Origin of the sequence: Sphingopyxis sp. A083 (assembly GCF_001468495.1) — a bacterium.
Lineage (GTDB): Bacteria > Pseudomonadota > Alphaproteobacteria > Sphingomonadales > Sphingomonadaceae > Sphingopyxis > Sphingopyxis terrae.
Genome location: NZ_LNSK01000003.1, coordinates 1 through 113,207, shown reverse-complemented (window position 1 = coordinate 113,207; position 113,207 = coordinate 1). Strand labels below are relative to the sequence as shown.

The following is a 113,207-nucleotide window of genomic DNA, read 5'->3' as shown; positions in this document are numbered from 1 at the left end:
CGGGGGCAGCGGGCGGGAGAGGATGCCCGCCGCCCCCGTCGCAGCAGCGATCAGAACTTGACTGTCGCTTCGACGCCATAAGTGCGCGGCATGCCGCGGTTCAGATAATCGTAGCCGAACACGTTCATGTTGAGGCCGTAGGTGTAGTAATATTTGTCGAACAGATTCTTCGCCCACAAGCTAACCGACATATTGTCGTGCGCATAGGTTAATCGCGCATTGGCGAGCCAGTAGCCCGGATTTGCGCATGTAATCGCCTTACCCGCGAGCGTTATGTTCGATCCCGCTGGGGGTGTATCGCACGGTGTCTGCCCATAATTCTTGAACGGATCAAAATAGTACTTGCCCATGTAGGACGCATCACCGCGCAAGGTCAGCTTGTTGGTGCCGTCATCGATCATATCCCAGTCGAATCCGGCCTGGAACGTAACCTCCGGCGCGTTCGGGAAGGGATTGCCGTTGACGTTCAATGTCGGGCTTGCCGGGTTTGCCGGATCGATCACATTGCCTTTGTACTTGCTGTTGAGATAGCCCAGCGAAGCATCGAAACGCAACGTATCGGCCACCTGCCAGGCGAGTTCGGCCTCGCCACCGAACAGGCGACCATTGGCGCTGCGCGTGAAGGTTGTAGCGCCAACCACCTGCGTTACTTGGTGATTCGAATACTCGTAGTAGAAGCCCGCGAGGTTAAGTTGGACGCGGCGATCGAACAGCCGGGTTTTGAGCCCCGCCTCATATGCATTCACCTTTTCAGGCTGGATATAATAGACTTGATTGACGCCCTGATAGGCAAGCCCGTTGAAGCTGCCGCTGCGGTAACCGCGACTGTACTGGAGATAGCCCATGATATCATCGGCGAACTCATAGCTGACATTGATACGGCCGGTTAGCCTGTTTGCCTTTTCGCGCTGCTCAAGCGGCGCGAGATTGGGGTTGTATGGATTGCTGTAGGGGATCAGGTTGACAACCGGCGTCGTACCGTCGAGCGCATAGAGGAAAGTGCTGCCGTTAAGGTAATTGACCTTATCCTGGGTGTAGCGTGCACCCACCGCCACGGTCAGCCGCTCGGTCGTTTTCCAGGTTACGTCGCCGTAGATCGCCTTCGAGGGGCGCGACACGTCAAAACGCTGTTCGCCGAGGATCGGGGTGAACGGAGGCGCGCCTGCCCCGGCGCAGCCCGCCGAAAAGCTACCCCCCATGCCGCCATTGCCCGTATTATTGATCGCGATGTCGGTCTGGAGTGCAATCAGCGAGCGTGCATCAAGGAAGCCGTTGGGATTGATCTCGATCGCGTCGCAGAATCCGGCATCGCCAGGCCCCAACGCCGGATTGGCGGCAAAGGCTGGGATATAGCGGATCGCGTCGGGCGTTCCGATTGCGGCGTTATTGTAGCTGCCCGGAAGACCGGCGCCAAGCAGCAGCGGCCTCAGCGCCCCGAAAAAGTCCGGGTAGTTGACCGACTTGACCTTGTCCCTGCCATAATAAAGGCCGGCAATGATATCGAGGCGGTCGTTCGAATAGCTGAAACGCAGATCCTGGTTGAAATTCTTGCTCGTCGACGTGAGGCCGATCGAGCAGAGATCGGCTGGGCCGCCATCGCAATCATCAGGATTGTTGATATAGTCGCCGGTGTCGTAGCCGGTAATCGAGGTGACGGAGAATTGGTCGCTGACATCCCATTTGATGTTGAGGGCTATCCCTTTCGACTTGCTGATGTTCTTACCTACCCGATCAACTGCGACCTCATTGTCACGCAGCAACCGCCCGCCTAGGAAAGGTTGCGGATCGTAACGCGAATAGCCGAGCGCATCCTGCCCGCCCGCGAGTTGACCACCTGCATAGGGCGCGGTGCCCCATGGATCGTCCTTCGCGGCATAGAGCTTCAAATTGATGTCGAGATCGGGATCGGGCCGGAAGCGGATCGAGATGCGACCGCCGATCGTATCGGTGGTCCCTAGGTCGCGCTCATTCCCAGGCAGTACATTGCGCTGCCAACCATCCCCTTTTGCAAAAGTACCGGCGACGCGGACGCCCAAGATGTCGGGAACCAGCGTCGCTTCAGCGGCGCCCTGCACCGTGAAAGTGTCGTAATTGGCATAGCCGGCGGTCAGATAGCCATTGGCCTCTCCCAGATCCGGCTTGCGCGTGAAGAAGCTGATCGCGCCACCCGTGGTGTTGCGACCGTAGAGTGTTCCTTGCGGTCCGCGCAGTACCTCGACCCGGTCGATGTCATAGAGTTGCAGGCCATGGCTCGCCCGGAAGCTCTGATAGACTTCATCGACATAGACGCCAACCGGCGACGCAGTGGAGGCGGAAAATTCGTTCGCCACTGAAATCCCGCGCAGCGAGAAATTCGGTTGGGTGCGACCATAGGGAGTGGTGACTTGCAGGCTGGGGATCGCGCCCATCAAGTCTGAGGTCTCCGTGATGCCGCGCGTGCGCAGCGTCTCGCCGCCTATGGCGGAAACGGCGGCTGGAACATCCTGCAAATTCTGTTCGCGCTTCTGCGCCGTGACGACGATTGTCTCAAGGCCACCTTCCTGCGCCTCGGGCTTTTCGCCCTGCGATGCAGCGTCCTGGGCATGTGCCGGCACTGCAAGCGCACACGCGATCGATAGCGCGGTGGCACAAAGCAAATTTGTCCTAAAGGCTGTGACCATGACTGTCCTCCCCACGGCATTTTTTGATGTGGCGCCATTTGCCGCGCCTTGGGGCTCATCGTCCAATTCAATTTGTTGGCGAACTATTCCTCCCACTCATTGATTAAGGACTGATGAGCCTGCACCGCTGACGCTTCGTGGCGACGCAAATAACCCCATATATTTCATTGAATTAGTCACGCTGAGCGCGTCCATCGGGACGGATGCGCGCGTTCTGCTCGCCCCAATCGAGCCCTTCCAGACGATGTATCGGCGTAATTGGCGGTCCCGGCGGTTTCCCTTGTCGAGTTGCAAGGGGAATCAGCTATGATGAGATGTAGTGAGATACGGTTTCTTGGAGTTCATTCTACTATTCGCGGATGCATCTAAGTAGCTGATATTTCTAACAACTATGGCAGAAAACCGCGCCTCTAAATCGGCGGTTCTGACTTTTGAGGCTCATCGCGAAGCCGCCCGAAGGGGGCGTTGCCAATACGGCTGTCTCTGGTCGCTTGGTGGCAGGTGCTGGATGGGAGCGGAACAGCGCATGAATTGTGAGAACTCGATAGGATTCTTCTCGACATTCGACACTGCGGTTGCCGCGTCGATCACGTCGGCCCAGTCTTGGAGCATCCGCCTTCGCGGTGTGAGATAGAGCGCACTGTTGTAAGCGCCGCGCACCTCATCCTCGTCCTCGTGAGCGAGCGCCATCTCGATCCAATCCGGCTTGTAGCGTTCGGCTTCGTTCGCCCAGGTCGAGCCGAGCCCCCTAAACCCATGTACCGTCTGCCGATGGAGATACCCCATCCGATAACAGGCATAGATCATGGTGTTCTCGGAAATAGACTTTCCAGGCTTGGCTCCGGGAAAGAGGAACGCATCGTTCGTCGCCTGCAAGCGGCGCTGAACGATCATTGCGGCCTGGCGGGACAGCGGAACAAGATGCTCACGTTCCATCTTCATGCGCTCCGGCGACAGACGCCATAGCGGGTTCGGTCCATAGAGATCCTCGAACTCGTCCCTGGCCGCGAAGCGGGTTTCGCTGGTTCGGACCCATGTGAGCAAGGTGAACAGCAGCGCGTCACGGGTGATCTCGCGGCGGCGCGGCGTGTCCTCGCCGTCATAGGCGAAGATCGCTCGCACCAGCTTCGGAAACTCCGCGAGCGGCACGCGCGCCATGTGCCTGACGGGCGGCTTGGGCTTGAGCGCATCGTTGAGGCCGAGCGTCGGATCGATGGTCGCCCAGCCGCTCGCGATCGCGAAGCGATAGATCTGGCTGACGTTCTGCTTGAGGCGACGGGCGATATCGAGGGCGCCGCGCGCTTCGACCGCGCGGATCATCTCGAGAATCTCGGGCGGGTCGATTTCCGTGATCGGACGCTTCCCGATGACCGGAAAGACGTCGCGCTCCATCCGGTTGATGACGCGCAGGGCATGGGCCGAGTCCAGCCCTTCAATACGATTGGCGTGCCAGGCCCGCGCAATCTCTTCGAACAGCTTGAGCGCGGCCCTCTGCTTCTTCGCCCGCTTCCTGGCCTCGGCGGGGTCCTCACCCTGATCGAGCAGCCGCTTGGCTTCGGTCCGCTTCTCGCGGGCGATCGCCAGCGTGACGGTCGGATATTTGCCGAAGCTCAGCAGTTTTTCCTTGCCGTCGAAGCGGTATTTCAGGCGCCAGAGCTTCGATCCGTTCGGCTGGACGAGCAGGTGCAGGCCTTCTCCATCGGACAGCTTGTAGGGGCGCTGCCGCTTGGTGGCGTATTTGACCTCAAGTTCTTTCAAAGCCATCTGGGGGTATCGCCTGTTTTGGGGACAGCCGAAAAATACCCCCAAAATACCCCCAATCCAAATCGCCGTGGGTGGCCGCAGCCGGTCGCACCGGGACGCCGGCGTACGCAACGGGACGCGAAAAATATTTGATTTTCCTCGAAAAATGTCTGCCAGTGGCCTCAGTGGGTCACTGGTGGACAATCCGGGTTGGTAGCGGAGGAGGGACTCGAACCCCCGACACGCGGATTATGATTCCGCTGCTCTAACCTGCTGAGCTACTCCGCCCCGAAAGGCCGCCCGTGGGCGAGCGGCGCCTATAGGATGCGCCATGCGTCCGGTCAATATCATGTGCGCGGCCCGCGAAAATTCCTTGCGAATGCGGCCTCCCACGGCCCTCCGCGGTAGTGATGGGCCGCGATTCCGGTGATTTCGATCGGTCGCGGACGAAAGTCGCGCGCGAGCTCGGCGAGCAAGGCGCGCGCCTCGGGCGGCGCAACCTTGTTCTGCACCGTGACATGCAGACGCGGCGTCGCCTGATCCTGCGGCGTCAACAGTCCCGCAAAACGATCAGCGATGCGCGCCCGGATCGCTATCAGGTCCGGGCTGTCGATCCGAAACGCAACCCCGCGCCCGAGCGAATAAACAGCCGACACGGCCGCGCGCGGCGGCGGCGTATCGGCGGCGATGGCGCGGAACAGAGCCGCAAGTTCCTCAAGCAGCGACGGCGGCAGATGATGGAACAGCGTGATATGCGCCGAGAGGTAATTGCGCTCGGGCGGGAAATGCGCGCGGCGCAGCGCATCGAAGTAGCGCTGATCGGCCGCGCCCATCGTTCCAGTGATGACGATGGGCGCGGCGCCAGCGACGCGAGCGGGAGGGGGGGTGTCCGCGCCGCCGCTTGCGAGATGGGATGGACGGAGAGCTCGGGAGGGGAGTTCGCTGTCGTCCATGGGACGCCCTTTCTCGCTGCCGCAGCCTCTGCGCCCAAGCGCGTCCGGCATCCAATCGATTAATTGGTTCAGAATGATCGCCCGAAACGATCAGGAAAAATCGCGTGCGCTTACAGGCTGTTCCAGAAAGCGTGAAGCGCCGCCGCAACCGCGTGCGGCCGCTGGGCAATCGCCCAATGTCCCGCATCCCCGATGATCGTCAGCGGCATCGCCCGATTCGCCGCGAACCGCTGCGCCACCGAAAGCTCGACATAGGGGTCGCCCGCCCCCCAGACGAGCATCCCCGCGCTCGGCAAGCGATCGAGGTCGAGCGCCCAGTCGTGCGCGAAACTGAGCCCGTGCGCCGATCGATAGAGTTTCAGGATCGCGCGCCTTTTGTCCTTGAGCGCCCATTGCGCCGCTTCTTCCTGCGCAATGTCGGCCGGAACGCCCTGGTCGATCAGTCCGCGGGCAAGCGCGCCGGGACGGCTGATCGCCATGAAGGCTTCGCCCAGCAGCGGCGTGTTCCAGATGCGCGCGACCCGGTGACCGCGATAGTCGGGATCGATCACCGCATTGGAAACCGCCCAGCTCCGGATCAGGTCGGGGCGCAGCATCGCGACGCGCTGCGCAATCAGCGCGCCCCAGTCGTGACCGACGATATCGACGGGTCCATGCTGCGCCGCCAGCGCCGCGGCCTCGCCGGTCGCCCAATCGGCATAGGCCTCCTTCGTTGCAGCGAAACCGGCGGGAAGCGGCCCGGTGAAGCCGGGAAGCGCGGGAACGGCGACAGGCGTATCACCCAGCGCCAGAGCATCCAGCAGCGGACTCCAGATCGCCGGACTGTCGGGAACGCCGTGCAGGAAAAGCTTCGCGGTCATTCCCCCGGTCATCGCTACATCTCCCCCCTGTCGCGGCGCAGTTCATACCATTTCTGCACATTGGCATTATGCTCGGACAAGGTGCGCGCAAAGACGTGGCCACCGTCGCCCTTCGCAACGAAATAGAGATACTCATTGGGCTCGGGGTCAAGCACTGCGGCGATCGACGCCTTGCCGGGATTGGCGATCGGCCCCTTGGGAAGCCCGGCCATGGCGTAGGTATTATAACCGTTCACCGCCTGGATTTCGGAGCGCAGGATGCGGCGACCGAGCGGCTTGCCCTTGGTGATCGGATAGATGATCGTCGGATCGGCCTGCAGCCGCATCCCGATGGCGAGGCGATTGGTGTAGACGCCGGCAACCGTGCGGCGCTCCGCCGCAACACCGGTTTCCTTTTCGACGATCGACGCCAGCGTGATCGCTTCGTTGCGGTCCTTTGCCGCGGTGCGCGGGCTCCGCTTGGCCCAGAGCGCGTCGAAGGTCCTGGTCATCGCGGCCTGCATCCGCGCGACCACGGCTGCACGGCTCTCGCCGGTGGTAAAGGCATAGGTGTCGGGCAGCACGCTGCCCTCGGCGGGCACCGCGACCGTTCCCGTCAGGCGCGGCTCGGCCATCAGCCGCTCCCACACCATGATCGACGGCATGCCTTCGGGGACGGTCACGAAACGCTGGACGGTTCGGCCCTCCTGCATCATCCGCAGGATGTCGCCGGCGCCCATTCCCTTCTTCACCTCATATTCGCCGGGCTTGATCGGAGCGTCGGAGCCGAAGAGGCGCGCGCGGTTGCGAAAACCGGTGGCCGAGGTTGCGCCCGCCTTTTCCAATATTTCGCCCGCTTTGGCGATGCTGGCACCCGGCGGAATAACGACCACGGTATCGCGCGGCGCGCCGCCGGAGCAGGCCGCAAGCAGTAGCGCGAGAAAGATGGTCAGAAGGGTACGCACCAAAATCCCACCTCGTTCATGCGTCAGCCGGCCTGCCCGGAGAGCAGGCCGGCGCGACAGAGAGATTTAATCGAGTGCCTTGACGATCACGCTCGCATTGGTGCCGCCGAAACCGAAGCTATTGTTGAGCGCGGCCTTCACCGCGCGCTTCTTCGCCTTGTGCGGCACCAGGTCGACGCCCTCGGTCCCCTCGTCGGGATTGTCGAGGTTCAGCGTGGGCGGCACGATCTGGTCGCGGATCGCGAGAATGCAGAAGATCGTCTCGACCGCGCCGGCACCGCCGAGCAGATGGCCGATCGCCGATTTTGTCGAGCTCATCGATACATCGCCGATCGCGTCGCCGAACAGGCGCTTCACCGCGCCGAGTTCGATCGTGTCGGCCATCGTCGACGTGCCATGGGCGTTGATATAATCGATGTCGGCGGGCGTCATTCCCGCCTTCTTCAGCGCCATTTCCATCGACCGATAGGCGCCGAAGCCGTCGGGGTGCGGCGCAGTGACATGATAGGCGTCGCCCGAAAGGCCATAGCCGACGACTTCGGCGTAGATCTTGGCACCGCGCGCCTTGGCATGCTCATATTCCTCGAGCACGACGACGCCGGCGCCTTCGCCCATGACGAAGCCGTCGCGATCCTTGTCATAGGGGCGGCTCGCCTGTTCGGGGCGGTCGTTGTAGCTCATGTTGAGCGCGCGCGCCTGGGCAAAGCCTGCAATGCCGATCGGACAGATGGTCGATTCCGATCCGCCGGCGAGCATGATGTCGGCATCGCCATCCTTGATCATCCGCGCCGCGTCGCCGATCGAATGGGCGCCGGTCGAGCAGGCGGTGACGACCGCATGGTTCGGCCCCATCAGGCCGTATTTGATGCTGACCTGACCCGAAATCAGGTTGATGAGGCGGCCGTGGACGAAGTGCGGGCTGACGCGGCCCGGCCCCTTTTCGGCGAGCAGCAGGCTTTCGCTCTCGATCCCCGGCAGGCCGCCGATGCCCGAACCGATCGAGCAGCCGGCGCGCAGCTTTGTCTCGTCGTCCATCTCGGTCAGCCCGGCGTCTTCGAGCGCCTGTCCGGCGGCGTCGATGCCATAGATGATGAAGGGATCGACCTGCCGTTGCACCTTGTGGTCGACGCGCTTGTTGGCGTCGAAGCCATATTCATGGTCGGCCGGCTTGACCTCGCACGCGATCGTGCATTTCTGGTCGGAGGCGTCGAAGCGGGTGATCGTTCCCGCGCCCGACTTCCCGGCAAGCAGATTGGCCCAACTGGTTTCGACGTCTCCGCCCAGCGGCGTCACCAATCCCAAACCCGTCACCACAACCCGGCGCATAGACTTTCCTTTCGTCGGTTCCGGCCCTCGCGGAACCCGGCATCATTCTTGTCGGGACATGCCCATAAAAAAAGCTTCCCGGCCACTGCGCGCGAGCGCTCGGGACCGGGAAGCCGGAAACGCGTGGGCAGCGTCGCCGCCGCGTCCGGCTGGGCCGGACCGGACCGCTTTAGCCCTTGTTCGCTTCGATGTAGTCGATCGCGTCCTTGACGGTGGCGATCTTTTCCGCCGCGTCATCGGGAATTTCGACACCGAATTCTTCTTCGAACGCCATCACCAGTTCGACAATGTCGAGGCTGTCGGCGCCCAGATCGTCGATGAAGCTCGCTTCTTCGGTGACCTTGTCAGCTTCGACGCCCAGATGTTCGACGACGATCTTTTTAACCTTTTCGGCCGAATCGCTCATGCACAGTTCCTTTTTTCTGACTGTCTCGTGAATGTTGGGATTTGCCCTAGTGTCCGTCGGCGGGGCTGGCAAGAGGGCTGGCGCGTTGTGGGCGCCGAAGCTCGCATCAACCCGCCCTTTCCTGCCGCGCGGCGGGTCCAGACGCCTCCCCCTTTCGTCCCTTGGGCAACCACCGCATAAATAGGAAACGGCACCGCGGCCTTCAAGCGCCAGGCGCACCGTTCATCGCGCGACCGGCTGCGGTGCCACCACCCCCGATTCCCGCAGCGCCTTTGACGCGCGGCCGATGACCGCGGGATTTATCATGAACTGGCGCAGCACCTTTTCGGGTGGCGCATCCTGCGGCTGGCGCGTGTAATCGAGCAGATGCCGCCACAGGCCGCGCGCTTCGTCGACCTTGCCCTGCCGCGCAAAAACGATAGCGCGAACCATCGTATATTGCGGCTCCATGGTGCTCGGCGACGGCATATGATCGAGGACAGCCAGCGCGTCGTCCTGCCGCCCCTGCTGCGAATAGACGAAGGCGAGCGTGACCGCCGGAACGCCTGGCGCCGACGCGTCGAGCGCCAGCGACCGTTCGAGCAGCGCGATACCTTCTATAGGCTGGTCGCAGGCGATCTTGAACATCCCTTGGAAGCCGGCCGTGTCGGCATCATAGGGGTTGAGCCGCACCGCGGCATCGCCGATGCCGACGCCGCCGCGGCAATTGCCGGCATAATATTGTGCGCGCGCCATCGCGAAGGTCGCCGTCGCGGTTTCGGCGCCGCTGTCATACGCCCGCTGCGCGAGCGAGACGGCTTCGGCATAGGCCTTGTCACCCGCCGGGGTTCCGCGCAGCGGCTGCCAATCGCCGAAGCGCACGAGCGAGAGCGAGGCCAGCGCCGCGGCGTTGCGTGGTTCGCGAAAGATCGTCGCGCGCAGGCACGCATCGATCTTTTTTGCGGTGTCCTTGTCGCGCAACTGCCGCAACCGGTTGAACTGCGCCAGGCAGGGATAGCCGGGCGCAAAATTCTCCGGCTGCCGCGCCAACTGGTCGCGAACGACCACGCCATAATCGCCCGCAATCTGGGCAATGGCAGGGTCGATCGTCTCGAATCCAGGCATCTGATCCTGGGTCAGGTGAAATTGCTGCGACCAGATGGTGCGCTGATCCGAAACGCGGTTTAGCACCAGCGTGACATCGGCCGGCCCCGCGAGCGTGCGGACGAGCGAAACATCGAGGCGATAGTCGGCACGCTGCGTGGTATCGACCTTGCCCACTGACGCTGCACTGCGGAGGTCGATGAGGTCGAAACGGCGCAGACCGTCGCGCAACCGCGCGTCGAGCGCCCGGGCCAGCGCGCGCGAAACCGGCGTGCTGCCCGATTGCGGAAGCGCAATCTCGAGCAGCGGCGGCGGCACGGCCGATGGCGCGAACATCCGTTGCCAATTGCCGGCAAGCCACCAGCCGCCCGCGAGCATGGCGACGGCGACGATGACCAGCACCGTCCACCAGCGCGCCCGCGACGATGGCGCCCCGGCGCCGGGATGACGCGTTGACGTCACACCGGCCCCGCCCGCCTCCGCAGCCACCGCCTCTTCGCCGACGCCGGGGGTTACAGCGGCGCTACGTGCCGGCGGTGCGGTCCGGTGCTGCACCACAATCTCGTAGCTGCCCTGCGGTACGCGCAGGCGATGGACCCATGGCGTTTCGGCATAATAGCGGTCGAGCAGATTGCGCAGGCGGCCGACCATCACGCGCGGATAACTATCGACCGCGGGATCGAAATCGGCGTTGCGCCCCAGCGCCTCGGTCGCGATCGCATAGGCCTTCGGAGCGCTGCGGCCGCCGCGAAGCCGGTGTTCGACGAGATATTGCAGCAGGCGCGATAAGACCGGCGAGCGCAGGAACAACTGGGACTCGCGGAGCCTCTCGAACTCCTCGGCGATGATCTGGTCGGTTTCGCCGGCCTCGAGTGTCTTGTTCGCTTTCGCGCGGTCCATGCAACCCTCTTATACCCTCTGGCGGGGTGTGTCCGCTAGATACGCAAATCGATGAATGCGGCCAGCCATATTTGTTTCAATGTAACGGTAACAGCCCGGATTGGCCATATTTCACCGGGTTTAACCCCTCTCGGAAGGGCGAAAGAACAGGACGAAAAGATTAAGGAAATCCTAATTTTGGGCGACATGCCGCAACGTGACCCCATGTTACTGTCATCTTCCCCGACGCCATGAGATCGTTCGATTGTCGTGATGCGCGCTTGCGCGGTCACGGTCCGGTCCGGGCTTTGCCTGCCGGGCAATTGAGGTTTCAGGATCGAAGCGCGCGAGCTGGTCCCTGGCGCACTCCGGTATATCCCGAGACCTCATGAACAAGTGACTTCGCCGGGCGGGATTGTAGCCCCACCTGCACCTCGCCCGGCAAGTCCGCACTTACCCTATTCAACAGAATGGTCGCTCCCAAGCGTCAGGCCAGTGCGATCCAGATGGGGCCGTCGGCCGAAGTCTGCGCTCGTCGCGTCAGACGTCGCCGGCCTTGCAGGCGCCGGTACGCTTGGCCGACATCTGCATCTTCATCGACATGCCCGCAGGCCCTTCGCCCTGCCCCGTACTCGCCATTTCCATCTCATAGCTGTCGCCGCTGTAGGTGCCCTTCATCGTCATGGTGCGCGGACCGGCTTCGCTGGTGCAGCTCATCTTCGCGTCGATCACGCCATGCGCCATCTCGAAATGATCATAGGTGCATTTGCCGCCCGAATTTTCCGCCATTCGCGCCTTCGGATCGCGCGCGTCTTCCGGGGTCAGGCAGTTTTCGAAACTATGCCCCTGTGCCAGCCGCGCCTTCATCTGCTCCTGCATCTGCGGCGGCAGTTTTTCCATTCCGGGCATCGTCATATCGGTGATCTTCACCGTGCCGGCCCATTGGCCGGGCTTCATGAACTCGCCCGAAGCGACCGCATCGGCGACCTTGTTCTGCACCGATTCGACCGATTCATTCTTGGCCGACACGCCCTTGCCGCTGTCGCATGCGGACAGCGCGAGCAGCGCGCCCGTCGCCAACAGAATATTGCGCTTGAACATCATCCAGACTCCCGCCGTTGCCGATGCGCGGCATCCTCACCATATTGGCAGCGATGGCAATTCAGATTCGCACCTCGCTCGACGAAATCGACACGGCGCAGGACTATGTGCCGCACCGTCCCGCTCGCCCCGACAAGGTGGAGGGCGGCAAGCGGTTCGAACTGGTCAGCGACTATTCCCCGGCGGGCGATCAGCCGACCGCGATCCGCGAGCTGGTCGACACCGCCAGGGAGGGCGAACGCGATCAGGTGCTGCTGGGCGTCACGGGATCGGGCAAGACCTTTACCATGGCGAAGGTGATCGAGGAATTGCAGCGCCCGGCGCTGATCCTCGCGCCGAACAAGATCCTCGCGGCGCAGCTCTATGGCGAGTTCAAGAGCTTCTTTCCGAACAATGCGGTCGAATATTTCGTCAGCTATTACGACTATTATCAGCCCGAGGCCTATGTGCCGCGGTCGGACACCTATATCGAGAAGGAAAGCAGCGTAAACGAGGCGATCGACCGCATGCGCCATTCGGCGACGCGCGCGCTGCTCGAACGCGACGACGTGATCATCGTCGCCTCGGTGTCTTGCCTTTACGGCATCGGATCGGTCGAGACCTATTCGGCGATGATTTTCGACCTCAAGAAGGGGCAGGTCGTCGACAGCGGAGAGATTATCCGCAAGCTCGTCGCGCTACAGTACAAGCGCAACGACCAGGCCTTCGCGCGCGGCAATTTCCGCGTCCGCGGCGACAGCCTCGAAATTTTCCCGTCGCACTATGAGGATATGGCGTGGCGCGTCAGCTTCTTCGGTGATGAGATCGAGGAGATCACCGAATTCGACCCGCTGACCGGCAAGAAGATCGCCAGCCTCAACTATGTGCGCGTCTATGCCAACAGCCACTATGTCACGCCCGGCCCGACGCTGAAGCAGGCGACCGAAGCGATCCGCCACGAACTCGCCGAGCGGCTGAAGGAGCTCGAAACCGAAGGCCGGCTGCTCGAAGCGCAGCGGCTCGAACAGCGGACCAATTTCGACCTCGAAATGATCGCCGCCACCGGAAGCTGCGCGGGAATCGAGAATTACAGCCGCTTCCTGACCGGTCGCCTGCCGGGCGAGCCGCCGCCGACCTTGTTCGAATATCTCCCCGACAATGCCTTGCTGTTCGTCGATGAAAGCCATCAGACGATCCCGCAGATCGGCGCGATGTCGAAGGGCGACCATCGCCGCAAGATCACCCTCGCCGAATATGGCTTCCGCCTGCCCTCCTGCATCGACAACCGGCCGTTGCGTTTCGCCGAATGGGACATGATGCGCCCCCAGACGGTCAGCGTGTCGGCAACCCCGGGCCCGTGGGAAATGGACCGCACCCAGGGCGTTTTCGCCGAGCAGGTCATCCGCCCGACCGGGCTGATCGACCCGCCGGTCGAGATCAAGCCGGTCGAGGAGCAGGTCGACGATCTGATCGCCGAGGCGAAGAAAACCGCCGCGGCGGGCTACCGCACCCTCGTCACCACGCTCACCAAGCGCATGGCCGAGGATCTGACCGAGTTCCTGCACGAAGCGGGGCTCAAGGTCCGTTACATGCACAGCGACGTCGAAACGCTCGAGCGCATCGAGATCATTCGCGACCTCAGGCTCGGCGTGTTCGACGTGCTCGTCGGCATCAACCTGCTGCGCGAAGGCCTCGACATTCCCGAATGCGGGCTCGTCGCGATCCTCGACGCCGACAAGGAAGGCTTTCTGCGCAGCGAAACCAGCCTCGTCCAGACGATCGGCCGCGCCGCGCGTAACGTCGACGGCCGTGTCATCCTCTACGCCGACCGCATCACCGGCAGCATGGAACGCGCGCTGCGCGAAACCGACCGCCGCCGCGCCAAGCAACAGGCGTATAACGAAGAACATGGCATCACGCCGACGACGATCAAGCGCAACATCGGCGACATCATCGCGCATGTCGCGTCGAAGGATCAGGTCACCATCGACCTCGGCGACGACAAGCCGCAGCACATGGTCGGCCACAACCTCCGCGCCTATATCCAGGAGCTGGAAAAGAAGATGCGCGACGCCGCCGCTGACCTGGAATTCGAGGAAGCCGGCCGCCTGCGCGACGAAATCCGCCGCCTCGAAGCCGACGAACTCGGCCTGCCCGCAGACGAACAGGTGGCACCGCGTGTCGGCCGGAGCAACGAAGGGAAGCCGGGAACGAGGAAGGGGCGCTTCGGGAAGCAGAGCAAGACGAAGTGGGGGCGGTAACGCCCCCTTCGACCAAAGCCCGATTGTAACCGACAAGTAGCCTTGTCTCCCCTTTACGCGCGGCCTAGCGTCCGCGCCACAAACGGGGAGAATATCTATGAAAACGGGTCTGTCGCTGATCGCGCTGGCGCTTGCCGCTGCGGTTCCTGCCACGCTTGCCGCGCAGGACGCGCCGGCCGAAAAAGCCAAGCCGGAAAAAGCCGAGGACGTCGTGCCGCAGGTGCGCACGACGCGCCTTTCGGGGACGTTTGGCGGGCAGAAGATCGGTTATGCGGCGACGATCGGCGAGACGATCCTGAAGAACAAGGATGGCGTGCCCGAAGCGGCGATCGTCACCACCTCCTATATCAAGGAGCCGCGCGATCCGGGCCGCCCCGTGACTTTTCTGTTCAACGGCGGGCCGGGGTCGGGCACCGTCTGGTTGATGATGGGTGCGTTCGGACCGAAGCGCGTTGCGATCCCCAGCGATGCCAAGGATGACGGCGCCCCGCCCTATCCCATCGTCGACAATCCCGATTCGCTGCTCGACGTGACCGACATCGTGTTCATCGACCCGCCCGGCACCGGCTTCTCGCACCTGATCGGCAAGGCCGACCCCAAGGATTATTACGGGGTGACGCAGGATGCGAAGGCCGTCGCCGAAGTCATCCGGCGCTGGCTCAACGACAATGGCCGCTGGAACAGCCCCAAATTCCTCGGCGGCGAAAGCTATGGCACCACGCGCTCGGCCGCGGTCGCGAACCAGTTGATGAATGTCACCTTCAACGATGTCGGCCTCAACGGCATCATCCTCATCTCGACCGTGCTCGATTTCGCGGCCGGGTCCGATACACCGGGCAATGAACTCAGCTACATCACCAACCTTCCGTCGATGGCGACGACCGCGCTCTATCACGGCAAGGCGAGCGCGCCGTCGGTCGAACAATTCGCCGAAGAGGCGCGCCAGTGGGCGATCGGGCCCTATGCCGCGGCGCTGCTCAAGGGGCAGAAGCTGCAGGGCGAGGAACGCGCCGCGATCCGCCGCGAGCTTGCCCGCTTCACCGGCCTGTCCGAAACCTATCTCGAACAGGCGGATCTGCGCGTCACGCCCGGCCGCTTCTACAAGGAATTGCTGCGCGACCGCGGCCTGACCGTCGGCCGGCTCGACAGCCGCTACACGGGCAAGGACTATGACAATGCCGGCGAAGAGCCCGACAATGATCCCAGCTTCTATGGCATCGACGCGGGCTACACCGCCGCGATCAACAGCTGGGCGCGCGATACGCTGGGGTTCAAGACCGACCGCGAATATCAATCGATCAGCGGCATCGGCGGCCAGTGGGACTGGCGCATCGGAGGCCGCGACACCAACGCCTATCTCAACGTCGCGCCCTATATCGGGCAGGCGCTGCGCGAAAACAGCGGACTGCGCGTCTTTGTCGGTCAGGGCTATTATGATTTCGCGACGCCCTTTTTCGCCGCCGAATATTCGCTGTCGCGCACCGGCATCCCGCAGGATCGGATCGAGTATAAATATTATGACGCGGGGCACATGATGTATATCCGCGACGAGGATCGCCACAAATTGTCGTCGGACATCCGCGCCTTCATTCGCGCGCGATAGGTGAAAAACCGTCGCCCCCGCGAAGGCGGGGGCCGCCGTCGGCTTACGCAGCGCCGAAGGAAAAGGCCGATAGCGGCCCCCGCCTTCGCGGGGGCGACGGTTCTCAGCTTATCCGCACTACCTAACGCAGCACCCCGGCCGCGGCCTGTTTGCGTGCGTAGAGAAACAGTGCGATCAGGATGACCCAGATGACCGCAGTGAAGATCATCGGGAAGGTCCCGAACATCCGCATCAGGTCGCCATAATGCATGCCGAACTGGTAGACGCAGCTGACGGCCAGTCCGGCAAGCGAGACCATGAAGGCCGCGACCGCATGGCGGCTGCGGACCAGCAGCAGAAGCGATCCGATTACCGAGCCCCAGACGCCGAGCGCCCATCCCGCGTTCGCCCAGACCGGAAAGCCCGTAAACCACGCCTGCTGCTCGGGCGTGAAAGCGGCCAGATAATCGGGATTCTGGATCTTGGTCATCACATAGTCCACCGCGCCGAAAGCGTTCCAGACGAGCGATACGGCCCCGACGACCCACAGGTGCCACGGCGTTTTGACGGCTACATCCATGTTGATCTCCCCCTCCAGAAAGATGGGGGCAGACTATCATCCATTCGCGCGCTGGACAATTGGTGATGTAGGCGCGCAACACACCATGAACGCTTGGCAAATCCGCCGCGCTCTCCGATAGGCAGCGCATGTGTGTCGTCGCCCTTGCCCGCCGCGTCCATCCCGACTGGCCGCTGATCCTGATCGGCAACCGTGACGAGTTTCACGCGCGGCCTGCGGCGGCGCTCGCCGAATGGGATGATGGCAGCGGCATCGTCGCAGGGCGCGACCTGCAAGCCGGCGGGACATGGCTTGGCGTGCATCGACCGAGCGGACGCGTCGTCGTGGTGACCAATGTCCGCGGCGCGATGCCCGATCCGGCGAAGGAATCGCGCGGCGCGCTGGTGGTCGACATGTTGCGCGGCGACGGGCGTTTCGCCGATCCGTCCGAAGCCGATCTCGACCGGTTCAATGCCTTCAATCTGTTCGCCGCCGATGGAAATGCCCGCTTGCTCACCAACCGGCCGCAGCCGCTGATCGCAGCGCTGGCGGACGGCGTTCACGCCCTCGCCAACGAACCCGTCGACCGCCCCTGCCCGCGCGCCGAACAGCTGCGCACTGCACTGGCCGCCACGGTCAAGGCCAGCGCCGATCCCGAAGGGCTGCTCGATACGCTGACCGCCGAAGGAGACCCGGCGCTGTTCCTGCGCGGCGAGGTCTATGGCACGCGCGCCTCGACGTTGGTCATGATCGGCGCGAGTGGCGATGCCCGCATGGTCGAACGCCGATACGAAGCGGGCGGCCGCTCCGCCGGAACGACCGCCCTCGATTTTCGTATCGGCTGAGCCGCAAATCCTATTTGGGTGCGAGCACCATCAGCATCTGCCGCCCTTCGGTGCGCGGATGCGCCTCGACCTTGGCGATCTCTGCCGTCATCTCCGCCACGCGCTGCAGCACGTTGAGGCCGAGCTGCGTATGGCTCATTTCGCGGCCGCGGAAGCGCATGGTCATCTTGACCTTGTCGCCTTCCTCGAGGAAGTCGAAGACCTTCTTCATCTTCACTTCGAAATCATGATCGTCGATGTTCGGACGCATCTTGATCTCTTTGATTTCCTGGGTCTTCTGCGTCTTGCGGGCCGCATTGGCCTTTTTCTGGGCTTCGTATTTATACTTGCCCACATCCAGAAACTTGCACACCGGCGGATCGGCGTTGGGGGATACTTCGACCAGATCGAGGCCGACTTCGGCCGCCTGTTCGATCGCTTCAGCAGTCAGCATTACGCCCAGATTTTCGCCTTCCTCGTCGATCACACGGACCTTGGGCGAGGCGATGAATTCATTGTATCGCGGGCCGTTCTTCGGCGGCATTGGCGCCAGCGGGCGGCGGGTCATGGGCGGGCGTATAGCTGTATCTCCTGTGTTGTTTCAGTTCATATGCGCAGCGGGCGCGCAAACGCGCGCGCGGTGCACATATAATGAACATTGTCGCGGCGTAAAGGTTGCCGTGCGCAATTTACCGGCGGTTTTCGTCCGACTGTGGCGGCTATGCCACGCCCGCCGCCCCTAGGATCCGGACCCTACCATTTGGCGGGCGCGGGGTCGATCACGCGGAAGCCGCCCGCCCCCACCTCGCTGACCTCCAGCGCGCGGATCGCGATGCCGCGGTCGTTGAAGCGGAAGATGCCGTCGATGCCGCCGAACCCGTCCGCCGCCATCAGGCGCCCGGCAGGAAAGTTGGTCCCCGGCTTCCAGTCACGCGCAATGCGCACCGTCAGCAGCACCGAATCATAGCCGAGGCTGGCCAGACGATAGGGCGCCTTGCCGAACCGGGTGCGATATTTGGTGGCGAGGTGGCCGTAGAGGCCGTCCGAAACGCTGGCGAACCATGCACCGCGCATCGCCGGGTTGCCGCCCAGTGTCGCATCGGTGTTCCACAATTCGGTGCCGAGGATCTGGCGCTGTCCCGCGCCCTTGATGATCGGAACCGCGCGCACCGCATTGCCGCCGACATCGGCGATCAGCACCGCGTCCATCGCACCCGCACTCGCCAGACGGCGCGCCGCGCCCGTCAGCGCTGCGGCGCTGCGGTCATAGGTTTCGGTCGCGACGAGCGTTCCGCCCGCATTGGCGACCGCCGCCTTGAACGCCGCCATCGAACGCTCGCCATAAAGATTCTTGGGGATCAGCGCGCCGAAGCGCTGCTGCCCCTTGGCGCGGGCAAAGCTCACGACCCGCTCGACCGACTGGCCGGGAACGAAGCCCATGATGAAGACGCCGTTGCCCGCGACGCTGCTGTCGTTCGAAAAGCTGATGACGGGCACCTTCGCCGCCCGCGCGATCGGCGCCACCGCGGTGACATCCTCGCTGAGCAGCGGGCCGAGGATCAGCTTGTTGCCGTCGGCCACCGCCTGTTTCGCGGCCGCGGCGGCGCCCAGCGCGGTGTCATACGTCGTGATGCGGACCTTGTCGGCCTTGGTATCGAGCAGCGCCATCGTCGTCGCATTGGCGATCGCCATGCCGACATCGGCGTTGGTTCCCGTCTGCGGAACGAGCAGCGCGACGCGGTGGCGGTCGGTATCGGTCGGCAGGCCGGGGCCGACATTGTCGGTGGGCTTGTCGGGCGGCGGTGGGGTCGCCGGGCCGTTGGTCTTCGGCACCACCTGGCATGCGGCGAGCAACCCGCCAAGCGCCAGCGTCGCGATACCGCGCAGCAATTGCCGCCGCGGCGACGCATTCCCTTGGCGCTCGCGCGTCGTTTCTGCCATCTCTGCCGCCATGCCGGATTCGACCATCTCTATATCTCCCTTGCCCGGTCTCTATATCGTCGCGACGCCCATCGGCAACCTTGGCGACATCACCCCGCGCGCCGCGGCGGTGCTTGCGCGCGCCGACGTGATCGCGGCGGAGGATACGCGCGTCACGGCAAAGCTGCTCGCACATCTGGGCTTGCGTGTTCCGATGACCCCCTATCACGATCATAGCGACGAACGCGCCCGTGCGACGCTGGTTGCCCGGATGGCGGACGAAGTCGTCGTGCTGGTGTCCGACGCCGGAACCCCGCTGATTTCGGACCCCGGCTACAAGCTGGTGCGCGATGCGCGCGCGGCGGGACGGGCGATCACCACCCTGCCCGGCCCCTGTGCCGCGATCGCCGCCATCACCCTGTCGGGCCTGCCAAGCGATCGCTTTCTTTTTGCGGGCTTCCTGCCGAACAAGGCCAAGGCACGCGCCGACACGATCGCCGAATTCGCCGCTCTGCGCGCAACGCTCGTCTTCTATGAAAGCGGGCCGCGCCTCGCCGCGACGCTGACCGCGCTCGCCGCCGGCCTCGGCAATCGCGAGGCGGCGGTCGCGCGCGAAATCAGCAAATTATACGAAGAATGTGTCACCGGCCCACTCGAAGAACTCGCGGCGCGCTACGCCGACGCGCCACCAAAAGGCGAAATCGTCGTGATGGTCGGCCCGCCCCAGGAGCAGGCCGTCGAAGCCGCCGACGACGACGCGATCGACGCGGCGCTGCGCGAGGCGCTGGACGAGCAGCCGGTGGCCAAAGCCGCCAAGGCCGTCGCCAAACGCTTCGGGCTCGACCGTCACGCGGTTTATGCGCGCGCACTCGCGCTTAAGGATCGCGCTTGAACCGCGCCGCCGCCGAAGCGCGCGGACGCCGGGCCGAACGGCGCGCCGCCTGGTGGCTGCGCCTGCATGGCTGGCGTATCTTGGGCGAACGGCTGCGCGTTCCCGCGGGCGAAGTCGATCTGGTGGCGCGGCGCGGCCGCACACTCGCTTTCGTCGAAGTGAAATGGCGCGACCGCGCCGCCGATCTCGATATGGCGATCGACGAATTTCGCCTGCGCCGCGTCGCCGCAGCCGCAGAAATGCTCAGCGTGCGCTTTGCGCGACCCGATGATGATATTCGCATCGACGTGCTGCTCCTTGCGCCGGGGCGCTTGCCTCGCCATCTGGTCCACGTCTGGCAGCCCTGAAGGAAGACGGAATGACCCTGTGCGCGGCGGTTCAAATGGACCCGATGGATGGCATCAACATCGGCGGCGACAGCAGTTTCGCGTTGATGCTGAAAGCGCTCGAACGCGGCTACACCCTCTATCACTACGATGTGCGCGGGCTGACCTGGGAGGCCGGACGGCTGACGACACGGGCGCACCCCGTTCTCGACGTCAAGCGCGAGGCCGGCGCGCATTACCGCTTCGGCGATCCCGTAACGATCGACCTCGGCCGCGATGTCGATGTCGTGCTGATGCGGCAGGATCCGCCCTTCGACCTCGGCTATCTTACCGGTACCTGGCTGCTCGAACGCATTCGGGGCGAGACGCTGGTGGTCAATGATCCCGTTTCGGTGCGCAACGCGCCCGAAAAGGTTTTCGTGCTCGATTTTCCGCAATTCATGCCGCCGACGATGGTCACGCGCGATCTCGACGCGGTGAAGGATTTTCAGGCGCGCTACGGCGCTGTCGTCGTCAAGCCGCTGCACGGCAACGGCGGCAAGGCGGTGTTCCGCATCGACGCCGACGGCAGCAATCTGGGCGCACTGGTCGAACTGTTCGGTCAGGTCTGGCCCGAACCCTTCATGGTCCAGCAATTCCTGCCCAGCGTGTCCAAAGGCGACAAGCGGATCGTGCTGGTCGACGGCGACGTGGCCGGCGCGATCAACCGCAAGCCCGGCGAAGGCGAATTCCGGTCGAACCTTGCCGTCGGCGGCTATGCCGAAGCGGCGGAATTGACGCCGCGCGAGCAGGAAATCTGCGCCGCGCTCGGCCCGCAGCTCAAGGAACGCGGCCTGATCTTCGTCGGTATCGACGTGATCGGCGGCGAATGGCTCACCGAAATCAACGTCACCTCGCCGACCGGCATCGTCGCGATCGACCGTTTCAACAACAGCGATACGGCCGGCATGATCTGGGATGCGATAGAACGCCGGATCGCTTGAGCCGCCACCGCGTTTGCCATCCATGACCGAATTCATCCTCGATCTGATTCAGGCGTGGGGATATTGGGGCATTGCCGTCCTGATGTTCCTCGAAAACGTCTTCCCGCCCGTTCCGTCCGAAGTGATCATGGGTCTGGGCGGCATCGCGGTCGCGCAAGGGCGCTTCGACTTCTGGACCCTCGTCGCGGTCGCGGTCGCCGGCACCACGGCGGGCAATTGGGTGTGGTATGCGATCGGGCGCTGGATCGGCTACAAGCGGCTGAAGCCCTTTATCGACCGCCACGGCCGCTGGCTGACGCTCGACTGGCACGAGGTCGAGCGGCTGCACGCGGGCTTCGTCCGATATGGTCCGGGCATCGTCTTCGTCGCGCGCTTCATGCCCGTCGCGCGGACGATGGTGTCGCTGCCCGCGGGCATGGTCCATATGAATCAGGCGAAATTCCTGCTGTGGACCGCCGCCGGATCGACGATCTGGATCGCCGCGCTCGCTGGCGCAGGCAACTGGTTCGGCAAACAGTTCGCCGATATCGAACAGTTCGTCGGCCCGCTCGCGCTCGTCGCGATCGGCTCGCTGGTCCTCCTCTATTTCTGGCGCGTCTTCACCTGGAAACCCAAGCACCGTCGCGACTAGCCGGCGCGCGGGTGAGCGCTGCGATAGACGTCGAGCAGATGCGCGGCGTCGACGGCGGTGTATATCTGCGTCGACGCCAGACTCCCATGGCCCAAGAGTTCCTGCAGGCTGCGCAAATCGGCCCCGCCCGCGAGCAGATGCGTTGCGAAGCTGTGGCGCAGCGCGTGCGGCGTCGTGCGCTCGGGCAGGCCGAGCGCGCGGCGCGCCTGCCGGACGCTGGCCCGCACCACACCCGGCTGCAGCGGCCCGCCGCGCGCGCCGACGAACAACGGCGCGTCCTTGCCCATCGACCAGGGGCAGGCCGCGACATAGCGCGCCACCGCCGCCGCGACCGCGGGCAGGATCGGCACGATCCGCGTCTTGCCGCGCTTGCCGGTGATGCGCAGCGTTTCGCCGAGCGGCAGCGCCGCGCCGGTCAGCGACAGCGCCTCGCCGATGCGCAGCCCCGCACCATAAAGCAGCAACAGCAAGGCAAAATCGCGCGCGCCGACCCAGGCTTCGCGGGCATTGTCCTCGACATCCTGTGCAAGCTGCATCGCCTCGGCGGGCGCGACCGGGCGCGGCAGCCCCTTTTTGACGCGCGGTCCGCGCATCTGCGGCACGCTGGCGTTCGATCCGCCGACAAAGCGCAGGAAGCTGCGCAGCGCCGACAATTCGCGCGCCGCCGAGGCATTGCCCAGCCCGTCGGCGCGGCGATCGGCCAGGTAAGAGCGCAGGTCGTTCGGGGTCAGGCCTTTGAGCATGCGCGCATCGACCGCGCCGCCGCGATGATGCGCCAGAAAGCCGCAAAAGCGCTCGGCGGTCGCGATATAGGCGCGCCGCGTATGGTCCGACCGGCGCTTTTCATGCGCCAGATGGGCGTCCCAGTCGCGGATCAGGACGTCAAACAAAACCCACTCCGTTCGGGCTGAGCTTGTCGAAGCCCCGTCCTTTCTTTCAGCCTCCAAAAGGGAAGAACGGCCCTTCGACAAGCTCAGGGCGAACGGGCTTTGCAGTCGTCTAGCCTGTTCGCACCACTTCCGAAAGGATGCTGTCGAGCAGCAATATGCCATCGTCGGTCACGCTCAGCCGGTCGCCGGTCTGCTGCATCAGCCCCTGCCCGGCCAGCCGCGCCACCGCATCGGCATCGACGAACGCGTCGCGCGCCAAGCCGCTCCGCACCTCGATCCGCGCCAGATCGATGCCCTCGGTCAGCCGCAGGCCCATCAGCATCGCCTCGGTCGCGCGTTCGTGCGGCGGCAGGTCGGTCTCGACCTTCAGGCCGTGGCCGTTGCGTTCGACCGCCGTGATGAAATTCTCAGGCTTCTTGTGGCGCTCGGTCGCCTGCGCCAGCCGCCGCCCATGCGCCCCCGGCCCGACCCCCGCGTAATCGCCGTAGCGCCAATAGGTCAGATTATGGCGGCTTTCCTCGCCCGGCCTTGCATGGTTCGACACTTCGTAACGCGGCAGCCCCGCCGCCCGGGTCATCGCCTGCGTAGCGTCGAACAGGTCGGCGGCCGCATCGCCGTCGGGCAGGACAAGCTCGCCCTTGGCGGCGAGCGTCGCGAAGCGCGTGCCGGGTTCGATGGTCAGTTGATAGAGCGAAAGATGCCCGGTGCCGAACCCCAGTGCATCGGCAAGCTCGCGCTCCCAGTCGGCGAGCCCCTGCCCCGGCCGCGCATAGATAAGGTCGAAGCTGGCACGGCGGAAATGCGCCTGCGCCGCCGCAATCGCCCGCCGTGCCTCGTCCCCGCTGTGCGCGCGCCCCAGAAATTCAAGCACTTGCGGATCGAAGCTCTGCACGCCGATCGACACACGATTGACCCCCGCGACCGCCAGATCGGCGAAGGCGGCAACCTCGACCGAATTGGGGTTGGCCTCCAGCGTGATCTCGCAGTCGTCGGTCAGGCCCCACAGCGCCGCCGCCTCGGCGATCACCGCCGCCACCGTCGCGGGCGGCATCAGGCTCGGCGTGCCGCCGCCGAAGAAGATCGACGACACTCGGCGTCCCGGCAGCAGCGTCGCCTCGTGCCGCAGATCGGCAAGCAACGCATCGCGCCAGACCGCCTGATCGACGCTCTCGCGCACATGGCTGTTGAAGTCGCAATAGGGGCATTTCGACACGCAGAACGGCCAATGGACATAGAGGGCGAGCGGTTCGGTCATGGGGGGGCGACGAAGGATCTAAAACACCCCCGCCACCAGCTTCGCGAAGGCATCGGCCCGGTGGCTGATCGCATGTTTTTCGGCCGGATCGATCTCGGCATAAGTCAGGGACTTGCCTGTCGGCACGAAGACCGGATCATAACCGAACCCCAGCGTACCGCGCGGCGGCCAGGTCAGGCTGCCCGCGGCGCGCCCCTCGAAAACCTCCGCATGGCCGTCGGGCCAGGCGATCGCGAGGGTGCAGATGAAGGCGGCGCTGCGGTCGACGTTGGGCCCCTGCTCGGCGAGCAACCCCTCGACCTTGCCCATCGCCATATACCAGTCGCGGCCCTTTTCGCCTTCGAACCACTGCCGTTCGGCCCAGTCGGCCGTATAGACACCCGGCCGTCCACCCAGCGCCGCGACCGCCAGCCCGCTGTCGTCGGCAAGCGCGGGAAGACCCGCAGCCGACGCACTCGCATGTGCCTTGAGCAGCGCATTTTCGCAGAATGTCGTCCCGGTTTCGTCGGGTTCGGGAAGGCCGAGGTCGCCCGCCGACACCGGTTCGATGCCATAAGGCAACAGCAGCGCCCGAATCTCGCGCACCTTGCCCGCATTATGGCTCGCGATGACGAGTTTACCCGGAGCGAGTTTTCGATGTGACATTCGACAACCTCATTTTTCGTCATGCCGGACTTGATCCGGCATCCATGAGCGCGTGGACCCCGGATCAAGTCCGGGGTGACGAGAGGAAACTACCTACCCACCGCCTTCGCCTGCGCCGCGAAAATCTCGCCGCAGCCGATGCGCGCGAGGCGGAGGAGGCGCAGCAAGCCTTCCTCGTCATAGGTCGCGCCCTCGGCGCTCGCCTGCACTTCGACGATCTGGCCCTTGCCGGTCAGCACGAAATTGCCGTCGGCTTCGGCGTTCGAATCCTCGTCATAATCGAGGTCGAGGACGGCGGTGCCCTGATACATGCCGCAGGAAATCGCCGCGACCTTGTCCTCGATCGGGTCTTCGGCAATCGCCTTGGCCGCGATCAGCTTGTCGACCGCGAGCCGCAGCGCGACCCACGCGCCCGAAATCGACGCGGTGCGCGTGCCGCCATCGGCTTGGATCACGTCGCAATCGATCACGATCTGGCGCTCGCCGAGCTTCTTCATATCGACGACGGCGCGCAAGCTGCGCCCGATAAGCCGCTGAATTTCCTGCGTCCGCCCCGACTGCTTGCCCTTCGCCGCCTCGCGGCTGCCGCGCGTGTGCGTCGCGCGGGGCAGCATGCCATATTCGGCGGTCACCCAGCCCTGCCCCTTGCCGCGCAGGAAGGGCGGCACCTTCTCCTCGACGCTGGCGGTGACGAGTACCTTGGTGTTGCCGAAGCTTACCAGCACGCTGCCTTCGGCGTGGATGGTGAATTCGGTTTCGATGGCGATGGGGCGCATCTGGTCGGGCGCGCGGCCGGAGGGTCGCATGATATTCCTTTCATCGTTGAAGGCGCGGCTCTTAGGCGCGCGCCGTCATCCACTCAACCGCATCTTGAAGAAATCGAGGATTTCGTCGCGCGCCTGCACCGTCGGTTGGCCTGCCTCGTCAATCAGGTGGATGGTGACGACGCTGTGCGGGTTCTTCATCGGACTGTCGGGGTTCGCCGCCTCGTCGGGCAAGACGCGGCCGACGAAGCGGTCGCCCAGCGCATCCTCATACGCCGCAAAACGCGCCGCTTTGCAGAATTTGTCGCCCGCGAAGCGATAGGCGAGCACGGTCAGATCCTCGGCCTCCATCCGCGCCTTCACCGCCGCCAGCTCATCGGGCGCGATATGCATTCCCGCAGGATCGTTGAGCGGCAGCGAGGGCTGCGCGAGCACCGGCGCGAGCACCGCGGGCTCAAGCATCATCGACAGCGCGAAATTGCCGGTAAAGCACATGCCGATCGCCCCGACGCCCTTGCCGCCGCATTCTTCATGCGCCAGCGCCGCGAGCGCGCGCAGCCACTGCGTCGCCGGCGAGCTTTCGTTCGCCTGAAAAGCGCGGAACTGGCGGCTGATGCACCCGCCGATCATCGTGAACAATGCGCCCGGCATGCGCGGCACCGCGCCGTCCTTCCCGAAGATATGCGGCATATAGACGGTGAAGCCCGCATCGCGGACCCATCGCGCGAACCGCGCGACATGCGGGCTGATCCCCGGCATCTCGGTCATCACGATCACCGCCGGGCCGCCGCCCGTCACATAGACGAGCCGGTCGGTGCCGAGCAGGCGGATCGTCCGCCGGTCGAAATCGTCGAGCGGATCGTCGCGATCGAGCGGACGTGTGGTCATGCTTTTCTCTCCCCGCGGCCCAGACCGCTCGAACCTTGACGAAGGCTAGGCATAAGATGCATCCGATGCACCTGTTTTCATCGCACAGCTCGACCCGATTTCGGCAAAGCAGGGCGACAAAGCGGCATCACGCCATTCGACTAGCGCCGCGAAGGGTGATAATCAGTCGCTTTGGTGGGAGATGCCTATGCTGCGCTGGTTGCGCGAACGCTATCTGCTCGTACTCGGGTCGATCTATATTTATAACGAACATCGCGGCTATACCGCGATCGACCGGGTTATCGAAGCGGTTCGCGCGCGGACGCCCGACGATCGGGCCTTGATCGCCGCGATCGAAAGCCACCGCGGCGACGAGCGCAAACATTATATGATGTTTCGTCGCTGGTTCGAACGGCGCGGCTCGATGCCGCTCGATGTCGATCGCACCTTCGGGCATATCGACCGCTTCGTCGAAATCATTTTTCGCACGCCGATCGACAAGCTCGATACGCAGGCGGTCATCGATCGTGACGAGCTGTTCGAACGGCTCTGCCGCGTCATCGCGCTGACCGAACGGCGCGGTTACAAGCAGGTCGAAACCCTGCTGAAGAACCGCTTCGTGCTCGACGATCCGATCCTGACCCGGATTTTCCGGATCATCCACAAGGACGAACCGAGCCACTGGGCCCCCTATGAGGCATGGCTCGTCGCGCACGGGCGCCGGCGCCCGCGCTGGTGGGAACGCGCGATCGATGCCTTCATCCATTCCGAATTGCTGTTCATCAAGCTGCCGTGGCTCTTCCTCAACCCCTGGGTCGGGCGCCGCACCGCCTGGCCCGATGCGCGCGATAATGAAGCCTATGGCGATCGCCCGCTCGCGGCCCACGCCGCTGCATGACCGACTTTAGTGCAGGGGCGGAATTGCCCGCCAGCGGAGAGGCTCCGGCGCGCGAAGCCGGGCTGGCGTCGCGCCTGTTCAACCGCCGCGTCGGCGGCATGCTGCTCAAGAACACGGCGGTCAGCAGCGCCGTCTTTCTGGTCGGCCTCGCCGTGCTCTGGGGCCTGGTGCAATGGGGCAGGATGCAGGCGGTGCCCGCGGCGGCGATCGGCTTTCTGACCTCGAACAGCCTGCATTATGCGCTCGGCCGTTCGTGGATATTTCGCGGCACCGATCGCGCCATCGGGTCGGGCTATCTGATCTTTCTGGTCAACGCGGGGGTGGGCATGGCGATCACCATCCTGCTCTTTGCCGCCTTGCTGAAATGGACCGCCATCCACTATCTCGTCGCCCGCGTGATCGTGTCCGTCTTTGCCGGGCTCGCGATGTTCGTGCTCAACGCGGTGCTCAATTTTCGACAGGTGTAAGGTGCGGATCGCGTTATTTACGGGAAATTACAACTATGTGCGCGAAGGCGCGAACCAGGCGCTCAACCGCCTTGTCGCGCATCTCGAGCAGCATGCGGGCGCCGCGGTGCGGGTCTATTCTCCCGTCACCGACACGCCGGCGTTCGAACCGGCGGGCGACCTGGTCCCGGTGCCGTCGATCGCGCTGCCGGTGCGCAGCGAATTTCGGCTCGCGCTCGGCCTGCCCCGCGCGACCCGTCGCGACCTGACGCGGTTCGCGCCCGACATCATCCATGTCGCGACCCCCGATATTCTCGGCACCCGCGCGCAGACCTTCGCCCTCGATCGCGGCACGCCGCTTGTCGTCAGCCTGCACACGCGGTTCGAAACCTATCTCGGCTATTACGGCCTCGACTGGCTGCGGCCCGTGGTCGACCGCCACATCCATCGTTTCTATCGCCGCGCCGATCATGTTCTCGCCCCGACTCCGGGTCTTATCGACGAGATGCGCTCGCTACGCGGCGACGACCGGGTCAGCCTGTGGAGTCGCGGCGTCGATCGCGACCTTTTCGCGCCGTCGCAGCGCAGCCTGGAATGGCGCCGCACGCGCGGAATCGCCGACGACCGGATCGTCATCCTCTTCTTCGGCCGCCTGGTGCTGGAAAAGGGCGTCGAGGAATATGTCGCGATATTGCGCGAATTGCTGTCCAGCCACCCAGTCACGCCGCTTGTGGTCGGCGCAGGACCGGCGGCCGAGGCTTTTGCAGCGCTGCCGTCCGCCGTGCTTACCGGCCATCTCGACGGACAGGAACTCGCCCACGCGGTTGCCAGCGCCGACATCATGCTCAACCCGAGCACGACCGAAGCCTTTGGCAATGTCGTGCTCGAGGCGATGGCATCGGGCCTGCCCGTGGTCAGCGCCGATGCGCCGAGCGCGAGCGCGCTGATCGTGGAGGGCGAAACGGGTCATCTATGCACGCCCGGCGACCGCCGCGCCTATTCGGACGCGCTCGTTCGGCTCATTGAGGACGGCGACGCGCGGCGCGCAATGGGCGCCGCCGCACGCGCAAGAAGCGCCGCCTTTTCCTGGCACGCCGCATCCGAAAGCGTCGCGCGCCTCTATCGCGCGATCCTCGCGCCGCCTCGGCAGGCCCAGCCGGACGGAGCCGCGGGCAGCGCGATGCTTGCCCCCGCCCCTTCGCATCCCTAAGTCCATGCCATGACGACCCCGCCGATCACCGAATTGACGACACGCGCGCGCGATGTGTTCCGGCTCGTCGTCGATGCCTATCTGGAGAATGGGCAGCCGGTCGGGTCGCGCACGCTGTCAAAGCTGGCGACGCTCAACCTGTCGCCCGCGTCGATCCGCAATGTCATGCAGGATCTCGAAGAGCTCGGCCTGCTTGCGAGCCCGCACACCAGCGCCGGACGCCTGCCGACCGAACAGGGGCTGCGCCTGTTCGTCGACGGGATGATGCAGGTCGCCGAACCCTCGGCCGAGGATCGCGCGCAGATCGAGGCAAGCCTTGCCGAAGGCGGCCCCATCGAAAGCGCACTGGCGCAGGCGACGGCCACGCTGTCGGGGCTTTCGGCCTGCGCCGGCCTTGTCCTCGTTCCCAAGCATGAACGCGTGCTCAAGCAGGTCGCCTTTGTTCCGATGGCCGACCGTCAGGCGCTCGTCGTCCTCGTCGCGGGCGATGGATCGGTCGAAAACCGCGTCATCGACCTGCCCGCCGGATTGGGGCCGTCGGCGCTGGTCGAGGCAGGCAATTATATCTCGGCCATGCTCGGCGGCCTGACGCTGGCCGAGGCAATGGCGCGGGTGCGGCGCGAGATAGAGGACGAACGGATCGCGATCGATCGCGCCGCCGCCGATCTGGTTTCGCGCGGGCTGGCCATCTGGTCGGTCGACGGCGCCGACCGGCCGGTGCTGATCGTGCGCGGGCAGGCGAATCTGCTCGACGACAGCGCGGTCGGCGATCTCGACCGGGTGCGCCAGCTGCTCGACGAGCTCGAAACAAAGCAGGACATCGCCGGCCTGCTCGACAGCGCGCGCGAAGGCAGCGCGACGCGCATTTTCATCGGGTCGGAGAACAAGCTCTTTTCGCTGTCGGGATCGTCGGTTATCGCCGCGCCCTATCGCGGATCGGATGGACGGGTGGTCGGCGTCGTCGGGGTTATCGGCCCGACCCGCTTGAACTATGCGCGCATCGTTCCCATGGTGGATTTTACAGCACAATCGCTCTCAAGACTGATACGATAGGTTTATGACGAACAACGAAAACGAAACGCCGGTCGAAGACGGCCAGGCCCCGGAAACCGAAGCCGCAGCGGCTGCCGAAGCCCCCGCGCAGGACGAAGCGGCAAAGCTTGCCGAACAACTCGCCGCGGTGCAGCAGGATCTGCTCTACGCGCGCGCCGAAACGCAGAATGTGCGCCGCCGCGCCGAAAAGGAAGTCGCCGACGCGCACGCCTATGCCGCGACCAAATTCGCGCGCGACATCCTGTCGGTCGCCGACAATCTCGGCCGCGCGCTCGCTTCGCTCAGCGAAGAACAGCGCGCCGACGAGGCGATCAAGCCGTTGCTCACCGGGCTCGAGGCGACCGAGCGCGAACTGATGAGCGTGTTCGAACGCCACGGCATCACGCGCATCGCCGCGATCGGCCTGCCGCTCGATCCGAACCAGCATCAGGCGATGCTCGAAATCCCCAGCGACAAGGACGCCGGCACGATCGTACAGGAAATGCAGGCTGGCTATATGATGAAGGACCGCCTGCTGCGCCCCGCGATGGTGGGAGTCGCCAAGAAGGCGGATTGATTTTCCGCCCTACACCCATTGCGTGTGTCCCCGCGAAGGCGGGGACCCATCATCCGATGGCGGAAATCCGAAACGGCCGGTGATGGGCCCCCGCCTTCGCGGGGGAACAGGTCACAAAATTTCGGCTCAGGCTGCTTTCCGCAGCTTCGCGAGCTTCTTCAGCACCATCTCGCGCTTCAGCCGCGACAGATGGTCGATGAACAATATGCCTTCCAGATGGTCATGCTCGTGCTGGATGCACGTCGCCATCAGGCCGGTCATGCGCTCCTGGTGGTGCTTGCCGTCCACGTCCTGCCAATCGACCGTGACTTCGGCGGGGCGCGTTACATCGGCATATTGCTCGGGGACCGACAGGCAGCCTTCCTGATAGACGCTATGCTCCTCGCTCTCGTCCGAAAAGACGGGATTGATGAAGACGCGGGGCTCGCGGATTACCTTCTTGCCTTCCTCGTCCTCGGGATCGGGCTCCTGCAGATCGATGACGAGAATGCGCTTCGGCACCCCGACCTGGATCGCGGCAAGCCCGATGCCGGGGGCGTCATACATCGTCTCGAACATGTCGGCGACGAGCTGCTTCAGCTCGGCGTCGAACGTCTCGACGGGCTTGGAAATGACGCGCAACCGCGGATCGGGGGTCTCTATGATGGGTAGGATGGCCATGCGTGCGAGGTATGATCGCGCGGGCGCCCGGTCAAGGGGTCGAGTTGGCGTCGCAGATGAGCCAATTTTATGGGCACACGCCATCTCTCTCGGAATCGCGTAAGCAGGATGCGATTATCCGAGTTCAGCGGATGCGGTCGAACTCTTCGGCTTTTGTCGATCTCAGCTCGAACCAATCGCCCAAACGCAGGTGCAGTGCGCTTTTCCGGCGCACGCAGTTGCGCGAGGCAATTGCTTCAATAAACGAGCTGACGACATATGCCAAAGAGCGGGCCAGCACCCATGCAAGTTCTTGCACGGTTGCGCCGTTCCTTTGTCGTTCATGGAGATGCCACGTCGTGACAACAAAAAAGGCCGCTTTCGCGACCAGCGCTCGCAGCACTGCGAGCATCTATTTAATAAGCGACAATCCGGGCCACGTCAAGTGTCAGTTGTTTACAGTCTGCTCTTAGCCTACCGGACGCCGCGCCCGCAGCGCCTGCGCCAGCGTTCCCTCGTCGAGATAATCGAGCTCGCCGCCGACCGGCAGGCCATGCGCCAGCTGCGTCAGCCGCACCGGATAGCCCTCCAGCCGCTCGGCGAGATAATGCGCCGTCGTCTGCCCCTCCAGCGTCGCGTTCATCGCCAGCACCACCTCGTCGATGCCGCCCGCCGCGACGCGCGCCACCAGCGCGTCGATGCTCAGATCCTGCGGCCGCACGCCTTCCAGCGCCGACAGGCGGCCGCCCAGCACATGATATTTGCCGGGAAACAGCCGCGACTTGTCGAGCGCCCAAAGGTCCGACACTTCCTCGACCACGCACAGGCTGCGTGGGTCGCGGCGCGGATCGGCGCAGATCGCGCAGGGGTCGCTGGTATCGACATTGCCGCAGATGCCGCACGTCACCAGCCGCTCGGACACCGTCTGGAGCGCCGCGAGCAAGGGCGCGAAACTGCTCTCGCGTTTTTTCATCAGATGCAGCACCGCGCGCCGCGCCGACCGCGGGCCAAGGCCGGGGAGCCGGGCGAGTTGCTGAACGAGGGCTTCGATTTCGGTAGACGCCATGCGGCGGTGGTAATGGGTGTGCAAGATATGCACAACATTCCCAGTGTTCCTGCGAAGGCAGGAACCCATCTCCGGACGGCGCAAGTTGGAACCGGCGGAGATAGGCCCCTGCCTTCGCAGGGGCACTGGAGCTTGATGGGCTTGAATGTCGCGCCTGCCTCCTCCAAAGGCGCTGCCCATGCGCATTGCCTTCATGGGAACGCCGCCCTTTGCGGTGCCGACGCTCGCCGCGCTCCACGCGGCGGGGCATGAGATCGTGGCGGTTTACACCCAGCCGCCGCGCCCGGCGCAGCGCGGCAAGAAACTCCAGCAGAGCGCGGTGCATCTCTGGGTGGAGGCGCACGGCCTGCCCGTCCGCACGCCGAAGAGCCTGCGGACCGAAGAAGCGCAGGCCGAATTCGCCGCGCTCGACCTCGATGTCGCGGTGGTCGCGGCCTACGGCCTCATTCTGCCGCAACCGATCCTCGAGAGCCCACGCGAAGGCTGCCTCAACGTCCATGGCTCGATCCTGCCGCGCTGGCGCGGCGCGGCGCCCGTGCAGCGCGCGATTCTGGCGGGCGATACCGAAACGGGCGTCACCATCATGCAGATGGATGCCGGGCTCGACACCGGCGGTATGCGGCTGATCGGCCGCACGCCGGTCGCGGGCAAGACCGCGGGCGAATTGACCGACGAACTCGCCGCAATGGGCGCGGCGCTGATGGTCGAGGTGCTGGCCGACCTGTCCGCCTGTCCGCCCGTGCCGCAGCCGGATGACGGCGCCACCTATGCCGCCAAGATCGACAAGAGCGAGGCGCGGCTCGATTTTCTGGTCAGCGCGCCCCAGACCGAACGCCAGATTCGCGCGTTCAACCCGGTGCCCGGCGCCTTTTTCGAGCTGGAGGGCGAGCGATACAAGATCCTCGCGGCCGATGTCGTGCATCCCGCCGACACCGTCGCCGGCGCCGCGCCCGGCGTCACGCTCGACGATGCGCTGACCATCGCCTGCAACCCCGGCGCGATCCGCGCCACCCGGGTGCAGCGCGCGGGCAAGCCGGCGATGGACGCCGCCGAACTGCTGCGCGGTCGGCCCATAACTGCGGGGACGCGGCTGGCATGACCCGCTTCGCCCTCACCATCGAATATGACGGCCGCCCCTTCATGGGCTGGCAGCGCCAGTCGCATGGCCCCAGCGTCCAGCAAGCGATCGAGGAAGCCGTCACACGCATCACCGCCGAAACGGCGCCCGTTCACGGCGCGGGACGCACCGACGCCGGGGTGCATGCGATCGCGATGCGCGCGCATGTCGACATCGAAAAGGCCATCCAGCCCTTTCGCCTGATGGAAGCGCTGAACGCCCAGCTTCGCCCCGCGCCGGTGGCGATCCTCGCGTGCGAGGCGGTCGCCGACGACTGGCACGCGCGCTTTTCGTGCGTCGGCCGCGCCTATGAATATCGCATCGTCAACCGCCGCGCGCCGCTGACCTGGGACAAGGGGCTCGCCTGGCAATTTGCGAAGCCGCTCGACGCCGAAGCGATGCACGGCGCGGCGCAGGCGCTGGTGGGGCGGCATGATTTCACCACCTTCCGATCGGTGCATTGCCAGGCCGAAAGCGCGGTGAAGACGCTCGACCGCCTGTCGGTCAGCCGCCATGGCGACGAAATCGTCATCGAAGCCGCGGCGCGCAGCTTTCTGCATCATCAGGTTCGATCGATGGTCGGCTGCCTCACCCTCGTCGGCGAAGGCAAATGGTCGACGCGCGATTTAAAGGCCGCGCTCGACGCCGCCGACCGGCAGGCGCTCGGCCTCAACGCACCGCCCGACGGCCTCTATTTCATCGAAGCAAAATATCCCTGACCCACGAAAAAGGGCGGCCCTTGCGGACCGCCCTCTTCACGTCTCGGCAGAACGGCTCAGAGCGCCTTTTCGGCGTAATAGAGCGGCGCATGTTCGTTGAGGATCTGAAGGATCTTCGCCTGCGCGGTCTTTTCGTCGCTTTCTTCCATCGCGGCGAGTTCGCGCGCGAGGCGGCTCGACGCCGCTTCGAAGATCTGACGCTCCGAATAGCTCTGTTCGGGCTGATCGTCGGCGCGGAACAGGTCGCGGGTCACTTCGGCGATCGACACGAGGTCGCCCGAGTTGATCTTCGCTTCATATTCCTGGGCGCGGCGCGACCACATGGTGCGCTTTACCTTCGGCTTCGTGGTCAGGACCTGAAGCGCTTCCTTCAGCGTCTTGTCCGACGACAGCTTGCGCATCCCCACGCCCTCGGCCTTGTTGGTCGGGACGCGCAGGGTCATTTTTTCCTTTTCGAAGCGCAGGACATAAAGTTCGAGCTGCATGCCGGCGATTTCCGACTTTTGCAGTTCAATGACGCGCCCCACGCCATGTTTGGGATAAACGACATAGTCACCGACTTCAAAGACGAGCGTGTTTGCGGACATGCAGGTTCCTTTCATTTGCCCCGTCGGGACCGGAAAAGCGCGAAAAGGCCGGGTACGTCCGCCCTCGTCGGAGGGGGATCGAAGCAAGGCGGTCGGCGCTAGCCAGTCAAAGTGACAAGGGATATGGCTCCATCAGGACGCCGCAGGGTGCCTTTCCGGCGATGGAAAGAGGCAAGCTGTCGACGCGTTGATATTTATTATATCAGATTCGCAACAAAATTGCCACCCCCGCACGGAAATCCGCGGGTCGGCGGCTTGACGCCCCCCGAAACGCGTTTCACCTTGAGACGGAAACACAGATGGGGATGCCAAGATGAAAGATCAAATCTGGTGGGTTACAGGGGCTTCGTCGGGTATCGGCGCGGCGCTGGCGCGCGGCCTTGCGGCGCGCGGCGCGCGGCTGATTCTGTCGGGCCGCAACGTGGCTGCGCTCGAAGCGGTGGCAACGGATTGCGGCGCGGGCACGATGATCCTGCCCTTCGAGGCGACCGACTATGACGCGATTCCCGGGCTTGTCGAACGCGCCTGGGCCTGGGGCGGCCGCATCGACGGTCTCGTCAACAATGCCGGAATTTCGCAGCGCAGTCTGGCGGTCAAAACCGATTTTGCGGTCTATCAAAAGATCATCGCGGTCGACCTGCTTGCGCCGATTGCCCTCACCCAGGCGCTGCTTCCGCGCATGATCGCGGCCGGCGGCGGTCAGATCATCGCCATATCGAGCGTCGCGGGAGTCGCCGGCGTGCCGCTGCGCAGCGCCTATTCGGCGGCCAAGCACGGCATCATCGGCTATCATGACAGCGTCCGCGCCGAAAATGAGCATCTGGGGTTGAAGGTGCTGGTGGTCGAACCCGGATCGGTGCGCACCAACGTCAGCCGCAACGCGCTCAACGCCGACGGCAGCGTCCGCGGCGCGAGCGATGCGGCGATCGACAACGGCCTGTCGCCCGACGATGCTGCGGCACAGATGCTCGCTGCAGTCGATGCCGGAACGCGCGAACTGGTGGTCGCCGAAGGCGCCGAAGCCGCCATCGCCGCCCTGCGCCGCAGCGACCCGAACGCGCTGTTCGACCGGATGAGCGCCATGGTGCAGGCGGGCTATGCCAAGCAGATGGGGGCGCAGCGCTAAATCAGATACTTCGTCATTGCGAGCGAAGCGAAGCAATTACGAGGCAAAAGAAAAAGGCCCCGCCGGATCGCGCCGGCGGGGCCATTCTTTCACCCTGACGGACGCGATGCTTACATCGCGTGCCCCGCCAGCGCCGCGAGCAGCAGCAGCGCGACGATGTTGGTGATCTTGATCATCGGGTTGACGGCCGGACCCGCGGTATCCTTGTAGGGATCGCCGACCGTATCGCCCGTCACGGCCGCCTTATGGGCTTCGCTGCCCTTGCCGCCGTGGTTGCCGTCCTCGATATATTTCTTGGCATTGTCCCATGCACCGCCGCCCGAGGTCATCGAGAGGGCGACGAACAGGCCGCCGACGATCACGCCGAGCAGCAGCGCGCCGAGCGCGGCAAAGCCGTTCTCCTGACCCGCAACCGCCGAGATCACGAAATAGACCACGATCGGCGCCAGCACCGGCAGCAGCGAGGGGATGATCATCTCCTTGATCGCCGCCTTGGTGACGAGGTCGACCGTGCGCGCATAGTTCGGCTTCGACGTGCCCGCCATGATGCCGGGATCGCCCGCGAACTGATCGCGCACATCCTTCACCACGTCACCCGCCGCGCGGCCGACGGCGGTCATGCCCATCGCACCGAACAGATAGGGAAGCAGCGCACCGAGCAACAGCCCGACGATGACATAGGGGTTTTCGAGGCTGAAGTTGACCGTCAGGCTCGGGAAGAATTCCCGAAGGTCGGTCGTATAGGCCGCGAACAGCACCAGCGCGGCGAGGCCCGCCGAACCGATGGCGTAACCCTTGGTCACCGCCTTGGTGGTGTTGCCGACGGCGTCGAGCAGGTCAGTCTTTTCGCGCACGCTGTCGTCCAGCCCCGCCATTTCGGCGATGCCGCCCGCATTGTCCGTCACCGGGCCATAAGCGTCGAGCGCGACGACCATGCCGGCGAGCGCCAGCATCGCAGTCGCAGCATAGGCAATGCCGATCAGCCCCGCGAGTTGATAGGCGATGATGATGCCCGCAACGATGACCAGCGTCGGCAGCGCGGTGGCTTCGAGGCTGATCGCGAGGCCCTGGATCACGTTCGTGCCATGGCCCGTTTCCGAGGCCTTGGCGATCGACCGCACCGGACGGAAGCCCGTGCCGGTATAATATTCGGTGATCCAGATGATCAGGCCGGTGATGACCAGACCGAGCAGCGAGCAATAGAAAAGATCGCGCCCGGTAAAGTCGGTGCCGGTGACCGCCGTTTCCATCCCGCCCAGCGCGTGGCTGGTCGCGAACCAGATCGCCGGGACCGCGAGGATCGCCGAAACCAGGAAGCCTTTGTACATCGCGCCCATGACATTGTTCGACGAACCGAGCCGGACGAAATAGGTGCCGATGATCGAGGTGATGATGCACACGCCGCCGATCAGCAGCGGCAGCGACATCAGGCCGGGAAGCAGATCGCCCGCCCCTTTCAGCAGCAGCGCGGTCAACACCATGGTGGCGCCGACGGTGACGACATAGGTTTCGAAAAGGTCGGCCGCCATGCCCGCGCAGTCGCCGACATTGTCACCGACGTTATCGGCGATGACCGCGGGGTTGCGCGGATCATCCTCGGGGATGCCCGCTTCGACCTTGCCGACCAGGTCGGCGCCGACGTCGGCGGCCTTGGTAAAGATGCCGCCGCCAAGACGCGCGAAGATCGAAATCAGCGAGGCGCCGAAGGCCAGCGCGACGAGCCCGTCGACGACCGTGCGGTCGTCGCCGCCCACCGTCTTGCCCATCTGGACCGTCAGCACCCAATAAAATACCGCAATCGCAAGCAGCGCGAGCCCGGCGACGAGAAGGCCGGTGATGGCACCAGCGCGAAAGGCGAGCGTCAACCCGGCCTGCAGCCCCTTTTGCGCAGCGGCCGCGGTGCGGACGTTCGCGCGTACCGAAATATTCATGCCGATGAATCCGGCGACACCGGACAGGACGGCGCCGATGACGAAACCCGTCCCCGAGACGGGTCCGAGTGCCCCCGCGACGATCACCGCGACGACGACGCCGACGATGGCGATCGTGCTATATTGCCGTTTCAGATAAGCCTGCGCGCCTTCCTGGATGGCGGCGGCGATTTCCTGCATCTTGTCATTCCCCGCCGAGGCGCCGAGCACCTGCCGCGAGGTAATGAACCCATAGAGCACGGCCAATAGGCCGCACGCTATCGCGATCAAAACCGGATTCATGCGTGTCTGTTCCTTCCCCAATGAAGGGGGCGGACACAGGATAGCTGTCGAACGTCCGACTTATTGATGCCGGTTCGCTCTCTCCCCTGATGCGACCGCCCCAAATTCTGGACGCCGCGTTATGGGAAGAAACCTCGCCCTTTGGCAAGCCCGGTTTTTTCGCCCTTTTCCGCGCCTAGTGCGCGAAACCGAGACGCTCCGGCAGCGCGACGCGCTGCGCCCGGTGCGTCAGCAGCAATCCGGCGCCGACGGCGGCATGGCCGATCGCCGTCACGGCGACGCCTTCGGCGGCCGCATGCGCCCGGATTGCATCGGCTTGCCCCGGGTCCGCCGCGAAGAGCAATTGATAATCGTCGCCTGCCGTTGCCGCAGCGAGCCGCGTGTCGAGAACGTCGGGACGCACCGCAAGCAGCGCCGCCGACAGCGGCACCGCCTCCAGCATCAGCGCGATCTGGCAATCGCTTGCCGCCGCCATTCGCTCGGTGTCGATCAGCAGGCCGTCGGAAACATCCATCATCGCATGGACATGCGGCGCGAGCGCAGCGCCCAGCGTCAATTGCGGCAAGGGCCGTGCATAGGCGGCCATGCAGGTTGCGCCCGGTTCGATCTCGCCGAGCCGCATCGCCAGGCCGACGCCCGCGTTGCCGATCGTCCCCGTCACCCAGATCTGATCGCCCGGCCTTACTCCGCTGCGCGCCGGCGCTCCCGTCGCGGGCGCTCGGCCGATCGCGGTCAGGCCGAAACTGCGCGGCGCCCCGGCGGGTGGGCGCACCGTGTCGCCGCCGAGCAACGGCACGTCGAACCGGCGCAGCACATCGTCCATCCCCGCGACAAAGGCGGCGTCCCACGCCGCATCGCCCGACAGGCTATAGCCGAGCAGCACACCAAGCGGCGCCGCGCCCTTCGCCGCGAGATCCGACAGATTCACCGCAACCAGTTTCCATGCAATGTCCTGCGGCGTGTCATCGGGCAGGAAATGGACGCCCTCGACGATCATGTCGTGCGTCAACACGAGATCGCCGAGCAGCGCCGTGTCATCGGCCAGCCCGCGCGCCGCAGGATCGGTCGCGATCGCGCGCAGACGCGCGATGAAATCGGCTTCGGTCATACTACCCTTTCGTCAATCAAGGGCACCTCGTGTCCGTTCGTGTCGAGCGAAGTCGAGACACCCGTCAAGATAGCACGAGGTCGAGAGGCATCTCGACTTCGCTCGATGCGAACGGATGTCTTATGCGCTATTTCGCGCGCACATCCTTGCCGATCGCATCGAGCAGGCCGTTGGCAAAACCCGCCTCGCGGCCGTCGAAAAAGGCTTTGGCGACGTCGACATATTCGCTCACCACCGCGCCCACCGGCACATCGCCGCGCGCGATCAGTTCATAGGCGCCGGCACGCAATATCGCCTTCATCGTGCGATCGAGCCGGTCCATCGTCCACCCGCTTGCCAACCGGGCGGTGATCGCCGCGTCAACCTCTTCCGCCCGCGCCAGCGCGCCCTTCACGATATCGTCGAAGAAGGGAACGTCGGCTTCGGCATATTCGGCGTCCTCGATGATCGCGCCGATGCGGTGCTGGTGGAATTCGTGGATCAGCTGCGCCACCGGGGTGCCTTCCATCTCGTGCTGATAGAGCGCCTGGACGGCGGCAAGGCGGGCGGCGGAGCGGGATTGGGCGCGTTTGTTCATGGCTTTTCGTTTCAGTTGAGGCGCTGGCTGACCGACAGCGCATGCGCGGGAAGTCCCTCGGCACCCGCTAGCGCGACCGCTGCGGGTCCGATGGCCGCAAGGCTCGCTTCGTCGAGCGCCAGGAAGCTGGTGCGTTTCATGAAATCGGTGACCGAAAGTCCGCTCGAAAAACGGGCGCGGCGGCCGGTCGGGAGGACGTGGTTGGGCCCGGCGACATAGTCGCCGATCGCCTCGGGCGTCTGACGGCCAAGGAAGACCGAACCCGCATGGCGCACGCGCGCGAACAGCGCGTCGGCCTCGGCGGGATCGACCGCGAGTTCCAGATGTTCGGGCGCCAGCCGGTCGCAGAGCGCGATCGCGTCGGTCAGGTTCGGCACGACGATGATCGCGCCATTGTCGGCCCAGCTCGCCTGCATCGTCGCCGCGGTGCTCAGCGTCGGGATGATCGCGGCGACCGCGTCGGCGACCGCATCGGCAAAGGCGCCATCGTCGGTGAACAGGATCGACTGGCTCGTCGGATCATGTTCGGCCTGGCTCAAAAGGTCGGCGGCGATGACGTGCGGCGCGTTGCGGTTGTCGGCGACGACGACGATCTCGCTCGGCCCCGCGACCATGTCGATCCCGACGACGCCATAAAGCTGGCGCTTCGCCTCGGCCACCCAGGCGTTGCCGGGGCCGGTGACGACATCGACCGGCGCGATCCGGCCGGTGCCATGGGCGAGCGCCGCGATCGCCTGCGCGCCGCCAACGCGCCAGATTTCGTCTACTCCGCCGATATGCGCCGCCGCCATCACGACGGGATTGGTTTCGCCGCCGGGCGTCGGCGTGACCATCACGATCCGCTCGACCCCCGCGACCTTGGCGGGCAGGATGTTCATCAGCACCGACGACGGATAGGCCGCGCGGCCGCCGGGGACATAGACGCCCGCGGCATCGACCGCACGCCAGCGCGCGCCGAGCCGGGCGCCGGCGGCATCGCGATAATCGCGGTCCTCGGGCAATTGCGCGGCGTGATAGGCCCGGATGCGCGTCGCCGCGAGGTCGAGCGCGCCCCGCAATTCGGGTGCCAGCGCCGCATAGGCCGCGGCGCAGTCCTCGGCGGTGATACGCCAGCCGCTGCTGTCGAGGTCGAAGCGATCGAAGCGCGCGGTATAATCGGCCAGCGCCGCGTCGCCTTCGGCCTTCACCCGCGCGACGATCGCCGCGACATCGGCGGACACGTCCGACGCGCTCTCGCGCCGGTCGTCGACCAGCGCGTCGAAAGCGGCGGCAAAGCCGGGGTCGGAGGCGTCAAGCCGCCGCATCGCGGACGGCCTCGCGGAATTTCTCGACCAGCGCAGGCACCTCGGCCGAACGCAGCTTGAACGCCGCGCGATTGACGATGAGCCGTGCCGAAACCTCGCTGATGATCGTCTGTTCGGCGAGCGCATTTTCGACCAGCGTCCGCCCGGTCGACACAAGGTCGACGATATGCGACGCCAGCCCCAGCTTCGGCGCAATCTCCATCGCACCGTTCAGCTTGATGCATTCCGCCTGGATCCCCTGCCCCTCGAACCAGCGGCGCGTCGTCGCGGGATATTTGGTCGCGACGCGGATATGGCTTTCGCCAAGCCCCGGCGGCGCGCTGCCTTCGGGGCCAGCGAGCGACAGGCGGCAATGACCGATGCCGAGGTCGACCGGCGCGTACAGCTCCGAATAGTCGAACTCGTCGACGACGTCCGACCCGACGATGCCGAGCTGCGCCGCACCGTGCGCGACGAAGGTCGCGACGTCGAAGGCGCGGACGCGGATCAGCGAGATGTGCGGCTGGTTCGTCGCAAACACGAGCGCGCGGCTCTTCTTGTCGAAGAAGTCGGCGGCCGGCTCGATGCCCACACGGGCGAGCAGCGGCAGCGCCTCGTCGAGGATGCGTCCCTTGGGGATGGCAAAGATGATCGGTTCGGGCATAAGCGAGGGCGCACATAAGCGCCAGCGGGAGAAAGGGCAATGAGCGAGCGGTACAAGTTCGTCGACATGAACGAAACCGGACCCGGCGCCGTCCGCACCGCTTTTGCCAATCAGGTCGCCTATTGCCGCGCGGCCGAAGCGCCGATCACGGCGCGCATCGTCGCCGCCGTCGCGACGCTCCTCGACCGGCCCGAAACCGGCTTCGCACGCCGCATCGCGGACTGGCCCGGCGCACCGCTTGCCGACGCGCTGCCGCTGCGCGCCGCCGGGGGGCTCCACGCGCTGCACCTCTCGGGCGCCGCCGACGATCTCGCGCCGATCTATGCCGACGCCGAGGACATCAACGATGCCGCCATCGTGGCGGGCGTGGTGCGACGGCACGAGGCGGCGCTGCTGCCATGGCTCGACGGCCCGCCGCAGACCAACGAGGCGGGTCGGTCGGCCAATTTCATCGCCGCGATGCTGTGGCTCGCCGATCAGGGCCTTCCGCCGCGTTTCGAGTGCCTGGAAATCGGGTCGAGCGCGGGGATCAACCTGATGCTCGACCGTTATCATTACGACCTCGGCGGCGTTCAGGTCGGCCCCCAGCCCGGCGTCATGGCCTTCACCCCCGACTGGCAGGGCCGCCATCCGCCGCAGCATGCGATCGAAATCGCATCGACGAAGGGATGCGATGTCGCCCCGGTCGACCTCACCGATCCGGCGCAGGCGCTGCGCCTCAAAGCCTTCATCTGGCCCGAACATGCCATTCGCTTCGCGCGAATCGAGGCAGCGATCGCCGCCGCCGAAGCGCGGCCGCCCGACCTTGTCCGCATGACCGCGGCCGATTTCGTCGAACAGGAACTGGCGAAGCCGCAGGCCGCGGGGACGACGCGCCTGCTGATGCACTCGATCGTCTGGCAATATGTCCCCGCCGACCAACAGGCGCGCATCACCGCCGCGATGGAAGCGGCGGGCGCGCGCGCGACCGCCGACCGGCCGCTCGCCTGGGTCGCGCTCGAGGCGAATCGCACCGTTCACGGCCACGAACTTGTCGTGCGCCACTGGCCGGGCGGCGCGGCGCCGGTGATGCTGGCGCGCGCGCACCCGCATGGCGCGTGGATCGAGTGGTTGGTGTAACCCCGCACTTTCCGTAAACGTAAAGTGATTGCGCGCGCCGCCGCGACGCGATAGGCATATCGCATGTTTTTCGGCTTCCTCGACGAGCTTCGCGCCGCGGGCATTCCCGCCAGCCTGAAAGAGCATCTGATGCTGCTGGAGGCGCTCGACCGCGAGGTAATCGATCGCAGTCCCGAACAATTTTATTATCTCAGCCGCGCCATCTATGTGAAGGACGAAGGGCTGCTCGACCGCTTCGATCAGGTCTTCAACAAGGTCTTCAAGGGGCTGCTCACCGATTACGGCCAGAACCCCGTCGACATCCCCGAGGAATGGCTGAAGGCCGTTGCCGAGAAATATCTGACGCCCGAGGAGATGGAGGCGATCAAGTCGCTCGGCGACTGGGATGAGATCATGGAGACGCTGAAGAAGCGGCTCGAAGAACAGCAGAAACGCCACCAGGGCGGTAACAAGTGGATCGGCACCGGCGGCACATCGCCCTTCGGCAATTCGGGCTATAATCCCGAAGGCGTGCGGATCGGCGGCGAAAGCAAGCACAAGCGCGCGCTGAAGGTGTGGGAAAAGCGCGAGTTCGCCAATCTCGACAACACCAAGGAACTCGGCACCCGCAACATCAAGATCGCGCTGCGCCGCCTGCGCAAATTCGCGCGCGAGGGTGCCGCCGACGAACTCGATATTCCGGGCACGATCGAAGGGACCGCGCGGCAGGGCTGGCTCGACATCCGTATGCGTCCCGAACGGCGCAATGCGGTCAAGCTGCTGCTTTTCCTCGACGTCGGCGGATCGATGGACCCGTTCATCAAGCTGTGCGAGGAATTGTTCAGCGCCGCGACGAGCGAATTCAAGAATCTCGAATTCTTCTATTTCCACAACTGCCCCTATGAAGGCGTGTGGAAAGACAACAAGCGCCGCTGGTCCGAACGCACGCCGATGTGGGATATCCTCCACAAATATGGGCATGATTATAAGCTGGTCTTCGTCGGCGATGCGTCGATGAGCGCCTATGAAATCACCCATCCGGGCGGCAGCGTCGAACATTTCAACGAAGAATCGGGCGCGGTGTGGATGCAGCGCATGACGCACGTCTATCCCGCCGCCGTGTGGCTGAACCCCGTGCCTTCGGCACAATGGGGCTACACCCAGTCGGTGAAGCTGATCAAACAGTTGATGAACGACCGCATGTACCCGCTGACACTGGCGGGGCTCGACGACGCGATGCGCGAGTTGACGCGCAAGCATTGAGCCACAGTTTTCTTTAATCGTCATTGCGAGGGCCGAAGGCCCGTGGCAATCCAGAGCCTGCGTCAACCGCCCTGGATTGCTTCGCTCCGCTCGCAATGACGAGAAACTAGGCCACGAATGATCGACCTCCCCCTCGTCACCATCCTTCTGCTCACCGGCTTCATCAACCTGATCGGTGCGCTGGCCTATGCCGCGCGCATCGCTGGCGTGCGGACGCGGCGAATCGCGATGTCATTCGCGCTGTTCAACATCCTCGTGCTCTTTTCGCGCACCTCGAACAGCTTTCTGGGGCCGTTCCTCGCGAAGCGGATCGAAACGCGCATCCATGACGGCAGCGGCGCCTCGCTGTTCCTCGACATGCAATTGGTGCTGGCGGCGGCAAGCGTCGCGACGCTGATTGGCATCCTGCTCGTTCCCACCGGCCAGCGCATGTTCGCCGTGGCGATCGGCTGGTACCAGAACAACCGCTCGACGACGCGGCTCGCGATGAAGGCGGTCAGCCCGGGCGGCCTGCGCACGATGCGCCAGTCGCTCCGCCTGCCCAGCCTTGGCCACCTCAAGGTCTGGCGCATGCCCAAGGGGATCGGCTGGGGCGTCCTGATCGCCAACTGCCTTGCGCAATCGCTGCTCGCGGTCGGCGTCGTCGCGTCGCTTTACGCGGGCTATCTCGCCCCCGAATTTCGCGTCACCGCATCGCAGCTTTCGGCGCTCATCAACGGCTTCGCGACGATCCTGCTCTTCGCCTTCATCGACCCGCAGCTGTCGGTGATGACCGACGACGCGGTCGAGGGCAAAGTCGACGAGGGCGATTTCCGCCGCGCGATCACCTTCATCTCGCTGAGCCGGCTCGCCGGCACGATCCTCGCGCAGGCGCTGTTGCTGCCCGCCGCGACGCTGATCGCCTACGTTTCCGTGCATGTCTGACGCGCCGATGCGGCACAGCCGCTTTCACGCCGTCCGCACGCGGCTCGAGGCGATGGCGGTCGAGCCCGGGCCGCGCGGCTGGTTTCTCGAATTTCTGGTGTTCGGCTTCAAACAGGGTTGGGCGTGCCTGTTCGGCGCGCTGATGCTCGCGCTTTTGCTCGGCACCCATCTATTCTGGCCCGACAGCGCGCCGGTCCACCGCTATGACGCGATCACCATCGGCGCGGTGCTGATCCAGCTCGGCATGCTCGCGTTCCGGCTCGAGACACCGCGGGAAGCGATCGTCATCCTGATCTTCCACATCGTCGGCACCGTCATGGAGCTGTTCAAGACCGCCGCGGGGTCATGGCAATATCCGGAAGGCAGCCTGCTCCACATCGGTGCGGTACCGCTGTTTTCAGGTTTCATGTACGCCGCGGTCGGCAGCTATATCGCGCGCGTCTGGCGCATCTTCGATTTCCGCTACACCGGCTATCCGCCGATGTGGACGAGTTACGCGCTTGCGGCCGCGATCTATGTCAACTTCTTCGCGCACCACTGGCTGCCCGACATCCGCTGGCTTCTGTTCGCCGTCACCGCGCTGCTCTTCTGGCGTTGTCAGGTGTGGTTCCGCCCCTTGCATACGCACCGCCGCATGCCCTTGCTCGTCGGCTGGGGCCTTGTCGCGCTGTTCATCTGGTTCGCCGAGAATATCGGCACCTTCGCCCGCGCCTGGACCTATCCCAGCCAGGCCGATGGCTGGCACATGGTGGGGTTCGAGAAACTGGGCAGCTGGTATCTGCTGATGATCATCAGCTTCGTGCTGGTCAGCCTGGTGCAGCAACCGAAGGGGCCGGATCAACCGAACGGCTGATCGATCGAGGGCGGCGGCTCGCTGAACCATTTCGGGCCGCTGTCGGTCATGTAGAAGCAATCTTCCAGCCTGATGCCGAACTCGCCGGGGATATAGATGCCGGGTTCGTTCGAAAAGCACATGCCCGCCGCCAGCTTCGTGGTTTCGCCGCGCACCAGATTGACCGGTTCATGCCCGTCGAGGCCGATCCCGTGGCCGGTGCGATGCGAGGTGCCGGGCAGGCGATAGCCCGGTCCCCAGCCGAGCTTTTGATAATAGGCGCGCACCGCATCGTCGACCGTTCCCGCCGCCGCGCCGATCCGCGCCGCGGCGAAGGCGACGTCCTGCCCCTTGCGCATCTCGTCCCACACCTGCCGCTGGCGCAGGCTCGCCTTGCCGTAGACGAAGCTGCGCGAGATGTCGGATTGATAGCCGTGCACGGTCGCACCGCAGTCCATCAGCACCACCTCGCCCGCCTTCACCGCCTGCGGCTTGCCCGATCCGTGCGGATAGGCGCTCGCTTCGCCGAGCAGGATGAGCTCGAATTCGCTGTTGCCGCCCAGCGCACGCGTCGCGGCGCGCATGATCGCGCCGATGTCGGCTGGGGTCATCCCCGCCTCGATCCGCGGCGCGGTGTGGCGATAGGCGGCAATGGTGATGTCGTTCGCGACCTGCATCAGCGCGAGTTCGGCCGCCGACTTGATCATGCGGCAACCGCGCACTACCGGCGCCCCATTGACGACGCGCGCATCCGGCATCGCCTTTTGCAGTCCGTCGACCGCGAAATAGCGCACCGTCTCCTCGACACCGATCCTGCCCTTGGCAAGCCCGCGCTTCGCCAGCCAGTCGAAAACGAAGCGCAGCGGATTTTCATCTTCGTTCCATGTCAGAACATCGGCGGGAACGCCCAGGCTTTCGCGCACCGACGGTTCCTCGAAGAAGGGCGTGACGATCGCCACCTCACCGTCGCGCGTCAGAACGGCGGCGGTCAGCCGCTCGCTCCGCCACCATTCGACCCCGGTGAAATAGATAAGGCTCGACCCCGGCTCGATCAGCAGCGCGCCGATATCGTTCGCGCGCAGCAGCGCCGCCGCCTTCGCGATCCGCGCCTTGCGCTCCTCGGTGCCGATCGGCACAGCCTTTGCCGCGAGGTTGGGAAGGCCGGCGGTGTCTGCCGCGAGCGCGGAAACCGGCATACTCGCCGCCAATCCGGTCAGCGCCGCCGTACCCAGAAATTGCCGCCGCTGCATCGCCATCCCCTTATCCTTAGTAAATCATCAAATCCGCAATCTCTTCACGCCACGCCGCCTCGTCGGGCAGCGCCAGCGCGTCGAGGTCGCCCGGTACCGCCGCCGCATCATCGACCCACAGGCGCAAGTCCGGCCCGCCGTTGATCACGTCGATCGCGAGCACATCGTCGGTATATTCATATTTGAAATCCTTGCCGCGCCAGATTGGATAATCGGGATAGAGAGCGCGGATCGCCTTGAAACCCAGCGCCTGCACGCGCCACGGGCGGAAGGCGGCATGGTCGTACCAGGGGCCGTCGGCGTGGATATGGATGCCGCTGTTAAGCTGTCCCTTATGCTTGTGAAAGGTCGGCTCGAACCAGATGTCGCGCAGTTTGCAGCCCGTCAGCCATTCGGGGGCGAGCCGGTGCATCTCCGCGATCACCGCCCGCGCATCGATGTCGGGCGCGCCGAAGAGTTCGAGCGGGCGCGTCGTCCCCCGCCCCTCGCTGAGCGTCGCGCCCTCGACCATCACCGTCCCGGCATAGGCGCGCGCCATATTGACGTTCGGCGCATTGGGGCTGGGGTTGATCCACGCACGGTCAGCGGGCCAGCCGAAGCCCGGCCCGTCGGGCTGCCACCCCTCCATCGCGATGACGCGATAATCGACGTCGAGGCCGAAGTGGCGAAGGAACCAGTGCCCCATTTCGCCCAGCGTCAACCCGTGGCGCATCGCCATCGGCCCCGCACCGACGAAGCTTTCCCACCCGGCGCGGAGCAGCGTGCCTTCGACCGGGCGCCCCGCGGGGTTCGGCCGGTCGAGCACCCACACCGCCTTGCCGTGCGCCGCCGCGGCCTCGAGGATGTAGAGCAAGGTGGTGACATAGGTGTAGATGCGGCAACCCAGATCCTGAAGATCGACGAGCATCACGTCGAACGTGTGCATTGCCTGCCCGGTCGGCCGCCGCACTTCGCCGTAGAGGCTGAACACCGGCATGCCATAGGTCGGATCGGTGAAGTCGGGCGACTCCATCATATTGTCCTGCAGGTCGCCGCGCACGCCATGCTGCGGCCCGAACACCGCGGTGACATTCACCCCCGCCGCGACCAGCGCGTCGATGCTGTGCGTCAGGTCGGCCGTCACCGACGCGGGATGCGCGAGCAGCGCGACGCGGCGCCCCTCGAGCGGTTTGCGAAGCGCCGGATCGGCGAGCAGGCGGTCGATGCCAAATGTCACGGTCATGCTGCGCCGGGTGCCCCAAGCGTCAGTTGAAAGCAATCGGGATGATGGAAGTCGGGCTTGCCGGGCGGGTGCCGCAGCGCCCAATAGCTTTTGGTGCCGTCCAGCTCCTCGATCACCGCCGACAGCGCGAGCCTGCTGCCGCGATCGGGATAGATGCCTGGTTCGATGCGCAGGATATAGAGCGCGGCGCCGCGCTCGCACGTCATGTCCCACGGTGCCAGATCGTCGCTTTTCAAGAGCGAGCGATAGTCGTCGAATTGATAACAGGCCCAACGGCCGTCGGGCGCATAGTTGAACTCGGTATAGTCGGGCTGCCCCTCTTCGGTCAGAAACGCCTCGAAGCAGCTGCTCTGCCACAGTCCGTCGGTCGCCGTGTCGGCGATGACGAGCTGGCCTTCGCAGGGCGGCAGCACCAAGGCGCCGATATCGCCCTCGACCCCGAAGCGCAGCGAAAAGCCGTCTTCGAACGACAGCGCCACCTCCGCCCACACCGCGCGCACCGCTTTCGCGGGCGTCCCGGGGTGACAGATCAGCTGTGTGCGCATGCTATCCAAATCGCAAACCCCATGCTAAGCGCCCCCCGCTTTCAATGAGGCCGCCATGACGAACTATAAATCCGACCTGCTGCGCCTGCTCGACGAGCGAGGCTATATCCATCAGATGACCGACGCGGAAGGGCTCGATGCGCTCGCCGCCAACCAGGTCGTCCCGGGATATATCGGCTTCGACGCGACCGCGCCCAGCCTGCATGTCGGCAGCCTCGTCCAGATCATGATGCTGCGCCGCCTGCAACAGGCGGGGCACAAGCCGGTCGTGCTGATGGGTGGCGGGACGACGCGCATCGGTGATCCGACGGGGCGCGACGAGAGCCGCAAGATGCTATCGGACGAAACGATCGCTGCGAACATCGCGTCGATCCGCACGATCTTCGAACCCTTTCTGATCTTCGGCGACGGCCCGACCGACGCGGTGATGGTCGACAATCAGGACTGGCTGGGCAAGCTCGGCTATATCGAACTGCTTCAGGAAGTCGGCACCCACTTCACGATCAACCGCATGCTGACCTTCGATTCGGTCAAGCTGCGGCTCGAACGCGAACAGCCGATGACCTTCCTCGAATTCAACTACATGATCCTTCAGGGGTACGACTTCCGCCATCTGTCGAAGGCGATGGACGTGCGGCTCCAGATGGGCGGATCGGACCAGTGGGGCAATATCGTCAACGGCATGGAGCTCGGTCGCCGCATGGACGGCGCCGAACTCTTCGGGCTGACGACTCCGCTGCTGACGACCGCTGCGGGGGCCAAAATGGGCAAAACTGCCGCCGGCGCCGTCTGGTTAAATGCCGATCAACTGTCCCATTTTGACTATTGGCAATATTGGCGCAACTGCGACGACCGCGACGTCGGCCGCTTCCTGAAGCTGTTCACCGACCTTCCGCTTGCCGAGATCGCGCGGCTCGAAGCGCTCGAAGGCGCCGAGATCAACGAAGCGAAAAAGATCCTCGCCAACGAAGCGACCGCGCTGTGCCGCGGCGCCGATGCGGCTAAGGCTGCGGCGGAAACCGCGACGCAAACCTTTGAAAAGGGCCACATCGGCGGCGACCTGCCGCGCGTCGCGGCGCCGGCCGAAGGGATCGGCATCCTGAACGCGCTGCGCGAAATGGGTTTTGCGGCGTCGAACAAGGAGGCGCGCCGCAAGCTCGACGAGGGGGCGGTGAAGGTCGACGGCACGGTGATCCGCGACCCCCATTATCTGGTCGTGCCCGGCGAAAACGATGTGCCGGTCAGCCTGGGGGCAAAGAAGCACGGGCTCGTCACGCGCTGAATCGGCAAAAAAGCGTTTACGGATTCTTCAGCAATCGCGATGATCTTCTCCGGCAAACCACAAAGGTCCGGGACGTATGCGTAAGATCGACACGAGCAAAGCCCACTATGTCGGGCTCGACCAGCGAATTGCTCCGCGCAGCGACGTTTACTGTCGCCTGCCCTTCGTGCTGCCCGACGGGCGGCAGGAAATGTGCACCTGCGTCAACATCAGCGCCGACGGCTTGCTGATGCGCTACGAACGCGGGCTGGAGCCAGGCGATCTGGTCGTGTTCCGCATGCCCATCATCGGCCGCACGGCGGCCAAGGTCGTCTGGTCGCTCGGCGGCAAGACCGGTGTGCAGTTCGAAAAATCGATCACCGCCGAAGATTATCTGCCGATGATCCGCGCCATGGGCGCCCGCGGCGACGTAAACTAATCAAGCATCAAGGCTCGCGCTGATGCCCCTCCCGCTTGCGGGAGGGGCAGCGAGGCTTGCGAACTTGTTCGCTAGCCGCAGCGGGGTGGGATGCAGCGCCGTGGCGGCCCACCCCCGGCCCCTCCCGCAAGCGGGAGGAGAGAAATCACCCACTCCGCAGCAGCGGCACCGCCGCATCGCGCTCGAACAGATACAGGCAAAGCCGCACCGCTTCGCCGCGCGCGCCTTCCATTCCGCCGTCGCGTTCGACGAACAGCCGCGCATCGTCATGCGCCACCGGCAAGAGGCGAACGAGCTGTTCGGGCGTCGCCAAACGATAGTCGGCGTCGCCCGACTGCTTGAGCCCCAGCAATTCGCCGCCGCCGCGCAGTTCCAGATCCTTTTCGGCGATCACGAAGCCATCGTTCGTGTCGCGCATCAACGCGAGCCGCTCGCGCGCCGTTTCGGACAGAGTCTGCGATCGCAGCAGCAGGCACACCGACTTCGCCGTGCCGCGTCCGACGCGGCCGCGGAGCTGGTGGAGCTGGGCCAGCCCGAAGCGGTCCGCATGCTCGACGATCATCAGGCTGGCGGCGGGGACATTGACCCCGACCTCGATCACCGTCGTCGCGACGAGGACGCCGATCTCGCCCGCTTCGAACCGCGCCATGACGTCATCCTTGTCCGGCCCTTTCATGCGGCCATGGACCAGCCCGACGCGCGCCTCGCCGAAACGGGCGCGGAGCAGCGCGGCGCGATCTTCGGCCGCGGCCAGTTCGCTCGCCTCGCTCTCGGCCACCAGCGGGCACACCCAATAGGCCTGCGCGCCGCTCGCCAGATGCCGGGCCAGGCCGTCGATCACTTCGTCGAGCCGGTCGACCGACACGACGCGCGTATCGACGGGCGTCCGCCCCGGCGGCATTTCGTCGAGCCGCGATACGTCCATCTCGCCATGGTTGGCGAGCAGCAGCGTGCGCGGGATCGGCGTCGCGGTCATCACCAGCAGATGCGGCGGACGCGCCGCCTTGTTCGTCAGCATCAGCCGCTGGGCAACGCCGAAACGGTGCTGTTCGTCGACCACGACGAGCGACAGATCGCGGTAGCTTACCGCGTCCTGAAAGATCGCATGCGTTCCGACCAATATGTCGATGCTGCCGTCGGCAAGCCCCATCAGCGTCGATTCGCGCGCCCGCCCCTTGTCGCGGCCGGTCAGGATGGCGAGATTGACGGGGAGCCCGGCGAGCATCGATTGCAAGGTCGCATAATGCTGGCGGGCCAGAATCTCGGTCGGCGCGAGCAGCGCCGCCTGCGTTCCCGCTTCCACCGCCGCCAGCATCGCGCGCAGCGCGACAAGCGTCTTGCCCGATCCGACATCGCCCTGCAGCATGCGCAGCATCGGCGTGTCCTGCGCCATGTCGCCGGCGATCTCGCGCCCGACGCGCTCCTGCGCGCCGGTCAGGCCAAACGGCAGCCGCAACGCATCGACCAGCCGCCCGTCGCCGCGCACCGCCCTCCCCCGCCGATTGCGCAATCCCTGCCGGATCAGCATCAGCGCGACCTGACTGGCGAATATCTCGTCATAGGCGAGCCGGTCGCGTGCCGCTTCGTCGCGCGGGCTGGCGTGGGCGCGTTCCATCGCATCGCGCCACGCCGGCCAGTTGCGGCTCGCCAGCAGCGGCGCGTCGATCCATTCGGCAAGTTCGGGTCGCCGCTCAAGCGCCACCGCCGCCAGCTGCGACAGCCGCGCATTGGTCAGCCCTTCGGTCAGCGGATAGACCGGCTCATGTTCCGCAATCCCGGCCTCGTCTCCCGGTTCGGCGACATGGTCGGGGTGCACGATCTGGCGCATATCGCCATAAAGATCGAGCCGCCCCGACACCCGGCGCGTCTCCCCCAAAGGGAACAGCTTGCGCGCCAGACCCGACGTGCGCCCGAAATAGACCAGCCGCACATGGTCGCCCGCCGCGTCGAACGCCTCGACCCCGAAGGGCGCGCGCGGGGATCGGCCGGGGCGGTAATCCTGTGCGGTCAGGTCGACGATGATCGTCTGTCCCGCCTGCGCCTGATCGAGCCGGTCGACGGGCACGCGCGAGATGAGGCCGGTCGGGAGATGGAACAGCACATCGACGACGCGCTCCAGCCCCAGGCGCGCCAGCGGCTTGGCAAGCTGCGGACCGACACCCTTGAGGTCGGTCAGCGCAGCAAAGAGCGGGTTGAGGATTTCGGGTCGCATGGCTAGGGCGTGTCTAGCCTCGTCTTTCCGTTCGTGTCGAGCGAAGGAAACCCAACCTCTCTTCCGTTTGTGCTGAGCTTGTCGAAGCACCGTCCTTATTTCCAGCGGCGGAAAGAGAGAACAGCCCTTCGACAAGCTCAGGGCGAACGGTGAGTGGGGGCGATGTCCGTTTTCACTTCATCGCTTGCGCGATTAAAAGGCCCGCCATGCAAGACCGCCTCAAACGCCTGAAATTCCGCGCCTGGCACCGCGGCACGCGTGAGGCCGATTATATGATCGGCGGCTTCTTCGATCGCTATGCGGCGGCGTGGGGCGAAGAGGAAATCGCGTGGTTCGAAGCCGTGGTCGAAGAGGATGACGTCGACATCATGGCGTGGGCGCTCGGCACCGGGCACCCGCCCGCGCATCTCGACCGGCCTGCGATGATCGCTGCAATGCGCCGGCTGGACTATATTCCGCTGCCATGACCCGTCCCTCCGCCGACATTTTCGCCGCCATCGCGTCGGCGTCGGCACCGCTGACGCTCGCACGCACCGCGGACGGCTTCCTGCCGCTGCTGCTCGCCGATCTGGCGCGCGCCAGCGACAAGCGGCTCATCTATGTCGCGACCGACGATACCGCGATGCAGGCGGTCGCCGATGCCGCGCCTTTCTTTGCGCCCGACCTTGTCATCCATCGCTTTCCCGCCTGGGACTGCCTGCCCTATGACCGCGCCGGGCCGTCGATGCGCGTCAGCGCCGACCGGCTCGCCACGCTGTCGGCGCTGCAGGCGCCGCCGAAGCGCGGCGAACTGATCCTGACCACCGTCGCCGCGATCACCCAGCGCACCCTCACGCCCTTTCGCATCCGCCAGCTCGCGACCACGCTCGCACCGGGGCAGCGGATCGATCGCGACGCGCTTGCCGAACTGCTCGTCGCCAACGGGTTCAACCGCGTCGATACCGTCGCCGATCAGGGCGAATTCGCGGTGCGCGGCAGCCTCGTCGACCTTTTCCCCGCCGGCGAGGACGCGGGGCTGCGCGTCGATTTCTTCGGCGACGAGATCGAGAGTATTCGCCGCTTCGATCCCGCCGACCAGCGCAGTCTTGGCCCCGCCAAGTCGCTGCAATTGCTTCCAGCGGCCGAAACGCTGCTCGATCAGGACACGATCAAGCGCTTCCGGTCGAGCTACCGCGAGATGTTCGGCGCGCAGGCAACCGGCGATCCGCTCTATCAGGCGGTCAGCGAGGGCCGGCGGCAGGCGGGGATGGACCATTGGCTGCCGCTGTTCGAGGAACGGCTGGCGACGCTGTTCGACCATATCGACCCCGCAACCCCGGTGCTGCGCGGCCACCGCACCGACGCGACGGCGGAGACGCGCTTCGATGCCATCACCGACTATCATGCGAACCGCGTCGCCGCCGAGCGCGAGCAGGCGGGCAGCTATCGCCCGCTCGCCCCCGACACGCTCTATCTGACCTCGAGCGAGTGGGCGGCTGCCGAGCGCGACCGGCCGGTGCATGTCGTCTCCCCCTTCGATGTCCCGCCCGCGCCGAGCGTCATCGATCTCGAAAGCTTTGCCGCCCGCGATTTCACGCCCGAGCGCGCGGCCGACCTCAACGTCTATGACAAGGTCGCCGACCATCTGTCGGACGAACGCCGCAAGGGCCGCCGGACGATTATCGCCAGCTATTCGGCGGGCGCGCGCGACCGCTTGTCGGGGCTGCTCAGGGACCATGGCGTCAGCGCGCTTGCCTCCGCCGACAGCTGGCAGGAAGCACTCGGCACCGCTTCGGCCGATGCCGGCGGCGCGACCGCAATGGTCGTCCTTCCGCTCGACCACGGCTTCGCGAGCGACGCGATCAGCCTGCTCACCGAACAGGATATTCTCGGCGAAAGGCTGGTACGTCGTCAAAAGCGCCGCAAAAGCGCCGACGCCTTCCTCGCCGAACTCGCGACGCTCAGCGTCGGCGATCTCGTCGTCCACCTCGATCATGGCATCGGCCGCTACGAAGGGCTGACGTCGATCCCGGTCGGGAAAAGCCCGCACGATTGCGTCGCGCTCACTTATGCGGGCGGCGACAAGCTCTACGTCCCCGTTGAAAATCTGGACGTCCTCTCGCGCTACGGCGGCGAGAGCGACGGGGTTGCGCTCGACAAGCTCGGCGGCGAGGCATGGCAGCGCCGCAAGGCGCGGATGAAAGAGCGCATCCGCGAAATCGCTGGCGAACTGCTCGCGACCGCGGCGCAGCGCGCGCTCCGCCCCGGCGAAGTGCTGGCGCAGGACGCCGCTTATCCCGCTTTCGCCGACCGTTTCCCCTACCAGGAAACCGACGATCAAGACCGCGCGATCGGCGACGTGCTGGAGGATATGGCGTCGGGCCGCCCGATGGACCGGCTCGTCTGCGGCGACGTCGGTTTCGGCAAGACCGAGGTTGCGCTCCGCGCCGCCTTCGTCGCGGCGATGGCGGGGGTGCAGGTCGCGGTGGTCGTGCCGACGACCTTGCTCGCGCGCCAGCATTACACGAACTTCGTCGAGCGTTTCAAAGGCTTCCCGGTCAACATCGGCCGCCTGTCGCGTCTCGTGCCCGCGGGCGAAGCGCAGAAAACGCGCGACGGCCTCGCCAGCGGGCAAATCGACATCGTAGTAGGCACCCACGCGGTGATCGCTAAATCGGTGGAATTCCGAAATCTCGGCCTCGTCATCGTCGACGAAGAACAGCGTTTCGGCGTCGTCCACAAGGAACGGCTGAAGCAGCTCAAGGCCGACGTCCATGTGCTGACGCTGACGGCGACGCCGATCCCGCGTACCTTGCAGATGGCGATGTCGGGTCTGCGCGAACTCAGCGTCATCCAGACGCCCCCGGTCGACCGTCTGGCGGTGCGCACCTATGTCGCGCCATGGGATCCGGTGGTGATCCGCGAAGCCCTGCTGCGCGAGCATGACCGCGGCGGCCAAAGCTTCTTCGTCACCCCGCGCATCAAGGATCTGCCCGACATCGAGGAGTTCCTGCGCACCCGCGTCCCCGAAATCAAATATGTCGTCGCACACGGCCAGATGGCGCCCGGCGAAGTCGAAGAGCGCATGAGCGCCTTCTACGATCGCAAATATGACGTGCTCGTATCGACCACGATCGTCGAAAGCGGCCTCGACATTCCGAGCGCCAACACCTTGATCGTGCACCGCGCCGACCGTTTCGGCCTTGCCCAGCTTTACCAGCTCCGCGGCCGCGTCGGCCGGTCAAAGACGCGCGCCTACGCGTACCTCACGACGCCCGAGGGCGGCGCGATCACCGACACCGCCGAAAAGCGGCTCAAGCTGCTCGGCGATCTCGACACCTTGGGGGCCGGCTTCCAGCTTGCGAGTCACGACCTCGACATTCGCGGCGCCGGCAATCTCGTTGGCGACGAACAGTCGGGACATATTCGCGAGGTCGGCTTCGAACTCTATCAATCGATGCTCGAAGAGGCGATCCTCGTCGCCAAGGCCGAAGGTGCCGGCGTCGCGCCGCCCCGCGAGGCCTTGTCGCCCGTTATCACGGTCGATGCGCCGATCCTTATCCCTGAAGATTATGTGCCCGATCTGCCGCTACGCATGGCGCTCTATCGTCGCCTCAACGAGGCCGAGGACCGTACCGGGCTCGACGGTTTCGCGGCCGAGATGATCGACCGCTTCGGCCCGCTGCCGCCCGAAACCGCGAACCTTATCCAGCTCATGGAGATCAAGGCGAACGCGAGGACGGCTGGCATCGCCAAGCTCGACGTCGGCACCAAGGGCGCCCTCGTCAGCTTCCACGGCGACCAGTTCGCCAATGTCCCCGGTCTGATCGCCTATGTCGAGCGGCTGAAGGGCCGCGCGCGCATCCGCCCCGACAACAAGCTGTCGGTGAGCGGCGACTGGGTCAGCGCAGGCGCGCGGCTCAACGGCGCACTGCAACTGTCGAAAGGTTTGGGGAAACTCGCACGGCAGGCGAGCTAGAACGGCCGCTATTGCGGACTTATTCGATCAGCCCCGGCAGTTCGCTTCCCGGCACCGGCCCCGATTTCAGGAAGCCCTGCCACGTCGCAACGCCCAGTTCGCGCAGCCGCTCGAGCTGGCGCTCATTCTCGACCCCTTCGGCGACGACGAGCAATCCAAGCGCCCGCGCGAGGTCGACGATCGCGCGTACCACGATGCGGTCGCGGTCGCTGCCGTCGATCGTGCGCGTAAAGCCGTTGTCGATCTTCAGATAGTCGATCGGCAGCCGGGCGAGCAGCGACAGGCTGGAATAGCCCGTTCCGAAATCGTCGATCGCGATCGCGCAGCCGAGCGCCCGGATTTGAGCAAGCTGTGCCGCTGCGCTGGCCGGATCGCTGAGCATTGCCTGTTCGGTGAGTTCGAGCGTCAGCCGGTCGGGATCGACACCAGTGGCCTTCACCATCGCCGCGAACCGGTCGGCAAAATCGGGATCGCCGAGGTCGGCGGCGGTGATGTTGAGCGACACGCGAAGCTTGCCGAGCGCGCGCGGCCAGCCGGCGATCTCGGTCAGCGCGACGCGATGCGCATGTTCGGTAAGCTCGCGTTCCATGCGCGCCGCGCGCGCCGCGGTAACCAGCGGCCCGGCGCCGAGCAAGCCGAGTTCGGGGTGTCGCCAGCGCAGCAGCGCCTCGACCCCGATCATCGCGCCCGTCGCCACCTCATATTGCGGCTGATAGAAGATTGCGACCTCGTCATTGGCCAGCGCCGACTTAACCATCACACCGTCGCGCGCCGACGCGGGACGTGCGAGCTGGTCGGCAGCGGCGCGAAGCTGCTCCTCGGCGGGTTCGTCGCGCGTGATCAGCGCCGTGACGATGCGAATCGCAAGCCGGCCATTCGGATCGCCGACCATCGGTTCGGCCAGCGCGACGTGCAACGCCCGCTCCTGCGCGCGCAGCGCCCCGAGCGATAAGGGCACCGCAGGCACGATCAGGAAACGCGGCCCCTCGAGCCGGCCAACGAACGAACCATGACCGAATTCGTCGGCGGCAAAGGTTTCGAGCCGGCGCGCGACTTCGTCGAGCAGCGCGTTTCCGGTCTCGGTACCGGCGCTATGGTTGATTCGGGCGAGCTGGTCGACCTGGACCAGAATGACGCCCGCATCGGCGCCGTGCCGACCGTGGAGATTTTCAAGGTGCCGAACGCTTTGTGCGTTCGTGTCAACTGTGCGATTCATTGGCGCCCCCTAGCAGGCTTTGCTTGCCAATCTCTTCCCTTTTGCACCATCATTCAGGCGATGGCCGCAAATTCCGCCCCGCCTGTCGCTCCACTCACCGACGGTCACGGTCGGCGCATCACCTATTTGCGCCTGTCCGTTACCGATCGCTGCGACCTCAGATGTCGGTATTGCATGGCCGAGGAGATGCAGTTTCTGCCTCGATCCGCGGTCCTCAGTATAGAAGAAATGGGCGCACTTGCCGAACGCTTTGTTGCGCGCGGCGTCCGCCGTATCCGCCTCACCGGCGGCGAACCGCTCGTACGGCGCGGAATCGATCTGCTCGCGGCGCGGCTCGGCGCGCTCATCGGCCGCGGGCTCGACGAACTGACGCTGACCACCAACGGCATGCGGCTGGCCGACCATGCTTCGATGCTTGTCGAAGCAGGGATTCGCCGCGTCAACGTCAGCCTCGACACGCTCGACCCCGACGCCTTTCGCCACATTACGCGCGTCGGCGAACTCGCTACGGCGCTGCGCGGCATCGCCGCAGCCCGGGCCGCCGGGTTGGCGGTGAAGATCAACATGGTCGCGCTGGCAGGGCTCAACGAAGACCAGCTTCTGCCGATGCTCGACTGGTGCGCCAATGAGGGCTGCGATCTGACCCTCATCGAGACCATGCCGCTGGGCGAGGTCGCCGATGACCGCAGCGATCATTATATTCCGCTCCACCATTTCATCGCGCCGCTACGCGCCGATCGCGCGATCTTTCCGGTCGATCGCTACACCGGCGGCCCGGCGCGCTATTTCGGGATCGAGGACAGCCCGGTCACACTCGGCCTCATCACCCCGCTCAGCGATAATTTCTGCACCAGTTGCAACCGCATCCGCCTGACGGTCGAGGGGCGCATCTATATGTGCCTCGGCCAGGACGACCATGTCGACCTGCGCGCCGCGCTGCGTGAAGGGGGCGATGTCGATGGCTTGATTGATGCCGCATTGGCTGGCAAACCCCGCGCGCATGACTTTCAGATCGAACGAAAGTCCACACCGGCGGTCGCGCGTCATATGAGTGCAACGGGCGGTTAGATCACGCCCCAAGGGGGACCAGATGCAACGCAAGATCGCGCTCGTCGCGTCGAATGCGCCCGCGGCGATGGAGGCGGAGGCCGAGCTTCGCCCGCTTTACGATTTCGTCGACCTTGGCGAAGCCGACATGCTCATCGTGCTCGGCGGCGACGGCTTCCTGCTGCACATGCTGCACCAGCTTCTCGATCAGCGGCGCAGTCTGCCCGTGTTCGGGATGAACCGCGGCACCATCGGCTTCCTGATGAACGAATTTCGCGTCGAAGGGCTGCTCGACCGTATCGCGAGCGCTCGCCCCTTCCTGATCCACCCACTGCAGGGCGATATCACCACGATCAGCGGCGAACGGCACATCCTGCCGGCGATCAACGAAATTTCGCTGCTGCGCGAAACGCGGCAGGCCGCGAAGCTTGAGGTGCTGATCAACGAAAAGCAGATGCTCGAGGAACTTGCCTGCGACGGCGTGCTCGTCGCGACCCCCGCGGGTTCGACCGCCTATAATCTGTCGGCGAACGGCCCTATCCTGCCGCTCGAATCCGAAATGCTCGCGCTGACCCCGATCAGCCCGTTCCGCCCGCGACGCTGGCGCGGCGCGCTGGTTCCCGAATCGACGCGCATCCGTTTCAACGTCCGCGAAGCGGCCAAGCGGCCCGTCAGTGCGGTCGCCGACCAACGCGAAATCCGCGACGTGAAGACCGTGCTCGTCACCACCGACCGAAGCCGGCCGCTCACGCTGCTCTTCGATCCCGATCAGGGACTCGACGAACGTATCGCGATGGAACAATTCATCGTTTGACCGCTTGCGTGGCCGCCGGGCGCGGCTAGCATCGCCCTTTCACATGAATGGGGGAATTTCATGCGTCTGACCATGCTTGCTCTTTTGCCATTGCTCGCGCCGCAGCCGGCCTTCGCCGAATCGTGGCGCCTTGCCGCCTATTCCAACAGCGCGCCGCAGCTTGTCTATCTCGTCGATATCGATTCGGTGCAGCGGTCGGGCACCACCGTCACCTTTCGCCAGCAGACGCTCTACGAACGCACGACCGATACGCGCGATTTCGACCGCACGATGACCACGCGGCAGGCCGATTGTGGTTCGAACACGTCATTCATGCGCGACAGCAGCTTTTATGTCGCCGGCAAATATCTGGATACCGAAGCGGGGCCGTCGGACACGACCACCGCGCAGTCGGGATCGGTGCTGCGGCAGTTGATCGATACGGTCTGCGGCCGCTCGGACTATTTCTCGCCCATCCTCCCGACGCCCGAAAGCTGGGTGCGCGAAAAATTTCGGACGGGCTTCTGAACGATCCGTAAAAATTGCCGTACAACCCCCTTGCAAAATGATCCGCATGGCGGCAAAGGGGCCGCCTTGCCCGCCTCGGCGGGCTGCTCCTCGGTAGCTCAGCGGTAGAGCAATCGACTGTTAATCGATCGGTCGTAGGTTCGAATCCTACCCGGGGAGCCATTCACTTATATCGCTGAAGCGGGACGCCGAACCGGACGACAAGCCGATGTTCGTCCAGTATCGCGCCTCCAGAGGCGACGCCTATCGGGACTGCCGACGATATTCCTGCGGCGTCATGCCGGTGTCAGCCTTGAAGGCTCGGTTGAACGGGCCGATCGATCCGAATCCGCAATCCAGTGCAATCGTCAGGATCGGCAAGTGGGCGAGCGCCGGATCGACCAAGCGGCGCTTTGCCTCTTCGATGCGGTAGCCGTTCACCATCTGATTGAAATTGGGGTAGCCAAGCGCGCCGGTAATGCACTGGGTCACCTTATATTCGGGTTCGCCGGTGAGCCGTGCCAGGTCGGCAACGCGCAGATCGGCCTCCGCGTAGAGCCCCTTGTCGCGCATGAGCATGATCAGCTGCGCTTCGAGCCGGGGGTCCGACGCAACGGGTTTCCGCGAAGCGCGCGCCTTCGGATCGACGAGCGGATGCCGTTTCCGATGGCCGAGGGCCAACCCATAGCCGAATACCGCCGCGATCGCGCAAACGACCTTGACCGGAATGCTTAGTTGGGATGCGGTCGACCCGTCGGGCGCCCCGTCGACAGCCAGGACCGCCACCGCCAATATGGCTGCGTAGATGCCTGAATACAGGATGCGGAAGCGCCGTTCGGATTTGTCGCTTTGTTCGCGCAGATCAAGCAACGGCGCGGCCACCGCCATAAGCAGCATGGCGGAACTGCCTAATCTGGCAAGATTATCCAGGATCCTGAGGGGCATGCCGTCTGCCGGCACTAGCGATGTCACAGCGGATGCGATCATCACCATCAGCACCGCGGCGATCGGCCACCAGTCGCCTCGGGACGCAGATTCACGCCGGAAAAGCGATCGGGTTGCCAGCCACGACCATCCGCATGTCGCATTGCCAAGGATCGCAACAGCATCGACGGCCATACCCAGCCGCGATGCCAGCACGGACTTGAGGCAGAATGCGAGCGACGCACAACAAAAAGCCGCGCCGTAGAGAAGCGAAATGTCGATCCTCATCGGGTCCGGTCGCTGCGAACGAATGCCAGGCTGCAAAATCGACGCCATCAACGCAGAACCCTTAAAGACTCCGAACAGAAACCACGACGCTCACCGGGTCGGTTGGCCTCGCATGCCCCCCATCGGCAATCGCACCCTGCAACAAATAAACCGCGGGGGGCGATCGGCAAGCATATTCGGCGACCCGCTAGCCTGTGCGGCGGATCCGATGCCGAAATTCCATCGGCAATGTGAGGCGATCGACGCAAAAAACATCGCCGAATTCCAAACCGGCAAGACGAGCAGCGCCAAAATGACCGATCCGGCGGGTGGCCCGAGCGGAAACTGGGACGAAGGAGGGATGGCCGACCGGCCCGCCTCTTTGCAACGACCCGACGATCCGTGGCCGCACATATTTTGGACATAACAAGGTCATGCGATGAAAAGCCTCACCGACGCCCCGGTCCCCACCCGCCTCAAGCTGTCGACGCTCTGGACAGCGACAATGTTCTGTTACGTCTATGGCGATTATTTCGGTCTTTATACCGATAACAAGCTGGCATCGATGGCGCAGGGGAGCCTGGGCCCGATTGGCCCCGCAACCCCGGGAGCGCTGGTTGCCGTTTCGCTGATGATGGCGATCCCCGCGCTGCTGATCGCGGCGACGCTTTATCTGCCCGCGGCGATTTGCCGCTGGAGCAATATCGCCTTCGGCCTTTTGTATACCGCTATCATGGCGATGACGCTGCCGGGTGCCGCGCCATTCTACATCACTCTGGCGGTCATCGAAATGGCGCTCACCGCCGCGATCGTCATCGCCGCCTGGACGTGGGCCACCGCCGAGGGAGGATCGGAATGAGCGCGGACTCTTCGCACGCCCGCCTCGCCGGATTCCTGTATCTGGGAACGATAGGCTTTGGCGTCTACGCAGAAGTCGTCGCCCGCGGCGCCTTGATCGTGCGCGGCGATCCTGCCGCAACGGCACAAGCCATCTTTGCATCGGGATCGACGTTCCGGATCGGGATGATCGCCGATCTCGCGATGCTGGGTTGCTATATCGGCGTCACCATCCTTCTGCATGGCATCTTCCGCAAAAGAGCGCCCTTGGCCTCGGCAACAGCCGCTTCTTTCAGCCTGATCGGCATCGCGATGCTCGCATGCGATACGCTGCTGTCGGCAATGATATTGCGGCTGCCGGATTTGGGGCAGCCGTCGTCATCGCTCGCCGATTGGGTCTATCTGCTGCTGCGCGTGCATGGCGACGGCTACAAGGTCAGCCTGGTCTTCTTCGGGGCCTATTGCCTGCTGCTGGGTTGGCTCATCTGGTGCGGACGCGCGATGCCAAGAGTTGTCGGCCTGCTCGTCGCTGCGGCGGGTGCATGCAACCTCGTCAACAGCCTCGCCTGGCTCGGAGCGCCGCTCTGGGCGGCGCAGCTTCCGCAATATTTCACCCTCCCGACCCTGCTCGGCGAACTGGCGCTGGCACTGTGGTTGCTGGCGTTCGGCATTCGCGAGCGCGAGGCGTAGCATGCGAGTACAGAGCCACGCCGTTATGCCCGAGCAAGGCCGATGAGCGCGCTCGACAAGCGAGGCGAATTCGTGCGCGACCGAAATACGCCTTTCGAAAGCCCGCACGCGGCGTCGCTCCGCGACGCGCTCCGCGCCAAGGAGAATTCCAAACTGCTCATTGTGGTCGCCGACGACGGGCAGGCGATCGCGCAGATTCGGGCGCTGGCGTCGGCCTGCGTCGAAATCGACGACCATGCCGATGCCGACGCCTATTCCGCAAACTGGTCAGGCGAACCGGACATGAAAGGACTGCGGGACGGTCTAACGCAAAGGCAATTCGAAATTGCCCTGGGCGTCATGCGCGGCCTGTCGAACAAAGGCATCGGCCGCGAACTCGGCATTTCGCATTTTACCGTCCGCAACCATTTGTCGCGGATGTTGCTGCTCCTCGGCCTTTCGTCCCGTCAGGAGCTTGGCGACTATCTGCGCGCGCGATTATTTCGGCCGACGTAGCGGCTCCATGGGCTGGATCACGTAACGCGCCCAGACATAGCGCCACGGCATGAAGATATAGGCGAGCACGATCCCGATACAGTCCTGGAAAAGCGCTTCGATATCTTGCGTCCATTTGCCCGCCAGCCAAGCCCGAAAGGCGATCAGCAGAAGCCAGATCGTCTTCCACGCAACCTCATAGATCATCAAGGGCAGCATCTGGACCGGATATCGCACGCCGAGCAGGCTAAGGAGCGCGAGCGCCCCCAACATCGATCGGGCCAGACCCTGCTGAACCGGAATGTCCGCGGATTCGAAGATGAGCCGGTGCCAGACGAAGCTGCCCATGAAGCCCGCCATCAACAGGAATACGAGGCGAATGACATTGATCCGCCACGTGGCGATCGGCGGGAAAGATGGCTGTTGTCCGTTTTGCATATTGGATTGGCCCCTCCTGTCTTCGACCAGCGAAGTGCTGGGAAGAACGGCATTGTTGACGTCGCTGCCCGAACGGACAGACCGCCGACATGAAGCAGCGGCCGCAGGAAGCGTCTCGCCGGTTTGGAAAACGGCGATGCTTTTCCGGTTCCACCGCTACCGGGACGCTAATCCGCCGAAGTATCGGTTATGAAAGCCCTGATGTCGGCATATATGCGTTCGACATCTTCAAGCTCGGGGAAGTGACCAAGATCCTCATATTCGGCGATGCGGCTGGCTGGATGGTCGCATAGCCAGAGGCTCGATTGCCGATCGGTTGCGCGGTGCGAGCCGTCGCTGTTGCCCCAAATGGCGAGCGCGGGCTGGCTCACCCGTTTCATTGCGGGCTCCTTGTCAGGCAAATAGTTCTGAAACGCCGTCGCCATCGCCCAGGCCCCGCCGTGATGCAGCGCATCTGTCGCGCATCCGCAGAGACCGGTCAGAGCCTCCTGCTGGCCCACGGCGAGCTTCAGCCAAAGCGGCGCGCGCGCAAGCGCCAGTTTCCGCATCGCGATCTGGCCGAGAAATGGCTTTGCCAAGATATTCTTCGGATCGCGCGCCATCTTCCAGCGTATCTCTTCGGGCCAGCTCGGTGTCTGTATCTGGACCAAGTGCGATACGCGTGACGGGTATCTGCCCGCAATGTCGAGCGCTCCCAAACCGGCGACGCACGAAAAGGCAAGTATCGCCGGTTCCTCTGCGATCAGCCGGATGAACTCCGCGATCGTATCATTCGCCTGAAAGAAACGGAAATCCTGCCAGAACCCGGGGACAGAGAAACCCATTGCGGGCAGTTCGAACACGATCGCCCGGAAGTCCGCGCTGTATATTTCCAAAAGCCGGTCATAGGCCTCGAGCGTTACCGGAGGGTCGGCGGCGAATATGATGGGGCGCCCATACCCCGCCGCGCGGTACCGGAAGGTGACACCGCCCGCCTCGACAAAGGCAATGTCTTCCCGCGTTCGGGAAGGCCAACCTTCACGGAAGGCCCGGGCCCGCTTGCCGGAACCAATCGTGTCGAGCCTTGCGGCCATCCATTTCAACATATGTCGCCTCGTCCATGCGCTGCCGTGCCGACCCGCTGGTCGATACGCCGATACCCGCTACGCCCCGACGCGCGGATTAGAGGCGACTGCTTTGCGAGACGAATCCGATTATGTACTAGTTTGCATGGGCTGCGCCGCCCGACGTTTCGCAGATCGACGGAAGCCGCCTATTTCCCTGCCCGGTAAAATTTTGCCTTGGCCGGTAAGCGATTGGCAGAGCAGAAGGTCCATGCGTCCCCGAAGCCTACAAGCTCGAACGATTGCGGCCCGGTGATCCTGTAATCCTGCGTGGCGGGCATCGGCCGTCCATCGATGTCGGGGCAGCTCTCGGTTTGCCGAAAGGCGTTTGCGCTCGTCATCTTCAGGCTGGTGAACTTGCAGCTGCTCCCACGCTGGACGATCCGGTCCTCGGCCAGATAGATAGCGATGTCGGCGAAGGGCTTTTCGCAGGTCGACATGCGCGCATCGACATAATAGCCGACCGGCAGCGGCAGAATGCGCGACTGGCCCGGACCCGCCGGTCCCTCCGCATTGGCCGCAGCGCCGCGCGGACATTGTTTCTCGAGCGATCGGATCGCCGCCGTCGATCCGGCAAGCGAAAGCGCCGTCAATTCGGTCCATTCATCGCCGCCGTCATAGCTTGCATATAGGGAAAGGTCGCTGTCGGCGCCCATCAGCAGACCACGCGCCACGGGATCGAGCGCGCCGCTGAAATCGGGCCTTCCGGCTTCGGGGTTCAGGCTTTGCGTCGCCTCGCTGCCTTCGCCGGCGCTTCGAAAGCCGATCAGCAGGGGCTTGCCCGGCGGGGGCAGGCGCAGCCCCTTGGCCGGCACGATCGTTATCGCCATGCCGCGACCCGGTTGGCAACGAAGCCCCACCGCGGTGAATTCGGGATGTCCCGTTACCGCGGCGACGGTGCCGGCACCGCTTCCCGCGACTTGCCAGCGCCCGCTGTGAAGGGCGGGCGGTGGCCCGGCGTCTTCGCCGGTTGACGGCGGCAGGTCCGCATCGGTGCCGCGGCGCCGTTCGACCACCGCCCATTTGCGTCCATCCCACCGGAGGACTTCCAGGCACATATCCGCCCCGACGCTTCCGCACACCGTCCCGTGAACCGAAAGGCCCAGCCCGGTGCGTCCCTTTCCGTCGAGCTTCACCGCCTGCCAGTCCCGGACATTGTCGTTGAAGATTTCGCGATAGCCGTTGCGGTCAGACCCGAAGATGGCAATCATGCACCCGGCAGTGCCGCAATAGGCCGAATAGCCCGCGTTGGAGCATCGCGCACTGCTGTAATCGACCACCCAGTCGGGCTTGCCGTCGCCCGTCACCTCGGTCTCGACCGCGAAATGCGCGCGATCGGGAATGAATTTGCCGCCATCGGCCCGGCATTCCTGTTTCAGGCTGTCATAGAGGGCCTGCACCTCGCGCGGCCAGACCTTTGGCGGCGCCGCCGGTTGCGACTGGACCAGCGCGAGCAGCGGCAGCAGCATCGATGATGCCGCCATCAACGGGCGGATCATGGGCGCCCCTCCGCCGTCATAACGCACCGATGCCCTGAATGTGCCCGCATGATCGCTCCCTCTCTACCGATCCGGCCCGTCCGCCGGGTTTCATCAGAGAGCTAGCGAGCGCGATGCCGCAAAGTCTTCACGCCATTCTAAAGATTATCTCAAGCCAGAACCGCCTCGCGCTCCAGCCTTACCCGCGCAATTGGGCGCGCAGCCGTTGCAACCGCTGTTTGAGTTCGGCATCCTCCGAAGCCTTTGCTGCAGCCTGCGCCGTATCGAGCAGCGTACCGGCAGTGGCGCGGTCGCCCAGCCCCAGCATCGTCTCGGCCCGCGCCGCGGCCAGTGTCGCGGCGAAATCGGGCCGCCCGGTCAATTCGGCAACCTTCGTCGCATCGACAAGCGAAAAGCTGCGGTTCGCTTCAGCAAACCGGTGGTTCGCAAGCTCGCACTCGCCCAGATAGAATTGAATCGTATGGGTCAGGCCGTAATCGGCGCCGAACGCCTGGCGGGCCCTTGCCGCCGCATCCGCCAGGATGGGCAAGGCATCGCGGCGTCGGTTCGTCTGGCAGAGCGCCGACGCATAATCATTCTGGCCGACAAGCGCCTGATGCGACAGCGATCCGGCCTGCGTGGCCGCCCCCTCCCAAACGCGCTTCGCTTCCACCGCAGCCTCGTCATAGCGTCCGAGGGCGGCAAGGCTTTCAAACCGCGTCGAATGCATCGCCAGCGTGAAGCGATGATCGCGACCGAAGCGCCGTTCGAGCGCGGCGAGCAGCGGACCGCTTTCGCGCAGCGCACGTTCATGTTCGCCGAGCATCGACAGCGCCGTCACCCAGTGTTGCCGCGTCACCAGCGTATCCAGATTATCCGCCCCCCGTATCCGGGTCGAGTCGGCGACGATGGCACGCGCCACGGGTTCCGCCTCTTTCACCTTGCCCTCGTGCAGCATCACCAGCGCCAGCGAAGACCGCGCTTTCAGCAATTGCGTCGGCGAAACGCGCGACCCCGGCGCCGAACCGATCGCCACCGCGCGGCGGATCGCGCGCTCGGCACGCTCGATGTCCGCGGTGTAGGCATAAGCCCCCTCCGACTGCGCCAGCGCGAAGCCGATACGCCCGCTTTTCGCCCGGTCGCCGAGCGCCTTTTGCTCTTTGGCGATGGCGGCGCCCGCCGCCTCCAACCGCCCCGGCTGGCCCGACGTCGCGTCCATGTGGATGCTGCCGAGCCGGCCCAGGACGGCATCCTCGCTGTCGGCTTCCCCGGCCTTGCCGAACAGCGTGGCGGCGCGCGCATATTCGGCGCGGGCGGTGTCGAAATCGCTGCGCTGATAAAAGGCGCGGGCGACCGCGAGATGGAGCCGCGCGGCGGTGCCCGGCGAGCGGGCATAACGCGCATCGATATTCGCGCTCGCGCGCTTCATTGCCTCGATGACCGTTTCGTCGGTGCTCGACTTCGCCGGATCGGGGCTGGACAGCACATCTTCGGCGATGAAGGCATAGCTGGTCTCGGCCTGATCGCGCGCTCCCAGCGCCGCACCGCGCTGATGCCAAGCATAGGCAGCGAGCGCGCTCGACGCGATAAAGCCGCCCGCGAGGCTCGCGATGGCGGCGCGGATCCACGGACGCCGCGCGGCCTGCTTTTCCTCGGCCCGTCGCGCTTCTTCGGCGGCCGCCGCCCGCCGCGCCGCCGCCGATGCGTCGGCTCGCCGACGGTCGATCGTCTCGAGCCGGTCGGCGAGATCGGCGGCGCTGGCAAGGCGGAGCGCCGGATCGCCCTCCGCCGCGGCCAAAATGTCCGAGCGCAGGACGGGATCGGCGATGCGGCCTTCCCAACCGGGCGCCAGTGAAGCCGAAAAATCGCCGGCCACGAGCTGATAGAGGATCATCCCCAGCGCATAGATATCGCTTTTCGCCGTCGGCATCGCATCGCCGGTCAGCTCGGGCGCGCGATAGGCAAGCGTTCCCGACCGCGGTTCGTCGCGCGCCAGATCGGGGTCGAGCGACCCCGGATCGGTAATCTGAAAGCTGGCGAGCACACTATCGTCGAGAAGGCGCCCGCTGCCGAAATCGGCCAGCCGGATCGTTGCGCCGCCGTCCTCGGTCGCGATCAGGATATTCGCGGGCTTCAAATCCTTATGGAGGACGCCCAGATCGTGCATCCGCGCAACCGCGCGCGCGATCATCGCCGCGACCGCAATACGCGTCTCGACCGCAATCTCCGCCAGCCCGCCCCGCTCGGAAGCCCACGCCGTCAGGTCGCGTCCGCCATAGCTATATTCGAGGAAGAAGGGCGACGCGTCGAAATTCCATTCGAGCAGCGCGGGAAGCGGAGCCGATTTGCCGAGTCCGGCAAAGAGCAGGCGAGTCAGCGCCGCTTCGCGTTTCAGGCTGCGCAGCCGGTCGGGCGCGTCGGCGAATTTGAAGACGCGCGTCTCGCCGGTCTTGTCATGGCGCGCCAGCCAGACGTCTTCGGCGCCGCTGTCGCCGAGCGCTTCGACCAGCCGCCATTGCCGGCGGCCGGGCACCGCGTCGCCGGCCGCAAAAGCAAAGCGCGGCGCCAGCGGGGACTCGACGCTTTCTATCGCAACCGTCGCGGCGAGCTTGTATCCTACCCGCGGCACCGTCTCGACAATCTGTTCGTGCCTTTCGCCGAGCGCCTTGCGCAATTTCGATATGGCCGTGGTCAGCGACCCCTCGACCACGGTGACGCCCGGCCACACCGCATCGAAGATTTCATCCTTCGTCACGACCTCGCCCGCGCGCAGAAGCAACTCGTGCAGCACTTCGAGCGGCTTGCCCTCAAGCGTTACGGCATGACCATCGACGCGCAGCGTCCAGCTGGCTTCGTCGAACTCCGCCCCCGCGAACTTCCAGAGCCTGCGCCTCCGTCGGGAAGAGCTTGATTGCGTCATGGCGACCCCCTGTCCGGCCGACTTTAGAAATTCTTTAGAGCAGCTTCAAGACTTTGAGGATGCACCGGAATAGCCGTTCCATCACGCGAGGCATCCTTCGCAGGTGCTTCCGCTTTTCAAGCGTCCGGTGCGCGGTCCCACGGGATTGTCCGCCGGCCTTTTTCGGGGGCGGTATATGAAGGGAAAGATACTCGGGTTCGATGAGGCGACCGGCAAGGGCGCGATATCGGCGGACGACGGCACGCGCCACAAATTCGATCGCGCCGATTGGCGCGGCGGCGACAAGGCGCCGGCGCCCGGACTCGTTGTCGACTTCGAAAGCGAAAACGGCGGCGCGCGCGAAATCTATCCCGTCGGCGGCTCAGCCATAGCCGCCCTCGGTACGATCGGGGCCGATCTCGGCGCGCTGACCGAGTCCGAACAAGGCGCGCGGATCGCCGCGTTGATGACCCGCTCGCTTGCGGTTCCGCTGGCGCTTCTCGTGCTCCTTGCCTGCTTCCTCTCCGCGCTCACCTCACCGGTCCAGAGCGCGACGCTGATCGGCCTTGGCAATGCGATGGACGATCTGGGCCGCGTTGCGGCGGCGCAGGAAATGCTCGGCGGCGGCAAATCGGGCTTCGATACCGTCCAGACGCTGCTCATCCTGCGCTTCGCCGCACCGCTCACCGCGCTGTGGCTGATCTGGGCCGCATGGTCCGGCAAGTCCGAACGGCTGCCCATGCTGGTCACCGGCGCCGCATCGATCGTCGCGGCCCTGATGGTCGTCATGCTTCGTTCGGCGATCCTGTCGATGGTCCCCGATGTCGTCCGCGACCGGATGGCCGACGGGATCAGCCTTGGCATCGGCACATGGCTGCTGCTGCTCGCCGGCGCGGCCCTGATTGCCGCCGGACTCGGAAAATTGCGCAACCCGCTCGCAAAGGACTGACACGATGCCCCATGCCACGAAATTTCTGGTTGCCGCCGCCGCTTTGTCGCTCGCTGGCTGCGGGGGCGGCGATCCCAAGCCGTCTGAAACGCGCGACCTCGCCGCGGGCGAAGGTCCGTCGGGTGCGATGACCTATTATGGCAAGAAGATCGAGGTCGATTGCGGTGGCACCATGATACCCCCGCGTCCCGAAGGAAGCGCGGTCGACGATCTGCGCGGACTCCGGCTCGGCATCCCGCTCGATACCGCAGTCCGCTTCGCCCAATGCCCGGACGGCAAGGAGGCGGACAGCATCCTCCTCGAAGGGGACGGTCCGCAACTGTCGCGCGATCAAGCCGGCCTCAAGATCCGCAGCTTCGTGCGCGTCGCCACGGGCCAGCACAAGGCGCGGTGGAACTCGACCGACGTGCTGAACTATGACCCACGCAACCGGCTGGAACAGGTCGATGCCGAATGGAGCCTTTATGCCGACGGTATGCCGGGGCAGGAGAAGCTTTATGCATTGTGGCTGACCCAGCCCTTCCAAAAGGGCGGCGAGCCGACGATCGCTTCGCAGCAGGCGGCGCTTGAACAGAAATATGGCAAACCATCGCTCACCGGCGATCGCGGCGAGATGTTCTGGCTGCGCGGCCCCGATGGCAAGCCGCTACCCGAATTCGACCGCGAAAAGCTGCGCGAATGCAGCTCCGGCATATCGATCTACGGGACGCAGATGAACTGGCGCCCCGACTGCGGCCTGACCATCGTCGCGATGATCGAGCCGGCCTATGGCAATCCGCAATTGGCGCAGGCCGTTCGTGTCGCGATGATCGATGCCGCCGCCTATTACGATTATGAGGTCAACCGCTTCCCGCAAGAGCGCGATGCCTATCGCGCGTCGCAAGCCGCCGATGCCGGCGCCAACCAGGGAGGCAAATTCTGATGCGCCGGATATTTCTGACATCGGCCGCGGCGCTTTGCATCACGCTCACCACAAGCGGGTGCGGCGACAAGCAGGCCGCGGGCGGCACGGATGCAGGCACCGCGACTTCGGCTTCCAGCCAGCCGGTGACCGCTGCTGCCCAGCCCGCCCAACCTGCCGCCGCACCGCCGGCAAAATGCGACAGCTACACCGACGACCTCACCGATCGCGACTGGGCGATCATCTATTATGCGATGACCGGCCTTGCCCCGCCGCGCGAAAAATGGGCGGACGAGGCATTGTCCGGCCTCGACCGGGGCCTCGGTGCCGAGGAAGCATGGAAGCGCGCGAACGCGCAGGTCGATACGCAGTGGAATGCGATCAAGGACGTCCGCTGCGTCACCCTGCGCACCCGCGCCGATCCGAAAGACTATGACCCCGGCCTCGGCGGCATCCCGCTAGGTGCCTTCGCGCCCGACGCCTTCTATCCCTTCCGCGACGGCGCGATGCAGATCGCGCTCAAGTTCCGCAACGCGGACAAGGCGCGCGTATGGAAAATGTCCGCCGACAAGGCTGCGGCGCTCAAGGCCGACAGCTGGCTCGGCAATCTCGGCCTCGTCATCCGGGCCCGCCTCGTCGCTTCGCGACCCAGCGGCAACGGCGGCACGATCGAGGCCGAGGTTGTCGGGTTCGATCTGGAGCCTTCCGAATATAGCCGGATCGCTCGCGAAACCGTGACGGTGCAGCCATGAGCCGCGGCCTTTGCATCGCCTTCGGCGCGCTGCTGCTTATGGTTGCGGAACCGGCATCGGCGCAGCAATCGGGCGTTGCGGCGACGCTCGAAAGCGGCGGCCAGACGAGCGGCTGTGTCGAATGGAGTCACCAGACGATCGCCAAGCCGGGGCACAAGAGCCCCGACCAGAAACTCGTCTACTTCCGGTTCGTCAACAAATGCGGACGCGAAGTCAGCGTCGTGCTGGTCAGCCAGACCGATGGCTATGCGGGGCGCGTCAGCGATCATGGGAGTATCACGCTGGCGCCGGGGCAGTCCTATGGCGACGCAAAGACGATCCGTAACTATCTGTTTTTCAATCCGCCGAGCGATCATTTCCTCAACTTCTGGGTGTTCCAGTCGGACGGCCGCTACAACGCCGCTCTCATGCCGAACATGAGCCGCTGCATCCCCGGCTTCCAGCCCGTGCGCAACAGCAAGCGCCAATATCCCGCCTGCCCTCCCCATTTCCGCTATTCGCAGGGATGATCCTTATGCGCCAAATTGCCGTCCTGACCCTCGCCGGCCTTTGCGCCATGCTGACCGCGGCCGCGCCGGCGGCCGCGCAAACTGCATCGTCCGCCGCGACGCAGCGCGCCGACATCGAAACGCTGCAGCGCCTGTATAATGAACGCTTTGTCGCGACACCCTTTGCGGGATTATATCAGATCGATCGCCCCATCCCCTATTCGCCGCGCGAAACCGCGCCGATACTGGTGACGCGCGATGGCGAATACAGCTTCAACAACGGCAAGCTCGGCGCGCAGCACGGCGACACGGGGGCGCCGCTTTCGGGGGCCGAATGGGGCGCACTGGTGCTGCGCTGGCGCGACCAGATCCGCTATTCGGATCTGATCCAGCAGGGCGGAAACGGCCCGCTCCGCATGCTGCTTCTGTCCGCCTATGACTGCCCCTTTTCGAAGAAGCTGGAGGCCGCCCTTGCCGCCGCCGGGACGCGCTATGCCATCATACCCAGCACGATCGGAACCGCGAACAAACCCTTCCTGCCCGACATCTGGTGCAGTCCCGATCGTGCCGCGACCTGGCGGCGCGCCATCGGCACCGGCGCCCTCCCGCCGCGGGCTTCGCGAAGCTGTCGCTACGACCGTCGCTATTTCGAGACGTTGAGCGGCATGTTCGGGGGATCGAAACCGACGGCGCTGTTCGCCGACGGCACGATCGTCGCGTCGCCCAACCCCGCCTTCGTGAAGCAAAAGCTGGCAACGCTGTCCCGCCAGGGCATCGCCTTTTAGGGTCGGGGCCCAGCGCAGACGAGGCGGCAGGAGGGTGCGCGCTTCGGACCGCCCCCTCCCGCCCGTGCCAAGCTAGAATTCGCCGGCGATGCCGACTCGGGCCGCCGTATTGCGGCTGCCTGCATAGGACACGCCTGCCGTGAAGGCGAAGGGGTTGTCGGTACCGAACCGGTGCGCGATCGACGCGCCCACCGCCTGTTCGCCGCGGAAGGTGGCGAGGTTGAAGGTGTAGCTTGTCTTGCCCGGTTCGGACGGCATCGGCGCGGGGACAAGCGCAACGGCGGCGGCGGTTCCGCGCTGTGCGTCGCGGCGGTCGCGGTCGGTGATCGCATAGAGGTCGCTGATCTGTGCACTGTGCGCCGCGGCCAGCGACTGGAGCGCGGGAAGCGCGGTTCCGGCCATGCTTTCCAGCGACATCAGCCGATTGTCCTGCACATTGTTCACCGTCTGAATCGCCGCAATCTGGCTGTCCTGCACCATATTCTGCGACACGGCGGCATCGGCGGTGGTCTGCGCCGCCGCAGCGGCGGTCGCGACCGTTTGGACCTGACCGACATTTGCCGCATCGGTCGCCGCGGTGCCCGCGGCGACGTTCACGATACGCCGCTGAAAGCCCGCCGAGCCGACCGACACGGTGTTGGCTTCATCGGCGACCGAACTGGAGCCGATCGCAACCGAGTCTGCACCCGAGGCTTTCGAGTTCACGCCCAGTGCCGTCGCACCGAGGGCGGTGGTCTGACTGTTCACGCCCAAGGCGACCGAATAGCCGCCATTGGCGAAAGCCCCGGACCCCGTCGCCGTGTCACCCTCCTTGATTGCGCGCGCGCCATAGCCCGTGGCAGTCGAGAAATCGCCCCCGGCGGCCGCGCCCTGGCCGAAAGCGGCGCTTGCAAGGCCGCTGGCAAGGCTGTCGCGACCGACCGCCGTCGCATTTTGCCCGCCTGCCGCGGCGTTGGCGCCGATCGCCACCGATGCCGGCGACGCGATCGTGTCACGACCGATGGCGATGCTGCCATCGGACAGCGCATTCGCATTGTTGCCGATGGCGATGGCCGACAAGCCAAAGGCGTTGGAGGCGTTGCCCAAGGCGACAGCGCCGTCGCCGATCGCCTGATTGTCGGCGCCGATCGCCACGGCGCCGCTCCCGGTCGCGACATTCGGATCGCCGATCGCGACGGCGCCGTTGCCGGTGGCAGTCTGTCCCTGTCCCAGCGCGACGGCGCCATTGCCGCTTGCGGTGCTGCCGTCGCTTTGCAGGCTGCTATCGCCGCTGGTGCCGCTGCGCACCGCCGAGTTGGCGATCGCGGTCAGCGCCGCGGCACCCATGGCGGTGTTCAATTGCCCCACATTGACGGCGTCGGACACCAGCGTCCCTGCCGCGACATTGGTGATCTGGCGCTGGAGGCCGGCGTTGCCGACCGATACGGTCGCGCCGCGGTCCGCGACCGATCCCCAGCCCAGCGCAACCGACTGGTCCGCGGTCGCGCTGCTGCCCGTGCCGACGGCGGTCGAGCGCGTTTCTTCGGCAGCGGCGATGAAGCCGACCGCCATGGCTTCGTTGGCCGTCGCCTTGGCCCCGCTTCCATAAGCGGTGGCGCCCGGCGCCGAAGCTTCGGCGCCAAGCCCGCACTCCAGCGTATTTTCGGGGTCGTCGGGCGTGCCGAGAATGCCATCGGCGCCAGCGTTCTGAACGCACGGGACGGTCGCCTGTGCATAGGCGTTCGGCGCGGCGCCGACGGCAGCAAGGATCGCAAGGGGCGCGGTCGCGCCAATGAGGGTGATCATGCGTTTCATATCGATCTTTCCTTATGGATCGGCGCAATGCCGATCGGTTTCCGGGCGACCCCTCGCGACGACCTTTGGTGGCGCCTTGTTTGCGGTCACCTCGTCGACGCCGCCGAACGCGGCGCCGCGGGTGCAGCATTTGGAAAGACGATAATGGTCGCCCGATCCGGACAGGCTTCGCCTCCGAAAAAGCGGAAATTATCTCGCCGACCGCAAATAAATCAGGCATCTAGGGTGCGTGCTACATGGCGCGTCATGCGGGGAGATGGGCGATCAACGATAAACCGGGTCGTGCGGGCAGCATCGACGGCGACGCCGACGCGCTCATCGCCACGCTGTATGACGAGCTCAAGATCATCGCGCGCCGCGAACATTATCGCGCGGGCGGCGGACAGACACTGCAAACGACGGCGCTGGTTTCGGAAGCCTATCTGAAACTCAGCAAGCGCAACGACTGGGAAAGCGAACGCCACTTCCTCGGCTGCGCGGCGACCGCGATCCGCCACATCCTGATCGACGCCGCGCGCGCCCGCATGACGGCGAAGCGTGCCGCTCCCGACTATGCCTTTACCGAAAGCCTCGATTCGCTCGCCGCGGCGGCGCCCGAGGACGAGGATGTCGTGCGACTGGGTGAGGCGTTGCAACGGCTCGCGTGCCTCGACCCCAATCTCGCGCAACTGATCGACTGCCGCTTTTTCGCCGGCATGACCGAGGAGGAGACGGCAAAGGTCCTGGGCGTCAGCGACCGGACGGTGCGCCGCTGGTGGCTCCAGGCGCGCGCCTGGGTGCACAAGGAAATGGACGCGGGCTAGCTGGTCAAGCGCCGGCGCAACGCGGCGAAGGATTTGAGGTAGGATTCGCCCGGCGCACCGAGCGTCCGGAATATCTGTTCCGATGCGTCGGCCTCGCGCCGCGCCTCGGCGATCCGCCCCTGTTTCAGACGGATGATCGCCCGCGTCCGCGCCGCAATGCCCTGCGGCAGGCCGACCGGCCCCATGGCGGCGATCCGCGGCGCGGCTTCGCCAATCAGCGCTTCGGCCCGTTCGGTGTCGCCCGCCTCGGCCAGAGCTTCGGCAAGCCCCAGCGTGATGACGAGCGTCGGCACCGCATCGGGGCCAAGATTGTCGACCGCCATCGGCCGCGCTTCGCCAAGAACATCGCGCGCCGCGGCGAATTTCCCCAGCGCCAGTTCGGCGCGCCCCAGTTGCAACAGATCGACCGCCAACGCCGCCGATTTGCCGAACACCGCGCGGCGCCGGTCGGCGACGCCGCGGAACAGGCGCTCGGCCTCGGCCAGCCGGTCGAGCTTCATCAGCCGCACACCCTTCAATTGCTCGATCGCCAGGCCCTGTGCACTGCCCTGTTGCCCCGTCCGCGCCAGCGCCGCGTCGGCGGCGGCAAAGACCGCGGGCATCGCATCGAGCCGGTTCGCCTCGACCATATAGACGAGCAGGTTGTTGTATCGGGTCAGCAGTTCGCGATGATCCTCGGCATAGACGCGGTCGGCGTCGGGAAGGCTCGATTGCAGCAACCGGATCGCCGTGTCGTAATCGCCCTTGCGCCGGGCGAGCTGCGCCCGGCCGCTCATGCTTTCGAGCCGTTCCTTGCGGAAACGCGCCGGGTCGGCAGCAAAGACGGCATCGGCCGAATCGAGTAGCGGCGGCATGTCGTCGGTCCGCCCCATGGCGGCAGAGGTCGAGGCGAGGCGAAGCTTGATCTCTGCGGTCGCAACCGGATCGCCCGCGCCGATCCCGCGCGCAAGCGCCTGACTGAGCAGCGCGTCGGCGCCCGCCGCGTCCTCCAGATTGACGTACAGATCGGCGAGCGTCGTAATCAGCGTTGCCGATTTGGCGCTCCTGTCGACCGATGCGACAAGCTGCGCCGCCGTCTGATCGAGCATCTGTTTGACCGTTGCCTCTTCGCCCACCGCGCTGCTGGCGGTGTCGCGGAACATGACGGTCAGCATGCGGTTGATCGATTCCGATCGCCGCGCTTCCGCCAAGGCGACGTCGCGCTCAATCGCCGTCTGGCGGGCCTGCCACGCCGCCGCACCGCCGCCTGCCACAATGGCAAGGAGCGCGGCGGCTGCCGCCGCCGTCGCGACGCGGTGCCGGCGCAGGTAGCGCCCGACCGTATAGCCCGCCGAACCCGAGCGCGCCGCGACGGGGCGCAGCGCCATATGGCTCCGGACATCGTCGACCAGATCGCCGACGCCGCGATAGCGATCCTGCGGCGCGCGGCGCATCGCCTTGAGCACGATCGCGTCGAGATCGCCCGCCACCTCGCGCCGCCCGAAGGGATAGCCGGGCGGCACGAGCGCGCTGGGCAGGGGCGGATCGTCGTTCAGGATACGCCGGATCACCGACGGCAGCGCCGATCCCGGCTCGCGCCACGGACCGCGACCGGTGAGCAGTTCGAACAACAAGACACCCAGCGCGTAGACGTCGGTCGCGACGGTTGGCGCGGCATTGCCGAGCTGTTCGGGCGCTGCATAATCGGGGGTCATCAGCGCGATCGTGGTTTGCGCCTCGCTCTCGCCTTCGATCTCCACAAGGCGCGCAATGCCGAAATCGAGCAGCCGCGCGCGGCCGTCGCCGTCGACCAATATGTTCGACGGCTTGAGGTCACGGTGGACGATCAGGTGTCCGTGCGCATAGGCCACCGCCTCGCAGACGTCGCAGAACAGCCGCAATCGCGTCGCCAGATCGGCGTCATGGGTCCGGCACCAGGCGTCGATCGGCTCGCCGGTCACATACTCCATCGCCATATAGGGCCGCCCGTCGGGGGCGACACCGCCGTCGATCAGCCGCGCAATCCCCGGATGCTCAAGCCCGGCGAGCAGGCGGCGTTCGCGGTCGAACAACTCGCTGTGCGCAACCGATTCGGGACGTAGCAGCTTGATCGCCACCTGCTGGTCGAACATCTTGTCGCTGCGATGCGCGGCATAGACCTCGCCCATCCCGCCGCGCCCGATCAGGCGGTCGATGGTGAAGCCGCCGATGACGGCGCCTTCGGAAAGCGAGCTGTACGCACGGCGCGGGGCGGTGTCGAACGACGACGGCGCCGCGCCGTCCAATATCCCCGAATGGCGCGACGCAGCGAGCAACGCCCGCAACTGCCCGCCAATGAAGTCGTCCTCCGCCGCCAGCCGGTGCTCCTGCGCCGTGGGGTCGAGATCGATCAATTCGGCGAACAGCGCCTGAATATGGCTCCATTCGGACCGGCTCGGCTGCCGCACCATATCGCCCCTCCCCCGACGCATCATCGCGCCTCGGTACGAAGCAGCACCGCCGCGCGGTGGTCGTCAAGCACCAAGTTTGCGTGCGAGCGCCACGGCCTGTTCCCTGGACGCTTCGCTGGCCGGTACCGTGATGATCGCGAATTTATCCTCGCCGATGAAGACATTGAGCGATTTGGTCATCCCAGCCCAAAAGGCCGCCTTGCCGAGCCCGTCGATCGTCTCGACATGACCGCCGAAACCCTTGAGCGTCTGCTCCAGGCCATTTCGGGTCAGGTTGATCGATCCTTCGCTATTGTCGCCGATCGGCGACCAGCGCAGCATCAGGGTGGCCGAACCGCCATCGGCAAGCTGATAGCTGCATTCGGAGGTGACCGCGGTCGCGCCGTCGCTTTGGCTGACATTGCCGAGCCGCGTTTCGGTGACCGCCTGTCCGAGGATCGCCGACATTGCTGCCTTGTCGACCACGGCGCAGGCGTCGGCGGCATTCCAGTCGCGCGGCGGTGCCGTCCCGCTCTTCGCCGCGGCCGACGAAGCCGTACCCGCACCATCGCCCTTGTCCGCCGCTTCGCCGCCACATCCTGCAAGCGTCAGCGACGCCGCGACGGCAGCCAGCATGATCGTTCTGCTCATCCCCAAATCCTTTCGTTCGCAAATGATGTCAGCGGCACGCGCCGGGGCGGTTCGCCCGCCGGTCCGCGCTCATATAGGTCGCATAGCCAAGGCGGTCCGACTCGGTGAGGCCGCGCGCGAAGCCGATCAGCTTGCCACCGTCGGGGGTCAGCCCGAAATAACCGCGCAGCCGCCGCGGCGCGCCGTCGGGGCCTGTCTCCACCATGTCGAGCGTCAACACCCGGCCGTCGACCCGGCCGGTGACGCGCCCCGCCTGATATTCGTAACAGCCGGTTACCGTATTGCCGCTCTGCGTCAGGTTGAGCGTCCCCCAGCCGCTCCATCCTTCATAGCGTCCGGTGACATCAGGCAATGTTGCCGTTGCGGTGAGCGGACGGCCATAGCCGTGAAAGCCGGTGAAGCCGGTATAATCATCGCCATAATTGCTCGCGATCGTCAGCCGCACCCAGCGGCCGACGGGGCGATGTTCGGGGTCGAAGCCGAAGCTCTGACCATCCTTCTTCATCTTCAGATCGGCGGCCAGGATCGGCACGAAGCCGCTGCGCGCCGATGTGTCGGACAGTTCGACGCGGATCGCACGCGGCGACTTTTCGTCGCGATTGAGGAAGGCGGTGTCAAAGGCGATGCGCGACAATTCGGTTCGCTCCGCCAGTTCGAGCACGAACACGGCGAGCCGCCCCGCTTCGCCCGTCCAGTCGGTCGTCGCCGATCCGTCGATCAGGTTGAGCGGGCTGCTGTCCATCGCCGTAAATTCGGCGTCGTCCGGAACCTGCACCAGCCGCGCCCCTTGCGAAAAGGCGAACAGGTCGGTCGCTGGACCTGTTTGCGCGGCAACGGGCGCGGCGAGCGCAATCGCGACAATCATTGTTCCAAGATATTTCATTTCTTCTGCTTCCTTTTCTTTGCGGTTTCGACGACCGCGCGCAGCAGCGGCGAAACGCCGCCGGCGACGGGCGCCTCGATGCCCACGGCGCCGGTCAGCGGGTCGACCCGGTCGCCGATCCGGCGCAGGCCTTCCTCCGCATCGACCGCTTCCGCGTCGCGTTTCTCACCCAGCAAATCACGCCCCGCCGCAGCCGCGCCCAGATCGCCGAAGCGCCGCCGCGCCGCCGCCTGACCCACCGGGTCGCTGCCTGCCGACCAGCCTTCTTCTTCGGGGCGATCGGGGGCGCCCGCCTTGGCCGCGCCATCCGAATTGCCTTCCGGGGGCGCGTCCCGATTGCTCCGATCCGATCCGCCATTGTCGTTGGCATTGCTGTCGTTGCGCGCCGAACGATCTTCGCCATCGGCTCCCGACCTGTCCTTCTGGCTGTTCGGGGCTTCGCGCCCCGAGTTGTTTGCGGGCGTCTCATTCTGGTTTCGATCGACCGACCTGTCCGATCCCGAACCCGCCGAATTGCCCCGCGCGGGAAGATTCCTCGCCGACCCTCCGGTGGTGTCGCGGCCGCCGCCTGCATTTCCGTTTTCGGCGGGACCACCGTTCGAGCGCCGGTTGCCGTTGCCATTGGCATTGTCGGACCGACCGCCGCTAGCGCCGCCGAACGAGTTGAGCGCGCCCTCGATCCCGGTGCTGCCCGAATTGCTACCGCCCTGCGCCGAGTTGCCACCGCCGCCGCCGTTGCTGTTGCCGCCCAGCCCCGCCACCGAATTGAGCAAACCGGCACTGGCCCCCAAATTGCCGTCGCCGGCAGAATTGAGGCCAACGCTGCCGGTGGGCCCGCCATTGCCATTATCGGGCATGACGACCGCACGATCATAGCCACGCTCGACATCGGCGGCCGACGCCGCGCCGGTGCCGCCAAGACGGGATTGGGGGGCGCCCGCGGCCCCGCTGCGCTGTCCGCCGGCGCCCCGCAAAGCCCGACCCGACCCGTTGCCCAAGGCCGCAGCGTCCCGGTCGCTGTCGCCTGCGTCCAAGTCCGCGGAAAACTCTGGCGTCTGCCCGATCCCCGCGCGCGCAGCACGATTGGAGCCTTGCAATATCGTAGTCGGCTGTGCCGCGACGGTGGGGACGCCACTTGCCCGGCGCGGCGCCGCCACCGGCCCGTTCGGAGAGCTCGCCTGCGCCGATTCATCTTCTGGTGGCTCGCTCGCTGCGGCGAATTGTGCGCGGCATTCGGGCGCCGAACCAAGCGCGGCAACCAATGCCAATGCGGTCCAATAACCCGGCCTTACCCAGTTCTGCATCGTCTTCCTCCCATCCCGTCCTCTTGTCGGACCGGCGGCACAAGGCATGCGCAGCGATCCGACAATCCGTTAGACGAGACGGCGATGCAAAAGCGGACACAGGCTGGCGAGATCGATGCCCGGCCCGCGCGCCCTTCCGCTGCCACGGGACGTTTCATCATCGGAAGCCCACGGGTTAGGCCCTTGCCGACGCGGCGATAAGGCGTAGGATTTGTCCGGTGGGTCAGGCTTGTCGACCTGCGGGGAGGATAGAATGACGACAGACAGCGGCATGGCCGCAATTCGCCGTGGCGCGCGAGCATGGGCGGGCTCGTGACGGCCGCGATCGGACCGCTTCTGCGCCTGTTCGACCCGGCCACGCTGTCGGGCGCACTGATCCTCGGCGTGATTTTCCTCTTTGCAGGGCTGATCGGCTCGGGGCTGGTGCGCCGCCTGCTCCGGGATGCGCTGGTTCACGACAAGTCCGAGCGTATCGACGAGATCACGCTGCAATTCCTCAGCCGGCTCGCAATCCTCGCGATATGGCTGATCCTCGCGACGCTTTTTGCGCATATCATCCCCGCCCTCAATCGCCTGAGTTCGGCGCTGCTCGCGGGTGTCGGGCTGATGTCGGTGATTATCGGCTTCGCCGCGCAACAGACGCTGGGCAATCTCGTCGCCGGGGTCAGCCTTGTCCTCTACAAGCCGTTCCGGCGCGGCGACCGGTTGCAAGTCGCGGCACCGACGAAGGATGAGTGCGACATCGGGACGGTCGAAGATATCTCGCTCGGCTTCACTCTGCTGAAGACCGACGACGGCCGCGAAATCATCATCGCCAACAGCACCATGGCGCAGCAGACGATGATCAAGCTGCCGCCGCGTCCCGCAACCGATGCGGCGACGCGCAGACACCAGCCTTAGGGCACGACATCGGGTGCCCCGAAAAGCGCCGCGTCCGCAATTGGCGAACCTTTCGACCGGTGCAGCGCCTCATCGGGATCGCCGCGCGACCTCGCCGACAATGGCGCTTGCTACGCCCACGCCCCGCTATACGATCCCCCGGATTGCCCGAGGCAGGAGCCGACGATGAGTTTGCAGTCCGCGGCGCTGCTCGCGCTGGCCATGATCCTGCTGTTGTTCGTCATTGCGGCGCTCGTCGAGACGCGCGGTGCGGCGCTCGCGCGGCGTCCCGCCCTGCGTCACCGTGCCTATACGCTGGCGCTCGGCGTCTATTGCACGAGTTGGACCTTCTATGGTGCGGTCGGCAGCGCGGTTCGCGACGGGTGGAGCTATTTGCCCATCTATGCGGCGCCGATGCTGCTGCTGCTCGCCGCGCCGCGCTTTCTGCGTCGCCTGTCGGAGGCGGTTCACGAGGAGCAAGCAACGACCGTATCGGACTTCATCGCCGCGCGCTTCGGCCACGATGTCGTCGTGGCGCGGCTGGTGACGGTGATCGCGCTGCTCGGCACCATTCCCTATATCGCGTTGCAGCTTCGCTCTATCGGCGCCGCGCTCAGCATCGTGTCGGGCGCCGATGTCGCGGCGCAGGCGATGCTGGTTGCGGCACCGCTGCTGGCGCTGTTCGCGATCCTGTTCGGGGCGCGGCGGTTCGAACTCGCGGGCCGCAGCGAAGGGCTGCTCTACGCGATCGGCCTTGAATCGGCGATCAAGCTGCTTGCGCTCGTCGCGGTCGCGGGCGTGGCGGTGGCCGTACTCGCCGCCACCCCGCCGCAACGCGTGATCGAGGGCTTTTCGGCGCTGCAATCGCGGTTCGAGCCGCAAGGGCTGACGCTCAATGTCGCGATCATCTTCCTGATCGCGATGCCCGCCATCCTGTCCTTGCCGCGGCAATTCTACATGGGACTGGTCGAAGCGCGCCAGCCCGACGATCTCGTGCGCGCGCGCTTCGGCCTTGCTGCCTATCTCGGCACGATGGCGCTCGTCGTCCTGCCGATCGCACTCGCGGGGTTGACCGTGCTCGGCCCGGCGATCGCCCCTGACGTCTATGTACTCGAACTGCCCGCGGCCGAGGGCTTCGGCTTCGTCCTCGCTGCGGCGCTGCTCGGCGGGGTCAGCGCGGCGGCGTCGATGGCAATCGTCGATTCGACCGCGCTGGCGACGATGGTATCGAACGACCTCGTCTTCCCGACCCTGATGCGCGGGCCGGCGACGACCGAATCGGGGGCGATCGGGCGGCGGATGCTGACGATCCGGCGGCTGTCGATCCTTGCGATCCTGACAATGGGACTCGTTTGGGCGCTGCTCGTTTCGGCGCAGGATTCGCTCGCCTCCATCGGCCTCATCGCCTTTGCCGCCATGGCGCAGTTCACCCCGCATCTCATCCTCGCGGCAACCGGCAAGGGGCGCGATTCACTCGCGGCACGCGCCAGCCTTTCGGTGGGCTTGGCGCTCTGGCTCTACACGCTCGCGCTGCCGCCGGTCGTCCCGACCGCGTGGCTCGACGCGCTGGCAGGGACCGTTATCAATCCGCTGCGCCTGCTCGGGATTGGCGGCGCCGCGCCGCTCTCGCACGGCGTCATCTGGAGCGTCGGCGCCAATCTGATCGTCTATGCCGCGATTGCCGCGCGCAAGGTGCAGACGCCGCCGCTGCCGCGCTTCGTCCGCGCGCAGCGACCGATCACCAACCTCGCCGATCTTGCGCAGCTCACCGGAAGCTTCGTCGGTGAGGAACAGGCGGGCAAGGCCTTTCCGGGCGCCGACCGCAGCCATCCGGTGGACCGGCAGGCGGCACAGCGCGCCCGCGAACTGATCGCGCAGGTCGTGGGTGCCTCTTCGGCACGGGCGCTCGTCGCCTCTGCGCTCGCGGGCGGCCAGCTCAGCTTCCACGAAGTCACGCGGCTGCTCGACGAAGGGGGGCAGAGCCTGCGCTTTTCGCGCCGGCTGCTCGCCGCGACCTTCGAAAATGTCGGCGCCGGAATCAGCGTCGTCGATGCCGACCTCAACCTCGTCGCGTGGAACAGCCGCTATCTGGAACTGTTCAACTATCCTCCCGGCCTCGTTCGCGTCGGCGTACCCGTCGCCGATCTCATCCGGCACAACGCCGAACAGGGCGATTTCGGACCGGGCGATGTTGCGCATCATGTCGAGAAACGGCTCGAACATCTGCGCCGCGGGCAGGAACACAGCGTCGAACGGCACCGCAACGACGGCCGCGTCATCAAGATCGTCGGCGGATCGATGCCCGGCGGCGGCTATGTCATGTCCTTCACCGACATCAGCGAAGAAGCCAGGATGCGCGAGGAATTGCGCCGCACGCTAGAGGAGCTCGAACAGCGGGTCACCGATCGCACGCGCGAGCTCAGCGATGCCAACCGCCGCCTCGCGCGGACCGATCAGGACAAGACACGCTTTCTTGCGGCCGCGAGCCACGATCTGTTGCAGCCGCTCCATGCCGCGCGGCTGTTTACCGCCGCGCTCGGACGCGATGCGAGCGCGGCGCAGCACGACCTGATCGGCCGCGTCGAAAGCGCGCTGGTGGCGGCGGAAGACCTGCTGCGCTCGCTGCTCGATATCAGCCGGCTCGACGCGGGCGGGGTGACGCCCGAACCCGCCGCTATCGCGCTTGCGCCGTTTCTGGGCGATCTTGCCGAAACCTTCCGTCCGATGGCGGAAGCCAAGGGCCTCCGACTGCGCATCGGCGCGATGCCGGGTACCGTCGAAAGCGATGCCGGGCTGCTCCGGTCGGTGATGCAGAATTTCATCGGCAATGCGGTGCGCTACACCGCGCGCGGCGGCGTCCTTATCGGGGTGCGGCGGCGCGGCGGCGATTGGCGGATCGACGTCATCGACACCGGCGTCGGTATTGCCGATGCGCAGATCGAGGACATATTTTCCGAATTCGTGCGGCTCGGCGAGGTCGAGGTCGAGGGCCTGGGGCTCGGCCTTGCCCTCGTGCGCCGCATCGTGCGGCTGCTCGGCGGGCGGATCGAAGTGCGATCGGCGCCGGGACGCGGCAGCCGCTTCAGCCTCTATCTGCCGGTCGCCGAGACCGGCGAAGCGCCGACCGCGTCCCCGAAAATCGCAGCGACGGAAGACCGGGCGCCGCAGTCGCTGCGTATTCTGGCGGTCGACAATGACGAGCGCATCGTCGAGGCGAGCCTCGCCCTGCTCGCGCGCATGGGTCACGATGCGGTCGGCGCGCGCGGGCCCGGCGATGCTCTCGCAGCGCCGGGACGTTTCGATGCAGCACTCGTCGATTATCAGCTGGATGACGGCGCCAACGGGCTCGACCTGATCGCGCAGTTGCGGATGCGGCACCCCGGTCTGCCGGCGCTTCTGGTGACGGCGGAGAATGGCGCCGCCATGCGCGCCCGCGCGGCCGAACTGGGGGTGACGATCCTTGCAAAACCCGTCGCGGCGGGCGCGATCGAGGATTTTCTGACGGCGCTGTCAGTGCGCGAGATCGAGCCCGAGTGACCGCGCGACGAGTGCCGCCTGGGTGCGGTTGCGAACGTCGAGCTTGCGCATGATTGCAGTCATATGCGCCTTCACCGTCGCCTCGCTGATTCCCAGATTATGCGCGATCTGCTTGTTGAGCTGGCCGTCGAGTACGGCGAGCAGAACCTTGAGCTGGGTCGGGGTCAGGCTGGCAACGGTTTCGCGAATTTCCTCGGTGGCCGAATCCGGCGCGGGGGAACGCGGCGCCGGCCGGCGGCCGATCGCTGCCGCAACCGCCGCCTCGATCGCGCCAAGGTCGCTGCCCTTGTGCAAAAATCCGATCGCGCCGAACGCCCGCGCTTCATCGGCGGCCGCAGCGCCTTCGGCGCTCGATACGACGAGGATCGGCACGCCCGGACATTCGGCGTGGAGCAGCGCAATCCCCGAATAGCCGGTGGCGCCGGGCATTTTGAGATCAAGCAAGATCAGCCGGAGATCGGGCGCGGCGGTAGCCGCGGCGACCGCCGTGGCGAGCGTTCCAGCCTCCGCAATCGACGCCTCGGGCAATATTTTCTCGACCGCCAGGCGCAGCGCCTGGCGGAAAAGCGGATGGTCGTCCGCGACGAGGACGGTGCCTGTCACGCCTCCGCCAGCAAAGGCCGGTGCGCGAGCAGATGATCGACCACCGTCGGGTCGGCGAGGGTCGATGTGTCGCCCAGATTGCTCACGTCATTCTCCCCGATCTTTCGCAGGATACGCCGCATGATCTTGCCAGACCGCGTCTTCGGCAGCGATGGCGCGAACTGGATGACGTCGGGCGTTGCGATCGGACCGATTTCGTGGCGCACCCATTGGACCAGCTCCTTGCGCAGCGCCTCGTCGGGTTCGACCTCGGCGTTCGTGGTGACGAAAGCATAGATGCCCTGCCCCTTGATGTCATGCGGCATGCCGACGACCGCTGCTTCGGCGACCTTGGGGTGCGCGACGAGCGCGCTTTCGATCTCGGCAGTGCCCATACGGTGGCCCGACACGTTGATGACATCGTCGATACGGCCGGTGATCCAGTAATAGCCGTCGGCATCGCGGCGGCAGCCGTCGCCGGTGAAATAGCGGCCCTTGAAGGTCGTGAAATAGGTCTGGAAAAAGCGCGCATGGTCGCCCCAGACGGTGCGCATCTGCCCCGGCCAACTGTCGGTGATGACAAGGCAGCCGTCACCGGCCCCTTCGATAACGACGCCGTCATTGTCGACCAGCGCCGGCTGAACGCCAAAAAAGGGCCGTGTCGCCGAACCGGGCTTGAGCGCGGTGGCGCCGGGAAGCGGGCTGATCATCACGCCGCCGGTTTCGGTTTGCCACCAGGTATCGACGATCGGACAGCGTCCTTCGCCGACGACCTTGTGATACCATTCCCAAGCCTCGGGATTGATCGGCTCGCCCACGCTGCCGAGCAGGCGCAGCGTCTTGCGGCTGGTTTTCGTCACCCAATCGTCGCCTTCGCGCATCAGAGCGCGCAGCGCGGTCGGTGCGCCATAGAAGATTTCGACCCCGAACTTGTCGACGATTTGCCAGAAACGCGACGGATCGGGGAAATTGGGCACCCCTTCGAACATCACCGTCGTGGCGCCGTTCATCAGCGGACCATAGACGACATAGCTATGCCCGGTGACCCAGCCGATGTCGGCGGCGCACCAATATATCTGCCCCGGCCGGTAATCGAAGACATATCGGTGCGTGACCGCCGCCCACACCGCATAGCCGCCGGTGGTGTGCAGCACGCCCTTGGGCTTGCCCGTTGACCCCGAGGTATAGAGGATGAACAGCGGATCTTCGGCGTTCATTTCCTCGGCCGGACAATCGTCGCTCTGCGCCGCGACCGCCATGTGCCAGTCGATGTCGCGGCCCTCCACCATCGAAACATCGGCGCCGGTACGCCGTACCATGATGACGCGCTCGACGCCGGGGCAATGGGCCAGCGCTTCGTCGACATTGGCCTTGAGCGGCACATGCTTGCCGCCGCGCAGCCCTTCGTCGGCGGTCAGGACGATGCGGCTGTCGCAGTCGGTGATGCGCCCGGCGAGCGCATCGGGCGAAAAGCCGGCAAAGACGATCGAATGGATCGCGCCGATCCGCGTGCAGGCGAGCATTGCCACCGCAGCCTCGGGCACCATCGGCAGATAGATGGTCACGCGTTCGCCGCGCTGCACCCCCTGCGCTTTGAGCAAATTAGCGAAGCGGCAGACGTCCGCGTGCAGCTCGCGATAGCTGATCGCGCGGTGCGCATCGGCCGGATCGTCGGGTTCCCACAGGATCGCGATCGCGTCGCCGCGTTCGGCGAGATGGCGATCGAGCGCATTGGCCGAAAGATTGAGCGTGCCGTCGGAGAACCAGGCGATGCCGAAATCGCCTTCGTCGAAGCTCGTCTCCTTGACGCGGGTAAAGGGCCGCATCCAGTCGATGCACTTCGCCTGATCGCGCCAGAAGGCATCGGGCTGCTCGACCGATTGCCGATACATCGCATGATAGCTGGCGTCATTGACCAGCGCATCGGCCGCCCAGGCGGACGGCACCGGATAAATCGTCTCTCCCATCGCTTGCTCCTTTTGGTCCGCGTGGACTTTTGCCGGTCTGCCTAGCGCAAACATCGCTCGCCGCGCTGTTAGACAAAGGTCGTAGGTCTACGACCATCGTCAGGATGGCGCCGCGATGGCGCGCGCCGCACTCTGCCCCGATCCCGAGGCAAACATCGGGAACAGGGAGACGTCGGATGAAAAGGCGAATTACAACACCCCTCCATCTCTTGCTGGCCGCCACCGCGCTCGTCGCGCCGGGGACGGCCTTTGCCCAATCGACGCCGCGCGAAGCCGAGCTCGAGGCCCGGCTGGCGAAGCTCGAGGCCGAAATGCAGAGCCTGCGCGCCGATCTTGCGAGCGCGCGCAGCGATCAGGCAGCGACCGCCGCCGTCGCGCAAGAAGCTGCCGCGAAGAGCGACGCCGCGGCTACGAAGGTCGCGGCGCTGCAGCCGCAGGCAGTGCAAGCGGCGCCCGCCGACGGTTTCCGTTCGGGCGCAACGACGATCAAGATCGGCGGCTTCATCAAGCTTAACGCCACGAACAGCCGGTTCAGCGAAGGCGAAGTGGCGACCAACTCGCTCGGCCGTGATTTCTATCTGCCGCAATCGATCCCGGTCGGATCCGGTCCGGCCGCCCGCGTGCAGGATTTCAGCGCCAAACAATCGCGGCTGTGGCTCAACCTGTCGACCGATGTCGCGGGCCATGCCGTGAAGGGCTATGTCGAAACCGACTTTCAGACCTCGCCCGGCACGCAAGGGTCGCAGCGCACCACCAACGGCTATAATCTGGCACTGCGCCGCGCCTATATCCAGGTCGACAAATTCACCTTCGGGCAGGACTGGTCGACCTTCCAATATGTCGGCGCGCTGCCCGAAAGCACCGATTTCGTCGGCGCGACCGAAGGCACGGTGTTCGTCCGCCAACCGCTCGTCCGCTATTCGGCGCCGCTCGGCGGCGGCGTGACGCTCCATGCATCGATTGAAAATGCGGAGTCGGGAACCGCCACCCTCGGCGCCCCGGCGCTGGTCGAAAACGGCGACGACAGCATCCCCGACTTCGCGGCGCGGATCGCCTATGCAGGCAAGCTTGGCGAATTGTCGCTCGCGGGCCTCGCGCGCGAAGTGCGAGTCGCCAATGCCGGCGTCTCGGCAAAGAATTTCGGCTGGGGTGTCAGCGCCGCGGGCAAAATCTATCTCGCCGCCGACAAGGGCAGCGATATCCGCTTCATGGCGACCTATGGCAGCAATGCCGGCCGCTATGTCGGCCTGAACTTCGCGCCCGATTCGGTGTTCGACCCGGCGACCGGCACCCTTGCCGATGTTCGCGAGTTCGCCGCGCTCGCGGCGGTACGCCTTGCCGTGGCGCCGCAGCTCCGGGTCAACCTGATGGGTAGCTACCAGAATGTCGACTATGCGGGTTCGATCCCGCTCGCGACCCTGTCGGGGTTCAACGACAAGGCGTGGAGCGCGGCCGCCAACCTTTTCTGGTCGCCGGTCAAGAGCATCGACCTTGGCATCGAATATCGCCACGGTGAGCGCGAAATCGTGAGCGGCGCCAAGGGCCAGCTCGATCGCTTTGAATTTGCCGCAAAATATAGTTTCTAAACCGAACAGGGACAGGGAGAGGTTTCATGGCAACGGCATATGACCATTTGCCCAAGCATCACGAGGCGACGCAGAGCGAAAAGCTCGTCATCACCGCCTCGTCGCTGGGCACCGTTTTCGAATGGTATGATTTTTATCTCTACGGCCTTCTGGCCACGATCATATCGGCGCAGTTCTTTTCGGGCGTCAACGAAACGACCGGCTTTATCTTCGCGCTAGCGGCCTTTGCCGCGGGCTTTGCGGTGCGTCCCTTCGGGGCGCTGGTGTTCGGGCGGATCGGCGATCTCGTCGGGCGCAAGAACACCTTTCTGGTGACGATGGGCTTGATGGGCCTTTCGACGTTCGTCGTCGGCCTTCTTCCCTCCTATGCCACGATCGGCGTTGCAGCGCCCATCATGCTCATCGTCATGCGGCTGGTGCAGGGCCTTGCGCTCGGCGGCGAATATGGCGGTGCGGCGACCTATGTCGCCGAACATGCGCCCAACAACCGGCGCGGGCTGTACACCAGCTTCATCCAGACGACCGCGACGCTCGGCCTGTTCGCGGCGCTGCTCGTCGTCATCGGCACGCGCACGCTGATCGGCGAAGAGGCGTTCAAGGACTGGGGCTGGCGCGTGCCCTTCCTCGTTTCGATCATCCTGCTCGCGGTGTCGATGTGGATCCGCATGCAGCTTTCCGAAAGCCCGGTCTTTCAGAAGATGAAAGACGAAGGCACAACCTCGAAGGCGCCGCTGACCGAAGCGTTCGGCCAATGGAAGAATGCCAAATGGGTTCTAGTCGCGCTGCTCGGCGCGGTCGCCGGCCAAGCGGTGGTCTGGTACACCGGCCAGTTCTACGCGATGTTCTTCCTCGAAAAGATGCTGCTCGTCGACGGCGCGACAACCAATATCCTGATCGCAATCGCGTTGGCGATCGGCACGCCCTTCTTCATCTTTTTCGGCTGGCTGTCGGACAAGATCGGGCGCAAGCCGATTATCCTGGTCGGTTGCGCGCTGGCCGTCGTGACCTATTTCCCCGCCTTCCACGCGCTGTCCGAAGCCGCGAACCCGGCGCTTGCCCGGGCCGAGGCTTCGGCGCCGGTGACGGTGGTGACGAACGACGCCGACTGTTCGTTGCAGTTCGACCCCGTCGGCAAGAACAAGTTCGACGCCAAGAGCTGCGACATCGCCAAGGCCTTCCTCGCCAAAAACGCGATCGGCTATGCGAACGCCGCCGCGCCGGCAGGCAGCGTCGCGGTCGTCCGCATCGGTGCCGAAAGCTTTACCGCTCCCGATCCCGCCAAGGTAACGGGCGACGAACGCAAGGCCGCGATTACCGCTTTCCAGGGGCAGATCAAGGAGGCGCTGACCAAGGCGGGTTATCCGGCGAAGGCCGATCCGGATGCGATCAACAAGCCGATGGTCATCGCCATCCTGACCTATCTCGTCCTGCTCGTGACCATGGTCTACGGCCCGATCGCCGCCATGCTGGTCGAATTGTTCCCGAGCCGCATCCGCTACACCTCGATGTCGCTGCCCTATCATATCGGCAACGGCTGGTTCGGCGGCTTTCTGCCGACGACAGCCTTCGCGATGGTCGCGGCAACGGGGGATATCTACTACGGCCTCTGGTATCCGATCGTCATCGCCGCGCTGACGGTGATCGTGGGGCTATTGTTCCTGCCCGAAACCTTCCGCCGCAATATCGACGCATAGGCGGGCCTTTCGGCACGGACCGGGGAGGATGGCGGGTCGCGCATCCTCCCCGGATTTTTTCGCCCCCGATTTTTCGGGGCTTTGCGCTGGATCAAGGCATGATCGAACGCCGGGGCGCAAGAGGCACAGGCTCTTGAACGAAAGGCTCTCTCCCATGGACACGACGCTTCTGCTTCCCACCCGTTCCGGCATCGACGTGCTGGTGCGTCCCGCCACCGAGGCCGATGAGGCCGCGCTCGTCGATTTCTTCGACCGGGTCAGCGACGAGGACCGGCGCTTCCGCTTCTTTTCGGCCGGCGCCCACGTCAACCACCGCCAGCTCGAACCGCTGATCCACGCCGACCATTATCGCAGCGAAAGCTTCCTCGGCTTCGACGCGGCGAGCGGAAAGTTGATCGGATCGGCGCTACTCGCCTGCGATGCGGCGATGGACACTGCCGAAATCGCGGTGTCGATATGCAGCGACTATCGCGGCAAGGGGGTCGGCTGGGCGCTGCTCGATTTCGTCAGCCGCGAGGCCGAACGGCGCGGCGTCCGGCGCGCGATCGCGATCGAGGCGCGCGAAAATCACGCCGCCATCGACCTTGAGCGCGAAAAGGGCTTCGCACCCGAAGCGTTCGACGGCGATCCGACGCTGGTGGTTCTCGCCAAGACATTTCGATAAAGGACGACAGATGAGCGACGCCTACCGGCAGGCCTGGACCGACAGCATCACCGACCGCGACGCCTTTTGGGGCGCGGCCGCGCGGGCGATCGACTGGGTGGCGCCGCCGCAGCGCATCCATGATGCCGATGCGGGCTGGTTTGCCGGGGGCACGCTCAACACCGCCGCCAATTGCCTCGACCGCCATGTCGCGGCGGGGCGCGGCGATGCGCCCGCGCTCGTCTATGACAGTCCCGTCACCGGGCGGGTGCGCCGGTTCACCTATGCGCAATTGCTCGAAGAAAGCGGCCGCGTCGCGGCGATGCTAAAGCGGCTGGGCGTCGGCAAGGGCGACCGCGTCGTCATCTACATGCCGATGATCCCCGAAACGGTGTTTGCGATGCTCGCCTGCGCCCGCATCGGCGCGATCCACTCGGTCGTTTTCGGCGGCTTTGCGGCGCTCGAACTCGCCAAGCGCATCGACGATGCCGCGCCGCACCTGATCCTGACCGCCTCGTGCGGGATCGAGGGGGGGCGGCTGATCGCCTACAAGCCGATGGTCGATGAAGCCCTCGCGCTCGCCAGTCACCGGGTCGAGCATGTCGTGCTGGTCCAGCGCGATGCGCTTGCCGCCGACCTCCAGCCGCCGCGCGATATCGACTGGATGACGCTGCGCGGCGAATGTGCCGGAGATCCGATACCCGAACCCGCGGTCATGGCGGCGAACGATCCGCTCTATATCCTCTACACCTCGGGGACGACGGGCACGCCCAAAGGGGTGGTGCGCGAACATGGCGGACATGCCGTCGCGCTCGCCTGGTCGATGGCGAATATCTACGGCATCGGCGCGGGCGACTGTTTCTGGGCGGCATCCGATGTCGGCTGGGTCGTGGGCCACAGCTATATCGTTTATGCCCCGCTGCTGGTCGGCGCGACGACGATCCTGTTCGAAGGCAAGCCTGTCGGCACCCCCGACCCCGGCACCTTCTGGCGCACAATCGTTCGCCACGGGGTCAAGACCTTCTTCACCGCGCCGACCGCAATCCGCGCGATCCGCAAGGAAGACCCCGACGCCGCCTTTCTGGCCGACATCGGAACCGGAGATCTCGAAGCCATCTTCCTCGCCGGCGAGCGCGCCGATCCCGACACCATCGCCTGGCTGGAGGAAAAGACCGGCCTGCCGGTGATCGACCATTGGTGGCAAACCGAACTCGGCTGGCCCGCAATCGCCAGTTGCTTCGCGCTCGGCGACCTCCGGCGCAAGCGCGGGAGCGCCGGCTTTCCGGTACCGGGCTATGAATTCGTCGTGCTCGGCGAGGACGGCCAGCCGGTCCCCGACGGGCAGAGCGGCTCGATCACGATCAAGGCCCCCCTTGCCCCCGGCGCCTTTCGCACCTTGTGGAACAATCCGGTCGGCTTCGCGCGCAACTTCGAAAGCTTCCCCGGCTATTATGAGACGGGGGACGCGGGCCATTTCGATGCCGAAGGTTTCCTCCACATCATGGGCCGCACCGACGATATCATCAATGTCGCGGGCCACCGCCTGTCGACGGGTCAGATGGAACAGATCGTCGCGCAGCAGGACGGCATCGCCGAATGCGCGGTCATCGGCGCCGACGATGCGATCAAGGGGATGATCCCCGTCGCCTTCGTCGTCCCGTGCGCCGGCGCCGCCGATCCCGACACGCTGGTACGCATGGTCATCGCCGCGGTGCGCGCCGAACTCGGCGCGGTCGCAGCGCTCAAGACCGCCTATGTCGTGCCGCAGCTTCCCAAGACGCGGTCGGGAAAGATCCTGCGCAACCTGCTGCGCAGCATCGTCAACGGCCAGCATGTCGAATGCCCGCCGACGATCGAGGATCCGGGGGTACCCGCGATCATCCGCGCCGCCGTCGCGGCGCGGTCAGCGCACTGACATTGGTCGAAGCCAGTAGCGTTCCGCGCCGATGCGACGGCCGGACAGAAATGGCCGCTATCGTCGTCACGCATCGCCCCCGCAGGCGCACGAAATCGCCGGAAACAGTTTCTTCGCAAGGACGCTTGTCTTCGCCACGGCACGCTGATAGAGGCGCCCATCGTTGCCGCTTTAGCTCAGTTGGTAGAGCACATCATTCGTAATGATGGGGTCAGGTGTTCGAGTCACCTAAGCGGCACCACTCTCCTCCCGAGGCAAACCCGACACATGCGGCCTAAAGGCCCTTTGCTTGTGTGCTTGATTGGGTCCTGTCTGGGACGCATTTAGCAGCGTCGCGTCACAGTTTGCCGCCTACCCCTTGAATTTGGCAATAAAATCCGGGACACGCTGAAAAACGGCGCCCCCCTGTGCCCTCTTCGGCGAAATCTGCGATGGGGGTTGTTTTAATCCCCTAACCAATCCGCAGCGATCTCCCCCTTGTGTCCTTCCGGCGCCAGCGCGGCGCGGAGGGCTTCGAGCAGCGGGGGCAGCGCCTGCGTGAAGGCGTATGGCGGATTGATGATAAAAAGGCCCGCGCCGTTGTAGATACCCGGCTGATCGGCATCGTACAGCCAATGTTCGACCCACAGGAATTTCGGGATGCCCAGCCGCCTGAGCTGCTGCTTCCATCGCACATGCGCCGTGCGGTCTTTCAGCGGATACCAGATCACCGTTACGCCATGCGCCCATTTGCGGTGAGCGGCAGCGAGAGTGGCGGCGATCCGGGCGCGTTCATCCGTCTGCTCGTAGGGCGGATCGACCACCACCACGCCGCGAGATGTCCGGGTCGGCAGCATCGCCAGCCACAGTTCGTAGGCGTCGCGCTCATGCACGGCCGCGGATGTGCCACGCATCGCGCTGCGCAGGGCCATGGCGTCTTGGGCATGTTTTTCGTTGAGGATCAGAAAATCCTGGGGCCGCAATAGCTGCTCCAGAATGCGCGGCGAGCCGGGGTAGAGGTGCGGCTCGCTCCCTGCATTCACTGCCTGTACGGCGGCGCGGTAGTCGTCGAGCAAGGGATTCGCGTCGGCAAAGGCCCGCAGCACACCCTGCGCAGCCTCCCCGGTGCGTTGCGCCTGATCGCCCTTGAGATCATACAGCCCACAACCGGAATGGGTGTCGATCAGGGTCAGCGCGCCGGGCTTTTGCTGCAAGGCCCGCACGAGAGCGATCAGCAGGCTATGCTTCACGACATCGGCGCTGTTGCCTGCATGGAAGGAATGACGATAATTCATCAGAATTCAAAGCTCTGCGATCTGCTTTTCCATGAAGGGCTGCGCGCGGCGGCCGACCGCGAGACGAGTGACGCAATCGATCTGGGCCCCATATAGCGTCGGGCGGAAAGCATCAAAGTGCTTCTGCGCAAGACCTCAAGCCCGCGCTGTAGCAAATGACCCTTACACTCGGGGACTTTAACCGCCGACACGCGGGAAACAGCAGATGGCACAAAATTTAGTGTCATACTCACGCATAGCGCATTCCACCGTTACACATGGTACAGATGGGTGAGAAAAACGCTGGGTTTTGTAGTTACTTCCAGCCGAGCCAGAGGCTTGGAAGTAAATGGTGCCCAGAAGAGGACTCGAACCTCCACGACCTTGCGATCGCCAGCACCTGAAGCTGGTGCGTCTACCAATTCCGCCATCTGGGCACGGGGTAGGAGCGGGCGCTTAGCGGCGGGGCGGCGGGCTTGTCAACCGCGTCGGCCCGCCCCGCGGCAAATTTTATTTCAAAGTCGCGGATTTGTTGCCCTTGCGCGCGCCGCCCCTCCCTTCGCGCTTGCCCCTTCGGGCGCTTCGCGGCATGGGGACGCGAGGGACGCTGCGGCGTCCGGCTTCGAGAATCGGCAAGACAGGCAAGGGTGATGCAGAATCTGAGCGGGCAATTGATCACGGTGTTCGGCGGCGGCGGCTTTCTGGGCCGCTATGTCGTCCAGCGCCTTCTGGCGCGCGGCGCCCGCGTGCGGATCGCGCAGCGCGACCCGCGCCAAGCGGTGTTTCTGAAGCCGCTCGGCGGGCTGGGCCAGACGCAGTTCGTAGCCGCCGATGTGCGCGATGCACGCAGCGTTGCCCGCGCCGCGACCGGCAGCGACGCGGTGATCAACCTCGTCGGCAGCTTTGCCGATATGGCGGCGGTCCAGGCCGTCGGCGCCGGCCAGGTCGCGGCCGCAGCAAAGGCGGCGGGCGCGAAAGCGCTCGTCCATGTCTCGGCGATCGGCGCCGATCCGGCCAGCGCGTCGGCCTATGGCCGCAGCAAGGGCGATGGCGAAGCCGCCGTGCGGGCCGCTTTCGCTGACGCGGCGATCCTGCGCCCCTCGATCGTGTTCGGCCGCGAGGACAAGTTCATCAACCGGTTCGCGGGCATGATCCGCGCGCTGCCTGCGGTGCCGGTCATCGCGCCGAAGGCGAAGTTCCAGCCGGTCTATGTCGGCGACGTCGCCGATGCGGTGGTCGCGGCGCTCGACACCCCGGGCCAGACGCTCGAGCTCGGCGGGCCGCAGCAGTTCACCATGCTGGAGCTACAGCATTGGATTGCAAAGGCGACCGGACGGAACCGCCTGTTCATTGAGGTTCCCGATGCCGTGTCGGGCTTTCTGGCGAGCGGTTTCGGCTGGGCGCCGGGCGCCCCGATCACCAAGGATCAATGGCTGATGCTGCAGCAGGACAATGTCGTCAGCACCGCCAACGGCCTTGCCGCACTGGGCATCGCCCCCACCGCGCTGGCCGACGTTGCCGATGGCTGGCTCGTCCAGTATCGCCGCCATGGCCGGTTCGCCGCGATGGCTCGCTGAGCCGCGCGCGCGACGAACGGCGCAATTAGCGGCTGGATAAATCCGTCCGCGCTGCGTAGGTCTGAACATCAGGACAGGGGCGTCCGGCACCGCTCGGGCGCCCCTTCGCATGTCGTCTTCAGCTTCGGGAAATCCATGATCCAGTTTGCCGCATCGCCCCGCCCCGCCCTCCTCCTGCGCGCGGAGGCCGGACGATGAGCCTGTGGCTGACCGCGATCATCCTCGGCATCGTCGAGGGGCTGACCGAATTCCTGCCCGTCTCGTCGACCGGGCATCTGATCCTCGCCACCGAATTGCTCGGCTATGACGCGTCGAAATGGGCAATTTTCAACATCGCGATCCAGCCCGGCGCGATCCTTGCGATCGTCGTGCTTTATCGCAAACTATTCTGGGACATGTTCGTCGGCTTTTTCCGGCGCGATCCGGTGGCGATCGCCTTTGTACGCAACCTGCTCGTCGCCTTCATTCCGGCGGTGGTGCTGGGGCTCGCGTTCGGCGACTATATCGAAACGTTGCTGGAGAATGCGGTCGTCGTCGCCTGGGCGCTGGTGATCGGCGGCTTTGCGATCCTGCTGGTCGAAAAGCTCGCCAAGCCGAAGGAGAGCGGCGGCGTTGCCAAGCTGACGCTGCGCCAGTCGATCATGGTGGGGCTGGTCCAGTGCCTCGCGATGATCCCCGGCGTCAGCCGCTCGGGCGCGACGATCATGGGGGCGATGGCGATGGGCGTAGACCGCAAGACCGCCGCCGAATTCAGCTTCTTCCTCGCGCTGCCGACGCTGACCGGCGCGACGGTGCTGCAGCTCGCCAAGCATCGCGATGCCATCACCTCGAACGATATGGGCCTGATCGCGCTCGGCGCCGCGGTGTCGTTTGTCGTCGCCTGGGCGGTCATCAAGGCGTTTCTGGCCGTGGTCACCCGCTATGGCTTCGCGCCGTTCGCCTGGTATCGAATCATCGTCGGCGGCGCGGCGCTTATCTGGCTCACGATGAGATAGGTCCGATATTTTACTAATTGCGAAACTTAATTGCGTGCCCGCGCTTCGGCCGACCGGAACGGCTAATTTTTAGGTCAGCTTAACTGCCCTAATGCCCAATATGTCCGTGACAGCGGCGCTCCCGCCATGCATCCGCGCTTCAACGAAGGGGATTTTGCATGGCTTCCGAACGCATGCTCCGATTTGTGGGGCGCGAACAACATTATCCGGACAAGCGCTCGGCCGACGAACGCGCGCGCGATTTTAACGAGATCGCGGCGCGCTACGCGCAGCCAGAGGCCGACGATCAGGCATCGCGCTGTTCGCAGTGCGGCGTACCCTATTGCTCGGTCCACTGCCCGCTCCACAATCATATCCCCGACTGGTTGCGCCTGACCGCCGAGGGGCGGCTGCGCGAAGCCTATGAACTGTCGAACGCAACATCGACCATGCCCGAAATCTGCGGCCGCATCTGCCCGCAGGACCGCCTTTGCGAAGGCAATTGCGTGATCGAATTTTCGGGTCACGGCGCGGTGACGATCGGCAGCGTCGAAAAATATATCACCGACACCGCTTGGGCCGAGGGCTGGGTCGAACCCGTCCATGTCGGCCCCGCGACGGGCCAGTCGGTCGCCATCGTCGGCGCGGGTCCGGCAGGCCTGACCGCCGCCGAATATCTGCGCGCCGAGGGGCATGAGGTGCATGTCTACGACCGGCACGACCGCGCCGGCGGCCTGCTGACCTATGGCATCCCCGGCTTCAAGCTGGAAAAGGATGTGGTGATGCGCCGCGTCGACCGGCTCGCCGAAAGCGGCATCCATTTCCACCAAGGCTTCGAGGTCGGGCGTGACGCGACGCTGGACGAGCTGCGCCGGCGCCACGATGCGGTGCTGATCGCCACCGGCGTCTACAAAGCGCGCGAGATCAACGTCCCCGGCAACGGCGCCGAGGGGGTGATCGCGGCGCTCGATTATCTGGTCGCGTCGAACCGCAAGGGCTTTGGCGACGCGGTCCCCGCCTTCGACGACGGCAGCCTGAATGCCGAAGGCAAGCATGTCGTCGTCATCGGCGGCGGCGACACAGCGATGGACTGCGTCCGCACCGCGGTGCGTCAGGGCGCCAAATCGGTGAAATGCCTCTATCGCCGCGACCGCGAGAATATGCCGGGGTCGCAGCGCGAGGTCGCCAACGCCGAAGAGGAAGGCGTCGAGTTCGTCTGGCTGTCCGCCCCCGCAAGCTTTGCCGCCGACAAGCATGTAAAGGAGGTTGCGGTTGCCGGGATGCGCCTTGGCGCCCCCGACGCAAGCGGCCGGCGCAGCCCCGAACCCGATCCGGGCCGCACCTTCGACTTGCCCGCCGACATGGTGATCAAGGCACTGGGCTTTGATCCGGAGGAATTGCCGCACCTGTTCGGTTCACCCGATCTGTCGGTCACGCGCTGGGGCACGCTGCGCGTCGATCATCAGACGATGATGACCAGCCTGTCCGGCGTTTTCGCCGCCGGCGACATCGTCCGCGGCGCCAGCCTGGTCGTCTGGGGCATCCGGGACGGCCGCGATGTCAGCGAACAGATGTCGAAATGGTTGAAGGCGAAAGCGAAAAGCGAAAAGAAGGCAGCCTGACCAACAGGGGAAGGGATTCAAAATGTCGATGTTCAAAAGTCTGCTGCTCGCTGGCGCCATGGTAATGACGCCTGCCCACGCCTATGCGGCGCCCAAGGAAGCGCCGATCGCCGAGGCGGTCGACGTCGCGATGCCCGCCGAAAGCGAAGCCGAGCCCGACAGCGAACAGGCGCTCGCCGACGCCAAGGCGAAGATGCAGAAGGAAATCGATCAGGCGATCGCGCTGATCGAAAAGATTTTCGAGGTCGACAAGCTGCCGCCGGTCGATCCGGCGCAGCTTGCGCTGGCGCAGCAGACGACGAACGCGCTGATCCCGGCGGGAAGCATCGAGAAGATGCTCGACAACATGTACGGCAAGCTGTTCCGCGCCTTCATGGATCAGACGAGCAGCATGTCGGACCTGATGCTCTCGATCAAGACGGGGGTCGATAGCGAAAAGATCGCCGCGCTCGATGCGACGAGCAAGACCGCGATCGCCGATATGTTCGACCCGCACCGCAAGGAACGCGAGGATCAGATCAACAAGGTGATCAAGCCGCTGATCAGCGAGGCGCTCGGCGATCTCGAGCCGCCGATGCGCGACGGCCTCGCCCGCGCTTACGCCCGCAAGTTCAGCGCGCAGCAGCTCGGCGACCTCAACGCCTTTCTCGCAACCCCGACGGGCCAGGCCTATGGCGCCGAATGGATGTCGCTGCAGGCCGATCCCGAAGTGATGATCGCGATGGTCAAGGCGGTGCCGCCGCTGATCAACAAGTTCATCGACCGCGGCCCCGAGCTTGAAGGCCAGCTCAAGGATCTGCCCAAGGAAAAGGCGATGAGCGACCTGACCGACGCCGAGCTGGCGAAGCTTGCCAAGCTGATGAAAGTCGACGTCAAGACGCTCAAGAAGAACCGCGATATGTGGAACGACGACATGACGACGGACGCCACCGCGGTCGATGCCGTCGATGCAGCGGGCGATGCCGCAGACGCGGCCGCTGACGCCGCGGATGCAGCCGCCGCGGCGGCCGACGCGGCCGGTGACTATGACGAGGCGTATGACCGCTCCAACTGGTCGGCCGCCGATCTGCAGAAGGTCGAAGATCTGGAGGCCGAGGCCGACAAGGCATCTTCGGCCGCCTATGACGCCGAACAGGAAGCCGTCGCAAACGCGCGCAAGCGGCTCAAGCCTTCGACCTGACCCACGCCCATTCCGGCAGGAACCACGACATGACCTATTACCCGACCCCCGATCACCAGCGGCTTGCCGAAGACGGCATGTATCGCCCCGACCTTGAATCCGATGCCTGCGGCGTCGGCATGGTCGCGGCGACCGACGGCAAGGCCTCGCGCCGCGTCGTCGAGGCGGCGATCGAGGCGCTGCGCGCCGTCTGGCACCGCGGCGCCGTCGATGCCGACGGCAAGACGGGCGATGGTGCGGGTATCCATGTCGACCTGCCGGAACGCTTTTTCGACGATGCGATCGCGGCATCGGGGCACAAGGTGCTGCCGAACCGCCTCGCCGTTGGCATGATCTTCCTGCCGCGCACCGACTTGGGCGCGCAGGAAGCATGTCGCACGATCGTCGAATCCGAAATCATCGACGCGGGCTACACCATCTACGGCTGGCGCCAGGTGCCGGTCGACGTGTCGGTGATCGGCGACAAGGCGCAGCGCACGCGCCCCGAAATCGAACAGATCATGATCGCCGGCCCTTTGCCCGAGGAGCAGTCGATCGACGAATTCGAAAAGCAGCTCTATCTCGTCCGCCGCCGCATCGAAAAGAAGGTGATCGCGGCGCAGATCGCCGATTTCTATATCTGCAGCCTCTCGGCGCGGTCGATCATCTACAAGGGACTGTTCCTCGCCGAAAGTCTGGCGGATTTCTATCCCGACCTTGCGAACAAGCTGTTCGAAAGCCGGGTCGCGATCTTCCACCAACGCTATTCGACCAACACCTTCCCGCAATGGTGGCTCGCCCAGCCGTTCCGCACCCTCGCCCACAATGGCGAGATCAACACGATCCGCGGCAACAAGAACTGGATGAAGAGCCACGAGATCAAGATGGCGAGCCTCGCCTTCGGCGAACATTCGGAAGACATCAAGCCGGTGATCCCGGCCGGCGCCAGCGACACGGCAGCGCTCGACGCGGTGTTCGAAACGCTATGCCGCGCGGGCCGCGATGCGCCGACCGCAAAGCTGATTCTGGTCCCCGAAGCCTGGGCCACCGACGAAGACATGCCCGCCGCGCACAAGGCGATGTACAGCTTTCTTGCCAGCGTGATGGAGCCGTGGGACGGCCCCGCCGCGCTCGCGATGACCGATGGCCGCTGGGCGGTCGCGGGGATGGACCGCAACGCGCTTCGCCCGCTGCGCTACACGCTGACCGCCGACAATCTGCTCGTCGTCGGCTCCGAAAGCGGCATGGTGCTGCTGCCCGAGGCAAGCATCCGCAAGAAGGGCCGCCTCGGCCCCGGCCAGATGATCGCCGTCGATCTCGACGAAGGCACCCTCTACGAAGACCGCGCGATCAAGGACAAGATCGCAGGAACGCATGATTATGCCGCGCGCGTGAAGGGCTTCCGCACGATGGCCGACCTGCCCAAGGGCGGCAAGTCGAGCCTGCCGGCCTTCGAGCGCGCCGAACTGCTGCGCCGCCAGGTCGCCGCGGGGTTCACGATGGAGGATATGGAACTCATCCTTTCGCCGATGGTCGAGGATGCGAAGGAAGCGATCGGCTCGATGGGCGACGACACGCCGCTCGCGGTCATTTCCGACAAGCCGCGCCATGTCGCGCAATTCTTCCGCCAGAACTTCAGCCAGGTCACCAATCCGCCGATCGACAGCCTGCGCGAACGGCATGTGATGAGCCTGAAGACGCGTTTTTCGAACCTCGCCAACATTCTCGACGAAAAGGGCCAGAGCCCGCACGTGCTCGTCATCGACTCGCCGGTGCTCGTCGGCGACGATTGGGACCGGTTGCGCGCCTATTTCGGCGATGCCGTGGCCGAGATCGACTGCACCTTCCCCACCGGCGGCGACGCCTCGACGCTGCGCGACGCGATCGCGCGCATCCGGCGCGAGGCAGAGGACGCCGTGCGCGCTGGGCGGAGCGAGCTGTTCCTTTCCGACCAGAAGATCGGCGAAGATCGCGTCGGGGTCGCGATGGTGCTCGCCGCTGCGGCGGTCCACACGCACCTCGTGCGCAAGGGGTTGCGCAGCTACGCCTCGATCAACGTCCGCTCGGCCGAGATACTCGACACGCACGGCTTTGCGGTGCTCATCGGCGTCGGCGCGACCACGGTCCACGCCTATCTGGCCGAAGCGGCGATCGCCGACCGCCTGTCGCGCGGCCTGTTCGGCGAGCTCGCACTGGCCGATGCTCTGAAGCGCTTCCGCAAGGCAATCGACGACGGCCTGCTCAAAATCATGGCGAAGATGGGGATCGCGGTGATCTCCTCCTATCGCGGCGGCTATAATTTCGAGGCGGTGGGCCTCAGCCGCGCGCTCGTCAATGACCTCTTCCCGGGCATGCCGGCCAAGATTTCGGGCGAGGGCTATCAGTCGCTGTTCATCAACGCGACCGAGAAGCATGAGGCAGCGTTCGACGCGCGCGTCACGACGCTCCCCATCGGCGGCTTCTATCGCCAGCGCGCGGGCGGCGAAGCGCACGCCTATTCGGCGCAGCTCATGCACCTGCTGCAGACCGCCGTCGCGACCGACAGCTATTCGACCTATCTGCAATTCGCGCGCGGGGTCGCCGACCTGCCGCCCATCTATCTGCGCGACCTGATGGAATTCAACTTCCCCGCGCAGGGCATACCCCTCGACAGCGTCGAGGCGATCACCGAAATCCGCAAGCGCTTCGTCACCCCGGGCATGTCGTTGGGCGCCCTATCGCCCGAAGCGCACGAAACGCTGGCCATCGCGATGAACCGCATCGGCGCGAAGGCGGTGTCGGGCGAAGGCGGCGAAGCGAGCGAACGCTACAAGCCGTATGCAAATGGCGACAATGCCAACAGCAACATCAAGCAGATCGCGTCGGGCCGTTTCGGTGTCACCGCCGAATATCTTGGCGCCTGCGACGAGATCGAGATCAAGGTCGCACAGGGTGCCAAGCCCGGCGAAGGCGGCCAGCTTCCGGGCTTCAAGGTCACCGAGTTCATCGCGCGGCTGCGCCATTCGACGCCGGGCGTGATGCTGATCTCGCCGCCGCCGCACCACGACATCTATTCGATCGAGGATCTGGCGCAGCTCATCTACGATTTGAAGCAGATCAATCCGAAGGCGCGCGTCTGCGTAAAGCTCGTCAGCTCGGCGGGCATCGGCACCGTCGCGGCGGGCGTGGCAAAGGCGCACGCCGACGTCATCCTCGTGTCGGGCAACACCGGCGGCACGGGTGCTTCGCCCCAGACGAGCATTAAATATGCCGGCACACCGTGGGAAATGGGCCTCAGCGAAGTCAATCAGGTGCTGACGCTCAACGGCCTGCGCCATCGTATCCGCCTGCGCACCGACGGCGGGCTCAAGACCGGGCGCGACATCGTCATCGCCGCCATCCTGGGTGCCGAGGAATATGGCATCGGGACACTGAGCCTTGTCGCCATGGGCTGTATCATGGTGCGCCAGTGCCATTCGAACACCTGCCCCGTCGGGGTCTGCACGCAGGACGAAAAACTGCGTCAGAAGTTCACAGGGTCGCCCGAAAAGGTCATCAACCTGATGACCTTCATCGCCGAGGAAGTGCGCGAAATCCTCGCCAAGCTCGGTTGCCGCAGCCTCGACGAGGTGATCGGCCGCACGGAGCTGCTCCGCCAGGTCAGCCGCGGTGCCGAGCATCTCGACGACCTCGACCTCAATCCGATCCTCGCCAAGGTTGATGCGCCCGACGAGCAGCGCCGCTCGCAGGGACCGAATTTCCGCAATCCGGTGCCCGACAGCCTCGACGCTCAGATCTTGAACGATGCGAAACCTTTGTTCGATCGCGGCGAGCGGATGCAGCTGACCTATAACGTCCGCAACACCCACCGCGCCGTCGGCACGCGCCTCTCGGCCGAGGTCACGGCCCGTTTCGGGATGACCGGGCTTGCCGACGACCATGTGCAGGTGCGTCTGCGCGGCACCGCCGGGCAGTCGCTCGGCGCATTCCTTTGCCAGGGCATCACGCTCGAAGTGTTCGGCGATGCCAACGACTATGTCGGCAAGGGCCTGTCGGGTGGGCGCATCATCGTGCGGCCGACCGTGTCGAGCCCGCTGGTCAGCCAGCACAACAGCATCGTCGGAAACACCGTCCTCTATGGCGCGACCGCAGGCACCTTGCTCGCCGCGGGTCAGGCGGGCGAACGCTTCGCCGTCCGCAACTCGGGCGCGAAGGTCGTGATCGAAGGCTGCGGCGCCAATGGCTGCGAATATATGACCGGCGGCACGGCGGTGATCCTGGGTGCGGTAGGGTCGAATTTCGGCGCCGGCATGACCGGCGGCATGGCCTTCGTCCTCGACGTCGATGACAGCTTCGAACGCCGCGCCAATCCCGAATCGATCGTCTGGCAACGGCTCGACAGCGCACATTGGGAGGGCGCGCTGCGCGCACTCGTCGAGGAGCATGCGGCGGCAACCGGCAGCAAATGGTCGGCCGAGGTGCTTGCCGACTGGGATCGCTGGCGCACGCGTTTCTGGCAGGTATGCCCCAAGGAAATGATCGGCCGTCTCGCGCATCCGCTCAGCGACCGCGCTGCAGAGGCGGTCGCCGCCGAATAGCTGGTGTCCCCGGTCTTCGCCGGGGGCGCTTGCCGCATCGCGGCCCCGGTCTGCCGCAAGACGACAGGTCATTCAGCCGCGCGAAAGCGTCGGGCCGCTAGGTGCGGCACCGATGTTTCGCGTCCCGAAAGGATGATCCCATGCGGCCGGTCTGCGCTGCCCTTCCCCTCCTCGCGCTTCTCGCGCCCGTCCCCGCGTCGGCGGCCGATGCGCGCGACGCTGCTGCGGTGCTGAACGATCCGGCGACGCAGGAGCGGATGGCCGACACGATTACCGCACTGGTCGGCGCGATGATGCAGATGCCCGTCGGCCCGCTCGCCGAAGCTGTCGCGCGGATCGATCCGTCATCCGATGCGGCCCGCATTCCGCCCGACGCCACCGTCGGCGACGTCGCGGGGCGCGACCCCGGCTATGCCGAGCGCATGGGCGGCGACGTTCGCGCGAGCGCGCGCATGGCTGGCCACGCCGCTTCCGCGGTCGCCGCCTACGCGCCTGTTATCAAGGATATGGCGCGCGATCTTCTGGCGCAATGGGAAGCCGAACGCGCCGCCGCTCGGCGATAGCACGCTGCCTTCGGACACCCCCGAAGCGGCCCGGTTGATAAGTCCGCCATAGCCATTGGACGAGCCGCCTCGCTGCCGCTATGCGGATGGTCATGTGGCAACTCTATCAATTCCCTCTCTGTCCCTTCTCGCGCAAGATCCGGCTGCTGCTCGGCGAAAAGGGCGTTGGTTATGAATTGGTGCGCGAATCGCCGTGGGAACGCCGTGACGAATTCGTCGACCTGAACCCCGCCGGGCGCACTCCGGTGATGGTCGACGAAGCGCGCGGCCAGGTGCTCATCGACAGCAACGCCATCGCCGAATATTTCGAGGAGACGGTCGAGGGCAAGGCAATGATCAACGGCACCGCCGCTAATCGCGCCGAAATCCGCCGCCTGGTCGCCTGGTTCGACCAGGAGTTCTATTTCGAGGTCACCGGCCCGCTGCTCTTCGAACGGATGCAGAAGCGCATCGTCCACCGCCAACCGCCTGACGGCGGCGCGCTACGCGAGGCGATGAAGGCGGCGAACCAGCATCTCGACTATATCGACTATCTGATCGACCACCGCACCTGGCTCGCCGGTGCGACGATGAGCCTCGCCGATCTCGCCGCCGCGGCGCATATCTCCGTCGCCGACTATCTGGGCGGCATCGACTGGACCGGGCATGAGCAGACGAAGGGCTGGTATTCGGGCCTCAAGTCGCGCCCGAGCTTCCGGCCGCTGCTCGCCGAGCGGATGGAAATCGTGACGCCGCCCAAATATTACGAAGACGTCGATTTCTAGCACCTCGGTCGCCGGGCGAACGGCCGACCGTTCAAGGCCTTCGGCCTTGTCCTCCGCATAAAATATGACCCGCCTTCCAGGCCCATGTCCCCGGAAGGCGGGTCGCGACCCGTCGCCATGAGGGTTGGCGGCCGGTCCCGAGGCATGTTCGGGACCGGCGCCTGCCCGGTTACGCGAGGTCGAAACGATCGGCGTTCATGATCTTTGTCCAGGCTTTGACGAAGTCCTTCACGAACTTCTCCTCGTGACCCGTCTCGGCATAGACTTCGGCGACCGCACGCAGTTCCGAATTGGAACCGAAGACGAGGTCGGCGCGGGTTGCGCGCCAGGTTTCGCCGCCGCTCTTGCGATCGGTGGCCACATATTCCTGGTCATCCGATCCATCGACGGCCTTCCACACATTGGTCATGTCGAGCAAGTTGACGAAATAGTCGTTCGTCAACTGACCCGAACGCTTGGTGAAATGGCCGTGGCCGCGATCGCCATGATTGGCGCCGAGCACCCGCAGGCCGCCGATCAGCACGGTCATTTCGGGCACCGACAGACCGAGCAGCGACGCGCGGTCGAGCATCATTTCCTCGGTCTTCACCGCCAGCTTCTTCTTGCCGAGATAGTTGCGGAAGGCATCGGCTTCGGGTTCCATCACCGCGAAGCTGTCGGCATCGGTCTGCTCCGCCGTCGCGTCGCCGCGGCCGCCCGTGAAAGGCACCGCGACGTTGAAGCCGGCGTCCTTGATCGCCTTTTCAAGCCCGACGACGCCGCCCAGCACGATTGCATCGGCCATCGACATCGATCCGCGCAGACCGTCGAGCGTATCGAGCACCTTCGCCAGCATCGCCGGTTCGTTGACCTCCCAGTCCTTTTGCGGCGCGAGGCGAACCCGCGCACCGTTGGCGCCGCCGCGGAAGTCCGACTTGCGGAAGGTGCTGGCGGAGGCCCATGCCGTCTTGATGAGCTGGCTGACGGTGAGGCCGCTCGCGGCGATCTTGTCCTTCACTGCCTGGACCTCGGCATCCGAAGGCATGGTGCCCGCGGGGATCGGATCCTGCCAGATCAGGTCTTCGGCGGGCACTTCAGGGCCGAGGTAGCGGGTTTTCGGACCCATATCGCGATGCGTCAGCTTGAACCACGCGCGCGCGAAAGCGTCCTTGAATGCCTCATGGTCGCTGCGGAACTTCTCGCTGATCTTGCGGTATGCCGGATCGCGCTTCAGCGCCATGTCGGCGGTCGTCATCATCGTGGGCACCTTGATATTCGGATCCCACGCCGCCGGCGCCATATCCTCTTCCTTCTGGCCGATCGGCTGCCACTGGTTTGCGCCCGCGGGCGATTTCACCAGCTCGTAGTCATAGTCGAACAGCAGCCGGAAATAATTTTCGGTCCACTTGTCGGGGGTGTTCGTCCAAGCGCCCTCGATGCCGCTCGTCACCGCATGTTCGCCGATGCCGCCATGTTCCTCGCCGCTGACCCAGCCGAATCCCTGCGCAGCGAGATCGCCGCCCGCGGGCGCGGCCCCCAGCGTCGAGGCGTCGCCATTGCCATGCGCCTTGCCGAACGTATGGCCGCCAGCGGTCAGCGCGACGGTTTCCTCGTCGTTCATCGCCATACGCGCGAAGGTTTCCTTCATGTCGCGTGCCATGCCTTCGTCATCGTGCGGATTGCCTTGCGGCCCTTCAGGGTTGACGTAGATCAGCCCCATCTGGATCGCCGCGAGCGGCCCTTCGATCACTTCGAAGCCGTGCTTGGGGTCGATGCGCGTCTGCACGCCTTCGTTCACCCATTTATCTTCGCTACCCCAATAGATGTCGCGTTCGGGTTCATAGACATCGACGCGGCCGCCGCCGAAACCGAAGACCGGACCGCCCATGCTTTCGATCGCCACATTGCCGGTCAGGATGAACAGATCGGCCCAGCTGATCTTGTTGCCATATTTCTGCTTGATCGGCCAAAGCAGGCGCCGCGCCTTGTCGAGATTGCCATTGTCGGGCCAGCTGTCCAGCGGTGCGAAACGCTGTTGCCCGCTGTTGGCGCCGCCGCGGCCGTCGGCGGTGCGATAGGTGCCCGCGGCGTGCCACGCCATACGGATGAAGAAGGGACCATAATGACCATAGTCGGCGGGCCACCAGGGCTGGCTGTCGGTCATCAGCGCGGTCAGGTCAGCCTTCAGCGCCTGATAGTCGAGCGATTTGAATGCTTCCGCATAATCGAAATCTTCGCCCATCGGGTTGGATGATCCGTTGGGGGTGAGGATGTCGGTCGCCAGCATGTCCGGCCACCAATCCTTGTTCGTGCGGCCGAGCAGCGCGCGCATACCGCCCTTGTGGACGGGACAGCCGCCTGCGGCGTCGATGGGGGTCTGGTCGTTCATGCAATCTCTCCTCTTTTGGATTATCGGATCGTGACGCGGCAGGATGACGGACGCGTGACGGGCAAAGTCGGGCCGAACGGCATTGCGCCGAGTCGATGACGCTATCCTCTCCTTCTGACGGGTCGAGGATAGGCTGCGCGCTCCCATCGACATAACCGAATAAGCTGTATTCAGTGATCGACCCTTCCGATCATTAACGCCCAGAAGACGATCGGGATCAGCCGCTCGTCGCCCCGCCGCCACAACCGGGCGCGGATGCGACGAACCGAGGAACATCGCGCGTTCGCCGCGGGTTTTTCATGGGTCCGGCCGCGATATTTGCAGCCGGACTGCAAGGAGAAGGAAAGTGGCTAATACCCCCAGCCAGAACCAGCAGAAGCCGCAGGCGGATCGCGAAGAAGAACAGCGCCGTCAGCAGCAACAGCAGGGCGGTCAGAACCGCCAGCCGGGCGAGCAGCGCCGCGAAGAAGAGCGCAATCCCGGCCAGCAGCGCTAACGCCGCCGGCATGTTAAAGGGGCCGCCCATCGGGCGGCCCCTTTTCCGTTGGCTGCACACTAAGACACCGGTCAGAAGCCGAATTTGATCGTCCCGCCCCACGTCCGCGGGTCGCCCGGCAGCCCGGTGATCAGCCCGGTATTGCCCGGTCCGACAAAAAGCTGATCGATATAATCGCGATCGAACGCGTTGCGCACCCAGACAAAGACATCGAGGCGGCGCTCCGCCCGGAAGCCGACACGGATATTCGACAGCGAATAGCCGTCGACGCAGGTGTAGATCGACGGGCTCGCGTTCGACGAGAAGTTCGAACGATAGCTGCCGTCATAGCCCAGATAAATCTGCCCCTCCTGTCCGAACAGCGATGCCGGGACATTGGCTTCCGCGCCGAAGGACAGCGCCCATTTCGACACGCCCGGCAGCCGCGCGCCCGATATATCGCAGTTCGCGGGACTGTTCGTACCGCCCGACAATTCGGGTGGACATGGCGCATCGACGAAGCGCCGGTATCTGGCGTCCGTGTAGGCGCCGTTGACATAGGCATTGAAGCGTTCGCTCGGACGGATCGCCACATCGGCCTCTATCCCCTGTGTGCGGACCTTGTCGGCATTGGCGAGATAGCCGCGCAGCACCCCGAACTGTCCGTTATTCACATTGGCCTGATAATCGCCGATATCGGTGCGGAAGATCGCCACGTTGAACGTCCCCTTCCCGTTCCAATATTCGGTCTTCAGCCCCGCTTCGTAATGATCGACCGCTTCCGGCCTGATCGTCGCGGCGCCGAGCAACGGGTTGCCGGCGCCATCGGTCGGCACGCCATTCTGATTGATACCGCCCGACTTGAACGTCTTGGCATAGGTTGCATAGACCAGCACGCCGCGCGCCGGCTTATAGGTCGCGGTCAGGTCGTAGCTGAAGTTCCAGTCGCTGAAGCTCGGCGCATATTCCTGCGGCGCGAACACGCCCAGTCGCGCGACCGACACCGGGTCGGTCAGCGCCCGCGTCACGGGCGATCCGTCGCCCGCGAACACCAGCCGCTGATAATAGCCGTCCTTCTTGTCATAGTTGATCCGCGCGCCCGGCTGGATCGTCAGGCGGTCGGTAATCTTCCAGCTTAGCTGCCCGAAAAGGGCGAGGCTGGTGTTCTTGAGATATTGCGTGTTGCGCGCCGTCAGCCCGTCGAGCACGGTCGGATCATTGGCGAGCGCGCTCGTCGGATTGAGCGTCCAGCGGCTCGACGCCGCGCCATGCGCCTCCGTCCCTTGCGTGTCGATGCGCTGGTAGAAGGCAAAACCGCCGAGCACGAAATCGACGCGGTCGCCCGAAACATTGTAGCGCAATTCCTGCGTATATTGATTCTGCTGCGACGGGTTTTGCGACTTGGTGACGATCGGCAGGCCGGTGAAATCGCGGTCGTTCTCGGGCTGCCAGTCCCAATAGCGCCACGCGGTGATCGAGGTGAGCGTGCCGGGGCCGACATCCCATTTGACGCGCAGCGCCACGCCGCCGATCTCGTTTCCGGCATTGAGATTGGCGTCGAGGTCGGTCAGCCGGTCGAAGGGATTGGTGCTCGGCACTATATAGCCCTGCGCCGCCGCGAGCGCGGCATATTGGCGGGCGAGCGGCCGCTGCGTCGCGCCGGTTCGCACGAACACCGAACCGCAGCATACCGCGTCCTGCTTGTTCCAGTCGCCGACGAGCGTGACGCTGAGCGTGTCGGTGGGTTTCCACAGCAATTGCCCGCGCAGGCCGATATTGTCCTGGCTCTGTATCCAGCGGTCGGTCGTGACATTGTAGATGGTACCGCGGCGGCTCGTCGCGGACACCGCGATGCGCGCCGCCAGCCGGTCGGACAGCGGCCCCGAAATCGCCGCCTTCGCCTGCTTGAAATTGAGGTCGCCGATGCTGAGTTCGGCCTTGCCCTCGAAATCGAAGGTTGGCTGGTTCGTCGTGATGTTGATCGCCCCGGCGGTCGTGTTCTTGCCATAGAGCGTGCCCTGCGGTCCGCGCAGCACTTCGATCTGCGCGACATCGAGGAAGTCGAAGGTCGCGGAGGCGACGCGCGAATAATAGACATCGTCGACATAAATGCCGACGCCCTGTTCGATACCGTCGTTCGTCAGGCCGAACGGCGCGCCGATCCCGCGGATATTGACCGCCGAGTTGCGCGGATTGCTCGTGTAGAATTGCAGCGTCGGCGCGAGTTGCTGGAGGCGGCCGACGTTGAAACTGCCGGTGCTGTCGATCTGGTCGCCGCCGACGACCGAAATGGCGATCGGGACATCTTGCGCGGTTTCGCTGCGGCGGCGGGCGGTGACGACGATCTCATTGCCATAGGAGGCCTGCGGGCCTTCGCCCGCGACGGATTCTGCGGTTGCGGTGTCGTCAGCGGCACCTTCGGCCGCCAAGACGGGATCGGCCACAAGAAGCAGCAAAAGGGTAAGCGGGATGGCGGCCGGAGCAAGCCGGCGGCGAGACGATGACTTTCGGATCATGACAATTTCCTGTTGCAAGAAATTGCCACATCCGGTGGTCCGGTCTGCGGCAGGTGGCGGGGAATATCCCCGTTGGGAGCTTGAGAATCAGTTGGGGTAGCGGTGCCGTTCGGTCACATCGACCTGCACCAGCCGCCCTTCGTGGACGGTCAGTTGGATGGCGCCGAAGCGGAGCTTTTCAAGCGCATCGAGCACGGTCTGAACCGCGCGCGAGGGCGGCTCGCGCTCGCCGGGCGATGGGTCTTGGGACGACGTCATGGCATTTCCTTTCCCCTTTGGTGGATTCGGCGCCGAGACTATCCCAATTGTTTTAGTTGACAATGATTGTTTTGCTTTGGGCGCCCAAAGGAGAGTTTCCCGCGCCCAGCCGAACCGCGAAATCCATGCCGCTTTCGGGGCTGCGCACGGCAATGGATTGCGCGCGCGCGCCGCTGCTGGCAAAGGCGCAGCAATGAGCAAATTGAATGAACTCATGGCGCGCGGCACGGCTCTGCTGGGCAGCGACTACGCCATTCTCTGCGGTGCGATGAGCTGGGTCTCGGAGCGCCATCTGGTCAGCGCGATCAGCAATGCCGGCGGCTTTGGCGTGATCGCCTGCGGTGCGATGACGCCCGAGCTGCTGGATGCCGAGATCGCGGCGACGAAAGCGCTGGCAACCCGCAATTTCGGCGTCAACCTGATCACCATGCACCCGCAGCTTTTCGAGCTGATCGAGGTGTGCTCCAAACATGGCGTCGGCCATGTCGTGCTGGCGGGCGGACTGCCGCCGAAGGGCAGCCTCGAGGCGATTAAGGCGTCGGGCGCCAAGGTGATCTGCTTCGCGCCGACGCTGGCGCTGGCAAAGAAGCTGGTCCGCTCCGGCGTCGATGCGCTGGTGATCGAAGGGATGGAAGCGGGCGGGCATATCGGCCCCGTGTCGACGAGCGTGCTCGCGCAGGAAATCCTGCCCGCGCTCGCAGCCGAAGTGCCGATCTTCGTCGCCGGCGGCATCGGCCGCGGTGAGGCGATCGCCGGCTATCTGGAAATGGGCGCGGCGGGCGTCCAGCTCGGCACGCGCTTCGTCTGCGCCACCGAAAGCATCGCGCATCCCAATTTCAAAAAGGCGTTCATCCGCGCCTCCGCGCGCGACGCGATCGCCAGCGTCCAGATCGATCCGCGCCTGCCCGTCATCCCGGTCCGTGCGCTGAAGAATGCAGGCACCGAAGCCTTTACCGCCAAGCAGCGCGAGGTTGCCAATCTGCTCGACGGGGGCACCGTCGACATGGCGGCGGCGCAGCTGGAAATCGAACATTATTGGGCCGGCGCGCTGCGCCGCGCGGTGATCGACGGCGACGTCGAAAACGGCTCGTTAATGGCAGGGCAATCTGTCGGTATGGTAACGCAGGAAGAGAGCGTTGCCGAGATCATCGCATCTTTGGTGCAACAGGCCGAAACGGCGTTGCACGCACGGGGTTGACGCCGCATGAAGCATGCGGTTGGGGAGAAGGTCATGAACTTGTCGCGTAAAATCATCGTTGCCGGCCTGCTGGCAAGCGTCGCCGCCTGTGCGCCGAAGCCCCCGCCGCC

Annotated in this window: 98 protein-coding genes and 4 tRNA genes; 52 read left to right on the top strand and 50 right to left on the bottom strand. The window is 65.2% G+C overall.

Annotated elements, in window-relative coordinates; genetic code table 11:
• Nucleotides 1–50: 50 nt before the first annotated feature.
• The 10 genes from ATE59_RS07885 to ATE59_RS07840 form a co-directional block, all read right to left on the bottom strand.
• Nucleotides 51–2,726, bottom strand: a complete 2,676-nt coding sequence (locus ATE59_RS07885) for a TonB-dependent receptor (RefSeq protein ID WP_231737208.1) — start codon at nt 2,724–2,726, stop codon at nt 51–53.
• 372 nt (nt 2,727–3,098) lie between these two features.
• Entirely contained in the window at nt 3,099–4,424 is a 1,326-nt protein-coding gene (locus ATE59_RS07880; RefSeq protein ID WP_081095415.1) for a tyrosine-type recombinase/integrase, read from the bottom strand.
• A 190-nt stretch (nt 4,425–4,614) separates the two neighbouring features.
• Nucleotides 4,615–4,691: transfer RNA gene (locus ATE59_RS07875), tRNA-Met, on the bottom strand.
• Between the two features lie 59 nt (nt 4,692–4,750).
• Entirely contained in the window at nt 4,751–5,236 is a 486-nt protein-coding gene (locus ATE59_RS07870; RefSeq protein WP_003039406.1) for a 2'-5' RNA ligase family protein, read from the bottom strand.
• A 230-nt stretch (nt 5,237–5,466) separates the two neighbouring features.
• The gene (locus ATE59_RS07865; protein WP_003039409.1) at nt 5,467–6,228 is read right to left on the bottom strand and encodes an alpha/beta fold hydrolase; all 762 of its coding nucleotides are present in this window, start codon (nt 6,226–6,228) and stop codon (nt 5,467–5,469) included.
• 2 nt (nt 6,229–6,230) lie between these two features.
• Nucleotides 6,231–7,163 (bottom strand): endolytic transglycosylase MltG, encoded by a 933-nt coding sequence (gene mltG / locus ATE59_RS07860; protein WP_058811979.1) that lies wholly within the window; start codon nt 7,161–7,163, stop codon nt 6,231–6,233.
• Nucleotides 7,164–7,226: 63 nt separating this feature from the next.
• On the bottom strand, nt 7,227–8,486 hold the full coding sequence (fabF, locus tag ATE59_RS07855; RefSeq protein WP_058811978.1) for a beta-ketoacyl-ACP synthase II: 1,260 nt from the start codon (nt 8,484–8,486) through the stop codon (nt 7,227–7,229).
• A 169-nt stretch (nt 8,487–8,655) separates the two neighbouring features.
• Nucleotides 8,656–8,892: an acyl carrier protein gene (locus tag ATE59_RS07850; protein ID WP_003039428.1), complete on the bottom strand. Its 237-nt coding sequence runs from the start codon at nt 8,890–8,892 to the stop codon at nt 8,656–8,658.
• Between the two features lie 222 nt (nt 8,893–9,114).
• Nucleotides 9,115–10,875: a tetratricopeptide repeat protein gene (locus tag ATE59_RS07845; RefSeq protein WP_058811977.1), complete on the bottom strand. Its 1,761-nt coding sequence runs from the start codon at nt 10,873–10,875 to the stop codon at nt 9,115–9,117.
• Between the two features lie 519 nt (nt 10,876–11,394).
• A complete protein-coding gene (locus tag ATE59_RS07840) occupies nt 11,395–11,958 on the bottom strand; it encodes a DUF3617 domain-containing protein (RefSeq protein ID WP_058811976.1) in 564 nt (187 codons plus the stop codon).
• 50 nt (nt 11,959–12,008) lie between these two features.
• Here ATE59_RS07840 and uvrB point away from each other — a divergent pair, with 50 nt between their 5' ends.
• Both uvrB and ATE59_RS07830 read left to right on the top strand, forming a co-directional pair.
• Complete coding sequence (uvrB, locus tag ATE59_RS07835; protein ID WP_058812144.1) at nt 12,009–14,195, top strand: excinuclease ABC subunit UvrB; 2,187 nt, start codon at nt 12,009–12,011, stop codon at nt 14,193–14,195.
• Nucleotides 14,196–14,292: 97 nt separating this feature from the next.
• Nucleotides 14,293–15,798 (top strand): S10 family peptidase, encoded by a 1,506-nt coding sequence (locus ATE59_RS07830; protein WP_058811975.1) that lies wholly within the window; start codon nt 14,293–14,295, stop codon nt 15,796–15,798.
• Between the two features lie 121 nt (nt 15,799–15,919).
• On the opposite strand, the gene ATE59_RS07825 is transcribed toward ATE59_RS07830, so the two are convergent.
• Complete coding sequence (locus tag ATE59_RS07825; protein WP_058811974.1) at nt 15,920–16,357, bottom strand: hypothetical protein; 438 nt, start codon at nt 16,355–16,357, stop codon at nt 15,920–15,922.
• A gap of 128 nt (nt 16,358–16,485) precedes the next feature.
• Here ATE59_RS07825 and ATE59_RS07820 point away from each other — a divergent pair, with 128 nt between their 5' ends.
• Nucleotides 16,486–17,181 carry an NRDE family protein gene (locus tag ATE59_RS07820; protein WP_058811973.1) on the top strand — a complete coding sequence of 232 codons (696 nt, stop codon included), beginning with the start codon at nt 16,486–16,488 and terminating at the stop codon, nt 17,179–17,181.
• 10 nt (nt 17,182–17,191) lie between these two features.
• Here ATE59_RS07820 and infC read toward each other — a convergent pair whose 3' ends face one another.
• Entirely contained in the window at nt 17,192–17,728 is a 537-nt protein-coding gene (gene infC, locus ATE59_RS07815; protein WP_003039450.1) for a translation initiation factor IF-3, read from the bottom strand.
• Nucleotides 17,729–17,913: 185 nt separating this feature from the next.
• Complete coding sequence (locus tag ATE59_RS07810; protein WP_058812143.1) at nt 17,914–19,101, bottom strand: penicillin-binding protein activator; 1,188 nt, start codon at nt 19,099–19,101, stop codon at nt 17,914–17,916.
• 10 nt (nt 19,102–19,111) lie between these two features.
• Between ATE59_RS07810 and rsmI the strand changes: the two genes are divergently transcribed.
• From rsmI to ATE59_RS07790, 4 genes are read left to right on the top strand one after another with little or no spacing between them, the layout of a single operon-like run.
• On the top strand, nt 19,112–19,972 hold the full coding sequence (rsmI, locus tag ATE59_RS07805) for a 16S rRNA (cytidine(1402)-2'-O)-methyltransferase (protein ID WP_058811972.1): 861 nt from the start codon (nt 19,112–19,114) through the stop codon (nt 19,970–19,972).
• Nucleotides 19,969–20,319: a YraN family protein gene (locus tag ATE59_RS07800; protein WP_058811971.1), complete on the top strand. Its 351-nt coding sequence runs from the start codon at nt 19,969–19,971 to the stop codon at nt 20,317–20,319. Before rsmI ends, ATE59_RS07800 begins: the two co-directional genes overlap by 4 nt.
• Nucleotides 20,320–20,330: 11 nt before the next feature.
• A complete protein-coding gene (gene gshB / locus ATE59_RS07795; protein WP_058811970.1) occupies nt 20,331–21,281 on the top strand; it encodes a glutathione synthase in 951 nt (316 codons plus the stop codon).
• 22 nt (nt 21,282–21,303) lie between these two features.
• Nucleotides 21,304–21,912 (top strand): DedA family protein, encoded by a 609-nt coding sequence (locus ATE59_RS07790; RefSeq protein WP_003039464.1) that lies wholly within the window; start codon nt 21,304–21,306, stop codon nt 21,910–21,912.
• On the opposite strand, the gene ATE59_RS07785 is transcribed toward ATE59_RS07790, so the two are convergent.
• The 5 genes from ATE59_RS07785 to ATE59_RS07765 all read right to left on the bottom strand — a co-directional run bounded on the left by ATE59_RS07785 (nt 21,909) and on the right by ATE59_RS07765 (nt 26,354).
• Nucleotides 21,909–22,802, bottom strand: a complete 894-nt coding sequence (locus tag ATE59_RS07785; RefSeq protein WP_058811969.1) for a tyrosine-type recombinase/integrase — start codon at nt 22,800–22,802, stop codon at nt 21,909–21,911. The two genes, ATE59_RS07790 and ATE59_RS07785, sit on opposite strands and share 4 nt — an antisense overlap.
• Nucleotides 22,803–22,911: 109 nt before the next feature.
• On the bottom strand, nt 22,912–24,057 hold the full coding sequence (gene hemW / locus ATE59_RS07780) for a radical SAM family heme chaperone HemW (RefSeq protein ID WP_003039470.1): 1,146 nt from the start codon (nt 24,055–24,057) through the stop codon (nt 22,912–22,914).
• An 18-nt stretch (nt 24,058–24,075) separates the two neighbouring features.
• Complete coding sequence (gene rdgB, locus ATE59_RS07775) at nt 24,076–24,702, bottom strand: RdgB/HAM1 family non-canonical purine NTP pyrophosphatase (protein ID WP_058811968.1); 627 nt, start codon at nt 24,700–24,702, stop codon at nt 24,076–24,078.
• An 89-nt stretch (nt 24,703–24,791) separates the two neighbouring features.
• Nucleotides 24,792–25,508: a ribonuclease PH gene (gene rph, locus ATE59_RS07770; RefSeq protein ID WP_003039475.1), complete on the bottom strand. Its 717-nt coding sequence runs from the start codon at nt 25,506–25,508 to the stop codon at nt 24,792–24,794.
• Nucleotides 25,509–25,553: 45 nt separating this feature from the next.
• Nucleotides 25,554–26,354, bottom strand: coding sequence for a dienelactone hydrolase family protein (locus ATE59_RS07765; protein WP_058811967.1), 801 nt, complete (start codon nt 26,352–26,354; stop codon nt 25,554–25,556).
• Between the two features lie 187 nt (nt 26,355–26,541).
• Here ATE59_RS07765 and ATE59_RS07760 point away from each other — a divergent pair, with 187 nt between their 5' ends.
• The 5 genes from ATE59_RS07760 to grpE are packed head-to-tail and all read left to right on the top strand — an operon-like array spanning nt 26,542 to nt 30,496.
• Nucleotides 26,542–27,231 (top strand): ferritin-like domain-containing protein, encoded by a 690-nt coding sequence (locus tag ATE59_RS07760; protein ID WP_058811966.1) that lies wholly within the window; start codon nt 26,542–26,544, stop codon nt 27,229–27,231.
• Complete coding sequence (locus ATE59_RS07755; protein ID WP_058811965.1) at nt 27,228–27,698, top strand: GtrA family protein; 471 nt, start codon at nt 27,228–27,230, stop codon at nt 27,696–27,698. Before ATE59_RS07760 ends, ATE59_RS07755 begins: the two co-directional genes overlap by 4 nt.
• Before the next feature lies 1 nt (nt 27,699).
• A complete protein-coding gene (locus ATE59_RS07750) occupies nt 27,700–28,887 on the top strand; it encodes a glycosyltransferase family 4 protein (protein ID WP_231737206.1) in 1,188 nt (395 codons plus the stop codon).
• A 9-nt stretch (nt 28,888–28,896) separates the two neighbouring features.
• Nucleotides 28,897–29,940 (top strand): heat-inducible transcriptional repressor HrcA, encoded by a 1,044-nt coding sequence (hrcA, locus tag ATE59_RS07745; RefSeq protein ID WP_003039490.1) that lies wholly within the window; start codon nt 28,897–28,899, stop codon nt 29,938–29,940.
• Nucleotides 29,941–29,944: 4 nt separating this feature from the next.
• Nucleotides 29,945–30,496 (top strand): nucleotide exchange factor GrpE, encoded by a 552-nt coding sequence (gene grpE, locus ATE59_RS07740; RefSeq protein WP_058811964.1) that lies wholly within the window; start codon nt 29,945–29,947, stop codon nt 30,494–30,496.
• Between the two features lie 126 nt (nt 30,497–30,622).
• Here grpE and def read toward each other — a convergent pair whose 3' ends face one another.
• The 3 genes from def to recR form a co-directional block, all read right to left on the bottom strand.
• Nucleotides 30,623–31,156: a peptide deformylase gene (gene def / locus ATE59_RS07735; RefSeq protein ID WP_003039497.1), complete on the bottom strand. Its 534-nt coding sequence runs from the start codon at nt 31,154–31,156 to the stop codon at nt 30,623–30,625.
• A gap of 124 nt (nt 31,157–31,280) precedes the next feature.
• The gene (locus ATE59_RS07730) at nt 31,281–31,547 is read right to left on the bottom strand and encodes a hypothetical protein (RefSeq protein WP_058811963.1); all 267 of its coding nucleotides are present in this window, start codon (nt 31,545–31,547) and stop codon (nt 31,281–31,283) included.
• A gap of 57 nt (nt 31,548–31,604) precedes the next feature.
• Entirely contained in the window at nt 31,605–32,201 is a 597-nt protein-coding gene (recR, locus tag ATE59_RS07725) for a recombination mediator RecR (protein WP_003039500.1), read from the bottom strand.
• A 178-nt stretch (nt 32,202–32,379) separates the two neighbouring features.
• Here recR and fmt point away from each other — a divergent pair, with 178 nt between their 5' ends.
• Both fmt and truA read left to right on the top strand, forming a co-directional pair.
• Entirely contained in the window at nt 32,380–33,300 is a 921-nt protein-coding gene (gene fmt, locus ATE59_RS07720; RefSeq protein ID WP_058811962.1) for a methionyl-tRNA formyltransferase, read from the top strand.
• The gene (gene truA, locus ATE59_RS07715; protein WP_058811961.1) at nt 33,297–34,037 is read left to right on the top strand and encodes a tRNA pseudouridine(38-40) synthase TruA; all 741 of its coding nucleotides are present in this window, start codon (nt 33,297–33,299) and stop codon (nt 34,035–34,037) included. Before fmt ends, truA begins: the two co-directional genes overlap by 4 nt.
• 56 nt (nt 34,038–34,093) lie before the next feature.
• On the opposite strand, the gene ATE59_RS07710 is transcribed toward truA, so the two are convergent.
• Complete coding sequence (locus ATE59_RS07710; protein ID WP_003039510.1) at nt 34,094–34,624, bottom strand: CarD family transcriptional regulator; 531 nt, start codon at nt 34,622–34,624, stop codon at nt 34,094–34,096.
• 313 nt (nt 34,625–34,937) lie between these two features.
• Between ATE59_RS07710 and ATE59_RS07705 the strand changes: the two genes are divergently transcribed.
• A complete protein-coding gene (locus ATE59_RS07705) occupies nt 34,938–35,750 on the top strand; it encodes an SDR family NAD(P)-dependent oxidoreductase (protein WP_058811960.1) in 813 nt (270 codons plus the stop codon).
• A 110-nt stretch (nt 35,751–35,860) separates the two neighbouring features.
• On the opposite strand, the gene ATE59_RS07700 is transcribed toward ATE59_RS07705, so the two are convergent.
• The 5 genes from ATE59_RS07700 to hisG form a co-directional block, all read right to left on the bottom strand.
• Nucleotides 35,861–37,963, bottom strand: a complete 2,103-nt coding sequence (locus ATE59_RS07700; RefSeq protein ID WP_058811959.1) for a sodium-translocating pyrophosphatase — start codon at nt 37,961–37,963, stop codon at nt 35,861–35,863.
• A gap of 175 nt (nt 37,964–38,138) precedes the next feature.
• The gene (thiL, locus tag ATE59_RS07695) at nt 38,139–39,071 is read right to left on the bottom strand and encodes a thiamine-phosphate kinase (protein WP_058811958.1); all 933 of its coding nucleotides are present in this window, start codon (nt 39,069–39,071) and stop codon (nt 38,139–38,141) included.
• 127 nt (nt 39,072–39,198) lie between these two features.
• Nucleotides 39,199–39,648 carry a transcription antitermination factor NusB gene (nusB, locus tag ATE59_RS07690; RefSeq protein WP_058811957.1) on the bottom strand — a complete coding sequence of 150 codons (450 nt, stop codon included), beginning with the start codon at nt 39,646–39,648 and terminating at the stop codon, nt 39,199–39,201.
• 11 nt (nt 39,649–39,659) lie between these two features.
• Nucleotides 39,660–40,952, bottom strand: a complete 1,293-nt coding sequence (gene hisD, locus ATE59_RS07685) for a histidinol dehydrogenase (RefSeq protein ID WP_058811956.1) — start codon at nt 40,950–40,952, stop codon at nt 39,660–39,662.
• The gene (gene hisG / locus ATE59_RS07680; RefSeq protein ID WP_058811955.1) at nt 40,939–41,595 is read right to left on the bottom strand and encodes an ATP phosphoribosyltransferase; all 657 of its coding nucleotides are present in this window, start codon (nt 41,593–41,595) and stop codon (nt 40,939–40,941) included. Before hisG ends, hisD begins: the two co-directional genes overlap by 14 nt.
• Nucleotides 41,596–41,634: 39 nt before the next feature.
• On the opposite strand from hisG, the gene ATE59_RS07675 reads away from it, so the two are divergent.
• From ATE59_RS07675 to ATE59_RS07660, 4 genes are all read left to right on the top strand, one after another.
• On the top strand, nt 41,635–42,714 hold the full coding sequence (locus ATE59_RS07675) for a DUF2332 domain-containing protein (RefSeq protein ID WP_058811954.1): 1,080 nt from the start codon (nt 41,635–41,637) through the stop codon (nt 42,712–42,714).
• 63 nt (nt 42,715–42,777) lie between these two features.
• Complete coding sequence (locus tag ATE59_RS07670; RefSeq protein WP_003039536.1) at nt 42,778–43,956, top strand: vWA domain-containing protein; 1,179 nt, start codon at nt 42,778–42,780, stop codon at nt 43,954–43,956.
• A gap of 117 nt (nt 43,957–44,073) precedes the next feature.
• Nucleotides 44,074–44,880: a lipid II flippase Amj family protein gene (locus ATE59_RS07665; RefSeq protein ID WP_082657346.1), complete on the top strand. Its 807-nt coding sequence runs from the start codon at nt 44,074–44,076 to the stop codon at nt 44,878–44,880.
• Entirely contained in the window at nt 44,873–45,733 is an 861-nt protein-coding gene (locus ATE59_RS07660; RefSeq protein WP_058811953.1) for a DUF817 domain-containing protein, read from the top strand. Before ATE59_RS07665 ends, ATE59_RS07660 begins: the two co-directional genes overlap by 8 nt.
• Here ATE59_RS07660 and ATE59_RS07655 read toward each other — a convergent pair.
• The 3 genes from ATE59_RS07655 to ATE59_RS07645 are packed head-to-tail and all read right to left on the bottom strand — an operon-like array spanning nt 45,718 to nt 48,729.
• Entirely contained in the window at nt 45,718–46,968 is a 1,251-nt protein-coding gene (locus ATE59_RS07655) for a M24 family metallopeptidase (RefSeq protein ID WP_058811952.1), read from the bottom strand. The two genes, ATE59_RS07660 and ATE59_RS07655, sit on opposite strands and share 16 nt — an antisense overlap.
• A 10-nt stretch (nt 46,969–46,978) precedes the next feature.
• Nucleotides 46,979–48,178, bottom strand: a complete 1,200-nt coding sequence (locus tag ATE59_RS07650) for an exo-beta-N-acetylmuramidase NamZ family protein (protein WP_058812140.1) — start codon at nt 48,176–48,178, stop codon at nt 46,979–46,981.
• 2 nt (nt 48,179–48,180) lie between these two features.
• Nucleotides 48,181–48,729: a DOMON-like domain-containing protein gene (locus tag ATE59_RS07645; protein WP_058812139.1), complete on the bottom strand. Its 549-nt coding sequence runs from the start codon at nt 48,727–48,729 to the stop codon at nt 48,181–48,183.
• Between the two features lie 55 nt (nt 48,730–48,784).
• Here ATE59_RS07645 and tyrS point away from each other — a divergent pair, with 55 nt between their 5' ends.
• Both tyrS and ATE59_RS07635 read left to right on the top strand, forming a co-directional pair.
• Nucleotides 48,785–50,011: a tyrosine--tRNA ligase gene (gene tyrS / locus ATE59_RS07640; RefSeq protein ID WP_058811951.1), complete on the top strand. Its 1,227-nt coding sequence runs from the start codon at nt 48,785–48,787 to the stop codon at nt 50,009–50,011.
• Nucleotides 50,012–50,087: 76 nt separating this feature from the next.
• A complete protein-coding gene (locus ATE59_RS07635) occupies nt 50,088–50,429 on the top strand; it encodes a PilZ domain-containing protein (protein ID WP_003039557.1) in 342 nt (113 codons plus the stop codon).
• A 145-nt stretch (nt 50,430–50,574) separates the two neighbouring features.
• Here ATE59_RS07635 and recG read toward each other — a convergent pair whose 3' ends face one another.
• Nucleotides 50,575–52,641, bottom strand: a complete 2,067-nt coding sequence (gene recG / locus ATE59_RS07630) for an ATP-dependent DNA helicase RecG (RefSeq protein ID WP_058811950.1) — start codon at nt 52,639–52,641, stop codon at nt 50,575–50,577.
• Between the two features lie 206 nt (nt 52,642–52,847).
• Here recG and ATE59_RS07625 point away from each other — a divergent pair, with 206 nt between their 5' ends.
• Nucleotides 52,848–53,108, top strand: coding sequence for a succinate dehydrogenase assembly factor 2 (locus ATE59_RS07625; RefSeq protein ID WP_058811949.1), 261 nt, complete (start codon nt 52,848–52,850; stop codon nt 53,106–53,108).
• Entirely contained in the window at nt 53,105–56,599 is a 3,495-nt protein-coding gene (gene mfd / locus ATE59_RS07620; protein WP_058811948.1) for a transcription-repair coupling factor, read from the top strand. Before ATE59_RS07625 ends, mfd begins: the two co-directional genes overlap by 4 nt.
• A 19-nt stretch (nt 56,600–56,618) precedes the next feature.
• Here the strand turns inward: mfd and ATE59_RS07615 are convergent, their stop codons facing one another.
• A complete protein-coding gene (locus ATE59_RS07615; protein WP_058811947.1) occupies nt 56,619–57,815 on the bottom strand; it encodes a GGDEF domain-containing phosphodiesterase in 1,197 nt (398 codons plus the stop codon).
• Nucleotides 57,816–57,875: 60 nt separating this feature from the next.
• Here ATE59_RS07615 and moaA point away from each other — a divergent pair, with 60 nt between their 5' ends.
• The 4 genes from moaA to ATE59_RS07595 all read left to right on the top strand — a co-directional run bounded on the left by moaA (nt 57,876) and on the right by ATE59_RS07595 (nt 60,345).
• Nucleotides 57,876–58,883: a GTP 3',8-cyclase MoaA gene (gene moaA, locus ATE59_RS07610; protein ID WP_058811946.1), complete on the top strand. Its 1,008-nt coding sequence runs from the start codon at nt 57,876–57,878 to the stop codon at nt 58,881–58,883.
• A 22-nt stretch (nt 58,884–58,905) separates the two neighbouring features.
• Entirely contained in the window at nt 58,906–59,676 is a 771-nt protein-coding gene (locus ATE59_RS07605; protein WP_058811945.1) for an NAD kinase, read from the top strand.
• A gap of 60 nt (nt 59,677–59,736) precedes the next feature.
• Complete coding sequence (locus ATE59_RS07600) at nt 59,737–60,183, top strand: surface-adhesin E family protein (RefSeq protein ID WP_058811944.1); 447 nt, start codon at nt 59,737–59,739, stop codon at nt 60,181–60,183.
• 87 nt (nt 60,184–60,270) lie between these two features.
• Nucleotides 60,271–60,345, top strand: a tRNA-Asn gene (locus ATE59_RS07595).
• Between the two features lie 81 nt (nt 60,346–60,426).
• Here ATE59_RS07595 and ATE59_RS07590 read toward each other — a convergent pair.
• A complete protein-coding gene (locus tag ATE59_RS07590; RefSeq protein WP_058811943.1) occupies nt 60,427–61,374 on the bottom strand; it encodes a helix-turn-helix domain-containing protein in 948 nt (315 codons plus the stop codon).
• 208 nt (nt 61,375–61,582) lie between these two features.
• On the opposite strand from ATE59_RS07590, the gene ATE59_RS07585 reads away from it, so the two are divergent.
• The 4 genes from ATE59_RS07585 to ATE59_RS07570 are packed head-to-tail and all read left to right on the top strand — an operon-like array spanning nt 61,583 to nt 63,375.
• Complete coding sequence (locus ATE59_RS07585) at nt 61,583–61,780, top strand: hypothetical protein (RefSeq protein ID WP_003039576.1); 198 nt, start codon at nt 61,583–61,585, stop codon at nt 61,778–61,780.
• 12 nt (nt 61,781–61,792) lie between these two features.
• Nucleotides 61,793–62,212: a DUF6326 family protein gene (locus tag ATE59_RS07580; RefSeq protein WP_058811942.1), complete on the top strand. Its 420-nt coding sequence runs from the start codon at nt 61,793–61,795 to the stop codon at nt 62,210–62,212.
• Nucleotides 62,209–62,880: a DUF4386 domain-containing protein gene (locus tag ATE59_RS07575; protein WP_003039580.1), complete on the top strand. Its 672-nt coding sequence runs from the start codon at nt 62,209–62,211 to the stop codon at nt 62,878–62,880. Before ATE59_RS07580 ends, ATE59_RS07575 begins: the two co-directional genes overlap by 4 nt.
• A 42-nt stretch (nt 62,881–62,922) precedes the next feature.
• Complete coding sequence (locus ATE59_RS07570) at nt 62,923–63,375, top strand: response regulator transcription factor (RefSeq protein ID WP_003039582.1); 453 nt, start codon at nt 62,923–62,925, stop codon at nt 63,373–63,375.
• Here ATE59_RS07570 and ATE59_RS07565 read toward each other — a convergent pair.
• The 4 genes from ATE59_RS07565 to ATE59_RS07550 all read right to left on the bottom strand — a co-directional run bounded on the left by ATE59_RS07565 (nt 63,358) and on the right by ATE59_RS07550 (nt 69,293).
• Nucleotides 63,358–63,792: a hypothetical protein gene (locus tag ATE59_RS07565; protein ID WP_058811941.1), complete on the bottom strand. Its 435-nt coding sequence runs from the start codon at nt 63,790–63,792 to the stop codon at nt 63,358–63,360. The genes ATE59_RS07570 and ATE59_RS07565 overlap by 18 nt on opposite strands.
• A 167-nt stretch (nt 63,793–63,959) precedes the next feature.
• Nucleotides 63,960–64,877: an alpha/beta fold hydrolase gene (locus tag ATE59_RS07560; protein WP_156416737.1), complete on the bottom strand. Its 918-nt coding sequence runs from the start codon at nt 64,875–64,877 to the stop codon at nt 63,960–63,962.
• A gap of 167 nt (nt 64,878–65,044) precedes the next feature.
• Nucleotides 65,045–66,394 (bottom strand): hypothetical protein, encoded by a 1,350-nt coding sequence (locus tag ATE59_RS07555; RefSeq protein ID WP_058811939.1) that lies wholly within the window; start codon nt 66,392–66,394, stop codon nt 65,045–65,047.
• Nucleotides 66,395–66,572: 178 nt separating this feature from the next.
• A complete protein-coding gene (locus tag ATE59_RS07550; protein ID WP_058811938.1) occupies nt 66,573–69,293 on the bottom strand; it encodes a protein kinase domain-containing protein in 2,721 nt (906 codons plus the stop codon).
• 175 nt (nt 69,294–69,468) lie between these two features.
• On the opposite strand from ATE59_RS07550, the gene ATE59_RS07545 reads away from it, so the two are divergent.
• From ATE59_RS07545 to ATE59_RS07525, 5 genes are read left to right on the top strand one after another with little or no spacing between them, the layout of a single operon-like run.
• Entirely contained in the window at nt 69,469–70,221 is a 753-nt protein-coding gene (locus ATE59_RS07545; RefSeq protein WP_058811937.1) for a hypothetical protein, read from the top strand.
• A gap of 4 nt (nt 70,222–70,225) precedes the next feature.
• Nucleotides 70,226–71,143, top strand: a complete 918-nt coding sequence (locus tag ATE59_RS07540) for a hypothetical protein (RefSeq protein ID WP_058811936.1) — start codon at nt 70,226–70,228, stop codon at nt 71,141–71,143.
• Nucleotides 71,143–71,874, top strand: a complete 732-nt coding sequence (locus ATE59_RS07535; protein ID WP_058811935.1) for a hypothetical protein — start codon at nt 71,143–71,145, stop codon at nt 71,872–71,874. The genes ATE59_RS07540 and ATE59_RS07535 overlap by 1 nt, the downstream gene beginning before the upstream one ends.
• Nucleotides 71,871–72,383, top strand: coding sequence for a hypothetical protein (locus tag ATE59_RS07530; RefSeq protein ID WP_058811934.1), 513 nt, complete (start codon nt 71,871–71,873; stop codon nt 72,381–72,383). Before ATE59_RS07535 ends, ATE59_RS07530 begins: the two co-directional genes overlap by 4 nt.
• A gap of 5 nt (nt 72,384–72,388) precedes the next feature.
• Nucleotides 72,389–73,147: a hypothetical protein gene (locus ATE59_RS07525; protein WP_156416736.1), complete on the top strand. Its 759-nt coding sequence runs from the start codon at nt 72,389–72,391 to the stop codon at nt 73,145–73,147.
• A gap of 72 nt (nt 73,148–73,219) precedes the next feature.
• Here the strand turns inward: ATE59_RS07525 and ATE59_RS07520 are convergent, their stop codons facing one another.
• Nucleotides 73,220–74,932 (bottom strand): YadA-like family protein, encoded by a 1,713-nt coding sequence (locus tag ATE59_RS07520; RefSeq protein ID WP_197409145.1) that lies wholly within the window; start codon nt 74,930–74,932, stop codon nt 73,220–73,222.
• 245 nt (nt 74,933–75,177) lie between these two features.
• On the opposite strand from ATE59_RS07520, the gene ATE59_RS07515 reads away from it, so the two are divergent.
• Entirely contained in the window at nt 75,178–75,744 is a 567-nt protein-coding gene (locus tag ATE59_RS07515) for an ECF-type sigma factor (protein WP_058811931.1), read from the top strand.
• Here the strand turns inward: ATE59_RS07515 and ATE59_RS07510 are convergent.
• The 4 genes from ATE59_RS07510 to ATE59_RS07495 all read right to left on the bottom strand — a co-directional run bounded on the left by ATE59_RS07510 (nt 75,741) and on the right by ATE59_RS07495 (nt 80,720).
• Nucleotides 75,741–78,173, bottom strand: a complete 2,433-nt coding sequence (locus ATE59_RS07510; protein WP_058811930.1) for a serine/threonine-protein kinase — start codon at nt 78,171–78,173, stop codon at nt 75,741–75,743. The two genes, ATE59_RS07515 and ATE59_RS07510, sit on opposite strands and share 4 nt — an antisense overlap.
• 63 nt (nt 78,174–78,236) lie before the next feature.
• Nucleotides 78,237–78,803 (bottom strand): hypothetical protein, encoded by a 567-nt coding sequence (locus ATE59_RS07505; RefSeq protein ID WP_058811929.1) that lies wholly within the window; start codon nt 78,801–78,803, stop codon nt 78,237–78,239.
• 28 nt (nt 78,804–78,831) lie between these two features.
• Entirely contained in the window at nt 78,832–79,686 is an 855-nt protein-coding gene (locus tag ATE59_RS07500; protein ID WP_156416735.1) for a hypothetical protein, read from the bottom strand.
• Entirely contained in the window at nt 79,683–80,720 is a 1,038-nt protein-coding gene (locus ATE59_RS07495) for a hypothetical protein (RefSeq protein ID WP_058811927.1), read from the bottom strand. Before ATE59_RS07495 ends, ATE59_RS07500 begins: the two co-directional genes overlap by 4 nt.
• Before the next feature lie 570 nt (nt 80,721–81,290).
• Between ATE59_RS07495 and ATE59_RS07490 the strand changes: the two genes are divergently transcribed.
• Nucleotides 81,291–81,890, top strand: coding sequence for a mechanosensitive ion channel domain-containing protein (locus tag ATE59_RS07490; RefSeq protein ID WP_003039612.1), 600 nt, complete (start codon nt 81,291–81,293; stop codon nt 81,888–81,890).
• Nucleotides 81,891–82,055: 165 nt separating this feature from the next.
• A complete protein-coding gene (locus ATE59_RS07485) occupies nt 82,056–85,406 on the top strand; it encodes a hybrid sensor histidine kinase/response regulator (protein WP_058811926.1) in 3,351 nt (1,116 codons plus the stop codon).
• On the opposite strand, the gene ATE59_RS07480 is transcribed toward ATE59_RS07485, so the two are convergent.
• Complete coding sequence (locus tag ATE59_RS07480) at nt 85,380–86,009, bottom strand: response regulator transcription factor (protein ID WP_058811925.1); 630 nt, start codon at nt 86,007–86,009, stop codon at nt 85,380–85,382. The two genes, ATE59_RS07485 and ATE59_RS07480, sit on opposite strands and share 27 nt — an antisense overlap.
• The gene (gene acs, locus ATE59_RS07475; protein ID WP_058812138.1) at nt 86,006–87,955 is read right to left on the bottom strand and encodes an acetate--CoA ligase; all 1,950 of its coding nucleotides are present in this window, start codon (nt 87,953–87,955) and stop codon (nt 86,006–86,008) included. Before acs ends, ATE59_RS07480 begins: the two co-directional genes overlap by 4 nt.
• Before the next feature lie 176 nt (nt 87,956–88,131).
• Here acs and ATE59_RS07470 point away from each other — a divergent pair, with 176 nt between their 5' ends.
• The 5 genes from ATE59_RS07470 (at nt 88,132) to ATE59_RS07450 (ending at nt 94,034) form a co-directional block, all read left to right on the top strand.
• Nucleotides 88,132–89,541: a DcaP family trimeric outer membrane transporter gene (locus ATE59_RS07470; RefSeq protein WP_058811924.1), complete on the top strand. Its 1,410-nt coding sequence runs from the start codon at nt 88,132–88,134 to the stop codon at nt 89,539–89,541.
• A gap of 26 nt (nt 89,542–89,567) precedes the next feature.
• Nucleotides 89,568–91,235 carry an MFS transporter gene (locus tag ATE59_RS07465; RefSeq protein ID WP_058811923.1) on the top strand — a complete coding sequence of 556 codons (1,668 nt, stop codon included), beginning with the start codon at nt 89,568–89,570 and terminating at the stop codon, nt 91,233–91,235.
• Between the two features lie 154 nt (nt 91,236–91,389).
• Nucleotides 91,390–91,899 carry a GNAT family N-acetyltransferase gene (locus tag ATE59_RS07460; RefSeq protein ID WP_058811922.1) on the top strand — a complete coding sequence of 170 codons (510 nt, stop codon included), beginning with the start codon at nt 91,390–91,392 and terminating at the stop codon, nt 91,897–91,899.
• A 10-nt stretch (nt 91,900–91,909) separates the two neighbouring features.
• Nucleotides 91,910–93,793: an AMP-binding protein gene (locus tag ATE59_RS07455; protein ID WP_058811921.1), complete on the top strand. Its 1,884-nt coding sequence runs from the start codon at nt 91,910–91,912 to the stop codon at nt 93,791–93,793.
• A gap of 165 nt (nt 93,794–93,958) precedes the next feature.
• Nucleotides 93,959–94,034: transfer RNA gene (locus ATE59_RS07450), tRNA-Thr, on the top strand.
• Between the two features lie 202 nt (nt 94,035–94,236).
• Here ATE59_RS07450 and ATE59_RS07445 read toward each other — a convergent pair.
• A complete protein-coding gene (locus ATE59_RS07445) occupies nt 94,237–95,067 on the bottom strand; it encodes a 23S rRNA (adenine(2030)-N(6))-methyltransferase RlmJ (protein ID WP_058811920.1) in 831 nt (276 codons plus the stop codon).
• A 329-nt stretch (nt 95,068–95,396) separates the two neighbouring features.
• Nucleotides 95,397–95,483: transfer RNA gene (locus ATE59_RS07440), tRNA-Leu, on the bottom strand.
• A gap of 213 nt (nt 95,484–95,696) precedes the next feature.
• On the opposite strand from ATE59_RS07440, the gene ATE59_RS07435 reads away from it, so the two are divergent.
• The 7 genes from ATE59_RS07435 (at nt 95,697) to ATE59_RS07405 (ending at nt 106,282) form a co-directional block, all read left to right on the top strand.
• Nucleotides 95,697–96,623 (top strand): complex I NDUFA9 subunit family protein, encoded by a 927-nt coding sequence (locus ATE59_RS07435; RefSeq protein ID WP_197409144.1) that lies wholly within the window; start codon nt 95,697–95,699, stop codon nt 96,621–96,623.
• 194 nt (nt 96,624–96,817) lie between these two features.
• A complete protein-coding gene (locus ATE59_RS07430) occupies nt 96,818–97,618 on the top strand; it encodes an undecaprenyl-diphosphate phosphatase (RefSeq protein ID WP_058811919.1) in 801 nt (266 codons plus the stop codon).
• A 158-nt stretch (nt 97,619–97,776) separates the two neighbouring features.
• A complete protein-coding gene (locus tag ATE59_RS07425; RefSeq protein ID WP_058811918.1) occupies nt 97,777–99,219 on the top strand; it encodes an NAD(P)-dependent oxidoreductase in 1,443 nt (480 codons plus the stop codon).
• Nucleotides 99,220–99,241: 22 nt separating this feature from the next.
• The gene (locus ATE59_RS07420) at nt 99,242–100,399 is read left to right on the top strand and encodes a DUF2059 domain-containing protein (protein WP_058811917.1); all 1,158 of its coding nucleotides are present in this window, start codon (nt 99,242–99,244) and stop codon (nt 100,397–100,399) included.
• 29 nt (nt 100,400–100,428) lie between these two features.
• A complete protein-coding gene (gene gltB, locus ATE59_RS07415) occupies nt 100,429–104,955 on the top strand; it encodes a glutamate synthase large subunit (RefSeq protein ID WP_058811916.1) in 4,527 nt (1,508 codons plus the stop codon).
• A 140-nt stretch (nt 104,956–105,095) separates the two neighbouring features.
• Nucleotides 105,096–105,518 (top strand): hypothetical protein, encoded by a 423-nt coding sequence (locus tag ATE59_RS07410; RefSeq protein ID WP_058811915.1) that lies wholly within the window; start codon nt 105,096–105,098, stop codon nt 105,516–105,518.
• A 92-nt stretch (nt 105,519–105,610) separates the two neighbouring features.
• Complete coding sequence (locus ATE59_RS07405) at nt 105,611–106,282, top strand: glutathione S-transferase family protein (protein WP_058812136.1); 672 nt, start codon at nt 105,611–105,613, stop codon at nt 106,280–106,282.
• 169 nt (nt 106,283–106,451) lie between these two features.
• On the opposite strand, the gene katG is transcribed toward ATE59_RS07405, so the two are convergent.
• The 4 genes from katG to ATE59_RS17525 all read right to left on the bottom strand — a co-directional run bounded on the left by katG (nt 106,452) and on the right by ATE59_RS17525 (nt 111,899).
• The gene (gene katG / locus ATE59_RS07400) at nt 106,452–108,650 is read right to left on the bottom strand and encodes a catalase/peroxidase HPI (protein WP_058811914.1); all 2,199 of its coding nucleotides are present in this window, start codon (nt 108,648–108,650) and stop codon (nt 106,452–106,454) included.
• Nucleotides 108,651–108,867: 217 nt separating this feature from the next.
• Nucleotides 108,868–109,176, bottom strand: a complete 309-nt coding sequence (locus ATE59_RS07395) for a hypothetical protein (protein WP_156416734.1) — start codon at nt 109,174–109,176, stop codon at nt 108,868–108,870.
• Nucleotides 109,177–109,217: 41 nt separating this feature from the next.
• Nucleotides 109,218–111,641, bottom strand: a complete 2,424-nt coding sequence (locus ATE59_RS07390; RefSeq protein WP_058811912.1) for a TonB-dependent receptor — start codon at nt 111,639–111,641, stop codon at nt 109,218–109,220.
• An 87-nt stretch (nt 111,642–111,728) separates the two neighbouring features.
• Complete coding sequence (locus ATE59_RS17525; RefSeq protein ID WP_003039845.1) at nt 111,729–111,899, bottom strand: YezD family protein; 171 nt, start codon at nt 111,897–111,899, stop codon at nt 111,729–111,731.
• A 193-nt stretch (nt 111,900–112,092) separates the two neighbouring features.
• Between ATE59_RS17525 and ATE59_RS07385 the strand changes: the two genes are divergently transcribed.
• Nucleotides 112,093–113,097 carry an NAD(P)H-dependent flavin oxidoreductase gene (locus ATE59_RS07385; protein WP_058811911.1) on the top strand — a complete coding sequence of 335 codons (1,005 nt, stop codon included), beginning with the start codon at nt 112,093–112,095 and terminating at the stop codon, nt 113,095–113,097.
• The last annotated feature ends 110 nt before the right edge of the window (nt 113,098–113,207 follow it).

What these genes read in the sequence shown, in the direction of transcription:
- moaA (WP_058811946.1), top strand. Translation starts at nt 57,876, where the DNA reads ATGGCCGCAAATTCCGCCCCGCCTGTCGCTCCACTCACCGACGGTCAC.
- hrcA (WP_003039490.1), top strand. Translation starts at nt 28,897, where the DNA reads ATGACGACCCCGCCGATCACCGAATTGACGACACGCGCGCGCGATGTG.
- ATE59_RS07445 (WP_058811920.1), bottom strand. Translation starts at nt 95,067, where the DNA reads ATGAATTATCGTCATTCCTTCCATGCAGGCAACAGCGCCGATGTCGTG.
- ATE59_RS07470 (WP_058811924.1), top strand. Translation starts at nt 88,132, where the DNA reads ATGAAAAGGCGAATTACAACACCCCTCCATCTCTTGCTGGCCGCCACC.
- ATE59_RS07520 (WP_197409145.1), bottom strand. Translation starts at nt 74,932, where the DNA reads ATGATCACCCTCATTGGCGCGACCGCGCCCCTTGCGATCCTTGCTGCC.
- thiL (WP_058811958.1), bottom strand. Translation starts at nt 39,071, where the DNA reads ATGACCGAAGCCGATTTCATCGCGCGTCTGCGCGCGATCGCGACCGAT.
- katG (WP_058811914.1), bottom strand. Translation starts at nt 108,650, where the DNA reads ATGAACGACCAGACCCCCATCGACGCCGCAGGCGGCTGTCCCGTCCAC.
- ATE59_RS07765 (WP_058811967.1), bottom strand. Translation starts at nt 26,354, where the DNA reads ATGACCACACGTCCGCTCGATCGCGACGATCCGCTCGACGATTTCGAC.
- ATE59_RS07710 (WP_003039510.1), bottom strand. Translation starts at nt 34,624, where the DNA reads ATGTCCGCAAACACGCTCGTCTTTGAAGTCGGTGACTATGTCGTTTAT.
- ATE59_RS07605 (WP_058811945.1), top strand. Translation starts at nt 58,906, where the DNA reads ATGCAACGCAAGATCGCGCTCGTCGCGTCGAATGCGCCCGCGGCGATG.
- ATE59_RS07505 (WP_058811929.1), bottom strand. Translation starts at nt 78,803, where the DNA reads ATGAGCAGAACGATCATGCTGGCTGCCGTCGCGGCGTCGCTGACGCTT.
- ATE59_RS07500 (WP_156416735.1), bottom strand. Translation starts at nt 79,686, where the DNA reads ATGAAATATCTTGGAACAATGATTGTCGCGATTGCGCTCGCCGCGCCC.
- ATE59_RS07865 (WP_003039409.1), bottom strand. Translation starts at nt 6,228, where the DNA reads ATGACCGGGGGAATGACCGCGAAGCTTTTCCTGCACGGCGTTCCCGAC.
- ATE59_RS07705 (WP_058811960.1), top strand. Translation starts at nt 34,938, where the DNA reads ATGAAAGATCAAATCTGGTGGGTTACAGGGGCTTCGTCGGGTATCGGC.
- ATE59_RS07585 (WP_003039576.1), top strand. Translation starts at nt 61,583, where the DNA reads ATGCCGAAATTCCATCGGCAATGTGAGGCGATCGACGCAAAAAACATC.
- ATE59_RS07455 (WP_058811921.1), top strand. Translation starts at nt 91,910, where the DNA reads ATGAGCGACGCCTACCGGCAGGCCTGGACCGACAGCATCACCGACCGC.
- ATE59_RS07390 (WP_058811912.1), bottom strand. Translation starts at nt 111,641, where the DNA reads ATGATCCGAAAGTCATCGTCTCGCCGCCGGCTTGCTCCGGCCGCCATC.
- uvrB (WP_058812144.1), top strand. Translation starts at nt 12,009, where the DNA reads ATGGCAATTCAGATTCGCACCTCGCTCGACGAAATCGACACGGCGCAG.
- ATE59_RS07635 (WP_003039557.1), top strand. Translation starts at nt 50,088, where the DNA reads ATGCGTAAGATCGACACGAGCAAAGCCCACTATGTCGGGCTCGACCAG.
- ATE59_RS07670 (WP_003039536.1), top strand. Translation starts at nt 42,778, where the DNA reads ATGTTTTTCGGCTTCCTCGACGAGCTTCGCGCCGCGGGCATTCCCGCC.
- tyrS (WP_058811951.1), top strand. Translation starts at nt 48,785, where the DNA reads ATGACGAACTATAAATCCGACCTGCTGCGCCTGCTCGACGAGCGAGGC.
- ATE59_RS07395 (WP_156416734.1), bottom strand. Translation starts at nt 109,176, where the DNA reads ATGGGCGGCCCCTTTAACATGCCGGCGGCGTTAGCGCTGCTGGCCGGG.
- ATE59_RS07530 (WP_058811934.1), top strand. Translation starts at nt 71,871, where the DNA reads ATGAGCCGCGGCCTTTGCATCGCCTTCGGCGCGCTGCTGCTTATGGTT.
- ATE59_RS07540 (WP_058811936.1), top strand. Translation starts at nt 70,226, where the DNA reads ATGCCCCATGCCACGAAATTTCTGGTTGCCGCCGCCGCTTTGTCGCTC.
- ATE59_RS07410 (WP_058811915.1), top strand. Translation starts at nt 105,096, where the DNA reads ATGCGGCCGGTCTGCGCTGCCCTTCCCCTCCTCGCGCTTCTCGCGCCC.
- hisD (WP_058811956.1), bottom strand. Translation starts at nt 40,952, where the DNA reads ATGCGGCGGCTTGACGCCTCCGACCCCGGCTTTGCCGCCGCTTTCGAC.
- hemW (WP_003039470.1), bottom strand. Translation starts at nt 24,057, where the DNA reads ATGACCGAACCGCTCGCCCTCTATGTCCATTGGCCGTTCTGCGTGTCG.
- ATE59_RS07435 (WP_197409144.1), top strand. Translation starts at nt 95,697, where the DNA reads ATGCAGAATCTGAGCGGGCAATTGATCACGGTGTTCGGCGGCGGCGGC.
- ATE59_RS07660 (WP_058811953.1), top strand. Translation starts at nt 44,873, where the DNA reads ATGTCTGACGCGCCGATGCGGCACAGCCGCTTTCACGCCGTCCGCACG.
- ATE59_RS07665 (WP_082657346.1), top strand. Translation starts at nt 44,074, where the DNA reads ATGATCGACCTCCCCCTCGTCACCATCCTTCTGCTCACCGGCTTCATC.
- ATE59_RS07590 (WP_058811943.1), bottom strand. Translation starts at nt 61,374, where the DNA reads ATGAGGATCGACATTTCGCTTCTCTACGGCGCGGCTTTTTGTTGTGCG.
- ATE59_RS07555 (WP_058811939.1), bottom strand. Translation starts at nt 66,394, where the DNA reads ATGATCCGCCCGTTGATGGCGGCATCATCGATGCTGCTGCCGCTGCTC.
- ATE59_RS07485 (WP_058811926.1), top strand. Translation starts at nt 82,056, where the DNA reads ATGAGTTTGCAGTCCGCGGCGCTGCTCGCGCTGGCCATGATCCTGCTG.
- ATE59_RS07565 (WP_058811941.1), bottom strand. Translation starts at nt 63,792, where the DNA reads ATGCAAAACGGACAACAGCCATCTTTCCCGCCGATCGCCACGTGGCGG.
- ATE59_RS07820 (WP_058811973.1), top strand. Translation starts at nt 16,486, where the DNA reads ATGTGTGTCGTCGCCCTTGCCCGCCGCGTCCATCCCGACTGGCCGCTG.
- nusB (WP_058811957.1), bottom strand. Translation starts at nt 39,648, where the DNA reads ATGAACAAACGCGCCCAATCCCGCTCCGCCGCCCGCCTTGCCGCCGTC.
- fabF (WP_058811978.1), bottom strand. Translation starts at nt 8,486, where the DNA reads ATGCGCCGGGTTGTGGTGACGGGTTTGGGATTGGTGACGCCGCTGGGC.
- ATE59_RS07870 (WP_003039406.1), bottom strand. Translation starts at nt 5,236, where the DNA reads ATGGGCGCGGCCGATCAGCGCTACTTCGATGCGCTGCGCCGCGCGCAT.
- ATE59_RS07880 (WP_081095415.1), bottom strand. Translation starts at nt 4,424, where the DNA reads ATGGCTTTGAAAGAACTTGAGGTCAAATACGCCACCAAGCGGCAGCGC.
- ATE59_RS07755 (WP_058811965.1), top strand. Translation starts at nt 27,228, where the DNA reads ATGACCGACTTTAGTGCAGGGGCGGAATTGCCCGCCAGCGGAGAGGCT.
- ATE59_RS07760 (WP_058811966.1), top strand. Translation starts at nt 26,542, where the DNA reads ATGCTGCGCTGGTTGCGCGAACGCTATCTGCTCGTACTCGGGTCGATC.
- recG (WP_058811950.1), bottom strand. Translation starts at nt 52,641, where the DNA reads ATGCGACCCGAAATCCTCAACCCGCTCTTTGCTGCGCTGACCGACCTC.
- gshB (WP_058811970.1), top strand. Translation starts at nt 20,331, where the DNA reads ATGACCCTGTGCGCGGCGGTTCAAATGGACCCGATGGATGGCATCAAC.
- gltB (WP_058811916.1), top strand. Translation starts at nt 100,429, where the DNA reads ATGACCTATTACCCGACCCCCGATCACCAGCGGCTTGCCGAAGACGGC.
- ATE59_RS07615 (WP_058811947.1), bottom strand. Translation starts at nt 57,815, where the DNA reads ATGAATCGCACAGTTGACACGAACGCACAAAGCGTTCGGCACCTTGAA.
- ATE59_RS07420 (WP_058811917.1), top strand. Translation starts at nt 99,242, where the DNA reads ATGTCGATGTTCAAAAGTCTGCTGCTCGCTGGCGCCATGGTAATGACG.
- ATE59_RS07385 (WP_058811911.1), top strand. Translation starts at nt 112,093, where the DNA reads ATGAGCAAATTGAATGAACTCATGGCGCGCGGCACGGCTCTGCTGGGC.
- ATE59_RS07840 (WP_058811976.1), bottom strand. Translation starts at nt 11,958, where the DNA reads ATGATGTTCAAGCGCAATATTCTGTTGGCGACGGGCGCGCTGCTCGCG.
- rsmI (WP_058811972.1), top strand. Translation starts at nt 19,112, where the DNA reads ATGCCGGATTCGACCATCTCTATATCTCCCTTGCCCGGTCTCTATATC.
- ATE59_RS07625 (WP_058811949.1), top strand. Translation starts at nt 52,848, where the DNA reads ATGCAAGACCGCCTCAAACGCCTGAAATTCCGCGCCTGGCACCGCGGC.
- ATE59_RS07535 (WP_058811935.1), top strand. Translation starts at nt 71,143, where the DNA reads ATGCGCCGGATATTTCTGACATCGGCCGCGGCGCTTTGCATCACGCTC.
- grpE (WP_058811964.1), top strand. Translation starts at nt 29,945, where the DNA reads ATGACGAACAACGAAAACGAAACGCCGGTCGAAGACGGCCAGGCCCCG.
- ATE59_RS07675 (WP_058811954.1), top strand. Translation starts at nt 41,635, where the DNA reads ATGAGCGAGCGGTACAAGTTCGTCGACATGAACGAAACCGGACCCGGC.
- rph (WP_003039475.1), bottom strand. Translation starts at nt 25,508, where the DNA reads ATGCGACCCTCCGGCCGCGCGCCCGACCAGATGCGCCCCATCGCCATC.
- hisG (WP_058811955.1), bottom strand. Translation starts at nt 41,595, where the DNA reads ATGCCCGAACCGATCATCTTTGCCATCCCCAAGGGACGCATCCTCGAC.
- ATE59_RS07580 (WP_058811942.1), top strand. Translation starts at nt 61,793, where the DNA reads ATGAAAAGCCTCACCGACGCCCCGGTCCCCACCCGCCTCAAGCTGTCG.
- ATE59_RS07560 (WP_156416737.1), bottom strand. Translation starts at nt 64,877, where the DNA reads ATGTTGAAATGGATGGCCGCAAGGCTCGACACGATTGGTTCCGGCAAG.
- ATE59_RS07545 (WP_058811937.1), top strand. Translation starts at nt 69,469, where the DNA reads ATGAAGGGAAAGATACTCGGGTTCGATGAGGCGACCGGCAAGGGCGCG.
- acs (WP_058812138.1), bottom strand. Translation starts at nt 87,955, where the DNA reads ATGGGAGAGACGATTTATCCGGTGCCGTCCGCCTGGGCGGCCGATGCG.
- ATE59_RS07790 (WP_003039464.1), top strand. Translation starts at nt 21,304, where the DNA reads ATGACCGAATTCATCCTCGATCTGATTCAGGCGTGGGGATATTGGGGC.
- ATE59_RS07515 (WP_058811931.1), top strand. Translation starts at nt 75,178, where the DNA reads ATGGCGCGTCATGCGGGGAGATGGGCGATCAACGATAAACCGGGTCGT.
- ATE59_RS07425 (WP_058811918.1), top strand. Translation starts at nt 97,777, where the DNA reads ATGGCTTCCGAACGCATGCTCCGATTTGTGGGGCGCGAACAACATTAT.
- ATE59_RS07810 (WP_058812143.1), bottom strand. Translation starts at nt 19,101, where the DNA reads ATGGCAGAAACGACGCGCGAGCGCCAAGGGAATGCGTCGCCGCGGCGG.
- ATE59_RS07405 (WP_058812136.1), top strand. Translation starts at nt 105,611, where the DNA reads ATGTGGCAACTCTATCAATTCCCTCTCTGTCCCTTCTCGCGCAAGATC.
- ATE59_RS07825 (WP_058811974.1), bottom strand. Translation starts at nt 16,357, where the DNA reads ATGGATGTAGCCGTCAAAACGCCGTGGCACCTGTGGGTCGTCGGGGCC.
- ATE59_RS07525 (WP_156416736.1), top strand. Translation starts at nt 72,389, where the DNA reads ATGCGCCAAATTGCCGTCCTGACCCTCGCCGGCCTTTGCGCCATGCTG.
- ATE59_RS07430 (WP_058811919.1), top strand. Translation starts at nt 96,818, where the DNA reads ATGAGCCTGTGGCTGACCGCGATCATCCTCGGCATCGTCGAGGGGCTG.
- ATE59_RS07600 (WP_058811944.1), top strand. Translation starts at nt 59,737, where the DNA reads ATGCGTCTGACCATGCTTGCTCTTTTGCCATTGCTCGCGCCGCAGCCG.
- fmt (WP_058811962.1), top strand. Translation starts at nt 32,380, where the DNA reads ATGCGCATTGCCTTCATGGGAACGCCGCCCTTTGCGGTGCCGACGCTC.
- ATE59_RS07460 (WP_058811922.1), top strand. Translation starts at nt 91,390, where the DNA reads ATGGACACGACGCTTCTGCTTCCCACCCGTTCCGGCATCGACGTGCTG.
- truA (WP_058811961.1), top strand. Translation starts at nt 33,297, where the DNA reads ATGACCCGCTTCGCCCTCACCATCGAATATGACGGCCGCCCCTTCATG.
- ATE59_RS17525 (WP_003039845.1), bottom strand. Translation starts at nt 111,899, where the DNA reads ATGACGTCGTCCCAAGACCCATCGCCCGGCGAGCGCGAGCCGCCCTCG.
- infC (WP_003039450.1), bottom strand. Translation starts at nt 17,728, where the DNA reads ATGACCCGCCGCCCGCTGGCGCCAATGCCGCCGAAGAACGGCCCGCGA.
- ATE59_RS07550 (WP_058811938.1), bottom strand. Translation starts at nt 69,293, where the DNA reads ATGACGCAATCAAGCTCTTCCCGACGGAGGCGCAGGCTCTGGAAGTTC.
- ATE59_RS07830 (WP_058811975.1), top strand. Translation starts at nt 14,293, where the DNA reads ATGAAAACGGGTCTGTCGCTGATCGCGCTGGCGCTTGCCGCTGCGGTT.
- ATE59_RS07490 (WP_003039612.1), top strand. Translation starts at nt 81,291, where the DNA reads ATGGGCGGGCTCGTGACGGCCGCGATCGGACCGCTTCTGCGCCTGTTC.
- def (WP_003039497.1), bottom strand. Translation starts at nt 31,156, where the DNA reads ATGGCCATCCTACCCATCATAGAGACCCCCGATCCGCGGTTGCGCGTC.
- recR (WP_003039500.1), bottom strand. Translation starts at nt 32,201, where the DNA reads ATGGCGTCTACCGAAATCGAAGCCCTCGTTCAGCAACTCGCCCGGCTC.
- ATE59_RS07850 (WP_003039428.1), bottom strand. Translation starts at nt 8,892, where the DNA reads ATGAGCGATTCGGCCGAAAAGGTTAAAAAGATCGTCGTCGAACATCTG.
- ATE59_RS07510 (WP_058811930.1), bottom strand. Translation starts at nt 78,173, where the DNA reads ATGGTGCGGCAGCCGAGCCGGTCCGAATGGAGCCATATTCAGGCGCTG.
- ATE59_RS07700 (WP_058811959.1), bottom strand. Translation starts at nt 37,963, where the DNA reads ATGAATCCGGTTTTGATCGCGATAGCGTGCGGCCTATTGGCCGTGCTC.
- ATE59_RS07575 (WP_003039580.1), top strand. Translation starts at nt 62,209, where the DNA reads ATGAGCGCGGACTCTTCGCACGCCCGCCTCGCCGGATTCCTGTATCTG.
- ATE59_RS07570 (WP_003039582.1), top strand. Translation starts at nt 62,923, where the DNA reads ATGAGCGCGCTCGACAAGCGAGGCGAATTCGTGCGCGACCGAAATACG.
- ATE59_RS07645 (WP_058812139.1), bottom strand. Translation starts at nt 48,729, where the DNA reads ATGCGCACACAGCTGATCTGTCACCCCGGGACGCCCGCGAAAGCGGTG.
- rdgB (WP_058811968.1), bottom strand. Translation starts at nt 24,702, where the DNA reads ATGTCACATCGAAAACTCGCTCCGGGTAAACTCGTCATCGCGAGCCAT.
- ATE59_RS07730 (WP_058811963.1), bottom strand. Translation starts at nt 31,547, where the DNA reads ATGCTCGCAGTGCTGCGAGCGCTGGTCGCGAAAGCGGCCTTTTTTGTT.
- mfd (WP_058811948.1), top strand. Translation starts at nt 53,105, where the DNA reads ATGACCCGTCCCTCCGCCGACATTTTCGCCGCCATCGCGTCGGCGTCG.
- ATE59_RS07465 (WP_058811923.1), top strand. Translation starts at nt 89,568, where the DNA reads ATGGCAACGGCATATGACCATTTGCCCAAGCATCACGAGGCGACGCAG.
- ATE59_RS07845 (WP_058811977.1), bottom strand. Translation starts at nt 10,875, where the DNA reads ATGGACCGCGCGAAAGCGAACAAGACACTCGAGGCCGGCGAAACCGAC.
- ATE59_RS07655 (WP_058811952.1), bottom strand. Translation starts at nt 46,968, where the DNA reads ATGGCGATGCAGCGGCGGCAATTTCTGGGTACGGCGGCGCTGACCGGA.